Genomic DNA, 115,343 nt, shown 5'->3' with positions numbered 1-115,343 from the left:
TTAATTAAGTGTCCACAAATCTTCGAATTGATAAAAATTTTCTACTTTTGAGACCATGTAAAAGTATAAAATACATGTCGGTTTATTACGATACAAAGTAATAAAAACTATTCATTTTTTAAGTTAGAAAAATACGAAATGTTTCTCGAAAATACAGTAAATCATAAAGAGCAATTTGGTTGGATCGAAGTAATTTGTGGCTCGATGTTTTCGGGTAAAACAGAGGAATTAATCCGTCGACTCAAAAGAGCGCAATTTGCTAAGCAAAAAGTGGAGATTTTCAAGCCAGAAATTGATACCCGTTATCATGACGATATGGTGGTATCACATGACGCCAATGAAATTCGTTCTACGGCAGTTCCTGCTGCGGCCAATATCGCCATTTTGGCTCAAGGTTGTGATGTGGTAGGAATTGATGAGGCTCAATTTTTTGATGACGAAATTGTTCGGGTTTGTAACGATTTAGCCAATCAGGGAATTCGCGTTATTGTGGCAGGACTCGACATGGATTTCAAAGGAAATCCTTTTGGACCTATGCCGGCACTTATGGCTACTGCCGAATATGTGACAAAGGTTCACGCCGTGTGTACGCGCACCGGAAATTTAGCCAATTATAGTTTTAGAAAAACGGATAATGATAAATTGGTGATGCTGGGCGAAACAGAGGAATACGAACCATTGAGTCGTGCCGCTTTTTATCATGCGATGCGAAAAGATCAGGAGGGAAAGAAGTAATTCATAGAATGGAATATAAAAAAAGGAAAGATATTGTCTTTCCTTTTTTTATAAAAGCTAAAAAACCATTAAAAATTTTAGTTAATTAAGTTTTATCTTGATCTCTCTTAAATTTTTAATGGTTTTGAATTAATATTCAGTGTTCTTATATTTTTTTTCGCATTCTCGCCACAGGAATATCCAGTTGTTCTCTGTATTTGGCAATGGTTCTTCTGGCAATCGGATAGCCTTTTTCTTTTAGCAATTCGGCCAACTGATCATCAGGAAGTGGTTTTTTCTTGTCTTCGTCTTCAATGATGTTTTGAAGAATTTTCTTGATTTCCAAAGTAGAGACATCTTCACCTTGGTCATTTTTCATTGCTTCCGAAAAGAATTCTTTGATCAATTTCGTTCCATAAGGCGTCTCGACATATTTACTGTTGGCTACACGGGATACGGTAGAAATATCCAATCCCACCAAATCGGCGATGTCTTTCAGGATCATCGGTTTTAGCTTGGTTTCGTCACCATCCAAGAAGTATTCTTGCTGATAATGCATGATGGCATTCATGGTTACAAAAAGGGTTTCTTGGCGTTGACGTATGGCGTCGATAAACCATTTGGCCGAATCCAGTTTTTGCTTTATAAACTGTACAGCATCTTTTTGTGCTGAAGATTTGTCTTTAGAATCCTTATAGGTTTGCATCATTTCCTGATAGTCTTTTGAGACATGCAGCGAAGGCGCATTCCTTCCGTTCAAAGTCAATTCCAGTTCGCCATCTACAATTCGAATGGCAAAATCAGGAACTACATTTTCGGTAACTTTATTGTTTCCGCTAAAAGCGCCACCTGGTTTTGGATTTAGTTTTTCAATTTCATGAATCGCTTTTTTAAGCTGTTCATTCGAAATGTTATATTTTTGAATGAGTTTGTCGTAATGTTTTTTGGTAAAAGCATCAAATTGATTTTCGATAATATCGGTTGCCAATGCTACAGATTCTGTAGGTGTTTTGTGCTTCAATTGCAATAACAAACATTCCTGTAAATCCTGCGCACCTACACCAGACGGTTCCAGTTCGTGGATGACATGGAGCATTCTTTGTACCGTAGCTTCATCAGTATAGATTGCTTGGGTAAAAGCCATGTCGTCAACAATATCGGGAATGCTTCTGCGGATATAACCCATGTCGTCAATGCTTCCTACTAGAAATTCGGCAATGTCGCGCTCCTCGTCCGTTAGGATAAAAGTGTTCAATTGATTGATTAAATCCTGATGAAAACTGATAGGCGCCGCCAGTGGAGATTCACGATCTTCATCATCATCACTGTAGTTGTTGGCTTGCGTTTTGTAATCAGGGGTGTCATCACTGCTTAGATACTCGTCAATATTGATGTCATCGGCTTCAATTCTATCCGATTCAGCATCATCATAGTCATCATAATCTTCGTTCTCAAACTCCTCTTTTTCGTAATCATCTTCTTCTTTTCCTGCTTCTAGAGCCGGATTTTCATTCATCTCTTCAACTAAACGTTGTTCAAAGGCTTGCGTAGGCAATTGAATTAACTTCATCAGCTGAATTTGCTGTGGAGATAATTTCTGGGATAATTTTAAATTTAAGAATTGCTTTAGCATGTATTTTTGTTTGAAAGTTCAAAGTTTCAAGTTTCAAGTTGTGAGAACCTGAAACCTGAAACCTGAAACATTTTTTGAAACTTTTTTCTTCTTAGAATTCCGCGTTCATTGGTGTTCTTGGGAAAGGAATTACGTCACGGATGTTGGTCATTCCAGTTACAAAAAGCACCAATCTTTCGAATCCAAGTCCGAAACCGGAGTGAACAGCGCTACCAAATCTTCTGGTATCCAAATACCACCATAATTCTTCTTCGTCAATTCCCAAGGCTCTCATTTTTTCGACCAAAACATCAAAACGTTCCTCTCTTTGAGAACCTCCTACGATTTCTCCAATTCCAGGGAAAAGAATGTCCATGGCGCGAACTGTTTTTCCGTCTTCGTTCAAGCGCATGTAAAACGCTTTGATATTGGCTGGATAATCAAATAGGATTACTGGGCATTTGAAGTGTTTTTCAACCAAATAACGTTCGTGCTCTGATTGTAAATCAGCGCCCCATTCCTTGATGATATAGTTGAATTTTTTCTTTTTATTTGGAGTTGAATCTCTTAAAATGTCAATTGCTTCGGTGTACGAAACACGTTTGAAATTGTTTTCTAAGACGAAATTTAATTTTTCCAATAGAGCCATCTCGCTTCTTTCGGCTTGTGGTTTAGACTTTTCTTCTTCCAGTAATCTTCCTTCTAGAAATTTCAAATCATCCTGACATTTGTCCATCGTGTATTTAATCACGTATTGGATAAAATCTTCGGCCAAGTCCATGTTATCGTTCAAATCGTTGAACGCTACTTCGGGCTCAATCATCCAAAATTCAGCCAAGTGACGAGAAGTATTTGAATTTTCGGCTCTAAAAGTGGGTCCAAAAGTATAAATTTGGCCTAAAGCCATTGCGAAAGTTTCTCCTTCTAATTGTCCTGAAACCGTTAAGTTAGTTTCTTTTCCAAAGAAATCTTCTTTGTAATCGACTTTTCCGTCTTCGGTTCTTGGCGTATTGTCAAATGGCAAAGCGGTAACTTTAAACATTTCGCCAGCACCTTCGGCATCTGATCCGGTGATGATTGGCGTATTTACATACACAAAACCTTTTTCTTGAAAATAGCTGTGAACCGCAAATGACAATACCGAACGTACTCTCATAATGGCACCAAAAGCATTGGTTCTTACACGTAAATGTGCATTTTCACGCAAGAATTCCAAGGAGTGTTTCTTTGGTTGCATAGGGAATTTCTCCGCATCCGAGTCGCCTAGGATTTCCAGTTTTGAAACCTGTATTTCAAATTTCTGCCCGGCACCTTTGCTTTCTACCAAAGTTCCAGTTACCGAAACCGCGGCTCCAGTGGTAATTCTTTTTAAGGTTTCATCAGCAGTATTCTCAAAATCGACTACACATTGTATATTGTTAATGGTAGAACCATCATTCAAAGCGATAAATTGATTGTTTCTAAAAGTTCTTACCCATCCTTTTGCATTTACTTCATGAAGCGTTGAGCTGCTGTTCAGCAAGTCTTTAACTTTTGTATGTCTCATTTTATGTATATTGTTGATATTAAAATTGTCTCCTATTCGAACTGCAAATATAATCGATTTGTTGTTATTTTTCAGGAGCTATTTCCCGCTATTCACTATATCTTTTACTTTTTAAAGAAAAAAAGTAAAAGGATGCCGTTTCTATCGGGGCTAAACGAATGGAGTTATTTAGAACTTTTTCGTTTCTATTGTCATTCCGACGAAGGAGGAATCTATTCAAACAAGGAATTAAGAAATTCTAAATTAGGGTTAATCGTTTTGATTAGATTGATTTTTTTCTCCCTACGCCAGCCTTTAATTTCTTTTTCTCTAGCAATCGCCTCCTGAATCCAAGTGAATTTCTCAAAATATAATAAATAATGGACATGGTATTTTGATGCAAAAGTTTTATTACCCATTTCTATGTTTTCTGTATGTTGTTGCAATCTTATTTTTAGATGATTTGTTACACCTGTGTATAGAACTGTTTTGGCTTTGTTTGTGATAATATAAATAACCTTCTTGAAATTGCATAGACTATTTTTAGGTTAATTACTTTATGGAGATTCCTCCTTCGTCGGAATGACAAAATGCTTGTTTTTTTTTCTTTATTAAAGTATCTGAGAAACGACAAACTTGTCATTCCGACGAAGGAGGAATCTACTCAAACAAGGAATTAAGGAAATCTAAATTGGGGAAAAACGTTTTGATTGGGATTATTCGTTTTTACTATTGCTCGATTTTCTTGAGTTGAAAAGAAAAAATCCTTTTGTACCTGAGTTGGTTCAAAAGGATTCTGCTATTTTTATTGAAATTTAGCAAATTTCATTTATTATATGCAGTGGAAACATTTCATAAGAATGTTATTTGCTTTTTCTCTCTAATTCGTCAAGGGCTTCGTCTGAATGTTCCAATATATCAATTGTAGGTTCGATAAATTCCTGCTGATTAGCCAATGTTTTGTTTAATGTCAATACCAATGAAGGCAGCAAAACAAGATTAGATAACATACCAAAACATAAAGTAATGGCAACTAAGCCTCCAAGTGCTACTGTTCCTCCAAAGCTAGAAAGCATAAATACAGAGAAACCGAAAAATAATACGATAGAAGTATAGAACATACTGATACCCGAATCTTCAAATGTAGCAAAAACAGATTTTTTTATTTTCCAGTTGTTTCTTGCCAGTTCCAATCGGTATTGTGCTAGGAAACGCAGGGTGTCGTCTACTGACATTCCAAATGCGATACCGAAAACCAATAAGGTAGACGGTTTTAATGGAATTCCCAAAAAGCCCATCAGGCCTGCAGTCATCAATAAGGGTAGTAAATTAGGAATAATAGATACTAATACCATTTTGAAAGAACGGAACATGATAGCAACTAAACCGCCGGTTAATGCAAAAGCAAAAAGCAATGAGGATAATAAATTGTCAAGCAGGTATTTTGTTCCCTTTTGGAACACCGATGCCTTTCCGGTAATAATCACTTCGTATTTTGGGGAGGGGAAAATCTTATCGACTTTTTTGCGAATTTGAGACTCGATGCCTTCCATTTTTTCGCCGTTCTCATCTTTGATAAATGCAGTCATTCGCGCAATGCTCCCATCATCAGTGATGTAGCTTTTGAGCTGATTGTCTTTTGACTTGTTGAGCGAATTTTTAATGTAAGGAATTAAGAATGTTTCTTCCTGTGAAGAAGGCAATTCGTAAAAATCAGGATTCCTGTTGTAGTAGGCTTGTTTGAAACTTTTGGCCACATTAACAATCGACAGCGGTTTAGAAAGTTCCGGAATGTCAATAATTGTTTCTTCTAATTCTTCCATTCTTCTCAGATTGGTAAGTTTCATTGCCCCATTTTCCTTTTTAGTGTCAATCATTATTTCGAGGGGCATCACACCGTCGAATTCTTTTTCGAAGAAACGGATGTCGTCAAAGAATTCGGTTTTTTTAGGCATGTCTTCTATAAGGCTTCCTGAGATTTTAATTTCATAGATGCCTATAATTCCGAAAACCAATAAAATTACCGAAGTTACATATACGCTAAAACGTCTGTATTTTACAGTATTGATAATCCAATTGAAAAAAGAAGTCAGCGATTTGCGTTCTAAATGATTGAGATGTCTTGGTATTGGAGGAGGAAAATAGCTGAAAAATATTGGTATAATCAATAAACTTAGCATGTAAATAGCAAGAATATTGATTGTTGTTACTACTCCAAATTCTTTAAGCAGCACATTATTAGTTATGATAAATGTTGCAAAACCCACAGCAGTGGTTATGTTGGTCATAAGAGTAGCCGTTCCGGTTTTGGTAATGACGCGCTGGAGTGCTTTGGCTTTATTGGCGTGTTTGTAGTATTCCTGATGGTATTTATTGATGAAGAAAATGCAATTTGGAATACCAATTACAATTACCAATGTTGGTACTAAAGCAGTAAGTACTGTTATTTCATAACCCATTGCTCCCATAATCCCGAAAGACCACATTACTCCAATAATCACAATAAGCAAAGAAGTAAGAGTAGCTCTGGCAGAACGGAAGAAATAAAAGAAAATAAGTGAGGTTACTAATAATGCAGCTCCTATAAACAGGCCAATTTCATCAGTTATAGTCTTGGCATTAAGTGTTCGGATGTAGGGCATGCCCGAGACATGAGGTTTAATACCTGTTTCCTTGTAAAATTTATCTATTTCAGGAATAAATTTATGAAGAATATATTCTTTTCGAGCTTTAGTATTGACAATCTTTTTATCCAAATAAATGGCTGAACGAACTGCTTCTGTTTTTTTATTAAAAAGTAAGCCTTCATAAAAAGGAAGATTTTTAAAAAAATCTGATTTCAATTGGGTTAAGTAAGCGGCATCGTTTACTTTTTCAGCATTTACAAATGGTTTTAATTCAAAAGTTTGCAAGGAGTCATTTTTGACTAATTGCTGAAGATTGTCTACGGAAATTACCAGACTTACCTCTTTGTCACTTTTGATTTTTTCCATAAGTACACTCCAGGCTTTGAATACTTTTGGAGTAAATAGCTTCGGATCTTTGGTTGCTATTACGATTAGGTTTCCCTCTTCGCCGAAGTTTTTAAGAAAATAATCGTAGTCCACATTCACCTTGTCATCTGCCGGGATAAGATTGGCTTCAGTTTGAGTAAACTTTACGTTTTTCCACTGCAAAGCAAATAGAATTGTTATTAAAACAATTCCGCACAAAATAATTATTCTATTTCTCAGGATTGTTCGGGCTATTAACTCCCAAAATCCTAAACTAAGCCACTTGATCATAATTCCTTTTTATCGACCGCAAATGTAGTTAAAACAGCTATAAATCATGGGGTTTCTGTTAAACTTTTTGTCTTGTAAGGCTAATAATACAAGGGCTTTTTTTTATTTTACAATAAAATAATTTTGTGAGTTATAAATTATATATTTGATTTTCTCAACTTTGCTTTTTTAAGTTGACGATTTCTATTTAAAAACAAGTATGAAGAATTATAAAAACGCATTATTTTATTTTGGTGTTACGGGTGGTTTTACCGCATTAATCTATTGGATAATAAAGAAAGGAAAACATTTAGAAGCTCGCGAAACCATTGTGGTTCCTGAATCTGGAAAGGCCTCTTGGGATGACTTTATAACATCAATGCTGCATAATTTTCAGGATCCTTTGGCTATTCTTTTGGTGCAAATTATTACCATTATTTTGGTGGCTCGCTTTTGCGGTTGGATTTTTAAGAAAATAGGGCAACCTTCCGTAATTGGCGAAATTATCGCAGGAATTGTTCTTGGACCTTCGTTGTTAGGGATGTATTTTCCGGATTTTTCGGCGGCATTATTCCCGGTAGAATCCTTAGGGAATCTGAAGTTTTTAAGTCAGATAGGATTGATACTTTTTATGTTTGTCATAGGAATGGAACTCGATTTGAAAGTATTGAAAAACAAAGCCAATGACGCTGTTGTCATCAGTCATGCCAGTATTGTTATTCCATTTGCTTTAGGAATTGGACTTTCATATTTTGTGTATAATAGATTTGCTCCCGAAGGCGTAAAATTTCTTTCCTTTAGTTTGTTTATGGGAATTGCCATGAGCATTACCGCTTTTCCTGTTCTAGCACGAATTGTTCAGGAAAGAGGCATTCATAAAACCAGATTGGGTGCTATTGTTATCACCTGTGCCGCTGCTGATGATATCACGGCTTGGTGTTTATTGGCTGTTGTAATTGCAATTGTAAAAGCAGGAACTTTTGTAAGTTCATTATACATTATAGGTTTGGCAATGATTTACGTTGTAGTTATGCTTTTTATAGTAAAACCCTTCCTGAAACGAATTGGAGATTTATACGGTTCAAAAGATGCGATAGTCAAACCAGTAGTGGCTATTTTCTTTCTGATACTTATCCTTTCTTCGTATGCTACAGAAGTGATAGGAATTCACGCCTTATTTGGCGCTTTTATGACCGGTGCTATTATGCCGGATGTTCCTAAATTCAGAACCATATTTATAGAAAAAGTAGAGGACGTTTCGGTTATTCTTCTGTTGCCTTTGTTTTTTGTTTTTACAGGTTTAAAAACAGAAATCGGACTTATAAATGATCCTTATTTATGGAAAGTGACGGGTTTCATCATTTTGGTAGCTGTTGTAGGTAAATTTTTAGGAAGTGCGCTGGCAGCCAGATTTGTTGGACAAAACTGGCGCGACAGTCTCACCATAGGCGCTTTGATGAATACCAGAGGATTAATGGAATTGATTGTTTTGAACATAGGATTAGAACTCAAAGTGTTGACTCCGGAGGTTTTTACGATGATGGTGATTATGGCATTAGTAACTACATTCATGACAGGTCCGGCTTTGGATTTAATTAATTTTGTTTTTAAAACTAAGGAAAGTTCTGATGCTGAAGAAATCACCAATCAGAATAAATATCGAATATTAATCTCGTTTGGGAACAACGAAAAAGGGAAATCGCTTTTGCGATTGGCTCATAGTTTGATGAAAAAACAAAAAGAACAATCGACCATCACGGCCATGCATTTATCATTGAGCGATGAGATGAACCCTTATAATATAGAGGACAAAGAAAAAAGCAGTTTTATCCCTATTGTGAAAGAATCAAAGGTTTTAAATCAGGAAATTACGACCATATTTAAAGCAACAACGGATATCGAAACAGAAATTGCCGATGTTGCAAATCAAGGAGATTATGATTTGCTTTTGGTAGGTTTAGGGAAATCAATTTTTGAAGGAACCATCCTAGGAAAAGTAATTGGTTTTACCACAAGGATAATTAATCCGGATCGATTGATTGATAAATTTACGGGTAAAGAAGGGCTTTTCGAAAATTCACCATTTGATGAAAGAACAAGGCAAATTATTTCTAAAACAAAGATGCCTATAGGAATTTTGATTGACAAAGAACTGCAAAATGTAAATCAAGTTTTTATTCCAATTTTCAGTTCTGAGGATTCCTTCCTGATTGATTATGCTCAAAAATTAATTTATAACAATAACTCTAAAATAATGATTTTGGATGTGAATGGACATGTAAACACCAATTTTGTTATGGAAAGTGCCATAAATTCTTTACAACAAAGGTATCCTAATAATATTGGTTTAATAGAGGATAAAATTATCAAAAAAGAATTTTTGGCAGAACAGGATTTAATGCTAATTAGCCTTGAAAGTTGGAAAACATTAGTGGATTCTCGAAGTGATTGGTTGAGTGGTGTTCCTTCGGTTTTAATTTTGAAACAATAAATATGAGTTGGATTCTGTTAATATTAGGAGGTTTATTTGAAGTAGGTTTTGCTTCTTGTTTGGGAAAAGCCAAAGAGACAAGTGGTATGGTCTCGACTTATTGGATGCTAGGCTTTCTGGCTTGTCTTAGTATAAGTATGGTGTTGCTTTACAAAGCGACACAGGAATTGCCTATAGGTACGGCTTATGCGGTTTGGACTGGTATTGGCGCTGTGGGAACAGTGATAGTAGGAATTTTTATATTTAAGGAGCCAGCCACTTTTTGGAGGATTTTCTTTTTAACCACGCTAATTGCTTCAATCGTAGGCTTGAAATTTGTGTCGAGCCATTAAACGTTTATAGTCCTAAATTAAAAACAAAACTCAGTTTGATGGCAATATTGTCCTCAAACTGGGGTAGGCCGTTTGGACCATAGCGATAAAAGGCGGTCAATCCTAAGCCGTTCAAAATTTGATTGAGCTCAATTCCGGATTCAAAATAGCCTTTATTTAGGGTTTTGTAATCCAAGCCCAGATGTTGTTCCGGTTTTTGTAAATTTCCCCATGCCATTCTGGAGACTAAGACTAAGGATGGCTTTACTTTTGAGAAAAGCGCAACTCGCTTGAAGCCGTGTTTGAATTGGAAGTAAACAAATTCGCTGGAGAAAAACTCATTGAAATACATGGTTTCAAAGCTGTTTCTTCCTGCAAAAGTGATTCTTTGTATAATGGTTTCTTTCGTGATATTATTAGGCGAGGTGTTGTACAAATGGGTCAGTGGAACATCGCCTAAGGCATATCCGGCTTCGAGAAGTAAATTGGTTTTTTGACCGTTCAAGTATTTCTTTTCAAATTCAGTTTTAAAGTCAATTTTGCTGAATTCAAAATCATTGGCGGCTATTTTTGGCAAGGATTGGGTAAATTGAAAAGTGAATTTCGGGAAACGTTTGTCTACTTCAATTCTGCCGTTTGGCGTTTGCATGTAATCGCTAAAAGGATTCCATTGCAATGAAACCATCGCTGCTGTTATTACATAATTAGTATATAAAGTACCGTCATGATTAAAAGTATAATTGAATTTAGGCTCGATAGCAGAGCGAGAAAGTTCCCATTTGCTTTCGGTTTTAGGAATGATTTTGGTTTCTAAAAAGGTTTTCCAGCTCACATAATTGTAAAAAGTACTGATGTTTATGGGTCTTGGATCATAGAGTTTGAAGGGTCTTTTTTCAATAGAATATAAGGTGCTCGCAATCTCTCGAACATCGTCAGTATAGGAAGCGCCAATCCATGAATTAGAAAATTTACCTACTCGGGCAGCTATGCCTAAATTGTATTTGAATTCCCCGTCTTTTGTGCCATAAGCAGCATATCCATCAATTCTATATGTTTTGGAGAATCTTTCATTTGTGGTCCCGCCAATCCCGAGTCTGAAACCTTCGTAATTATTGTAGCGAAATATTCTGCGTAAATCTAAGTCAATAGCGCCCATTGGAATATAGCCGTTGACTACTTTTCTTCCAAAACGGATTCTGCTTTCAATTCGCTTTTTGATAACGATGCTATCCAAAGCCAAATAGGTTTTTTGGCTTCGAATGTCTAGGCTGTCTTTTCTGTAAGTGTTCCAAAAACTTTCGGGTTGGTCAATGGCATCGTCTTTAATTTCAATCGAAATGCTACTTTTTTTAATTTCGACAGGCACATTGTACTGGAAGTCGAAGTTATTAGTTTCAGAAAGAAGGTAAGCATAATCAGTAGCCGTTTTTTTTCGGGCTTTGAAATCTTTTTCGACGTCGCCATCAAATTGTATGGTGCCGCCAAGGATTTTGATGTCATCATCATTTTTTCCTTTAATGATTTTAAATGTCTTGCGTGTTGGGAACCAAATATTTTCTTCGGCAATGTACTGGAAGTCATGAATTCCGCTGATGTCAAGAACCCCTTTTATCCGCATGATGGCTTTAGAAATGGCATAACTGCTTTGATCGATGTATAGAACGCCTTCTAGGCCAGATGCTTTTCTTTTCTTTTTATTTTTGAAATACACCATATAAGAGTTTCTTCCATCTATGGAAATGGTATCCAATAATTTGTAGTTGTAGTCCTTAAAAGCGTCTTTTGCGAGAGGGCTGTTGTATTTGGTTTCAAAGAGTTCGTAACTGGAATCGTAAATGGAGAAGGATTGTAAATTGAAACCAAGGATTTCGTAAATGGGTTGTTTAAAGCCGGCCATTTTTGTCCCTAAAATAGTTTCTTTCAATTTATGATCGGCGTATTGATATTGAGATACTTTTTCGGTTTGAAATAAGTGCTGCTTGTTTATGATTTCCTTAAACTTATAAGCCGAAGAATCTATTTTAGAGAATACTTTTCCTATGGATTTTTCCACAAACACAGAATCTATTTTCCCAGAAATGGAGTCAGGATTAGCGGTAACGATGAGTTTGTTATACGATTTGAAATCAAAACTCTTTAGTCTCTTTTGAGGGTTGTTGTTGGTTTTGTTCTCAATTGTCTTCTTTATTATGGCAAGAGCGGGATTTTCCCGCGGAATTACAACTTCGTTTAAATCATTGCTTTTGGGTAAAAGTAAAACGGTATAATAATTTTTATTTTGTTCCATAACAACCTTGACGGTTGTAAAACCAAGATAGGAAATTCGGAGATTTGAGATGGCTATTTTTGAAAAAACGGTAAATTTTCCGTCCACATCTGTAACGGTATTGGATCCGTCATTCGAAATAATTGTAGCAAAAGGTAGCGGTTTATGGGTTACAGCTTCTTTGACAATTCCATTGATTTGAAATTGTGCCTGTAGTGAAAGCGTAAAGAATAAGAGCAACAGCCAAAAATGCTTCATAGATACCGTTTTAGTACAAAACGATTCGAATTTCGTTTTGTTGCCGCAAAAATAAGAATAAAAAAATCCGTCTGCTTATTTAAGCGAGACGGATTTTTGATATTATTAATCAAAACTTAAACCTTCATAATTTCGGCTTCTTTTACTGCAAGAAGTTCGTCAATTTTTTTGATAAAACTATTGGTTAAGTTTTGGACTTCTTCTTCGGCACTTTTACAGATATCTTCTGAAGTTCCGTCTTTTTCTAATTTTTTAATATCAGAGTTAGCATCTTTACGAGCATTTCTTATCCCTATTTTTGCGTCTTCTGCTTCTACTTTTGCTTGTTTGGCTAATTCGCGTCTTCTGTCTTCTGTCAAAGGCGGAACGCTGATGATGATCAAATCACCATTGTTCATTGGGTTAAAACCAATATTGGCAATCATAATCGCTTTTTCGATGGTTTGCAACATGTTTTTTTCGAAAGGTTGCAAAGTAATCGTTCTTGCATCAGGAACGCTGATTTTGGCTACTTGAGAAAGTGGCGTAGAGGAGCCGTAATAATCAACAAAAACGCTTCCTAACATGGCAGGAGATGCTTTTCCGGCACGAATATTTAAGAATTCTTTTTCTAAGTGAGCAATAGAACCTGACATAGATTCTTTGGTACTATCTAATATAAATTCAATTTCTTCAGTCATAGTCTTTTTATTTAGTGTTTAGTAATCACTGTTCAGTTATCAGTGCAAACTGCAAACTGACAACTGAACACTGTTAACTATATATTTACTTCAGTTCCTACGTTTTGTCCTTCACAAATTTTTAAAAGGTTACCTTCTTTGTTCATATCAAAAATTACAATTGGTAATTTGTTTTCCTGACTCAAGGTGAAAGCGGTCGTGTCCATTACATTTAATCCTTTTTTAAGGACGTCTTCAAACGAAATGGAATCAAATTTTAAAGCAGAAGCATTTTTCTCAGGGTCAGAATCATAAACACCATCAACGCGTGTTCCTTTCAATATTACATCGGCATTGATTTCAACACCACGTAGAACAGCTGCTGTATCTGTTGTAAAATAAGGATTTCCGGTACCGGCGCCAAAAATTACGATTCTTCCTTTTTCAAGATGACGCACCGCTCTTCTTTTGATATAAGGTTCAGCAATAGCTTCAATTTTCAATGCGGTTTGTAATCGGGTTAGCATTCCTTTGTCTTCTAAGGCGCCTTGTAGAGCCATTCCATTGATAACGGTGGCAAGCATTCCCATGTAATCACCTTGCACTCTGTCCATTCCATTACTTGCGCCCGCAACTCCTCTAAAAATATTTCCACCACCTATAACAATGGCGATTTCTACGCCTTTGTCGTGAATCTTTTTAATTTCTTCGGCATATTCGGCTAGTCTTACAGGATCAATTCCATATTGTTTTTCACCCATCAAGGCTTCACCGCTTAATTTTAGAAGAATTCTTTTATATTTCATGTGTATGTTGAGTTGTTTGGTGCAAATATAGGTATATTCTTTTTTTTTAAAAAGTGTCGTTCAAAATTTATAAATTTTGTTTCTCATAGGTATTTTTCGCCGCTTGATAACCAAGGTTGAAAATAGAATCCATCTTGAGTTTGTTGGTTTCAAATGTGCTAAAACGGCTTAGTTCTTTAGGCTCTATAATCCAGTCGCAAATGTTGAATTTTTGGCTGTTTGAATTCTCCGAAAGAATGTCGAATGCCCTATTAGTAACCGATCTTATCGAATTTAAGTCTTTGGCTTCGATCTTTTGAATCGGACTGACATAAATACCAATGATGGTCTCGCAGCGTCCCTGTAAAATATCCGTAGGAAAATGATTCAAAATTCCGCCATCGCTGTAGTGATTTCCTTTTATCTCAAACGGAGATATGATTCCTGGAAAAGCCGAGGAAGAAATTAAGGCATCAATAATTTTGGTTTCGGCTTCAAATATTTTCAATTTTCCCCTTATCATATCGGTTGCGGTGATTTGAGTCGGAATTTTTAAATCGCCTATGACGGCATCTTGAAAAATGGAATAAAAATACTCTATAAAGGAGGAGGAATCAATTAAGCCTGCTTTTTTGAAAGTGATGTGTTTCCAATGAAAAAGATAGACGGATTTGAAAAATTCAAGAATTTCTTCGGGTGATTTTCCCCAAGCATACATGGCACCCACAATAGATCCGGCGCTTGTTCCTGCAATTCGTGAGGGGCGAATGTTTTTTTCTTCTAAGAATTTAATGGCACCTGCATGTGCCAAACCTTTTGTTCCACCGCCTGAAAGCGCTAAACCAATCGATTTTGTTTTCAGATTCATCTTTGTTTTTCTTTGGTATAAAATTACAGTTTTTGTTTATGTCAAAGTGACTTTTGTCATGTTTAAAATTAGTATTTTGTTCTAACTTTACACAAATAATTAAAAAATATGAAAGCCTCTATTGCTAAAGCCTTGTTTAAGAGTTATTCCTATCCGGAATACCGAAAAATAGTTGCTGATTTGTTGCTTGAAGAAAAATCGACGGGTAACGAACAGTCTGAAGAACTTACAAATTATAGTCACTTGAACGAGACTCGAATGAATCGTTTGGAAAAAACCTTGAAGGTATCAGACGAAACCAGTCAGAAACTGAAATCCTTGAAAAATGATTACCTATGGTTAGTGATTTCAGAAGGCTGGTGTGGTGATGCTGCGCAATTGTTGCCGATTTTTAATAAAATGGCTGTCGCATCTGAGGGTAAAATTGAATTAAAAGTCGTTCTTAGAGACGAGAATCTTGAATTGATGGATTTGTTTTTGACAAATAAAGGCCGAGCCATTCCTAAATTAATTCTCATCAACAGAGCAACTGGCGGTGCTTTGGCTCATTGGGGACCAAGACCAAAAGGAGCTTCGGATTTAATACAGAATTATAAAAAAGAACATGGTATTGTTGATGAAAAGGCTAAAACTGATTTACAATTGTGGTACCTACATGATAAGGGGATTTCAACTCAAGAAGAAATTATCGATATGATGCTTGATCTTGATAATGTTGCCGATCAGGAAGAGTGATTGGTTTTTTATTTTAGTTAAAATGAGCAATAGCACTGTTAGTCAAAATAACAACAGTGCTATTGTTTTTTAGAGATTTAAGATTATTTGGGGGCTAAATTCTCTTCGAAAAGTGTAACTTCTATGGCATTTTTCACGTCATAATCACCAATTTTAGTTCGGCGTAAAGCAGTCAGGTGAGAACCGGATTGCATCGCCTTACCAAAATCATAAGCAAGAGAGCGAATGTAGGTTCCTTTGCTGCAAACTACTCTGAAATCTATTTCTGGAAGTGCTATCCTGGTAATTTCAAATTCATGGATAGTGGTTTTTCGGCTGGCTATTTCAACCTCGACTCCTGCGCGAGCATGCTCGTACAAACGAATTCCGTCTTTTTTAATAGCCGAAAAAACAGGTGGTTTTTGATCGATTTCGCCCAAAAATTGTTTCACCGTTTCGTGAATTAAGGCTTCGTTAATATGTTCTGTTGGGAAAGTTGCATCAATTTCCGTTTCTAAATCATAGGAAGGAGTCGTAGCTCCTATGAAGAAAGTTCCGGTATATTCTTTGGCTTGTCCTTGAAGTTCAGAGATTCTTTTGGTGAATTTCCCCGTACAAATTAGCAATAAACCAGAGGCTAGCGGATCTAAAGTGCCGGCATGCCCAATCTTGAATTTCTTTGGAAGTCCCAGTTTGTTGATCAGCGCATATTTTATTTTGTTCACTGCCTGAAAAGAACTCCATTTTAAAGGCTTGTCAATCAGTAAAATTTGTCCGTTTAAATAGTCTTCGGGAGTTAGCAAGGGAATTTATTTTAGGTATGTGAAATAGATAAGTAAAAAAGAACCAACAATGATTCGGTACCAGCCCCAAGGTTTGAAGCCATATTTTTTTATAATTTCAATAAAAAATTTAATGGCTAAAACTGCAACGATAAAAGCAATTACATTTCCAATTAGAAACATTTTAATATTCTCATCGGATTTCAAGATGAGTTCATAGCCTTTCATTTGAGAGGTTTCGTATGTCTTTAAAAAAACCGAATAACAGCTTACCGCCAGCATTGTAGGAACCGCTAGAAAAAAAGAGAATTCGGCTGCGGCATGGCGAGTTAATCCTTGTTGCATTCCGCCAATGATAGAAGCTGCTGATCTGCTTGTTCCGGGCATCATAGCCAAGCATTGCCAAAATCCAATGGTTACTGCTTTTTTTATGGTAATGTCTTCTTCTCGGTCAACAGTTGGACTTTGAAAATGACGGTCAATAAAAAGTAATACGATTCCGCCTAGAATCAATACAATGGCAATAGGAACCGGATTGCCCAGAACGGCTTCGATTTTATCGTCAAATAATTTTCCCAGAACCAAAGCCGGAATTACCGCGGCGGCCAATTTAATATAAAAATTGAATTTAGAAAAGTCGAAAAACTTCTTCCAATACAAAGCGACTACCGCCAAAATGGCTCCAAATTGAATGGAAACCTGAAAAAGTTTGACAAAATCATCTTCTTGGATGCCAAAATAAGAGCTAACAAATACCATGTGGCCAGTTGAGGAAACAGGAAGATATTCAGTCAATCCTTCGATAATTGCAATTAGAAACGCTTGTAATGTATTCATTTTTTGAGAAAGTTTTCGGTTTTCAGTCAGTTACTAACTGAACGCTGAATACTGTTTACTGTTTACTGTTTTTTTGGATTCTTTAGAATGGCATAAATAGTGATTCCAAAACCAATTAGAACAGTAGTGGGAGCCAAACGGATTCTTCTGAAATTGAAGATTTCATCGCTGTATACATTAGGATCGTCACTTCCTCCTCCAGACATTAGAATAAATCCTAAAGCAATTACGCCAATCCCAATGAATAGAATTTTGTAATTTATTTTTCCGAAAAGGAATTCGTGTTTGTGTTCGTTGTTTTTCATGTTGTTTTTTTAAAATTCTGAAATCTAAAATCGGTAATCTTCAATCTTAAATCTAATAAAGATCGTCCGTTCTTAAGTTTAAGAATCGTTGTGTGGCAAAATGAGTACTCAACCATGTGATTAAAATCCCAATTCCAAAAACGGCCAATAAAACTAAAAGAATCAATATTTTGTCGTCAAGGATTCCTAGATCCGGGAAACTGGTTTCTACATAAATCAATAAACCAATCAATGCCAAGATGGCTAAACCGGATCCTATCATTCCTAATTTGATGCTGCGCATTACAAAAGGTTTTCTAATGAATGTTTTTGTAGCACCTACCATTTGCATGGTTTTAATGATGAATCGGTTAGAATGAATTGATAAGCGCAAGGAGCTGTTGATTAATAAAACGGCTATGAAAGTAAGGAATCCGCTGATGATTAAAATCCACATACTCACTTTCTTGATATTGTCATTTACCAGATTTACTAATTGTTTGTCGTACACAATATCAGCAATCATCGGATTTGTTCGAAGTTGTTTCTCAATTTTTACGATACTGTCTTTCACGACATAATCGGCTTTTAAGTGAATGTCGTAGGAGTTTTGCAAAGGGTTTTCGCCTAGAAAAGTCATGAAATCTTCGCCAATGATATCCGTATGCTGTTTTGCGGCAGCTTCTTTGGAAACATACACATTCGACTTGGCATAAGGAGCAATTTTTAGTTGTCCTCCAAAAGCTTTTAGGATAGTGTCATTGGCCTCGTTCTTGAAGAAGACTGTCATGGCAATTTTTTCTTTAAAATCGTCAGCCAGTTTTTTCGAATTTATAATGAAAAGACCTAATACGCCCAGTAAAAATAAAACCAAGAATACACTTAGTACTACCGAAAAATAAGAGGAAATTAACCTGCGTTTTTGAAACTTATCAAATGAAGAACTCATAGTTTATTTTAATTATGGGGTAAAAATAATAAAGAATTTCTTTATTTAAAGTTAATAACGCTCAAAGTTTTGACTTTCGTACAATAAACGTAAATTTGCCGCTTGATAATTCATTGTCGGAAAACCGATACGGCTTTGTCACTTTGCAACTTTGAACCTAATGGAAGGCTGTAGTTTAGCACAAGCAGATTCCGTAAAAAACATATTTTAAAGAGAATGAAATACAATCCGAACGAAGTAGAAGCCAAATGGCAAAAGTATTGGGCAGAAAATCAAACTTTTGCTGCATCAAATAATTCTGACAAACCAAAGCATTATGTTTTGGATATGTTTCCTTATCCATCGGGAGCGGGACTGCATGTAGGGCATCCGCTGGGTTACATTGCTTCGGATGTGTATTCAAGATACAAAAGACACCAAGGTTTTAATGTATTGCACCCAATGGGTTATGACAGTTTTGGATTGCCAGCGGAGCAATACGCAATTCAAACCGGCCAACGTCCGGAAGATACCACTCGTGTAAATATCGATGGCGGCGTTGATAAAGAAGGAAATGCAATTGCAGGATACAGAAAGCAATTGGATAAAATCGGATTCTCCTTCGATTGGGCTCGTGAAGTGCGCACTTCAAATCCGGATTATTACAAACATACCCAATGGATTTTTATTCAATTATTCAATTCTTGGTACAACAAAAACAGCGATAAGGCCGAGGATATTTCGACTTTGACGGCTATTTTCGAAAAAGAAGGGAATGCAAATGTGAATGCAGTTTGCGATGATAATATTGAGCCTTTTTCAGCTGCTGAGTGGAATGCTTTTGCAAAAGAACAACAAGAGAAAATCCTTTTGCAATACCGTTTGACTTATTTAGCAGAAACCGAAGTAAATTGGTGTCCGGGATTAGGAACGGTTTTGGCCAATGACGAAATCATTAATGGCGTTTCGGAGCGTGGGGGTTATGCAGTTATTCGAAAAAAAATGACCCAATGGAGCATGCGTATTTCGGCTTATGCAGAACGCTTGTTGCAAGGTCTGAATGATATCGATTGGAGCGAAAGCATCAAGGAAAGTCAAAGAAACTGGATTGGAAAATCGGTTGGCGCAATGGTTAAGTTCAAACTGAGTAATTCACAACTCACAACTCACAACTCACAACTTTTTGTTGAAGTTTTCACAACGCGTCCTGATACTATTTTTGGTGTGACCTTCATGACTTTGGCGCCAGAACACGAATTGGTCGCTCACATCACAACTCCGGAACAAAAAGCGGCTGTTGAAGCTTATATCGAAAAAACGGCAAAACGTTCCGAAAGAGAGCGTATGGCTGATGTAAAAACAATCTCGGGCGTATTTACCGGAGCTTATGCGGAACATCCGTTTACTAAGGAGCCAATTCCGGTTTGGATTGGCGATTATGTTCTCGCAGGTTATGGAACAGGCGCTGTGATGGCGGTTCCTTGCGGAGACGAAAGAGATTATGCTTTTGCGAATTTCTTCAAAGGGCAAAACGGAATGCCCGAAATTAAAAATATTTTTGCCAATGCAGATATTTCTCAAGCGGCTTACGGATCAAAAGACAATGTGGTTATTGCCAATTCGGATTTCCTAAATGGCATGAATTATAAAGAAGCAACCAAGAAAGTCATTGAAGAACTGGAAAAATTAAACCAAGGTTACGGGAAAATTAATTATCGCCTGCGTGATGCGGTTTTCTCCCGCCAAAGATATTGGGGAGAACCCTTTCCGGTGTATTATGTAAATGGCTTGCCACAAATGATTGATGCGAAACATTTGCCTATCATCTTGCCGGAAGTTGAGAAATATTTACCAACAGAAGACGGTTTGCCGCCTTTAGGAAACGCCTTAGTTTGGGCTTGGGACAGTGTTCAGTGCGCAGTGGTTAGTACACAGTTAGTGGATAATAAAACGATTTTTCCATTAGAATTGAACACCATGCCAGGTTGGGCAGGAAGTTCATTTTACTGGATGCGCTATATGGATCCACACAATGAAAATGAATTTGCCAGCAAGGAAGCCTTGGCTTACTGGGAAAGCGTGGATTTATACATTGGCGGAAGTGAGCACGCAACCGGTCACTTATTGTATTCTCGTTTTTGGAACAAATTCCTAAAAGACAAAGGTTTTGCGCCAACAGAAGAACCCTTCAAAAAACTGATCAATCAGGGAATGATTTTGGGAACGAGTGCTTTTATGTATTATATATTTTACTCGGTAATTAATCAAGAGACGGGAGATGTTATTATTGATAAAAAGAAGGTCCTTATTTCAAAAGATTTGTATTGGAAAACGCTTCGAACTAACGATAAGGAGGAGATAAATAATATTGCGAGAAAATATATTTCTTCAGATGTTTTATCTGATATAGATAATGGGAAATTACATTTAATGTTGCCAATAAATTCTACACATGTTCATGTTTCTTTGGTTAATACTTCAGATGAATTAAATATTGAGAAATTTAAATCACATCCAATTTATTCTTCTGAATATAAAAACGCCGAATTTGAATTGGAAAATGGCAAATACATCGTTGGCCGCGAAGTCGAAAAAATGTCGAAATCCAAATACAATGTAGTAACTCCAGATGATATTTGTAATGAATACGGGGCGGATACATTACGTTTATACGAAATGTTCTTAGGTCCTTTAGAGCAAGCAAAACCTTGGAACACGGCGGGTATTTCGGGAGTATTTGGTTTCTTGAAAAAACTGTGTCGTTTGTATTTTGACGAAAATGGTATGATTGTAACCGATGAAGTGCCAACGAAAGACAACTTGAAATCATTGCACAAAACCATCAAGAAAGTATCGGAAGATATTGAGAATTTTTCTTTCAATACTTCGGTTTCTCAATTTATGATTTGTGTGAATGAATTATCTGCTCAAGGCTGTCATTCAAGAGCGATTTTAGAACCATTGGCTGTTGTAATGTCTCCTTATGCACCACACATCGCCGAGGAATTATGGTCATTATTAGGGCATGAAGGCTCAATTGCTGGGGTGGCTTTCCCGGTTTTTGAACCAGCACATTTGGTAGAAAGTAGTAAGGAATATCCGGTTTCGTTCAACGGAAAAATGCGTTTCACCATCGAATTGCCTTTGGATTTAACCAAAGAGCAAATCGAGGAAATCATCATGAAAGACGAAAGAACACAAAAACAATTAGATGGCAGAACACCGAATAAAGTGATTATTGTTCCTGGGAAAATTATCAATTTGGTAGGATAGTAAAGGCGCACTGCTGTGCGTCTTTACTATGAATATTTTTAAAATAAAATCCAAATTCTGACATCTGTTGGGATTTGGATTTTTTATTGGCATTAATTTAACTAATGTCAAATTGGCATTTTTTAAATTTGGTGTACAATTTGATGATTCCTTTGTAACTTTATAAAAACTAAGAAATATGGGAATGGGTTATTTAATTCTTGCAGGAGCAATTATGCTTTTTAGCTGGTTAGTTAGTTCAAGGCTAAAAAGTAAATTTGAGCAATATTCTAAATTACATTTGCAAAACGGAATGTCAGGTGCTGAAATTGCCGAGAAAATGCTGGCTGATAATGGAATTCGCGATGTTCGAGTGATTTCTACGCCAGGACGCTTAACGGATCATTACAATCCTATGGATAAAACGGTGAATCTGAGTGAGGCGGTGTACAATCAGCGCAATGCTGCGGCGGCTGCGGTTGCTGCTCACGAATGTGGTCATGCGGTTCAGCATGCAGTAGGTTATGAGTGGCTAACGATGCGTTCTAAGTTGGTTCCTTTTGTCAATGTGGCCTCTAGTTATATGCAATGGATTTTACTGGGAGGAATTTTATTGCTAAATACATTTCCGGGATTATTGTTGTTTGGGATCATATTGTTTGCTGCCACAACCTTGTTTTCGGTAATTACTTTGCCGGTAGAGTATGATGCAAGTCATCGTGCATTAGCATGGTTAGAGAACAAAAGAATGCTTACGCAACAAGAACAAGCAGGAGCTAAAGACGCCTTGAAATGGGCTGCCAGAACCTATGTGGTTGCTGCCTTAGGTTCTATTGCTACCTTATTGTATTATGTTTCCATATATATGGGAGGAAGCAGAAGAGAATAATAAGATAATTAGGCAATGAGTTAATTAGATAATTCTTGTTTTGTAAATAGAAGCCGTCTCATTTTGTAAATGAGTCGGCTTTTTTAATTTTCTAATTGTTATATTTTCTAATTATAACTGAATTTGTCTGTCAATTTGTTGGTCTAAGGAGATAAAGGTTTCTGTTCTGGAAACGCCTTCTATTGCTTGGATTTTAGTATTCAATAATTGCATTAAATGCTCATTGTCTCTACAGATAATTTTGATTAATATCGACCAATTCCCGGTAGTATAATGGCATTCTAGGACTTCAGGAATTTTCCTCAATTCTTTTACTGCTTCTAGGTTTCTGGCGGCTTTGTCAAGATAGACGCCTACAAAAGCCATGGTGTTGTATCCTAGTATTTTATGGTTTACGACAAATTTAGATCCCGAAATCACGCCTGATTGTTCTAGTTTTCGCAATCGCTGATGAATAGCGGCTCCCGAGATTCCTATTTTATTAGCAATTTGCAGGATTGGTTTTCGAGCATCCTCCATCAGGTCGCGTAAGATTTCTTTGTCGATGCCGTCAATTTCTACTGCCAGAGAGTTAATTTTCATGACTTTATTTTTGAAACTTAAAATAATAGTTTAGTTATAAATTTTAACCAAATTTAAATAAAAATCAACAGTTTTTTATGGAATTTATGATTTTAATGAATTCAGGTATAAAAAAACCATCAGCTTTGCTGATGGTTTTTTAATTTTATTTGAAACAGAATTAAGGATTATTTCCCTTTATTGGCTTCATTGATGTATTTTTCTAATGCCATTGTCATTGAAGGTGTTTCTCGAGTTGGAGCAAGGATATCAATTCTTAATCCGTGATCTAAAGCTTCTTTTTGAGTCGAACTTCCAAAAACAGCGATTCTGGTATTATTTTGTTTGAAATCTGGGAAATTTTTGAACAAAGATTTTATTCCGGTTGGGCTGAAAAACGCTAAAATATCATAATAAACGTCGGCCAAGTCAGAAAGATCACTCATTACTGTTTTGTAAAATATTGCCTGAGTCCAGTCCACTTTTAATCCGTTAAGAGTAATCGGAGCATCTGCATTCAATTGATCTGAAGCGGGTAAAAGGAATTTTTCGTCTTTGTATTTTTTGATCAACGGTGATAAATCGGCAAAATCTTTTGCGCCAACGTAAATTTTACGTTTTCTGTACACTACATATTTTTGCAGGTAAAAAGCAACTGCTTCTGATTGACAAAAATACTTTAATCCTTCGGGAATTTTGAATCGCATTTCATCAGCGACTCTAAAAAAATGATCTACCGCGTTTCTGCTTGTTAAAATAATTGCAGTATAATGATTAAGATCGATTTTTTGAAGTCTAATCTCTTTGGCATTAACTCCTTCTATGTGGATAAAAGGTCTGAAATCAATTTTAACTTTATGCTTTTGTTGGAGCTCAAAGTAAGGAGAATTTTCCACTTTAGGCTCGGGTTGTGACACCAAAATTGTTTTCACTTTCATATTTTAACTTTTCTAAGTGCTCCCTTTTGTGTACCAATAATACATAAAAAAATAAGGTGCTATTTCGAGAGTGCAAAGATATAAAATAAAATAAAACAACTTACTGAATATTAGTTTTTGATAGTTTTTTATTGAGATCAAATACGCTAATATATTGAAAATCAATATCATCAAAATAATAATTAACGGAATATTTTTTGATATGCTGTCGTAGTAGAATAGAATAACATTGATTGGGAGTATAAAAAGCCCTATATAAGTCCGATAAGTGACTTTTTGTAAGTTAAATTGTTCAACAAATTCCTCGATATTGAATGCGGTAGCAATTATTTTTTCAATCAGATATTTAGATAGGATAAAGAAAATTAAGAAGGTTATGATCTGTATGTAAAGTATCCAATCTGTTTTGGAAGCGTAACCAAAAAGACTCAACGAGAATTGAATAAAAAAGGCAAAAGAAATGACCTGAACTAAAAATAACGAAATGGTGAAACCGCTTTTGAGGTGGCTGCTGTCTCGGTATATTTTCGAATATTTATCGGAAAACAATAGATTTATAAAATCGCCAAATCGATTTTCATAAACAGATTTGGTTATGGCAATTATGGCAAACGACAGCACGAACAAAAGCGTGATCCAGTCTTTGTTTTCGGTTATTCTGGGATGAAGTACATGTTCAATCATAGCGGGGCAAAATTACTAATTTTTTGTATCAATCTTTTATTATAATTTTATTATGAATCAAATGCTATAAAAAGGTTACTTTTGCGGTGAAATTTTTTAGAAATATGAACGATTGTATTGTTATAATTCCTACCTATAACGAAATTGAAAATATCGAAAGCATTATCAGATCAGTGCTTTCGCAACACAAACTCTTTCATGTGCTTATCATTGACGATAATTCTCCGGATCATACCGCAGATAAGGTTCAGTTGTTACAATCGGAATTTAGCGGAAGGTTATTTTTGGAAAAACGAGAGAAAAAGTCCGGTTTAGGAACCGCTTATGTTCATGGTTTTAAATGGGCATTGGAGAAAAAATACGATTTTATTTTTGAAATGGATGCCGATTTTTCCCATAACCCTAATGATTTACAAAAACTGTATGATGCCTGCCATTTTGGTGATGCTGATTTGGCCATCGGATCGCGATATGTAACTGGTGTAAATGTGGTCAACTGGCCTTTAAGCCGAGTGTTGCTGTCTTATTTTGCGTCAGTTTATGTTCGTTTTATTACAGGAATGAAAATTCATGATGCCACGGCAGGTTTTGTTTGTTATAAAAGGCAGGTTTTGGAAGAAATCAATTTGAATAAAATACGATTTGTGGGTTATGCTTTTCAAATTGAAATGAAATACCGAACCTATTGTAAGAAATTTAGAATTGTGGAAGTTCCCATTATTTTTACCGATAGAACCAAAGGACAATCCAAAATGAGCAATTCAATTATTGTTGAAGCCGTTTTTGGGGTGATTTCTTTGAGATTGAAAAAGTTAGTTAATAGTTTATAATATAGAAAACAATGAATAGGGTTTTAATTAAGAATGCCAAAATAGTAAATGAAGGGGCGATTTTTGAAGGCGATGTATTAATTGAGAATGACTTAATTGTTGAGATTTCAGAAAGCATTAGTGCGAAATCATCGGATTGTAAAATCATTGATGCCGAAGGGAATTACCTGATTCCGGGAGCCATTGACGATCAGGTGCATTTTAGAGAGCCGGGTCTTACTTACAAAGGAGATATTGAGTCAGAGTCCAGAGCGGCTGTGGCTGGTGGGATTACCTCTTTTATAGAACAACCCAATACGGTTCCTAATGCGGTTACTCAGGAAATTCTGGAAGAAAAATACCAATTGGCTGCCGAAAAATCTTATGCGAATTATTCGTTTATGATGGGAGCTACCAATGATAATTTAGAGGAAGTTCTAAAAACAAATCCTAAAAATGTAGCGGGAATAAAAATATTTCTAGGTTCTTCAACCGGAAATATGTTGGTGGATAATGAAGCTACTTTAGAAAAAATATTTTCGAGTACGCCGATGTTAATCGCGGTACATTGTGAAGATGAGGCTACCATTAGGAATAATACGGAAAAATATAAGGCGGAATATGGAGAAGACGTTCCGGTAACGGTGCATCACCTTATCCGTAGCGAAGAGGCTTGTTATATTTCATCTTCAAAAGCGGTTGCGCTAGCCAAGAAAACAGGAGCGCGTTTGCATATTTTTCATCTGTCTACCGCCAAAGAAATGGATTTGTTTACCAACAAAATTCCATTGGAAGAAAAGAAAATTACAGCCGAAGTTTGTGTACATCATTTGTGGTTTACCAATGAAGATTATGCTACCAAAGGGAATTTAATTAAATGGAATCCTGCTGTAAAAACGGCCAATGATAGAAAAGTGCTTTGGGAAGCTTTGAATGATGGCAGAATCGATGTGGTTGCCACAGATCATGCGCCTCATACTTTGGAAGAGAAAAAGCAGCCTTATCTTAAAGCGCCTTCAGGCGGGCCGCTAGTACAGCATGCTGTTGTGGCTATGTTTGAAGCTTTTCATCAAGGGAAAATCAGCATCGAAAAAATTGTGGAGAAAATGTGTCACAATCCGGCTAAAATTTTCAAAATAGAAAAACGTGGTTTTGTCAAAGAAGGTTATTATGCCGATTTAGTTATCGTCAATCCGGGCTTGCCTTGGAGTGTGAAGAAAGAAAATATCTTGGCCAAATGCGGTTGGTCTCCATTTGAAGGTTTTACCTTTAAATCCAGAATTACCCATACTTTTGTAAACGGACAATTAGTTTACACGGCATTTAAGGTAAAAGAAATTAAGGCAGGAAAACGATTGTTGTTTGATCGATAAAAGCAAAATATGAAAAAAGCGATATCAATTTTTGTGCTTCTCATAGTATTGAGTAGCTGTAAAGAGAAAGTAGTAGAAAAACCGGAAAAACTTATCGAAAGAGGCGTTATGGTGGATATTATGTATGATTTATCGCTTTTGGAAGCTATAAGATATCAAAATCCAACTTCGGTAGAGAAGTATAAAACAAATCCTGCCGAATTTATCTTTAAAAAATATAAAATTGACAGCGCTCAATTTGCTCAAAATAATAGGTATTATGCTGCTGATTATGTCGAGTATAAAGCCATGTCTGATGAAATTCTAAAACGCATCGACCAAGAAAAAGCTGTTGCAGATTCTTTGGTGAAATTAGAAAACAAGAAAAAAACAAAGCTTAAAAAGGCCAAAATCGCTAAAGATTCTTTGGCTAAAAAAGATACTGTGAATCCTAAACGAACGCAGTTTAAGAAGCAAAATTTGGTAAAACAAGCTTTGCTAAAAAAAGAGGCTTTGCAGTAAGAGATTGTTAGGTTTTGAGTCTTGTAATTTCTTCGATGTATGAATCAATAGGAGTAAATTCAATATTCAGGAGGTCTTTAATTTTATTGTTTGAATAGTCATTTTTAGAATAGGAAGCTTTTGCTGTGGCTTTTGTAAATTGTCTTTTTTGCATAAAAAAAGTGGCTGAAATCCAATCCAGTCGCCAAACCATTTCCATCAAAAAAGGCCTCGCGTGAAGTGTCGGTTTTTTTACTTTCAAAGCGGTAGCAATGCTGTTTAGAACATCTCTAAAAATCAAGTTTTCGGCAATCAAGGTGAATCTTTCGTTGCAAATAGCGCTTATCATCAATTGATGGCTAATGCTCACTACATCACGCACAGCGATAAATCCGGTAGTTCCAAGCGTGTAAAAGGACAGGCCTTGGGCAACTTTCTTGAAAAGTAAGCCGCTTCCCTGTTCCTGAAAACCAGGACCAAGGATAACGCCCGGATTTACAATTAATATTTTTAATCCTTCTTGTTGTCCACGCCAAATTTCCATTTCGGCGCCATATTTAGAAATGGCATAATCACTGTGTGGTTTTTCCGGATTCCATTCGGTTTCTTCGGTGATAATCGTTTCATGCGCTGCTAGATCACCCAATGCCGCTATCGAACTGATGTAGCACAATTTTTTAATATCGTAGGTAAGGCAAAAATTAACGATGTTTGCGGTTCCTTCAATGTTAATTTTTCGAATTAATTCCTCGTCTTTTGGGTCAAATGAAATCAGGGCGGCGCAATGATACACTTGATCAATTCCCTCAAAAGCGTGTTCTAAGGCGGGGATATCCGTAATATCTGCCTGAATCCATCCGATAGCTTTAAATAAATCGATTTTTTGGTATAAATCAAATAGTTTTTTAGTCTTTTCGACACTTGCTGTATTGCGATAAATAGCGCGTACTTTCTCTCCATTTTCAATTAAATGAAGTAATAAATGCGCACCGACTAAACCTGTTCCTCCTGTAACTAAAATCATGCTACGAAAATACGAATATTTTTTTTCGAATAAGCTAATAAACAAATAACCGAATCCACAATAAATTTTATCTTTGCGCACACGAAGCCTTAATGGCTGAACTGACGAAAGTAAATTGATTAAAAGATGAAGAATTTTATTGAAGAAGTGACTTGGAGAGGAATGCTCCACGATGTTATGCCAGGCACAGAAGAACATTTGATGGAACAAATGCGTGTGGCGTATGTGGGAATTGACCCAACTGCCGATTCATTGCATATAGGACATTTAGTTGGAGTGATGTTATTGAAACATTTTCAGTTATCTGGACACAAACCATTGGCCTTAGTGGGCGGTGCTACAGGAATGATTGGTGATCCATCAGGAAAATCAAATGAAAGAAATTTATTGGACGAAGCGACTTTGCGTCACAACCAAGACGCTATCAAAGGACAATTAGCTCGTTTTTTAGATTTCACTTCCGATGCGCCAAATGCTGCCGAATTAGTGAACAATTACGACTGGATGAAGAATTTTTCTTTTCTGGATTTTATTCGTGATGTGGGTAAACACATTACCGTGAATTATATGATGGCCAAAGATTCGGTAAAGAAACGTTTGTCTTCTGAAGCTGCCGAAGGAATGTCATTCACAGAGTTTACCTACCAACTGGTTCAAGGATATGATTTTTTGCATTTGTACAGAGAGAAAAACTGTACGTTACAAATGGGCGGAAGCGATCAATGGGGAAATATTACCACAGGAACCGAATTAGTGCGCAGAATCGCTAGTGGGAAAGCCTATGCGTTGACTTGTCCGCTAATCACCAAAGCAGATGGAACCAAGTTTGGAAAATCCGAAGGCGGAAATATTTGGTTGGATGCTACAAGGACTTCTCCATATAAGTTTTACCAATATTGGTTGAATACATCGGATGTTGATGCCGAGAAATACATTAAGATTTTTACCTTTTTATCAAAAGAAGAAATTGAGATTTTAACAGAGAAACATAGAGAAACGCCGCATTTGCGTTTATTACAAAAACGTTTGGCCGAGGAAATTACGGTAATGGTGCATTCGGCAGAAGATTTAGAAAATGCGATTAAAGCATCGAATATTTTGTTCGGAAATTCTACTTCAGATGATTTGAAAGAATTGGATGAAGCCACTTTCTTAGATGTTTTTGATGGTGTCCCTCAAGCTGAAATTGCAAGAAATGAAATGGAAGCCGGAATTGATATTGTGGCTGTTTTGAATGAAAAAACAGGATTTTTCAAATCGAATGGGGAAGCCAGACGTGCTTTGACTGCCAATTCGATTTCGGTAAACAGAGAAAAAGTGAAAGAAGATTTTGTGCTTTCAGCTAATGATTTAATCAACAATCAGTTTGTGTTGTTACAAAGCGGAAAGAAAAATTATTTTGTGGTTAGAATAGTTTAACTGTTGAACCGTTTAATTGTTGAACCGATTTACTGAATTAACAAATAACGAATCAACTTTTAAATAACCATTAAATTACAACCTCTAATATCCGAATTATCAAAACGTCCCAATACCTCGAAAGAGTTGTTGGGATTTTTTTTGCCCAAATCCTGCGTGGCAATAAAGGAACAGGAATTGATATTGGCCAAATCAATTACGTTGATGCCGCCGGTTTTTCCGTCTTTTATGTAAGTCAAAGCATCTTCGGTATCGCGAACGAGGATTTGCATCCAGGAAGGGCATTCAAATATGCCTTCGCCAAGAGAATAGGCTTGCGAAAGCAATTCGGTCATACCATATTCTGAATGAATGGCCGAAACGCCAAAACCTTCACAAAGTTGCTGGTGCAGTTCTTCGCGAATCATTTCTTTGCGCTTGCCTTTCATTCCGCCAGTTTCCATGATGATGGTATGTTGCAGTTGAAAAGGGTGTTTTTCGATTAAATCCAATAAGGCATAAGTAACACCAATAAGAATTACATTTTGTCCGGCTTGGTCTAATTCGAGTAGTTTTTTGATCAGTTCGTCGTGGTTATGCAAATAAAAACCGCTCTCGGGCTGATTGGATAATTGAATCAAATCTTCGACCATGTAAATCAGTGACGAACCCTCGCGTTCCAAATAGGATGGAAGCAAGGCCAAAACAACATAATCTTCAATGTTTCCATAAAATTGAGAAAATGCTTTTCGATAACTTTCCTCATAGATAGAAGCATCAGTTACCAGATGTTTGCTGGTAATCATTCCGGTTGTTCCACTGCTGGTGAAGGTTTCTTCGATGGCGTCAGTATTGGAAACCACAGCATGGCTTTTGAAAAATTGTATAGGTAAAAATGGGATTTGAACCAATGATTTTACCTTTTGCACATCTACTTTTAGGTAATTGCAGAATTCCTGATAGACTAAATTGTTTTCATATTGGTAACGAAATACTTTTAAGGCTATTTTTTCAAATTGCTTCTGGTTCGAAATGGCAAATATATCGGCGGCTGTAATCAAGAATTTTTTTGTAAAGATATTAATATTTTAGGAAGTCTTTTGTAGCTGTTTTTTTTAAAGCTAAATGATTAAAAGTATCTTTTTGCCATTCCATAATACAGACGGATCGATAAGAACAATTGAAAAAACTCCAGCAACAATAAGAAACTTTAAGATGTTGTGAAGTAGTAAATATTCTCCTTTACGGTCGGATTTCCATAAGTATAAGAGGAAGAAAATAAGGACAATCAGGCAAGAATAAAAATAAATGTCCATATAGCCCACGTCATAGATTTCAATCAGAACATAGACTGGGATTATGGTCAAAAACGTTAAAGCGGTTATGATTTTTTTAGCAACCAATTCGCCCAGAATAATCGGGATGGTTTGGTAGCCATTCGCCAAATCTCCTTTTATGTTTTCTAAATCTTTAATCATTTCACGTATAAGCAGTAGCAGAAATAGGAAGTTGGCGTGTGCAAAAATTACCGCAAGATGATCCTTGTAGTTTTCGATTTCTTCAAATGTAAGTTTGAAATAATAATGCAGTAATATGGCGAAAAAAGGAATTACAGCCAGTAAAGCCGCCATTAGATTTCCTACAACAGGGATTTTTTTTATTTTATGAGAATAGAACCAGATTAAGAAAATATAAACCGAAAAGAATAAAAAAGCACGCCAAGAAACGACCAAAGCCATCAAAGCCGCAATGAAATTTAGCGTAAAATAAACGTTTAATTTCGTTTTCTGGCTGACCAATCGATCCAGCATGGATTTATTAGGGCGGTTGATCAAATCTTTTTTGCTGTCGTAAAAATTATTGATAATATAGCCGGAAGCAATTGTTATGGCCGAGGCAAAAACCAGCAGGAACAAGTGAAAATCTAATAATACGGCAAGTGCTCTTTTTTCGGGGGCAAGAATAAATATGGCCGAAAGATATTGAGCAAGAATAATAACTGGAATGTTGTACCCTCTAACGACAGAGAACAAACTGACAATTTTCATGATGAGAAGTTTGTGCTGTCTGCTTAACATTATAGGATTTTAAAGTTTAGCCCTTTCGTTTTGTTTAGGGTATAATTAGATTGTATTTTTTTGAATTAAATTAAAACTGATAAACCACTTCCAGTTTATAATCTTTCAAAGCAATTTTTGCTTTTTCTAAGTCTTGGGTAAAACCAAGAATATAACCACCACCGCCAGATCCGCATAATTTTAGGTAATAATCATTGGTGTCAATTCCTTTTTGCCAAATGGCATGAAATTGCTCCGGAATCATCGGTTTGAAGTTGTTCAAAACTACTCTTGAAAGTTTCTTGGTGTTCAAAAACAATGATTTCATATCTCCGCCCAAGAAATTCTCAACACAGGCATCAGTGTATTTTACAAATTGGTTTTTTAGCATCGCACGGAATCCTTTGTCTTTTAGGTTTTCCATGAAAATATTGACCATCGGGGCAGTTTCTCCCACAATTCCTGAATCTAATAGAAACACGGCGCCTTTGCCATCAAGACTTTGATTCGGAATTCCGGTAGCCTCGATATTGTCTTTGGAATTGATTAAAATAGGGATGCTTAAATAGCTGTTTAAAGGATCTAATCCGGAACTTTTTCCGTGAAAAAAACTTTCCATTTGAGAAAATATAGCTTTAAGTTGCAATAGTTTTTCGCGAGTCAAATTCTCAAGAACCGTAATTTTATCCTGGGCATATTTGTCATAAATAGCAGCAACTAAAGCGCCACTACTTCCCACACCGTAGCCTTGTGGAATGCTGGAATCAAAATACATTCCAGTCTCAATGTCATTTTTTAATGTCTCTAAATCAAAAGCGACTAATTCAGGCTGTTCACTTTGTAAAGTGCCTAAATAAGTGGCAAAACGGTTCAAGCTGGCATTGGATGCAAGGGCTTCGGCAGAAGGATTTTCATCTCTTTTTAATGCCCCGTTATAAAAATTATAAGGAATAGACAGTCCTTTAGAGTCGCGAATAATTCCGTATTCTCCAAAGAGTAATATTTTTGAGTAAAATAAGGGTCCTTTCATATGTATTTAAAAATTAACGACTTAATAGTGATAATTTATTTTGACTAATTTTAAAAATCGACGATATCGCCTCGATTTTCTTTTTGTATCACAAGATTGATTTCTTCTTGTTGTTCCGAAGATAATTCTTTGAAAGAATTTTTTTTCTCCGATTGTAAAATGCTTCTTACTGCTTCAATTATGGCTTTGTCATCCGTTTCTAACAGCATTTTTATCAATTCCAGTTTTTCTGATTGAATGTCCATGATTTCAGCTATTTAGAGCTAAAGGTATGAAAAAAAATGTATTATAACTGCATTGCGCCATTTCCTAACGAATCGCAAAGGTACTGCCCATTTTGACAAAAGCCAACTAATTCTTGTTGAATAAATTGTAATACAGTAGCGCTAACGTTTTCGGGATACAAAACATGTACATTGGCACCGGCATCCAGCGTGAAACAAATTGGAATTTTAGTGTCATTTCTGAATTTCCAAATGGCATTGATGATTTCCAAGGTATTGGGTTTCATCAATATAAAATACGGCATCGAGGTCATCATCATGGCATGTAAGGTCAAAGCTTCGCTTTCGACAATTTTAATGAATTCTTCCAGATTCCCGCTTTCAAAAATAGAAATCAGCTTATCCAGGTTTTCATGCGCTTGTGCAAATCGCCTTTCGGCAAAAGGATGGTTGTGCATCAAGTCATGTCCCAGAGTGCTGGAGACTTGTTTTTCGCCTTTATCGACTAATAAGATGGTGTCTTGATAATTCTTGAAGTTCTTATGAATAGTATAAGGAAATTCCACGCCATACAAATCGGAACTGTCTTTAATATTGGCCTGATTTCCCCAAACTACGACCTCGCCTTTCACACTGCGGCAGGCGCTGCCAGATCCTAATCGGGCCAGAAAAGAGGCTTTTTGATAAAAGTAGTCTTCGGTCATTTCAGGATTTAATGCTTTTTCCAAACTCATTAGGTTCATCGCCAAAGCCGCCATCCCAGAAGCCGAAGAGGCAATCCCCGAGCTGTGTGGAAAGGTATTTTCAGTATCAATCGTAAAATGATAGTCTTTCAAAAAAGGCAAATAGATTTCAATTCGTTCCAGGAATTTTTGGATTTTTGGTTTGAAATCTTCTTTTGGTTTTCCTTCAAAAAGCAAATCAAAAGAAAAAGTATCTTGTTTTTCTTTCTTGGCAAAAGCCATTTTAGTAGTCGTTTTGCAATTGTTCAGAGTAAAACTCACCGATGGATTGGCCGGAATCTGATCATCTTTTTTCCCCCAATATTTTACCAAAGCAATATTGCTGGGCGCACTCCAGTGGAAATTGCCTTGTTCCACATTTTGAGAATAAGAAGTAGGAATAAAATCGTTTGCTGAAAACATGAATTTTAAAATTTTGACAAAGATACTTTTTTTGGCGAATAGCTTTATTCCTTTAATTGAATTTAATCAGTAGAAATCTTAAAGTAAATTTAATCGTAGAAAAAGAATCCTGTATTAGTATTCCTATTTTAAAAAATAGTTTAATATTGCGTCTGTTTAGATGCAATCAATTACGTTTTCTAGAGTGATTGGGCTTAGAAGGGATTAAGTTGTTATTGTTTTAAAACATTTGATTTCTAATTTAAAAATTATCAAAATGAATAAAATTACTAAAATACTTATTGTTGTTGTTACTTGTCTAGCTATCGGTTATTTTTCTGGTATTGTGACCCGTTCCAGTATTGAAACCTGGTATCCTACCTTGATAAAACCGAGTTTTAATCCGCCCAATTGGGTTTTTGCTCCAGTGTGGAGTATGCTGTATATTATGATGGGAGTTGCGGCGGCACTAGTTTGGGACCGAATGGAATCCGATAAGGAAGCGGTCAAAAGAGCCTTGCTCATTTTTGCAATTCAATTGGCTTTAAATGCTTTGTGGTCCTATTTGTTTTTTGGATTACACAACCCGATGCTTGCCGGAATCGAGATTGTATTGTTGTGGTTATTAATTTATGAAACCTATATCCATTTTTCCAAAATCAATAAAATAGCGGGTTATTTAATCTTGCCTTATTTGGCTTGGGTAAGTTTTGCGACGGTGTTGAATGCCAGTATTTGGTGGTTGAACCGTTAGTGATTTGCTTTACAGTTTTTTAAACTCAAGATGTTTGCTCATTAAAAAATCCATTATAGACAGGACGGTGCTACTCTCTAAAAGAGTTTTGGATTTGGGGTCAGCATCACAAAATTGAAGAAAGAGTTCAATCTCATCCGGTTTTAACTTTAAAGTTTCAGTGTAAAATTTTTGATCACAGCTGCTTTTTGCCAGTGCTGTAAATGGAATAGGAGGAGTTTTTTTCTTGACTTTCTCTTTTTCTTTGGCAAATAGACCAAAAAGGAGACCTCCAATTCGCATAAAATTCATTCCATTTTCTATTGTTCCATTGTTGACCCCAATAATTTTTGGGGCTCTGGACGCTTTTTTAATTGCTAATTCAGATAGCTTTTCTTGTTCATACGGACTATCTAAATCCAATTGGATGGAAGGCATTGTTGTAATTAAAACTTCTTCCAGTTCTTCTGGCTTTAGAACCAATTGAATCAGGAGATTGTTTTTGTCAAGGGTATTTTGATCCATTACAATTTTTTTGATAATGTGGTTTTTCGAAATAAAAACCAGTTCATCCCCTTTTTTTACAAGTATAGAGAATTGCCCTGAGGCGCTTGTAATGGTTGTTTCTTTTGAATTAAAATTCGCAACTTCGACTTTGGCCAGAGCAAATTGTTCTTGTACAACTTTGCCACGGATTATTTTTTCAGATTGTGAAAAAGTTACTTGTACAAGTAAGAAAGCGAATAGCGCAGAGATATGATATTTAAGCATTTACATCAATTTGCTTACAAACATATTCAAATTGGACTTGTGTAGCTGAGAAATATCTTATAAATTAATGTTAATCAAAAATTAATTCTTTCTTAATTGTAATCCATATGGTTTTCAATTGTTTAGTGATTTTTTAAATGTTGTTGGCCAAAATAAACCCACTCGTCCAGGCATTCTGAAAATTAAATCCGCCGGTAATGGCATCGATATTGACGATTTCTCCGGCAAAATAAAGGTTTTCATGTAGTTTACTTTCCATGGTTTTGAAATTGATTTCTTTTAAATCGATTCCGCCAGCGGTTACAAATTCTTCCTTAAAAGTGCTTTTTCCGTTAACTTGAAAAGACGCATTCGTTAGCTGATCAGCCAAATTTTGCAATTGAACTTTAGATAAATCGGCCCATTTGGTTTCCGTTTCAATGCCAGAGGCAAGAACCAGACTTTCCCACAAGCGATTTGGGAAGTCGAAAGGGGATTTTTTAGAAACAGCCTTTTTGGCGTTTTCTTGTTTTAAATCTTTCAGGATTTTTTCGGCTTCGGAAGTTTCAATGTCATTGAGCCAATTGACGAAAATGGTGAACTGGTAATTTTTATCATGCAAGATGCGCGCTCCCCAAGCCGATAATTTCAAAATTGCAGGACCGCTCATGCCCCAATGCGTGATTAACAATGGTCCCGTTGAGGTCAGTTTTGTGTCTTTTACTTTTACGCTGACTTGCGCCGCAACGCCAGGCAATTCTTTGATTCTGGAATCTTTGATGTTGAAGGTGAATAAGGAAGGAACCGGACTGACAACCGCATGGCCGAAAGTTTGTAGCATTTCCCAGACTTTAGGGTTGCTTCCTGTGGCCAAAATTAGTTTCGTGGCAATATAATTTTCGTTTTGGGTTTCTATTTTCCAGAAATCATCTTTTTTGAAAATCGATTGTACACTCTGGCCTGTAAGAACCGTAATTCCCAGTTTTTGGGTGGCTTTGAGGAAGCAATCAATGATAGTTTGAGAGGAATTTGAAACGGGAAACATTCGTCCTTCATCTTCAATTTTGAGTTCCACGCCGTGTTTTTCGAACCATTCAATCGTGTCTCCGGAGCAAAACTGATGAAAAGGACCGCGTAATTCTTTTTCGCCTCGCGGATAAAATTTTACCAATTCGTTGGGTTCAAAACAAGCATGGGTCACATTGCAACGTCCGCCACCTGAAATACGTACTTTTTGGAGTACTTCGTTGCCGCGTTCTAAAATGGCTACTTTCAATTTTGGGTTTTTCTCCACAATATTGATGGCTGTGAAAAAACCTGCAGCGCCACCGCCCACTATAATTATATCAAAATTCTGGTTCATATTCTATCTGGAAAATCGGTGATGATTCCGTTTACGTTAAATGATTTTATTTTTTTAAGGTCTTCCTGTTCGTTGACGGTCCAAGGGAAAACTTGGAAGCCTTTTTCTTGCATTCGTTTTGTGTTCTCTTTCGTCAATAAATGAAAGTGCGGATGAATTGATTTTGCCTGAATGAATTTGGCGAAAGCCAAAGCCAAGTCCAAATTTGTTTCTGTCAATATCCCAATCGGGATTTCATCGTTTAGAAACCGAATTTGTTGCAAGGCGTTCCAATCAAAGCTGGAAACCAGAAAACAATCGTACTGCCAGTTTTTTTCCGAAACATACTTTTCGATTAGTTCCGTGACTTTAGCGGCAGTTTCGTAGGTTTTTAATTCGATATTGATCACGCAATTTTGGTTTACCAAATCGAATACTTCCTGTAAGGTGGGAATTTCGTGTTTGTTTTCGATCAGGACACTTTTCAATTCGTGCAAAGATAGTTTATTTACCAAACCTTTTCCGCTCGTCGTTCTGTCGATTGTTTCATCATGAATGACTATGAGTTCCCCGTCAGCGCTCAGATGAACATCTAATTCTATGCCATCCACTTGCATATCCAATGCTTTTTGGAAAGAAATTAAGCTGTTTTCAGGCGCATGTCCTTTGGCTCCGCGATGACCTATTTTGAGCATTGCTTTTATTTTTGGTAAAGGTATGCTAAAATAAAAAAGCAACAATTGAAATCAATTGCTGCTTTTGGTTTATGAGTTTTTTTGAATTTATTCTAGTTCTAGAACTAGAGCTGATTTTGGTTCTAAGGTAATTTCAGATGTCAAATCGAATTTTTTATCTGTTAGAATATCTTTTCCTGTTTTGAAATTCTTGATGTTTTCTTGGAAACGGTTTGTCTTAATAGTTTGCGGTTTTGCGTTGTTATTAAAAACTACCATTACTGTTTTGGCATCTGTATATCTGAAATAAACATAGGTATTGTTTTCTGGAATATAGTGCGTCATTTTTCCAAAGTGAACTGCTTCATTAGATTTTCTCCAATTGAATAATTTTGATGTAAAATCAAAATATTCTGCTTGTTTAGCTGTTCTGCCTTCTTTTGTAAAGGCATTGTTTGCATCGCCTTCCCATCCACCAGGGAAATCCAGACGTATTCCGCCATCACCTTGGCTTTTGTCTCCACCCATTCCAATTTCTGAACCATAATACAATTGCGGAATTCCACGAACGGTTGCCATTAATGTCATTACTAATTTGTATTTAGCAATGTCATATTTGTAAAGATCGTTGATTCTGCTTGTATCGTGATTTTCGGCAAAAACCAGAATGTTATTTGTATTTGGATACAGATAATCTAAGGCAAAATTGTTGTAAAATTTGATCATACCATTATCCCAGTTTGCTTCGTCATCATTAAAAGCCGACCCGATTTGGTTGTGTAAAGTGAAATCCATTACACTTGGTAAATTTGAATTGTAATTTTGGATTGCCCCAATTTTACTGTCTTTTTGCCAATACGCTAAATTAGCCTGATTGTGCATCCAGATTTCTCCAACAATATTAAAGTTTGGATATTCATCTGTAACTGATTTTGCCCAGTTTGCCATTGCTGCAGGATCTGAATAGTTGTACGTGTCTACTCTAAATCCGTCAAGATTTGCATATTCAATCCACCAAATTGCATTTTGAGTTAGGTATTTTGCAACTAATGGATTTTTTAAATTTAAATCTGGCATTGAAGGTACAAACCATCCATCGATACAAACTTCTTTGTCTAGTTTTGAAGCGTGAATATCGGTAATTACTTCACGTCTGTGATGTGTTTGTGTGTAGTTTTCAAATTGATTAGTCCATGTTTTTGTTGGTAAATCTTTCATCATCCAATGCGTGATTCCCCAGTGATTAGTTACATAATCCATAACCAATTTCATGTCTCTTTTATGCATTTCGTTAGATAAACGAACGTAATCTTCATTTGTTCCGTAACGCGCATCGATTTTGTAAACATCAGATTGCGCATAGGTATGATACGAATGTTCTTTGTCGTTGTCTTCGTTTAATGGCGTGTTCCAGATTGTTGTTGCCCCTAAAGATGAAATATAATCTAAGTTCTTGATGATTCCTTCGATATCACCACCATGACGTCCGCCAGGGATTGAACGATTTACTTTTTCTACTAATGAAGGATCGCTATCGTTTTTCGGATTCCCGTTTGCAAAACGATCGGGCATGATTAAGTACATCATATCCGAAGCATCGAAACTTTTGCGTTGAGCAGAATTTTCTCTTCTTTGTTTTAAAGAGTATTTTTTAGTGAAAGCAACTTTGTTTTTGTTTTTAAATGTAAAAAGTAACTCAGAAGCCGGAATGTTTTTGGTGTCAATTGTGACGAAAACATAGTTGGGATTTTCGGTTTTCTGAACGTTTTTTATGACAATATTATTTGAAACAGAAATGTCATTTTGCGCTATATTCTTGCCGTAAAACATAATCTGAAGTTCAAGATTGTGCATCCCGGCATACCAGAAAGGAGGTTCTGTTCGCTGGATTTGCGCATTTGCGGAAGCAGAGAACAATAAAACAAGCAACATTATTTTATGGAGTAAATGAATCCTTGTTTTGGAGAGTTGGTTTTTACTATTCATAATTTGAAGATATAAAATTCGATTAATAGAATTGATTCAAGCTTTTTGAGCCTTTGAAGAATCTAAAAATATTTCGGTTATTGAAAAAAGACAACTAATGATTTTAAATGGCATTAGTTGTCTTTAAAGAAATTAGTTGTTTTCGATAATGCTGATGGCATAACCTCCGCCTGGGGCAGATAACTGTGACAATTTAGATTTATTGGTCACGGTCATTTTGCGAATTTTGTATGCTTGCGGATTCGTTTTGAAATGGGCGTCCTTAGCATCTGCATAAATAGTTGCAGTGTATTTTTTGCCTTTTTCCAAGAAATCAAAGTTGATGTTTGAAGTACGGCTAATATTTCCGTTTACATTCCCCACAAACCAATTGTTAGTTCCTTTTGCTTTACGGGCAACGGTAATATAATCGCCTGGTTCTGCTTCAAGATAGTTACTTTCATCCCAATCTACAGCTACATCTTTAATGAATTGAAAAGCATCCGGAAACTGATTGTAATGCTCAATTAAATCAGCGGCCATTTGTAACGGGCTGTACATGGTTACGTACAATGCCAATTGGTTGGCAATGGTGCTGTTTACGTGCGATTTGTTGTCAGGATTCAATTTACTGATATCCATTTCGAAAATACCGGGCGTGTAATCCATTGGTCCGCCAATTAAACGGGTAAAAGGCAATATTGTTACGTGATTTGCTTTAGAACCGCCAAAAGCTTGGTACTCCGTTCCTCTTGCGGATTCGTTACCAATTAAATTTGGGTAAGTTCTGGAAATTCCTGTTGGGCGAACGGCTTCGTGTGCATTGACCATAATTTTATAATCGGCAGCTTTTTCAATAGCATACTGATAATGGTTTATCGCCCATTGGTTGTAATGGTTTTCACCACTTGGCAAAATACTACCTACATAACCACTTTTTACGGCATTGTAACCGTTGTCATTCATAAATTGGTAGGCTTTATCCATGTGGCGTTCGTAATTGCGAACAGATCCAGAAGTTTCATGATGCATAATCATTTTTACTCCTTTTGCTTTTGCGTAAGCATGAATTCCTTTTACGTCAAAATCAGGATAAGGAGTTACAAAATCAAAAACATAATCCTTTGAATGTCCAAACCAATCTTCCCAACCTTCGTTCCAACCTTCAACAAGAACTGCGTCGAAACCATGTTTAGCTGCAAAGTCAATGTATTCTTTTACGTGAGCGGTAGTGGCTCCGTGAGTTCCATTTGGTTTTGCTTTGGCGTAATCAGTTATACCTAATTGTACTGTAGGGAAATCATTGGTGTAAGCCCAAGAGCTTTTTCCGGTGATCATTTCCCACCAAACTCCAATATATTTTACAGGCTTGATCCAAGAGGTATCTTCAATTTTACAAGGATCATTTAAGTTTAATGTCATTTTTGAAGCCAGAATCTGGCGCGCATCATCACTCACAATAATCGTTCTCCAAGGCGAATGATTTGGTGCCTGCATGTATCCTTTGTCGCCGTTTGCATCCGGTGTTAACCAAGATTGAAAAATCATGTTTTTGTCATCCAAATTCAAATGCATGCACGAATAATTAATCAAGGCCGCTTCGTGTAAATTGATGTAAATCCCATCAGCCGATTTCATCATCAATGAAGTTTGAACTCCTGTTGGCGAAAAAGATTTCTGAGAAACATTTTCGGTATAGGCTTTTTCTGAAAGTCCTCTGATTTCAGATAATTTCGATTGGGTATAATCGTATTCTTGCGTATCGTAATCGCCCGGAATCCAAAAAGCGGTATGATCTCCCGCCATCGCAAATTGTGTTCTCTCTTCTTTGATTACAAAATAAGTCAGGTTTTTTTGTGTTGGGAATTCGTAACGAAAACCTAAACCATCATCAAACAAGCGGAAACGAATGATAATTTGACGGTCTGTTCCTTTTTGGTTTAAGGTTACCGCTAATTCATTGTAATGATTGCGAATTTGATTCACCTCACCCCAAACCGGTTTCCAGCTTTCGTCAAAAGTTGCCGTTTTTGTGTCAACAACAGCAAAATCATTCAACAATGATTTCGTATCGTCTTTTAGTTCTAATCCCAATTTACTGGATTTTATAACCTCTTTGTTTTTGTATTTCAGGTTGTAGCTTGGAGTTCCATCGTTGAGTAACGAAAATTCCATGACAAATTTTCCTTCGGGGGATTTCAGTTGCTGCGCTTTGCCGGTGTTGCAAAATGCAAGCAGAATGAATGCTGTTACAATTAAATTCTTCATGTTTCGGATTTTAAAAATATTAGGGGTTGTTATTTATGCTATTTCAAGTTTAGTGGCCATTACAGCCTGTCCGTTAACCACAAGGGCTAAATCAGTATCTCCATTTACCGAAAAAGTGGTTTTGTTTTGGCTAACGGCAACCGTCAAAATCTGGTTTCTAAAATTGATTTTAAAGGAGTAGGCTTTCCATTGTTTTGGGATTTTTGGAGAAAAATGAAGCTTGTCTTCTTTGACTCTCATTCCGCCAAAACCTTCCACGATACTCATCCAAGTTCCTGCCATCGAGGTAATATGACAGCCTTCTTTGACTTCTTTGTTGTAATCATCGAGATCCAATCGGGAAGTTCTTAGGTAAAAAGCATAAGCCATATCCATTTTGTCCAATGCCGCCGCCTGAATCGAGTGCACACAAGGCGAAAGCGAGCTTTCATGAACCGTAAAAGATTCGTAATATTCAAAATTGCGTTTCAATTCCTCTTTGGAGAAATGTTCTTCAAAGAAATAAAAGCTTTGCAACACATCGGCCTGTTTGATATAAGGTGAACGCAATACCCGATCCCAAGACCATTTTTGGTTGATTGGTCTTTGCGAAGGGTCTAAACCTGCTACGGGAACCAAATCTTTGTCCAGAAATCCGTCTTGCTGCAAATAAATCCCCAATTCTTCCGATTTTGGGAAATACATATTATCGGCTACTTTTTTCCATTGTTGAATCTCAGAATCAGATAATTGTACTTTTTCAACGATTCGTTTGTGATCCAAAGGAAATTCTAAGGCAACTTTCTGAATTTGTTCCTGCGTATAATTGATACACCATTTGGCTATATAATTGGTGTGGAAATTGTTGTTGACGTTATTTTCGTATTCGTTAGGTCCGGTAACTCCCAAGATGACAAATTGGTTTTTATCTTTAGACAAATTGGCTCTTTGATGCCAAAAACGCGCAATCCCAATTAAAACTTCCAATCCTTTTTCAGGAATATAAGAATTGTCACCCGTGAAACGATGGTAATTAAAAATCGCAAAAGCAATGGCGCCATTTCTGTGAATTTCCTCATGGGTAATTTCCCATTCGTTATGGCATTCTTCGCCATTCATGGTAACCATCGGGTACAAAGCCGCTCCGTCTTTGAAACCCAAATTATTTTGAGCATTTTCAATCGCTTTATCCAATTGATTGTAGCGATAGGTCAATAAATTTCGGGCAACTTCCTGATCTTTGGTCGCCATATAAAAAGGAATACAATAAGCTTCGGTGTCCCAATAAGTGGAACCTCCGTATTTTTCACCGGTGAAACCTTTTGGTCCAATATTCAATCGGCTGTCTTTTCCCGAATAGGTTTGGTTCAACTGGAAAATATTAAAACGGATTCCTTGTTGGGCTTTTACATCGCCATCTATGGTAATATCCGACATCTCCCAAATTTTTGCCCAAGCTTCAATTTGGTCATTCAATAATTGATCGTATCCTTTGGCTAATGCCGATTGGATTGCTTTTTCTGCTGCAGCTAAGGTGTTTTTATGATTTAAAGAAACCGCATATCCACCAATTTTTTGGATCGCCGATTTTTGGCCTTGAGCCACAATGACATCGTAACTGAATTTAATTTTGTCCGGAAGGCTGTCAATTGCCGAAGGGGAGATGCTCAAATTTTCTCCATTTTGCCAAATGCTGTTTTGCATGAAGGTCGTTACCTCAAAATGGGTTTTAAAGGTTTGAGCCGTAACAAAAGCTTCATTTCCTGATTTTTTGACTTTTAGCGGTTCCCAGAATTTTTCGTCCCAGTTAGCATCCTCATTCGTTACTCCGGCATCGATGTATGGCTTGTAAATTATTTTTGCATCCTTATTCAAAGGAGTGATTTCATAATTGATCATTCCCACTTCGTCCAAGTCTAAGGAAAGAAAACGACGTACATTAACCGAAATTTCGGTACCGTTTTTTAAAGTAGCATCAAAGGAGCGATGGTACCAACCTTCTTTCATATTCAATTCCCTACGAAAGTTTTTTATGGAAGTGCAACTGTTTAAATCTAAGTTTTCACCGTTGATTTCGATGTCAATTCCAATCCAATTTGGGGCATTCAAAACTTTGGCAAAATATTCGGGATAACCGTTTTTCCACCAGCCCACTTTGGTTTTATCCGGATAATAAATTCCGGCAATATAACTTCCCTGAAAGCTGTCTCCGGTATATTTTTCTTCAAAATTAGCACGTTGGCCCATGGCTCCGTTACCGATGCTGAACAGGCTTTCAGACGATTTTACTCTCTCTGCATCAAATCCTTCTTCAATGATAGACCAATTGTCTGGCTTTATATAATCTTGATTCATTGTTTCCTTTTGTTTAAAGTTTAAAAAGTGTAAGGTTTAGAAGTTTAGTACTGAGAAACTCATGACAGACTTCTGTGTTTCTTATCACTTTTTATTCTATCTTTTTATTTTTGAATTAAAGCCTCTATAAAGCTTCTGTTTATATGTGTAAAATCTTTAAATATGTATTTTGCTTCGTTCAAAATAGCTTCTTCTCCAATTCCGATGCTGATCATTTTTCCGATATTGGCCGCCTGAATACCAGCCACAGAATCTTCAAAAACAATGGCATCTTTGGGTTGTACTCCTAATAGTTGGGCAGCAATCAAGAAAACTTCCGGATCGGGTTTGGCATTTGAAACATCATTACCATCAACAATAGCGTCGAAATAATGGAGGATTCCTGTTTTCTCCAGAATAGGTCTGGCATTTTTACTTGCCGAACCCAAGGCGATAGCTTGGTTTTGTTCTTTCAAATGTTTTAAAATGTCTAAAACACCTGGTAATATTTCGCTTTGATCCATATCAACCAAATAGGATAAATAGTCTTCGTTTTTTTGAACGAGCCATTTGTTTTTGTCTTCTTGTGAGGCTTCAATTTTGCCTAATTCTAAAATGATATCCAAGGAACGCACTCGGCTGACTCCTTTTAATAATTCATTGTGTTCGAGTGTGAAATCGATATTTAGTTCCTCTGCAATTTTTTTCCAAGCCAAATAATGGTATTTGGCAGTATCTACGATCACACCGTCAAGATCGAATATAAATGCTTTTTTAATCATGATTATTGTTTTATTACATCATCAACATCTTTCACTTTTACCACTAATACGGCGGCAATAAGAAAACTAACTCCGCTGCTAACTAAGGCAAGTATGGCATTGTCATGATAGACATACTTAACTAAAGGGCCGCCAATTAAGGCATTGATGATTTGAGGGATAACGATAAAGAAATTGAAAATTCCCATGTAAACGCCCATTTTCATTGGGGAAATGGAACCTGCTAAAATAGCATAAGGCATAGATAGGATACTTGCCCAGGCAATTCCCACACCAATCATAGAGAGGATTAGCCAGTCTTCATTGGGTACAAAATACATCGAGATTAACCCTAATCCACCGACGATTAAGGAAATGGAATGGGTTAGTTTTCTTCCGATTTTTTTAGCAATGTAAGGCAAAGCAAAGGCGTAGAAAGCCGAAACAAAATTGTAAATCCCAAATAATACGCCAACCCAGTCACCGGCATCTTGATAAGCCACACTTTTGTTGTCAGTGATTGGCAAACCGTAAATATGATGCGCTATAGCGGGAGTGGTAAATACCCACATTCCGAAAAGACCAAACCAAGAAAAAAACTGAACCCAGCTCAGCTGTCGCATTGTGGTAGGCATTTTTCTAAAATCTTCAAAAATGTCTAATAGGCTGGATTTTTTTTGGGCAACAGTTGCTTCTAAAGCTTCTTGATGGGCATTTTCGTCCTCAAATTGTGCTAATTCTTCAGGTGAATATTCTTTGGTGGTCAAAATGGTAATTAGTATCGAACCAATAAGAATGATGGCTCCAATGATGAAGGACCAAATAAGATGGGAGGGAACACCTCCATCTTCGTTTCTATTGGAAACGCCAAACCAATTGGTAAGCACATAAGGCAGCCAAGAACCGATTACCGCTCCAAATCCGATTAGGGCAGTTTGAACGCTAAATCCAAGGGTTCTTTGATCTGTTCTTAAATTGTCCCCTACTAAAGCCCGGAAGGGTTCCATGGCAATGTTGAAGGAAGCATCCATAATCATCAGCATTCCGGCACCAACCCAAATGGCGGGTAATAGCGCAATGAAAATTTCGGCTTGTGGCATTAAAATTAAACCAATAGACGCCAATACAGCGCCAACTAGAAAGAAAGGTTTTCTTCGTCCAAATTTGCCCCAGGTTTTGTCACTGTAATAGCCTATTATGGGCTGAACAATCAATCCCATTAAAGGAGCGATTATCCAAAACCAGGATAGTTCATGCACATCGGCACCAAAAATTTGAAGAATTCTGCTGGCATTAGCATTTTGAAGGGCAAAACCCATTTGTATTCCCAAAAAACCGAAACTCATGTTCCAAATTTCCCAGAAACCTAACTTACGCTTTTCCATTATCGTCATTTAAAATGAATGCGATAAGCGCGATGCTTATCAAAACTTAACTTGTTTTTCGAAGTAAAAGTAAAAGCTTTGATGAGGTAAAAGTAAAAATTTATTTTGAACTTTTACTTTTTAGGGAATAATAAAAGGTAATATTTTTAACTACAAGGTTGTAGTAATGAATAAAGTAAGAAAAAAAGCTTAGAGGCGGGAAGTTAGGAGTGAAGAAGTGTCACAAAACTCACAACCGATAACTCACAACTCACTTAATTAGTTGATTCTCTTTCGATCAGATGGGTCTCAATTACTTCGGTTTTGTAATTTTCTTCTTCATCTTCCTCAGATTCTAATCTGTCAATGAGCATTTTTGCGGCTTTATTGCCCATTTTTATTCCGTTTTGGCTTACGGTAGTAATGGTAGGAGTCGAGTATTTTGAAATGATACCGTCAGTAAAAGCAATTACGGATAAATCTTCGGGAACTCTTATCCCCATTTTATTGGCTGTTTTAATACAGGTTACCGCAAAAAGCTCGTTTACCGCAAAAACGGCATCAATGGCTTTGTCTTGCAATAGTTTGCTGATGATGATTTCGCAAGTATCTACATCTTCAATTTTGATGATTAAATTTTCATCAAATGGGATTCCGTTGTCCAAAAGCGCTTTAACATAACCATCCGTTCTTAGTTTGCCCACACTTACATAATCGACCGTGGTTACCAGGGCAATTTTTTTCTTTCCATTGTCAATCAGGCTTTGAACTGCCTCGTAGGCGGCCGATTTGTCGTCAATAATGACTTTGTCGCAAAGGATTTCATTGGTTACCCTGTCAAACATGACAACGGGCATTCCTTGATTGATTACTTCGGTAATATGATGAAAATCGCCTTTGAACTGGGTTTCTTTAGATAACGACATGATAAAACCATCGATGCTTCCGTTGGCCAGCATTTCCATGTTAAGGACCTCTTTGTCAAAAGAATCGTCCGAAAGACAGATGATAACACTATAGCCGTATTCGTTGGCTACTTGTTCAATTCCGTTGATGACAGTCGAGAAAAAATGATGTACAATCTCGGGGATGATTATTCCTATAGCTTTTGACTTTCTGTTTTTTAAACTCAGGGCAATATTGTTGGGCTTGTAATTATAGAATTTGGCAAAAGCCTGTACTTTTAATCGGGTCTCCTCTCCAATTTCGGAACTGTCTCTAAGTGACTTCGAAACGGTTGAAATGGACACGTCCAATTCTCGGGCTATTTGTTTAAGGGTTATTTTCTTCTTCATGATAACAATTTGATAAATTTTGTTTCCGTAAATTAAGGTATTAATTATTTAGATTATCCTAATTATGTGCTCAAAAACCTGTAATATATATAAAGTTTTCAACACTACCACGTTTTCGTAAGCCATTTGAAAAATGCTTTTGTCGGGCGTTCTAAAATTTACATAAATTTAACATTCGAAGTAAGAGTAAAAATCAGTAAAAACCAAATTAACTTAAACGAAAAGTATGAAAACAATTTATAAGAAGTTGTTATTTTTATTGCTGCTGTTGCCTTTTGGTGTTCTGGCACAGAATACTATAAGCGGGATTGTTCTGGATAAAACATCAGGACAACCTATTCCGGGAGTGAATATAAATATACAAGGCAGTACAAATGGTGTTTCAACAGATTTTGACGGCAAGTACCAATTATCAAATATTAAAAAAGGAGATAAAATAGTATTCTCTTTTATTGGATATAAGAACGCGATAATTAATTATGATTCCCAAAAAATAGTAAATGTTTCTTTAGGAGAAGATGAGAATCAATTAAAAGAAGTGGTGGTTCAGGTAGGATACGGAAGCGTTAAGAAAAAAGATGCTACAGGTGCTGTAGATTTAATTACTACCAAGGAATTTAACAGAGGAGCAATTACAAGTGTAGACGGTCTTCTTAACGGGCGAGCTCCTGGTGTTGTGGTAACTTCATCTGGGACGCCGGGTAATGAAGCGGTTATAAGAATTCGTGGGGGTTCGTCTTTAGCAGCAAGTAATGATCCATTAATCGTAATTGATGGTTTGCCAATTGATGGCGGACTTTCGGCGGTTAATCCAAATGACATTGAAACATTCTCTATATTAAAAGATGCATCTGCAACTGCTATATATGGAAATAGAGGTTCAAATGGGGTGATTATCATAACGACTAAAAAAGGATCTAAAAAAGACATTCAGGTTTCATTGAATACCTTTACGACCTTGAATACTTTGGCTAAGAAGATTGATGTATATTCAGCCGATGATTACAGAGCCTTAGTTGGCGAAGTAGCACCCGGTAAAGTTGGACTTTTAGGCAATTCAAAAACGGATTGGCAAAAAGAAATTTTCCATACTTCTGTAACTTCAGATGTTAGTTTATCGGTGATGGGTAATTTGTTTAAAAAAATACCTTCAAGATTAACAATAGGAAATACGGATAATAACGGTATTTTGATGACTTCTAATTTCAAGAGATCAACGGCATCGGCAGCTTTAAATCCAACGTTTTTTGAGGATCATTTGAAAGTTAATCTTACAGCTAATTATTCTTATACAACCAAAAGAAATGCTGATGAAGGCGCAATAGGAAGTGCTATTTCTTATGATCCTACTCAGTCGGTATATGATTCCAATTCTATTTTTGGAGGGTATACAGAATGGACAGATCCTGTTTCAGGAAATCCAAGAGGAACTTCAAATCCGGTAAGTCAATTAAAAGAAAGACGAGATATTTCTAATGGTCATAGATTTTTTGGAAATATTAATATTGATTATAAATTCCATTTTTTACCTGAGTTAAGAGCAATTTTGAATGCTGGGATGGACAAACAAGACGGAGACGGTAGTGTAACTATAAATCCACTTTCTCGTTCCGGTTATAATGCGAGTGTTGTAGGAAATGAGCAAATAGGTTCATATTCAGAAACTTGGTATCACAATAAAAACAATAACATAAGCGCACAATTGAACTACAATAAATCATTTGGCAAATTAGATGTAGATTTCCTAGGAGGTTATGAATATCAGGAATTTGGCAAACGAGATTACAGATCAGGAAACAGAAATCTTTTTGGATTGAATCTGGGAGAAGAAAAAAATGAAGATGTTTATACTGATCCGGGAAATAAATTAGGAGCTTATTTTGGTCGTGCTAACTTAGGTTTCGACAGCAAGTATTTGCTAACAGTTAACTTTAGAAGAGACGGTTCTTCTAAAATTTCTCCAGAAAACAAATGGGCAAATTTCCTTGGTTATGCTTTTGCATGGAAAATTAAAGAAGAAAATTTCTTGAAAGATTCTAACGCTATTTCTGATCTGAAATTGCGATTGGGTTATGGCGAAGTGGGTCAACAAAATATTAATGCACCTATTGATTGGTTCAAAAGATATTCTACTTCTAACAATAATTCCTACCAATTCGGGAATTCATTCGTGGTTATTTCTAAGCCAGAAGGTTACAATGAGAATTTAAAATGGGAAAGAAGCACGAAATATAACATTGGTTTGGATTTTGGCTTTATGAATAATCGTTTAAAAGGATCGTTGGATGGTTATTTCTCAGAGACAAATGATTTATTTTCTCAGGTTGCCGAAGGATCTTTGCAGAATTTGAGAATCTATGGTTATAGAAATATCGGTTCTTTACAATCAAAAGGAGTAGACTTTTCATTAAACTATCAGGCAGTACAAAACGAAAAATTTAATCTGAATTTAAATTATAACGTTGCCTACAATAAATCGGAGATAACGGATTTGTTTTCTGATGGGCTTCAAATAGGCGGAGTAGGATTAGGCGGTTTTGTACAGACACATAAAGTAGGATTGGCTCCTTTTTCTTATTGGGTATACGAGCAAGTGTATGATGTCGCTGGTAAAGCTATTCAAGGGGTTTATGTGGATAGAAATAAAGATGGTGTTATTGACAGCAACGATAAATACAATTATAAAAAACCACAAGCAGATGTTACCATGGGCTTCATGGCAAATGCAACATTTTATAAAAATTGGGATTTTTCAATGGCTTGGAGAGCAAGTTTAGGTAATTATGTATATGATAGAATATCTGCGGATAGATCGGTATTGACTTCGATCAATAATACGGTTGATAATACCTTGAATAATGCGCCGGTTGATTATAGCAATACGTTTTTTACTTCGGCTGTAAAAGAATCCGATTATTATGTTAAAGATGGTTCTTTCCTTAAGTTAGACAATGTTACATTAGGGTATAAATTTAGCGAAGTTTTAGGTGGTAAAACATCTTTAAGATTCTATGCAGGTGTTCAAAATGTGCTTACAATAACGAATTATAAGAACATTGATCCAGAAGTTTTTAATGATGGTATCGATGGGTCAATTTACCCTAGAGCAAGAATGTATATGTTGGGTGTAAATGCTAATTTTTAATAAAATAAAGGATGAAAAAATATAGAAAATATTTTGATATAAAAAAGGTGTTAATTGCATTTGTCTTAGTAACATTAGCCTCTTGCAGCTTAGATATCACTCCAAAAGATGATGATGATTTTACCAGTGAGCAATTTTATGCTACACCGGGGGCATACAAACAATTTTTGGCAAAAATCTACGGTGGTTTAGCCGTTACAGGTCAGAAAGGGCCAGATGGGGAATCCGACTTAGGATCCGGAGCAGGAACTGTTAATGAGGGATTCTCCCAATATTTAAGAGGATACTGGCAATTGCAGGAATTAACTACCGATGAAGCAATTATAGCTTGGGGAGAAAGTGATAATCCAACTATTAAGGATTTGAATTTCAACACTTGGAACGCAGACAATGTTTTTCTTGAAGCATTTTTTGCCCGAGTTTTTTATCAGGTTAGTTTGAGTAATGAATTCTTAAGAGAAACTACAGATGCAAAATTAGATAGCAGAGGCGTTTCGGCAACTTTGCGTGAAGAGATTAAAAGATACAGGGCAGAAGCTCGCTTTTTAAGAGCATTGTCTTACTATCATGGTATAGATATTTTTGGAAAATTACCTTTTGGAACTGATGCAGATCCTTTAGGGACGCCGCCTCAAATGCAAACAAGAGAATTTGTTTTCAATTATATAATAACCGAATTAGATGCTATAGAAGCGGATATGGCTGCGCCAAAAGCAAATGAATATGGTCGTGCAGATAAAGCGGCCCTTTGGATGCTTAAAGCCAAATTGTTTTTGAATGCCTCTATTTATACAGGAGTTGACAAAAGCGCAGAAGCATTGACCGCTGTAAATGCTATCATTGGTTCAGGATATGGTATTGCACAAATACCTTATGCAAACCTGTTTAAGGCTGACAATAATACTAATGGAGCCCAAGATGAAGTTATTTTTCCTATTGCATTTGATGGGGTAAATACAAAAACATGGGGAGGAATGACCTATTTATTACATGGGTCTACTGATGCTGTATCTGCACCATTATTGGGTATAGATTTTGGATGGCAAGGTTTTAGAGTTCGTAAAGAATTTGCTGATATTGTTGGTACAAGTGATGCTCGTGTCATGTATGTTCCTGGTGATGCAAGTCCAGCTTCTATTTCTGACTATTCTAAATTTGAACAAGGAAAAAAATTAATAAAATTTTCCAATAAAACTTCGACCGGAGGAAATGGTAAAGATCAAACATTTCCCGATACTGATTTCCCATTGTTTAGAATGGCAGATGCTTATTTAATGTATGCTGAATTGGCTGTTGTTAATGGAAAAGGAAGTACGGCTACGGCTTTGACCTATGTTAATGATTTAAGACAAAGAGCCGGTGTAGGTCTTGTTGCCTTATCTGATTTGACACCTCAATTCATTTTAAATGAAAGAGCTAAAGAATTGTACTGGGAAGGACACAGAAGACAAGATTTAATTAGATTTAAAAAGTATTTAGACACTTACAGTTGGCAGTGGAAGGGCGGAAGTCAATCTGGTTCCGATTTATCTCCAAATAGGTTGATATTCCCAATTCCAAATAAAGAATTGAGAGCTAATGCTAATTTGTCGCAAAATCCTGGATATTAATAAAACAACTCCTTGGTTCGAATCGATTAACTAACGAGTTTAAATAAAATTTATATTATGAAAAAAATATTTTTAAGTTTGATTTTATTGACAGGAATAGCCAGTTCGTTGGTTTCTTGTACAAATGAGAATCAGGATCCGGTTGCTTCGGTAATTCAAAATATCGTTTTGAGCACACCGGCGGGAGCTGATTATGTGTTGACGGCTCCAAAAGCAGCTGATGATGTAGCAACAATAAAGTGGTCCTCCGCTGATTTTGGATATTCTGCTTCGGTGACTTATTCACTGCAAGTTGTTAAAGCTACAGCCGATTTTTCTGAACCTCAATCTTTTGTTCTTGGAAGTTTTAATGATAGTTCCAAATCAAATCACGAGAAAACTTTAACCCAAAGACAGTTGAATTCTATGTTGTTAGGTGCCGGAGGTGCAATTGGAGCTTCTGGAAGTTTTAAAATGAGAGTGGTAGGGATGCCATCTACTCAACTTGAATCTTCTGCAAATGGAGTTAAATCAATTTCTCAAGAAATAGCTTTTACCGGAAATCCTTTTGATACTTTTGATGAGTTCGATAGGATTTATGTTCCGGGTAATTATGGTGGCTCAAGCACTTTTGCTGATTGGGCACCAGATAACGCACCAAGATTATTTTCGGCAAATAACAACGGCAAATACGAAGGTTTTGTGTGGATGAATAATGCTTCTCCAGCATTCAAATTTACCCCTGGTCCAGCTTGGTCTGGTGATAAGGGTGATCTTACTGAAAATCCAAATACATTTACAACATTAGGCGGAAAAGACATTAAACCAGTAGATGGTGCAGGAACTTATTTCTTTACTGTAGATTGGTTAGCAAATACTTATACTATTGCTAAAGTGCGAGTGGCTATAATAGGAGCAGCTACACCTAATGGTTGGGATAATCCTACCGATTTAGTTTTTGATACTAATCCGGCTTCACCCTATTATAGAATGTACACCAAAGATTTAGTATTAAAAGCGGATGAATTTCTAGTTCGTCTAAAAGACGATTGGTCTATAAAAATGGGTACAATGTCTGGAAATGTAGAAACTCTTGTAGCTACATCCCAAAATAAAATAAAGCTTAATGGAGGGAATATGAAAGTTCCAGCGGCTGGAAATTACAAAGTAGTGTTGGATTTAAATAATTCAGCAAACTACAGTTTAAAATTAATACCAAATTAATTTTTAATCAAAATTGATTTTATTTATTGAAAAGGGCTGTCTTCGTATGGCCCTTTTTTTATTTAATTTAATTACTGTCAAGCCATGAAAAAAACTTTACTTTTAATTTTTACACTATTTACACTAATCGCTGTTGCCCAACAGCAAACAGTGAGTTATTCTGTAAGCCCCACAACATTTGAGGAAAACACTGCGATAACCATAACCATTAACGGTAGCAGCATTAATGAGGCTACTTGGGGAGTGGCTGGAAACGCGCTTTACCTTTGGGCTTGGGCTTTCGATGCAAGTGGTGTTACTCAAAAGGGAACACCAAATAATGGGGCTTGGACAGCATCTGATGAAGCGGCAAAATTCACCTATAATTCAGCAAACGATACCTATACCAAAACCTTTACGCCAAAAACCTATTACAACACAACAGGAATTGGGAAAATCGGTTTTTTGATCAAAGCCAAAGACGGAACCGGCGACAAAAAATCGCAGGATATTCTGGTTGCCGTTGGCTCGTTTCAAGTAACATTGTCTTCGCCTGTGCAAAATAGTACTGCGATTATCGCTTCGGGATCAGATTTTAATATTGCAGCGACTAATTCAAACGGAAACGCTAGCTATGTTTTAAAGTCAAATGGGATTATTTTGAATTCAAATTCAAGTACAGCATCCTATTCTTATACCCATTCGGCGATAGCTACAAACCAGAATTACGAATTAATTGTGACTCAAGGTTCAACGGTAATCTCTAAAAAGTTCTCGGTAATTGTAAATCCCAATACCATTTTAGAAGCGATGCCTGCGGGTTTAGTTGATGGAATAAATCATAATTTGGCCGATGCGACTAAAGCGACATTGGTTCTAGATGCGCCTTTAAAAGATTTTGTTTACGTCGCCGGGAGTTTCAATAATTGGAATCCTACTTCGGCTTTTGCAATGAAAAAGGATCCGGTTTCAGGAAAATTTTGGTTGGAATTAACCGGATTGGTTTCGGGAGAAAATAATAGCTATCAATACTGGGTGGTTGAAACAACGCCAATTGCAAACTCTCCTGCGCTGGTAAAAACAGCCGATCCGTATTCTACTTTGGTTTTGTCTCCTTATGATGATGCCGGAATTCCAAATGCAACTTATCCTAATATGCCGACTTATCCTTCGGGTCAAAGTTTTGAGGTAACGGTTTTAAAAACGGGGCAAACTCCTTACAATTGGCAAACTCCAAATTTCGTAAAACCGGAGAAAGAAAAATTAGTGGTTTATGAGGCTTTGATTCGGGATTTTGATAGCGGCCGTAATTTTCAGAGTTTAATAGATCGAATCGATTATTTTAAAAATCTTAAAATTAATGCGATTCAATTGATGCCCGTTATGGAGTTTGAAGGCAATGAAAGTTGGGGTTACAATACCTCATTTCATATGGCTTTGGATAAATTTTATGGGACTTCGGATAAGCTAAAAGAATTCATCGATTTATGCCATCAAAACGGAATTGCGGTGATTTTGGATGTGGCTTTAAATCATGCTTTTGGAAGAAATCCAATGGTGCGCATGTGGATGAACGATCCCGATGGTGACGGATTTGGTGCGCCAACTTCCGAAAATCCTTATTTTAATATGGTTGCCAAGCACAGTTATAATGTTGGCGAAGATTTTAATCATCAACAAGCCAGGACACAAAATTATGTCCAGAGAGTCATAAAACAATGGATTGAAGAATATAAAATTGATGGATTTCGCTGGGATTTAACCAAAGGCTTTACGCAAAACTGTGCAGCTTCAGATGAGAATTGTACCAATTCCTACCAGCAAGATCGAGTAGATGTTTTGAAATCGTATGCTGATTATTCTTGGAGCTTGGACCCAACACATTATACCATTTTTGAACATTTAGGTACAGATGCCGAAGAGCAGCAATGGGCCAATTATAGAATTACCGAAACACCAAGTAAGGGAATTATGATGTGGGGCAATATGAACGGGGCTTATAACGAACTTTCTATGGGATATACTTCTAATATTTCCAGAATGAATAACGCCAGCAGAGGTTTCGCTGCTAATCGTTTGATGGGTTATGCCGAAAGCCATGATGAAGAACGTTTGATGTACAAAAATTTGCAATTTGGCAATAGTACCAATGCAACACACAATGTTAAGAATCTGAGTACGGCCTTATCTAGAATGTCGGCAATCGGAGCTGTTTCTTTATTGGTTCCCGGACCAAAAATGATTTGGCAATTTGGGGAATTGGGTTGGGATTCTTCTATTTTTACGTGTAATAATGGTTCGGTTAATACGTCTAATGATGCCATTTCTGGCGACTGTAAATTGGATACTAAACCACAATTACAATGGACTAACAACTGGTTAGGAGATGCTAAAAGAAGCAAAATCTATAAGAATTGGTCTACAATGATTGCCTTAAAAACAACCGAGGCTGTTTTTTCCGGAACGGCAACGATGGCTAATGCCAGTTCGCTGTATCCGAATATTAAAATTACGAATGCTGCATTGGCAAATACGGAGCTTAAAGATGTTTTGATCTTGGCTAATTTTGATGTAACACAACAAAATGTGGCTACTGCTTTTCCTTATACCGGAACCTGGTACAATCTGATGGATAATTCTTCTGTTGAGGTAGTAGATGTTAATGCTCCTATTTCGCTACCGCCCGGAGGATTTAAAGTCTATGGCAATCAAAAATCAAAATTAGATATTCAACCCTCCGATTTTGAATTGCCTACAGATAATTTTTCGATTGAATCAAAAGGCGAAACTTGTCTTGGGAAAAATAATGGTGAAATAAATATCAATGCTGCTGAAAGTTACGATTATACGGCTATTGTTAATGGAAAAGCCTATGCTTTTGTTAATAATCGCTTGAATATTTCAAATTTGATTCCGGATACCTACGTTGTTTGTATTTCGGTAGCGGGAGAAACATTCGAACAATGTTATAGCATTACTATTCCCAAAGGGAAAACAATCAGCGGAAAATCTACCGTTTCTTCAAATAAAGTTTTGATTGAAATTGAAGAAGGAACCGCTCCTTATCAAATAGCTGTAAACGGAAAATCGCAATTTGAAACGACCTCTTCTTCTTTTCTTATAGAGGCGCAATCAGGGGATTTTGTTGAGGTAAAAACGGCCAAACTCTGCGAAGGAATATATTCAAGAAAGATAGAAGATGTACCGGAAATGATATCGTTGTATCCAAATCCAACCGCTGATGTCTTTGAAATTGCATTGCCGGGTTCGAAAGATACCTTAGAAATAGCGCTTTATAATGTGTTTTCTCAGTTGATTTCAAGGAAGGTTTATCCGGTTGTAAATGATAAGGTGCAGCTTAATTTGGCAGACCAATCAGAGGGAGTTTATTTTGCCAAGATTTTTCTGGATAATCCTAAAGTGCTAACCATAATAAAAAAATAATGATGAAAAATTTTTTATACCTGTCGTTTATTTGTTCTTTTATTTTTTCTTGTGGAGGAGGAAGCGATAATCCGGGAACTCCCCCAGAAAAGGAAAACACTGCACCAACAATCCCTTTATTGGTGTCGCCCACAAATAATAAATTATGCGTTGATAATTCGATTAATTTTGAATGGGAAAAAGCGATTGATGCCGAAAATAATCCGATAACTTATCAGATACAAGTGGCAAAGGACAATCAGTTTTTGCAAATAGTGAAAACAAGCGAAGGAACAGCCAATACGCAATCTATTTCTTTGGAAAAAGGAGTGGCTTATTATTGGCGCGTGAAAGCAACAGATAGTAAAAATTTATCCGGTGCTTATTCCCAAACTTACAGCTTTTACACCGAAGGAAACGGCTTGACGAATCATTTACCGTTCGCGCCAGAATTGCTCTCGCCAACTTTAAATCAGGTTTTAAATGCTGCTGCGGTAACTTTAAAGTGGAATGCAAGTGACGCAGATGTAAATGATGTTCTTGTTTATGATGTGTTCTTTGGTACAACTAATCCGCCTACGCAAAAACTAGGAGAGAATAAAACGGCAACCACTTTGGATGTTGATTTGGAAGCTTCTAAAAATTATTATTGGAGAGTTGTGGTCAAAGACAATAAAGGAGGAGAAACACGGGGTCAGATATGGGCGTTTAAAACTAATTGATACTTTGTTTTTTTTGAATGTATATTGTTGATAATCAATTGATTTTTAATTTATTTGAAGAATTTTTGGTATATTTGAGAAGGTGTATTTTACTCTTTGTTTATGGGTAAAAACATAGCTATAAGTTGCTTTACAACAATTTAAAAAGGAGAAGTATGAAAAATTTAAGTATTATTTGGGTAATGGCGATGGCTTGTTTGATAAGTACAGTGCCTATGTTTGGACAATCGGCATCTAAGAAGAATAAAATTGTTGCCGACAGCAAGACTGCAAAAGCCGAGTTTATTAAAGCAGATCCTCTTATGAAAGGACTTTTTGAAAAAGCCTATGGTTATGTTATTTTTCCTAATGTTGGAAAAGGAGGACTTGGTGTAGGTGGCGCGGCCGGAAATGGATCTGTTTATGAGCACAACAAGCTAACGGGAATGGCGAAACTCTCACAACTGAGTATAGGTTTTCAAGCTGGAGGACAAGCGTACCGTGAAGTGATATTTTTTGAATCTAAAAAGGATATGGAGCGGTTTAAAGAAAGCCGATTCGAGTTCTCTGCCCAAGTTTCCGCAGTAGCCGTAACCGAGGGGGCTTCGGCAAATGTAAAATATGCAGACGGGATTATGGTGTTTACTATGCAAAAAGGTGGGCTGATGTATGAAGCATCAGTGGGAGGACAGAAGTTCAAGTTTAATAAAATGTAGGATAATTTTACGATTGAATAAAAGATTGATTGGAGCTGTTCTAGGATCAGCTCCTTTTTTTTGTAAAAATTGTTGAAGAAGATAAGCTTGGTTGCTTTTGGGGTTAAAAGATGCTACATTACAGCTTAACGTCTGAACCTATTACTAAGAGCTTAGTCCGATCCTTCAATTTCGTCCGCCACAAGGCAACTACTTTTTAGGCTTGATTTTTACCGCTCAATAACTTTAAAAATTGATCTGAATTAAAGCCATCGATTATCCATTTTTGTAGGACAAATTGAGCTTGCTAAGCCACAATAAGCTAATCTTTTAAGAAGTTTTTAATTATAAGAAAAAACATATAAAATCAAGCTTTTAGACTGAAAAACAACATGAAATCACCTAACGGATAAAGCATAGTTAAAGCATGGATAGTGTATGGATAATGCATGGATAGTGTATGACTGAAATATCAAAACTGGAAAGCAGCAATAAAACGCTAAAAAATCACCATCCTAAACTCTAAAAAATACTTGTCGAATTCCTACAAAAAAACACTAGGATTAATTAGAAAAACAGAAGCATTTAGATCAAAATTCAGTAGAGTGAGCAATATTGAATTTTTCCTTTTTAGGCTAACTAATATTTATGCTTAATTTTTGCTGCTCCACAGGTTTTTGTATTGATCCTTTTTATGCAATGCAATTAAAAAGAGGTTAAAAACAAAAACCCGAATATTTCTATTCGGGTTTTGTGGTACCTCCAGGGATCGAACCAGGGACACATGGATTTTCAGTCCATTGCTCTACCATCTGAGCTAAGGTACCGTGCTTGTTGCGGGTGCAAATATAGGATGTTTTTTTGTTTGTGCAATACATTTTTTAAAAAAAATGTATTCGTACCTTCGCAAAAACAAAAATGGAATTATGGTTTTAACGGTTGATGTTGGGAATACAAGAATTAAAGGTGCTGTTTTTGAGGATGATATCCTTATTGAATATTTTGTTTTTGAGAAAAAGGAGCTTCAGGAAAAAATTAAAAATATTTTAAATAAATATAAGAAAACGACGCATTTGGTTGTGGCATCAGTTGGAAATATAGAAAAAGAGTCTTTTTTAGAGTTAGAAAAAGAGGTGAAAATACATTTTGTTTCGCACAAGGATTCTTTTCCGTTTGTCAACAGCTATGAAACGCCGCAAACTTTAGGGATTGATAGGATGGTTCTTGCTGCGGGAGCCACTTTGCAGTATCCTAATCAAAATCGATTGGTTATTGATGCCGGAACCTGTGTCACCTACGATTTTATTGATGAAAATGATCATTATCTTGGCGGAGCGATCTCGCCAGGGCTGCGTTTGAGGTATGAGGCATTGCATAATTTTACTTCAAAATTACCTTTGTTAACTTTGGATGAACCGAAGCATTTTATTGGGAAATCTACTTCTGAGTCAATTCATTCCGGTGTGGTGAACGGATTGGTTTATGAGATCGATGGTTTTATTAACGAATATAGAGGACAATGTTTAAAATTTATAATAATTTTAACGGGTGGGGATACAGAATTTTTGGCTAAACGATTAAAAAATACCATATTTGCCAATTCAAATTTTCTTTTAGAGAGTTTGAACCGAACATTTCAATATAAAATCAAAAATGATTAAAAAAATTATAGTAAGCACTTGTTTGCTTTTGTCGTTAGTGTCTTTTGCTCAAGAAGGGACTTCGTCTCCTTATTCTTTTTATGGAATTGGTGATGTGCGATTTAAAGGAGCGGCAGAGAATCGTTCAATGGCAGGTTTAGCAGTAGAACAAGACAGTATACATCTTAATTTAGAGAATCCGGCGAGTTTTGCTAATTTAAAACTCACCACTTTTTCTTTAGGAGGGACTTATAATACTAATAAATTGAAATCGGATTCCAAGTCTGAATCGGCTAAAAGAACCACTTTGGATTATCTTGCTGTAGGACTTCCTATGGGAAAATTTGGAATTGGGTTTGGATTGATTCCTTATTCTTCGGTGGGATATAAAGTAGAATCTTTGGAAGGTGGTAGTAAGCGTTTTTCTGGTTCGGGAGGTTTAAATAAGGCTTTTTTAGGCGTGGGTTATAAAATTGCGCCTAATTTCAGTATTGGTGCCGATGTGCAATATAATTTTGGAAAAATTGAAAATACTAGGTTAGAATTTGTTACTGGAGTTCCGTTAGGAACTCAAGAGTTGAATACTGCGACTTTGTCAGGGGTCAATTTTAATGTGGGAACAATGTATAAAACCAAGATAAGTAAAAAGCTTAATTTTTATAGTAGTTTAAATTATACCTTAGAAAGTACATTGACATCTAATAATACCAGAAATATTTTGACCGTGAGCTATGATATGAGGGTTGATGATGTTCTTGATCAGGAAAAATTTGCAAAGGATTTAAAGTTGCCTAGTAAATTGTCTTTTGGAGCTGGAATAGGAGAATCTCAAAAATGGTTAATAGGAGCTCAGATAGTAGCTGGAAGTAAAGGCGATTTAGTGAATACGTATAATGATATGAATATTGTCTCTTATGAGAAGTCGATGAAGTACAGTCTTGGTGGATATTATATTCCTAACTACAATTCTTTTTCGAGCTATGCCAAAAGAATCGTTTATAGAGGAGGTTTAAAATTTGATAAAACCGGATTAATGGTTAACTCAGAATCTATAAATGACATAGGCTTAACTTTAGGACTTGGGTTACCTATATCAGGTAGTTTCTCTAATGTTAATATTGGTTTTGAATTAGGTAAAAAAGGAACAACTTCTTCTAATTTAGTTCAAGAAAACTATGCTAATATTAGTGTAGGATTTTCTCTTAACGACAAATGGTTTGTAAAAAGAAAATTTGAATAATTTTTTAGAAACGACAATAGTTATATTTCATTTTGTCAGTATCGATATATGATTTTATTTAATAAATATAAAACAATCACAGCAGTCATGGTTTTAGCCATGACTCTGTTTTTTGGGTGCGAAAGTAATTTTAAGGAAGTTCAAAAAATAAATTTTTCAGAATTTACTCCTAATGGCGATGCAGATAACGTTAATTTGAAATATACAGATTCAGGGCTTATAAAAGCCGTTTTGCTAAGTCCGAAGATGTTAGATTATACCAGTGTCGATTTTCCCTTTACCGAATTCCCAAAAGGAATAGATGTTACCTTGTATGATGCCAAGGCTAAGAAAACGCGCATAACTTCTGTTTACGCAGTTTCTTACAAAGTGACCGGAATTATTGATTTAAGAGGAAAAGTTAAAATTGCTTCCGAAGACGGGCAAATGCTCGAAACAGAACAACTCTATTACGATCAAAAAAACGAATGGTTTTTTACTGAGAAAAAGTTTAAATTTACTGATATCAAAGGGGTTTCTAACGGTCAGGGAATAGATTTCAGTAAAGACTTTAAAATTATAAATTCACAAAGAATAACCGGCGAAGTGGAAAGCGCCGAATAAATAGCTAAATTTTAAATTATGGGTTACTTAAAATACACACCGTATCTTTATCTTGTTTTTGCAGCAGTTTTTGTTTACGATGCATTTGTAAAATGGGAAATGGCTGATGCTACGCCTAAACTGAGTCTTTTAATTGCTGGACTTGCTGTTTTTATGTTTTTCTTTAGAATGAAATTCGCAAAAAAAATAGAAGAGCGCAATAAAAAACAATAATTCATGGAAATTAGTATTATAATATTGTGTCTAATATTATCTGCTTTTTTTTCAGGAATGGAAATTGCATTTATTTCTTCCAATAAAATTTATCTTGAAATAGAAAAAAAACAAGATAATTTTCTCTCTAAAATACTGACTAAATTAACGGAAAAACCGTCAAAATTTATTGCGGCCATGCTCATTGGTAACAATATTGCTTTGGTGGTTTACGGTTTTTTTATGGGCGAATTATTGATGCGCTGGATCAATTCGCTGAATTATCAGTTTTCGGATGTGTTGAGCCTTTTTATTCAAATCCTGTTGTCGACATTAATTGTGTTGATTACGGCTGAGTTTTTGCCAAAGGTTTTTTTTCAAATTTATGCTAATGCTTTAATAAAGTTTTTCGCTGTTCCAGCTTATGTTTTTTACCTGTTGTTTTATTTTATCTCTACTTTTTTGATCTGGGTTTCGGATTTTATACTTAAGACATTTTTTAAAACAGAGGGAGATCAAATTCAGCTTTATTTTAGTAAGGTCGAGCTTGGGAATTATATTACGGAGCAAATGAGTACTGTTGAAGATGATGAAGAAGTGGATTCAGAAATTCAAATATTTCAAAATGCACTGGAATTTTCAGGAGTAAAAGCCAGGGATGTCATGAGTCCCAGAACCGAAATTGTTGCGATTGATTTGTTTGATTCTGTAGCGGAGCTGAAAGATTTATTTGTAGAGACAGGTTATTCTAAAATTGTGGTTTATCAAAATTCATTGGACGATATTGTGGGTTATGTGCATTCGTTTGATTTGTTTAAGAAGCCTCAAAGCATCAAGTCGATTGTTATTCCTGTAGAATTTGTTCCTGAAACCATTTATATAAAAGATGTAATGGATCTGCTGACCAAAAAACGAAAAAGCGTCGCAGTAGTGCTAGATGAATACGGAGGGACTTCGGGGATTATTACTATAGAAGATATCGTGGAGGAACTTTTTGGGGAGATTGAAGATGAACACGATTCAGATGAAGAACTGATTGAAAAAGAGCTGGATGAGGATAGTTATCTTTTTTCGGCACGATTTGATGTCGAGTATTTGAATCAGGCTTATAAGCTATCAATTCCTGAGAGCGATTCTTATGGTACTTTGGGTGGTTTTATTGTCGATTTCACTAAGGAAATTCCGTCAAAAGGAGAGGTGATTGTCATAGGGAACTATCATTTTGTGATAGAAGAAGCGACAAATAAAAAAATAGAATTGGTAAAAATGACCATAAAAGAGTAATTTATTTTATAAAAACATTTTTTTTGTAAAATAAAACGCTACTAGTATAAATATTAATCATATAATTGTATTTTCGCAAACTGAATATAAAATTAACAACAATAAAAATGGCAGTTTTATCAAAAATTAGACAACGTTCCGCTTTAATGATTGCAGTTATCGCATTGGCTTTATTTGCATTTATCATAGGTGATTTATTTAAAAGTGGTAGTTTCGACAGTACGTCAAAAGATGTAGGGAGTATCAATGGAAAAGATATTTCATTTGAAGATTTTAGAATTAAAGTAGGTAATGTTGAGAAAAGTGGTCAAGGGATTACTGCTACAGCAGCTGCAAACAGAGTTTGGGATCAAGAGGTTACTATTGCTTTGTTGACTTCTGAATTTGATAAAATTGGATTAAGAGTTGGAGAGAAACACTTAATGGAAGTTTTGAAAGCAGATCAAAATATTGGTAGAAATCCTATGTTTTTGAATGCTGCCGGAATATTTGATCTTGCAAAGTTCAAAGAATATTTTAAAGCAAATCCTGCACAAGCTCAATTTTTAAAAGATAGAGAAAAAGACGCTGAATTAAACGCAAAATATCAAATCTATAATACGTTGATTAAAGCGAGCGCTTTTACAACAGAAAGTGAAGGAAAGCTGAAATATGAAATGGAAGCTAATAAAGTAAACTTTGCTTATGTTGCCGGATTGTATTCTACGATTAAAGACAGTGATGTAAAAGTTACTGATGCTGAGATTTTGGATTATATGAAGAAAAACGAAAAGAAATTTAAAGCAGATGAAACTCGCGAAGTAGAATATGTTTTAATTGAAGATAAAGCTTCTGCAGCTGATGTGGCTGAGGTGAAGTCAAGAATAACAGCTTTGCTTTCAGGCAGTGTAGTGTATAACCAAGCAACGGGTAAAAACGATACTTTGGCTGGTTTTAAATCGGCTAAAAACACAGTTGAATTTGTAAATTCAAATTCTGATGTACCTTATGATTCTACATATGTTGCTAAGAAAGATTTGCCAGCTATAGATGCTGATAGATTATTCAATCTTGCTCCTGGAGAAGTTTATGGTCCTTATATGTTTGGAAAATACTACTGTATTTCTAAATCTATGGGCAAAAAAGCGGGCGTAAGCGCTAAAGCAAGTCATATTTTGATTAGCTATGAAGGAACACAAGTTCCTAATAAGAAAGAGAAAAGAACTAAAGAAGAAGCAAAAGCAAAAGCAGAATCTATTTTGGCTCAGGTAAATGCTAATCCAGATAGTTTCTTAATGCTAGCTTTCACGAACTCTGATGATTCTTCGGCTCAACAAGGTGGAGATTTAGGTTATTTTGAACAAAATCAAATGGTAAAACCATTCAATGATTTCGTATTCAATAATGGGATAGGAAAAGTAGGTTTAGTAGAAACTGACTTTGGTTTTCACATCATTAAAATTGCCGATAAACAAGATGGAATTCGTTTAGCGACTGTAGCTCAAAAAGTAGAAGCTTCTGAAGCTACTTCGGATAAAATATTTACAGAGGCAACTAAATTTGAAATGGATGCTGCAGATAAAGATTTCAATAAAGTAGCTAAAGAAATGAAGCTTACTATCGCAGCTCCAGTTACTGTTGCTGCAATGGACGAAAACTTTGGACCACTTGGAAATCAAAGAGCAATTGTAAGATGGGCTTTTGAAGGAGATTCTAAAGTAGGTACGGTAAAACGTTTTGAAGTGGCTAACATTGGTCACGTTATCGCAAGAGTGAAAAGTATTGACGATTCGGGATTAGTTTCTGTTACTCAGGCGAGACCTTATGTAGAGTCAATTCTTAAAAACAAGAAAAAAGCCGAATTAATCAAAGCCAAAATGACTGGAAGTTCTTTGGAAGCTATTGCAAAAGCAGCGGGTTCTTCAGTTCTTCAAGTTGCAGATGTAACTATGGATAATCCAATGTTAACAGGGGTAGGTTTAGAGCCTAAAGTGGTAGGTAATGCATTTGCACTAGCGGCAAATAAATTATCAGCACCAATCGAAGGGAATACAGGAGTATATGTTGTTAAAAACATCAGTACTACTAAAGCTCCAGCTTTGAAAGATCACACTCCTTATGTAGCTAAATTAAAAGCACAGGCTGCTGGTGATGTAAACAGAGTTTTACCAGCTCTTAAAAACAGTGCAGAAATTAAAGACAATAGAAAACAATTCAATTATTAATTTCACTTAAGGTAAATTACTAATTCACTCATAAAAAAACCGATACGCTTTGTGTATCGGTTTTTTTATGGATTTATTTTAAATATCAAAGCACAAAAAGTAATGGGCTTAGTCTAGCTTAAAATCATGTCTTTGTAAGTGATAATGGTGTCAAATCCTTTTGAGCTAAAATAATGGCTTGGATCTTCTTTAGCAACCACCATGATGAAATCGCCTCCCCAAGCTCCCAAGCTTTTTATGGCTCCTTCAAAATCAGGAAATAAAGTTTCTTTTACGGTGCTTGTTTCTAATACATGGCTCATCAAGGCTTCGTGTGCGTTTATAGTTTCTGAAAATAGGTTCAAATCATTTGTGTGTAAAAGGACTTGAGTTAGTGCATCAATCTTTTCGATGGTCTTTTCTGGTTTGAAACTTTTGTTGGTTCGGTATTTAGCTATGGATGATTTGCTGTTTTGTTTTTTATTGAGATAAACAAAATAGATGTTTTGGCTGAACTCAGGAGCAAAAGTTATTTTTTCGACCACAGCTTTTCCTTGTTCTAAATGATACAAAATAGGAAAATTGTTTTGAGCGCAAGCAATATCGTAACCGCTACCTCCAAAACTATTGTTGAGAAGTTCAAATGCATCTATTTGCAGCCATTGTGCAATATTATTGATTAGCGTGGACGAAGTTCCTAATCCCCATTTTCTAGGAAAAGTAAGTTGGGTTGTGATGGTGTAACCCTTGGACGTTTTTAAGAAATCAGGATTTAATAAAAAAGCTTGGTGTAGAATTTCTAATAAGGTTGTTTTTACGGATTCCATTTCTGGGATCTTAAAAGACGAAATTTCGGCAAAAGAAATGTTTTCTTCAAACCAGATTTTTCCATCTGAATCATAGCTTTTCCAAGTTATCTCTTGGTTTTTACCTTCGTCAATAAGTAAGTTTTGACCAAATTTAGTAGGAAGTGCAAAAGCTTTGGCGCCATCGAGAACCAGATATTCCCCTGTAATTAATAGTTTTCCGTTGCTGTAAAATTCTTGTTTCATTTTTGTTCTTTTTAACCCTTCCAGAGTTTTAAACTCTGGAAGGGTTTTCTGAAAGCGATAATTATTTTCTTAAATTTTCAATCAATTCGACAACGGCACTATGTGAAACGGCATTCAATTTAAAGTGCTTTTGAATCAAGATGCGTTCATCTTCATTGGCTTCAAATTGATTTAAGATATTATTCAAATGCATTTTCATGTGGCCGTCCTGAATTCCTGTGGTTGTCAAGGAGCGCAAAGCAGCGAAGTTTTGTGCTAAACCGGCAACTGCCACAGTCTGCATTAGTTCTTTGGCAGAAGGGTTTTCGAGCATTTCCAAAGATAGTTTTACCAGTGGATGCAAAGAGGTTAATCCGCCAACGGTTCCTAGTGCTAAAGGAATTTCGAGCCAGAATTTGAAAATGCCATTTTCTATTTTGGCATGCGATAAACTGGAATAATGACCGGATTTTGCGGCATAGGCATGGATTCCTGCTTCAACGGCGCGGAAGTCATTGCCTGTAGCAAGCACTACGGCGTCAATTCCGTTCATGATTCCTTTATTATGGGTTACAGCTCGATAAGGTTCTACTTCGGCAATTTGAACGGCCTGAACGAAGCGTTCGGCAAAGTCTTGTGGGTTTGTGATGTGTTTTTCTGTTAAATCCTCAATTGGACAGGAAACTTCGGCACGTACGATACAATTGGGAACATAATTTGAAAGAATGCTCATAATGACCTGAAGCTCTTTTTCTGTTTCGGTAAAAAGTTCGTAGGATTGGGCTTCTTGTTTTAATGTTTTGGCAAATTGTTCCAAACAAGAGTTGATAAAGTTAGCCCCCATGCTGTCTTTAGTTTCAAAAGTGGCATGAAGTTGAAAATAATTGTCTAGCAAGTTGGTTTTGTCTTTCAGGACAATATCCAGGATTCCGCCACCTCTTTTTTGCATGTTTTTTGTGATGCTTTTCGTTTCCGAAAAAAACTTTGCTTTTGTTTGAGCAAAGAATAATTCTAATTTGGAAACATCACCTTTAAACAAGAAGTGCACTTGACCTATTTTTTCAGTATTAATTACTGTGGCTTTGAATCCGCCTCGAGTAGACCAAAATTTAGCGGATTTAGCAGCAGCAGCAACTACAGAGCTTTCTTCAATTGCCATCGGAATGGTTTGGTATTTTCCATTAATTAGGAAATTAGGAGCCACACCAAGGGGAATGTAGAAGTTACTGATGGTGTTTTCGATGAACTCATCGTGTAACTTTTGTATTTTTTCGTCTGAATTCCAATAGTTTTTCAGTAAAGTTATGGCTTCAAGAGGCGTTGAAAAGTATTCTTTGGCAATCCAGTTTATTTTTTCTTCTTTGGATAGTTTTGAAAATCCGGCAACAGGCTTATTCATTTTCAATAGATTATAATGTAATTAGTGGCAAAGATACGTTTTTAGCGGTTTTATTAGTCATTTTCTAATCGTCATTAATACGAGCTTAAAAATATTGTTTTTAATATTTAACATATAAAATGTTATGTAATTGTAATTTTTTCACTAAAATTGGGGTCTTTTTTATATATAAATCAATAGTATGAATTCTAAGCAAGTTACGGTCTTATTTTTATTTTTATGTTTTTCCGTTTTTGGACAACAGAAGATATCCGTTGAGGAAATTTATAATGGTACTTTCCGTGCCCAAGGAATGGATGAATTGCAGTCCATGAAAAATTCTAACCAGTATACGGTCTTGAATTTCAATAGAGCAGCACGGTCGATGCAAATCGATTTGTATGATTTTGCAACTCTTAAGAAAACATCTACACTCATTGATACAAAAAACCATTCTGGTTTGCCAATGATTGACAGCTACACCTTCGATGCTGCAGAGAAAAATATTTTGTTAGCTTGTAATACGAAACAAATTTTCCGTCATTCCTTTACTGCCGATTACTATTTATATAATACGACAACTAAGGCATTGACAAAATTATTCGATTTTCAGGTGCAAGAACCTACTTTCTCACCTGATGGAAAAAAGATTGCTTATGCCAAAGAGAATAATCTTTATGTTTATGATATCGATTCAAAAGCGACGGTTCAAATTACTACTGACGGTAAGAAAAATGCGGTTATCAATGGAATAACGGACTGGGTTTACGAAGAAGAATTCGCTTTTGTGAGAGCATTTGATTGGAGTAAAGACAGTAAGAAACTGGCTTACATTCGCTTTGACGAAAGTCAGGTTCCAGAATTTTCAATGTCTATGTTTCACAAAGATTTGTACCCTACGATTGAAACATTCAAATATCCAAAAGCTGGAGAAAAAAATTCTCTAGTTTCATTGCATATATTTGACGCAGCCTCTAAAGACACCAAAAAAATCGATTTGGGCAACTATAATGATTTCTACATTGCCAGACTGCAATGGACAAATGATGCCAATGTTTTATCGGCTCAGGTTTTAAATCGTCATCAAAACAATTTAGACTTATTGTTTGTAGAAGGAAACACAGGCGTATCAAAAGTGGTTTTGAACGAAAAAGATAAAGCTTATGTGGATGTAACAGATAATTTAACTTTCTTAAAAGACAACAGTTTTATTTGGACAAGTGAAAAAGACGGTTTCAATCATATTTATGTATATGACAAAAATGGGAAGTTGAAAAACCAAGTAACCAAAGGAAACTGGGAAGTAACTAATTATTATGGTTTTGACGAAAAATCAAATACTATTTTTTATCAATCGGTAGAGAATGGTTCTATTAATCGTGATGTTTATAGAATAGGTCTAAATGGAAAAAACAAAGTGCGCTTGTCTACCGGAACTGGAACAAGTGGCGCTACCTTTAGTCCAAATTTCGAATATTTTATTGGAACTTTTTCTAATGCCACACAGCCTGTTAGCTATTCTTTGAATGAATCCAAATCAGGGAAACAACTACAAGTTATTGAAGATAACGCTGCACTGGCTTCCAAATTAAAAGCCTATGATTTGCCAGTAAAAGAGTTTTTTGTTTTAAAAACAGCCAAAGGAATCGAATTAAACGCTTGGATGATTAAACCAAAAGATTTTGATCCCAACAAAAAATATCCGGTTTTCATGCATCAGTATTCTGGTCCGGGTTCTCAGCAGGTAGCTAATCAAGGTATTGGTAGCAATGATTATTGGTTTATGATGCTGGCGCAACAAGGTTATATTGTAGCTTGCGTTGACGGAAGAGGAACCGGTTTTAAAGGAGCCGATTTTAAGAAAGTGACTCAATTACAATTAGGAAAGTATGAAGTGGAAGATCAAATCGATGCCGCTAAAATGATAGGAAATTATTCATTTGTAGATAAATCCAGAATAGGTATATTTGGCTGGTCTTATGGAGGATTTATGGCTTCTAATTGTCTTTTGAAAGGGAATGATACCTTTAAAATGGCAATTGCTGTTGCGCCAGTGACGAATTGGAGATTTTATGACAGTATTTATACCGAAAGATACATGCAAACTCCACAAGAGAACGCAAGCGGTTATGACGATAATTCGCCAATAAACCATGTGGAGAAATTGAAAGGGAAATTTCTTTTGATTCATGGAAGTGCCGATGATAATGTGCATGTGCAGAATTCGATGCAAATGATGGAAGCTTTGATTCAGGCTAACAAGCAATTTGATTCACAGATTTATCCGGATAAAAATCATGGAATTTATGGTGGTAAAACCAGAGTTCAATTGTACACTAAAATGACCAATTTCATCAAAGAAAATTTATAACATAAAACTAATAACCCAATATAATAAAAATGAGTGAAACAGCAGTAAAATCAAAACATCCAAAAGGACTTTGGGTATTATTTGGAACCGAAATGTGGGAGCGTTTCAATTTCTATGGAATGCGAGCAATTCTTACCTTATTTCTGGTAAACTCCTTATTAATGAAAGAGTCAGAAGCGTCCTTGATTTATGGAGGTTTCTTAGGACTTTGTTACTTAACTCCAATGTTAGGTGGTTTTATTGCCGATCGTTTCTTTGGAAACAGAAATTGCATTTTATTGGGTGGATTGATGATGGCTATAGGACAGTTTTTACTGTTTACCAGCGCTAGTGTTTTTGGTTCAAATATGAGTTTGGCCAATACTTTAATGTGGTCAGCATTAGGAATTATTATTTTTGGAAATGGATTTTTTAAACCAAACATCTCAAGCATGGTTGGGAGCTTGTATCCAAAACAAGAAAAAACAAAACTAGATACCGCTTTTACTATTTTCTATATGGGAATCAATTTGGGCGCCTTTTTAGGGCAAACAATTTGTCCTTATTTAGGTGACGAAGTGGTAAATGGTGTTCAGAATATCCATGCTTTCAAATGGGGATTTTTGGCGGCATCGATTGCGATGTTGATTGGAACAGCTGTTTTTTATGTATTGAAAAATAAGTATGTTGTTTCTCCAGAAGGAAAACCGTTAGGTGGCTTGCCTTCTAAGAATGATACTACTGATTATGAAGAAGGCGAAGCTCAAAAAGCAGTTTTCTCAACACGAGCTTTAATTGGAGCTGTTATTGCTTTTGTGCTTTTGTTTTTTGTTTTCCGTTATATTTTAGATGGAGATAACTTTATACAAACATTAATTTATCCAATTATTTACGCCAGCGGATTGACATTGGCGGGATTGATTATTTCGGATAGTTCGTTGACAAAAGTAGAGAGAGACCGAATTTTTGTTATTTATATTGTAGCATTTTTTATTATATTTTTCTGGGCGGCTTTTGAGCAAGCAGGATCTTCTTTAACATTTATTGCCGCAAATCAAACCGATAGAACTTTTATGTTTGGATGGCAAATGCCAGCCTCAATGGTTCAGGTTTTCAACGGAATTTTCGTTTTTGCTTTCGCTTTGCCTTTTAGTATTTTGTGGGATAAATTGAGAGAAAATGGTAAAGAACCAATATCTCCGGTGAAACAGGCAATTGGCTTGGCGTTGATTGCACTAAGTTATTTTATAATTGCATACAACGTAAAAGATTTAGGAAACAGTGGGCTTCTGGCTATAAAATGGTTGATTCTTTTGTATTTAATTCAAACTTTTGCTGAGTTGTGTTTGTCACCAATAGGATTGTCTTTGGTAGGTAAATTATCACCAAAACGTTTTTCTTCATTGCTTTTTGGTGTGTTTTTCTTGTCTAATGCTGCTGGATATGCTTTATCGGGTACCTTGGGCTCCATCATGCCTGCAACAGGAGAGAAGTTTGCAAAAGCTAAAGAATTGGGAATTGAGTTACAGCCTATTTTAGATAAAACGGTTGCTGCCACTCCAGAGCAATTGCAGCTTTTAGAGTCGAACCAGATTAGTGCAACCAATCCATTTTTTGCTGGTTTTGAAATTCATAATCTTTTTGAATTCTTCATGGTTTTTGTAATTTTAACGGGGATTGCGGCAGTAGTTTTATTTGCTTTAACTCCATTATTAAAGAAAATGATGCATGGCGTTCGCTAAAATTTAACAACTATATACAATTACCTATCCGATTTATTTGGGTAGGTAATTTTTTAATTTTAAACCTAGTTTTCTATGTGGAAAAATCACCCTAAAGCATTGCCTTATTTGTTCTTATCTGAAATGTGGGAACGTTTCGGTTATTATTTGATGATTGGAATCTTTACTTTATATCTAAAAGATGTAGAAGCCGGATTTGCCATGACCGAGAAAGAAGCTTCCGATTTGTATGGAACTTTCATAGCATTAGTTTTCTTAACTCCTTTCATTGGTGGTTTAGTTGCCGACAGGTATTTAGGATATAAGAATTCGATTGTTCTTGGTGGATTGATGATGGGTGCTGGTTATTTTATGATGGGAATTCATAGTTTGACCATGTTGTATGTTGCAATGACACTGGTTATTGTGGGTAACGGATTTTTCAAACCCAATATTTCGACACTTTTAGGAAACTTCTATAACGAAGAGAAATACAAAGACAAGAAAGACGAAGGATACAATATTTTCTATATGGGAATAAATGTGGGTGCTTTCATTTGTAATTTCTTTGGCGCGGCCTTACAGATACTTTTGGGCTGGCATTACGCTTTTATGGCAGCAGGATTAGGAATGTTTATTGGGGTTATCGTTTTCCTTTTGGGAACAAAACATTATGGCGATAAAACCGAGAAAAAGGGAATTCAAGAAGGCGATATGCCGTTTTCAAAAATTGTGTTGTATATTCTTGTTCCCTCGGTTGTGTTTGGAGTTATTGGTTGGTTAATCAAAGGCGTGCAGTCTGATATGAATGCAGATAGCGCCATTTTTGGTTCTGATAGTACCGATGCATTCATTTTTGCTTGTATTCCGGTGGTTTATTTTTACGGAAGTTTATATTTCAAAGCCAAAGTAGAAGAGAAGAGACAAATAGGTGCCTTGCTTTCTATTTTTGCTGTGGTTATTTTATTTTGGGCGGTTTTCAAATTGAATGGTTCGGCCTTAACTACTTGGGCAGATCGTTATACTGATAGAGAAATTACCGGAACTACGCAAACGGTTTTCAATAGTTTGAAATTGGCTAAGGAAGTCGAATTTAAAAAAGATTCAACTGAATTATATGATGCCAGTTTTAGATTGCAAAAGGAAAACGGCGAAGTAGTAAAGACCGTTGATTATCCGGTTTATTTTAGAAACGTAGCCGAAGACAAAAAACCGGACGAAGGTTCAAAAGTTTCGATTTGGGCGACTAATTTAAGTCAGTCTATCAATCCGGGCTGGGTGATTATTTTGACGCCTTTGGTGGTGGCATTTTTCACCTTTTTACGCAGCAGAAGGAAAGAACCTTCAACTCCAACCAAAATTGCATTCGGATTATTGATTTCAGCATTATCGGTATTGGTAATGGTTGCCGCGGTTCATATTGGTGGAAATGGTGCCGAAAAAGTGTCGGTTTGGTGGTTAGTAGCTAATTACGGAATTATCACAATTGGAGAGCTATTTCTGAGTCCGATGGGATTATCAATTGTATCTAAATTATCGCCAAAAAACATTACGGCTTTAATGATGGGCGGTTGGTTTTTATCGACCTCAATCGGAAATAAATTAAGTGGCGTCTTGGCCAGTATGTGGGATCAATACGATGACAAAGCAAACTTTTTCTGGGTGAACTTTGGCTTATTGATGTTTGCAACGGTATTGATGTTTGCTTTGGTAAAAAACTTAAATAAAGTGATGAAAGATCACGGAATCAATTAGTATGCAAACAATAGAAGAAATACAAAATTTTAAGGGCAAATACCCAAAACAATTGTGGTATTTGTTTTTCTCAGAAATGTGGGAACGATTCTGTTTTTACGGAATGAGGGGAATGTTAGTGATATTCATGGTGAGTCATTTAGCCATGGATGAAGAAGTTGCTAATTTACAATATGGAGCTACTCAAGCTTGGGTTTATGCTTTTACCTTTATTGGCGGATTATTTGCAGATAAAATTTTGGGTTTAAGAAAGTCTCTTTTTTGGGGTGGAATTTTAATGATTATTGGAAGTGTCATTTTAGCCATTGATCCCAGAAGTTTATTTTTCATCGGATTGGGATTTACAATTGTAGGGACAGGATTTTTTAAACCTAATATTTCTTCTATGGTTGGGCAACTTTATAAAGATAATGATCCAAGACGTGATGCTGGATTTTCATTCTTTTATATGGGTGTGAATTTAGGAGCATTCATTGGCGGATACCTATGTATTGCAGTCGCTGAAGGTTCTTTATGGAAATCAATAGTTCCGGAACATTTGCGTTGGAATGTAGGTTTTGGTTTTGCGGCTTTAGTAATGGTAATTAGTTTGTTGACTTTTACTCAAACTCAAAAAAGTTTAGCAACTATTGGACTTTCACCTTTACCTAACTTAGAAGCTTCACGAAGAAAATTATTGGAAAACTTAACTTATTTAGGTTCTGTTTTAATCATTCCAATTGTAATCATAATGGTTGCAAATACTGAATATACTGATTATTTCATGTATGCCATTGGTCCAATTTCTATTTTGTATTTGTTTTATGAAATGAGAAATTTTTCTATAGCTGAAAACAAAAAATTATTAGCCGCTTTAGTGTTTATCCTTTTTTCCATTGTCTTTTGGGCATTTTTTGAGCAAAGTGGTGGCTCTTTAAGTTTATTTGCTGCAAATAACTTGAATAATACAATTGCTGGAGTTACATTAAGTCCAAATGGAGTAAACAACTCTGCTAATTCTTTCTTTGTAATTACTTTTGCAGCCTTAGTTGGATTGGTTTGGTTATGGATGGCCAAAAAGAAAATTGAGCCTAATACAATCATAAAATTTGGTTTGGCCTTTTTGTTTTTAGCTGGAGGTTTCTGGATTTTCTATTACACTCAATTTTTTGCAGATGCTTCAGGAAGAACATCACTTGGTGTATTTGCTTTTGGTTGGTTTATAATCACTTTTGGAGAGTTGTGTTTGTCTCCAATTGGAATGAGCGCTATGACAAAATTATCACCACAAAAAACACAAGCTGTAATTATGGGAATGTGGTTTTTAGCGAGTGCTTACGGTCAATATTTTGCCGGAATTTTAGGAGCAAATATTGCAAAAGCTTCAAGAAATGCAACTAATTTAGAAAAACTAAACACCTATACCGATGGTTATTATCAATTAGCTATTTATGCCTTAATTGCAGGAGTAGTTTTAATTGTCATTTCGCCATTGGTTAAAAAATTAATGCAAGAAGTAAAATAAAACAATATAAATATGAGTCAGAATAGTACAGATCAGTTTTTTAATAATTCCGTTTTAGGACATCCAGCGGGTTTATTCGTTTTGTTTTTCACAGAGATGTGGGAACGATTTTCATTCTATGGAATGCGTTCTTTATTGATATTATTTTTGACAACATCATTTGCTGATGGCGGTTGGGAATGGACTCGTGAAAATGCATCCGCTTTATTTGGATCTTATGTTGGTTTGGTGTACTTGTCAACAATGATGGGAGGTTATTTTGCTGATAAAGTTATCGGTTTTAGATGGGCTGTTGTAGTTGGTGCTGTTTTAATGACCCTTGGACATGCTTCGATGGCTGTTGAAACGGAGTTTTCTATTTATTTGGGATTACTTTTATTAGTTTTTGGGAATGGTTTTTTCAAACCTAACATGACTTCTATAATTTCTGAGATGTACAAGGATCGTCCAGAGAAAAAAGATGGGGCCTATACTTTATTCTATATGGGCGTAAATGCCGGGGCTTTCTTTGGTATTTTACTTTGTGGGTATTTAGGAGAAAAAGTGGGTTGGAGTTATGGTTTTGGACTTGCCGGGATTTTTATGTTCTTTGGAATGTTACAGTTTTGGTTGTCACAAAATATTTTTGGAGATATTGGTTTAAAACCAAACAAAGAAAGTGTTGCTAAGGCAGCTGCTTTGGATACAGATAAAAGAAATCCTTTTACTTCTTGGCAATTGGTTCTTATCGCCATATCTTCTATTTTAGGTTTGCTTTGGATTTTGAATGATCCTGCTTCTAAAATTTCAGGAGGAAAAGTAAATGTTTTTGGCTTCTTGGGCGAGAATGGAAATGCGATTGCTATTGTTTCAGCTTTGGTTTTGTTCATCATCTTATTGGTTTACCGATTTACACAGTATTCAAAAATTACCAGAGAAAAGCTTATAGCGGTGACTTTCTTTGCCTTTTTGACGATTTTCTTTTGGGCCATTTTTGAACAATCTCCAAACAGTTTGACCATTTTTGCAAATGATTATACGAACCGAATTTTGGAAGGAAACTGGAGTGTTGTTTTCTTGGTTATGAATTCCTTGATTACCATCTTGCCATTAACAATCATTTCGTATGTTTTGTATTTAATGTTTAAACGAACATTTAAAGAGTACTCCTTGGCTAATATAATTCTAAGTGTGAGTTTTATCATTATTTGGGCTATTGCAATTTGGATGTTGGCCAAAGATTATTACACGGCTGGTTATTTAGATTTATCTGATGATACTTTGAGATTATTAAAAATTGATAAAGTAACTGCGGCATTGACGGAAGTTCCAGCTACCTGGTTCTCTACGCTAAATTCTTTATTTATTATAACTTTGGCTCCTTTGTTTTCTAAATGGTGGGAAAGTAAATACAACCCTTCTGCTAACTTGAAATACGGAATAGGAATGGGATTGTTAGCCTTAGGAATGGCTTGTATCGCTTTTGGAGCGAATGGAATTGAAGCTGGGGCAAAAACAGCTTCGGTGAGTATGATTTGGCTTATTTTAGTATACTTATTCCATACAATGGCTGAATTGTGTATCTCACCAGTAGGTTTGTCTTATGTAAGTAAATTAGTTCCGGCAAGGATGATTGCTTTCATGTTTGGTGTTTGGTATCTTGCAGTGGCAATTGGAATGAAAGGAGCAGGTATGTTTGGTGAAAATATTGATAAAATTGCCGATGAACATGGATTGAGCTACTTCTTTTGGATGTTAACGATCATTTCATTGGTGGTTGCTTTATTTTCGATTGCAATGACTCCAGTGATTAAAAAATTAATGCACGGTGTTCGATAAACTTTGGTTTAGTTTTTGAGAAGGACTTTATAAAATAATAACAAATGAAGAAGATTTTTATCACATTACTGCTTTTGATTGGTTCTTTTGCAGTAGAAGCCCAAGAATTAGTTTGGCATACGGATGTTAACAAAGCAATTGAAATTTCTAAAAAAAGTAAAAAACCTTTGTTATTGTTTTTTACAGGCAGCGATTGGTGTGGTTGGTGTATTCGATTGCAAAAAGAAGTTTTGAAAACGGCCGAGTTCGAGAAATGGGCTAAAGAAAATGTGGTTTTGGTAGAGTTAGATTATCCAAGAAGAACACCACAGACTCCAGAAATTAAGAAACAAAATGATGAATTGCAGAAAGCTTTTGGTATCCAAGGTTATCCAACGATTCATTTTGCCAAGGTGACTAATAAAGGAGGGAAAGTCAATTTTGACGGATTAGGAAGTACGGGTTATGTAGCAGGTGGACCTGTAGCTTGGTTAGCGATTGCAAATAAAATTATTAAACCTAAACTATAGTTTTTTTAACTGAATTTTGTATTTATTTTATTACTTTTAGTGCGTTATAACTAATGTAAAACCAAAATTATTAACGCAGATAATGACTGTCTGCGAGGTAATTGAATAAACCAAAATTTGATGTGTAAAAAATTATTGTTGTCGTTGTTGATTCTGTTTTCTTTAAACTTAGGAGCCCAAGTTCTAAATTGGAACGCAGATATTAGTAATGCGATTACGATTAGTAAAGAACAAAAAAAACCGATGTTGATTTTGTTTACAGATAATAATTCAGATAAAGCTTTAGAAACTCAAATATTGAAAACCTTGGATTTTGCCCTTTGGTCAAGAGATAATGTGGTTTTGGTAAAACTTGATTTGAATAATGATACTTCAAATGAAAATTTTGAGCGAAATCAGTCGCTTAAAAAAGCATTTGGAGTCCAAGATTTACCTCAGATTTGTTTTTCAAATGTAATAGTTAGAAAAAACAAAATAAGTTATAGATTATTAGGTAAAATAGGATACGAGTCAGGTTCTGTAAAGACTTGGATTGAAGATTCTAATAAAATATTAAATTCCAGAGTTGAAGAAGAGTAAGTTTTCAATTTAGTATATAAAATCCCTTTTCAGCAGTTGCATGAAAAGGGATTTTTTGTTTTTCACAACTTGCTTTCCAGTATTTTTGGATGGTCTTTTGATTGGAGGCATCTGCAATTACAATTTTAGGTTTTAGGATTGCTAACATTCGTTCCAGATTTATTTTAGGGGATTGAGTAAGCAAAAGCACGTCTGGATTGGCATTTTTTGGATAAACAGCAAAGCTGTCAATAACAAGAATTTTAGTTCCCTTGTAATACAATACATTTTTTAGTTTTTCTTTTGCATTCACCGAAGAGAAGTTGCCTACTAAGTAAGATTGAAGAATAGTGTTTTTACTAGAGGTTTTTTGTACGCTGTCATTAGCGTATAAAGTCACATTATTTCCATAACGTTCCGTAATTAGAGTGTTCTTTAGGATGTTAAAAACGAGCCATTCTTGCTGTTTTTTGATGTTCCATTGGGTTGTCATAAATGCAAGGTGAATGCCTATGATGGCTATTAATGCTATTGTAAGTTTTTTAAAATTAGGATTTTTAAAGTAGACTATAATTGCAATAACCGCTAAATAGGAACTTATTAACAAGTAAATATTTAACGGGATATCCTTGATTATAAACTGTTCGAATGAGGCGATGAAATTTACAATTTTGTTTAAGCAGTAAATGCTGTATTCAAATGGTTTTGTAAACAGCAAGGGCGCATAACCCAATGAGGCTAATATCATCACCAATAATCCTAAAATCATAATGAAGTTCAGTAAGGGAATGATAGCTAAATTAGTCAGAAAGAATAAGCCTGGAAATTGATGGAAATAATAAATACTCAATGGTAAAGTGCCTAGTTGTGCTGCAAAAGATACGGTGAGTATTCCCCAAAAGTACTTTAGTACTTTGGATTTTGGGTTCCAAATAGCACTTACTATCGGTTGAAACCAAATAATGAAAAACAAAGCAATATAGCTTAGCTGAAACCCAACATCAAAAAGAAACGAAGGCTGAAAAAGTAAAATAAGCAGTATGGAGACTAATAAAGTGTGATAGATATTGACACTTCTTCGCAACGAATAACCAATTGCCACAAAAGAAAACATAGTTACTGATCGCACAACAGAAGGCGCTAAGCCCGCAATTATGGCAAATGAGGATAAGGAAAGCAGTGTAATCAGTAGTTTTATAAGTGCTCCTTTTTTTGTGTTAGGAATGGGTTTGAGTAGAAAGCTGACGAAAAGAAATACGAATCCAATGTGAAGCCCTGAAACGGACAAGATATGAATAGCTCCCGCATATTGATAATCTTGGATAATTTCCGGTGAGATATCCTGTCTCTGACCCATAATTAAGGCAACGGCAACATTCAATTCGGTTTTGCTGAATCCACTTTTCTCTAAATTATGAATAATAGAAGTCCTTAATTTCGAGGTGTAATACCAAATGTCTTCTTTGGGTTTAAGACTTACTTCTAGCTTCTCACGGTCAGAGTATAATTGGGCATAGATTTGCTTGTTTTGTAGATAAGCGCCATAATCAAACTGGTTTGGATTGTTTGGGGATTTATTTTTATACAAGATTCCTTTAACGCGTAATGTTGACCCTACTTCCAATGATGGGAGATTTAGACTGTCTTTAGAGATATTCAGTATGATTCTGCCGGTATATTTTTCATCGTTGATTTGATTGATAAGAGCGATGTATCGGTCATTAAAGTTTGTGTTTTTTAACTTTTCTCTAATGGTGATTGAAAAGGTTTGTGGTTTATGAAACGCAACATAGTTATGCGTGTAATGGTTTTTTTGGTAAGCATCTGTGTGCGTAATTTGAGTTGCAGCTCCAATAAAAAACGATACAAAATAGGTCGCTATTCCAAAGTAAATAGTTTTCTCGAAGGTCTTTTTTTGTAAAAAGTAGCTTATAGCAAAAAATAAAAAAGCAATAGAAAGCAGTCCAAATACTAATATTGGATTTGGTTTTAGATAAAAGACGGCTAGTATTCCTAAAATAAAGCTCACTGTAATTCTCGCCAAAGGGAATTGTAGTACTTTCATTGTTCTAAAGTACAGCTTTTTAGCGAAAAAAAACAGTTTGTTTTCGAAAGCTTTTATTGAATAATACGATTCAATTGAACAAAAGCCTTTTGGTAATAAGGTTCTTTTGTAGAGGATACAATCACTCCTTTTGAGGTAGAAGAATGAACAAAAAGGATTTCGTCATCCATTACTTCGGTTACAATTCCCACATGATTAATCTTTGATTTGCTGCTCGTTCTAAAAAATATTAAATCCCCTTTTTGGGCTTTTCCGGTGTCTTTCCCTAACTCAATCCCAATTTTTGATTGCTCATACGATGTTCGAGGGAGTTTGATGTCGTATAAACCGAAGGTAGAATAAACCAATCCGGAGCAATCGAAACCTGATTTTGTAGTACCGGCCATTTTGTAGCGAACTCCAATGTTTTCAGAGGCTGAGTTTATAATCTGTTCGGCTAGAAAGCTTGTCTTGTCCATCTTTTTCTTTGAAGTCGAATTAGAAACGGCTTTAGAAGAATTACAGGAAGTAAAAATAACAAGCAGTAATAAAAAGTAAAATAGTTGTTTCAAAAGAGGTGTTTTTTTGGATTAATGCTGTTTAAGATCGGCAACAATTAATCGAGCTGTTTTTTCACTAGCGCCTATTCCGCCAAGTTTTTTTTCTAGCAAATCATACTTTTCCAAAAGCTGTTTGCGGTATTCGGGTTGCAGTATTTTTTCTAATTCCTTTTTGATGTTTTTCGTATCAAATTGATCCTGAATTAATTCAGTTACCACTTCTTCATCCATAATAAGATTAACAAGCGAAATGTATTTTAAGGTAATGATGCGTTTGGCGATTTGATATGAAGCCCAACTGCCTTTATAACAAACCACTTCCGGTACTTTGAAGAGCGCCGTTTCAAGTGTAGCTGTTCCAGATGTGACTAGGGCTGCCGTAGCATTTTTCAACAAATCATAGGTTTTGTTAGAAATAAACTTAATATTTTCGTTAGAAATAAAGGTCTTATAAAAATCATATTCCTGACTTGGAGCACCGGCAATCACAAACTGGTATTCCGGAAAATCATCGACAACACTAAGCATTACCGAAAGCATTTTAGTGATTTCTTGTTTTCTGCTTCCAGGAAGTAAGGCAATAATAGGTTTGTCGCTCAATTGGTTTTCCGCCCTAAAAGTCGTTGGATCAATGCTTTCTTGGTTTTGAATGGCGTCAATTAATGGATGCCCTACAAACTCTACTGGGAAATGGTGTTTGTCTTCGTAAAAGTTTTTTTCGAAAGGCAAAATAACATACATTTTGTCTACATCGCGTTTAATAGCAGTGATTCTGTTTTCCTTCCAAGCCCAAATTTGGGGTGAAATATAATAGTGTGTTTTGATACCTAATTCTTTGGCCCATTTTGCGATACGCATATTAAATCCCGGATAATCAATGAAAATGATCACATCGGGTTGGAATTCAAGAATGTCTTTTTTGCATATTTTAATATTGCCAAGAATCGTTTTTAGATTGAATAGCACTTCAACAAATCCCATAAAGGCCAATTCTCGATAATGTTTTACCAAGGTGCCACCTACTTTTTGCATGAGGTCACCACCCCAAAATCGAATGTCGGCATTGGAATCTTCTTTATATAAGGCTTTCATTAAATTAGAACCATGTAAATCGCCTGAGGCTTCACCAGCTATAATGTAGTATTTCATTTTTGAGACAGTCAATGGGTTAAAAAACTTTCGATACCAAAAATAGGTATTGAAAGGGCATCAATCAAGCTAATTGGATGTTATTTTTATACAAACAAAGTGAGAATCGTCATTATAATAACGGCCAATATAATGCCGCGAGCCATGAGTTCTTTGTTTAATTTCAGTAAAACGGCAAATGCAACTAAGTCTAGAATGGATCCGAGGGTGATTAATTTTCCTAGTGAACCTTGAGATTTCAGGATGTAAAATCCGTTTAGAAAATCATAAGGGGTGAAAAAAGTTATAAAAATAAAACAGCCAGCAATTGCAGCTAAAAAACCAATTAGTAATCCGATAAGTAAATCCATTTTATTCATTCCAGTTCCAGCTGTTAAGTTGTTGTGTGGCGTGATGCGCTGTTAAGTCAAATTGAACGGGAACCACAGAAATATAACCGTTTGCCAAAGCCCATTCATCAGTGTCTTCTCCTTTATCTTGGTTTACAAATTCGCCCGCCAGCCAGTAATAATCTCTTCCTTGGGGTGTTTGACGCTTGTAGAATTTTTCGACCCAAAGCGCTTTGGCCTGACGGCAAATTTTTATTCCTTTAATATTGTCCTTTTTTAGCTTGGGGAAATTTACATTTAAAACGATGTCTTTTGGAAGACTATTTTTAAGGACTTCCAAAGTTATTTTTCGAATAAATGGTTTCATGGTTTCAAAATCAGCATTCCAGTCGTAATCCAAAAGTGAAAAACCAATAGCGGGAATTCCTTCGATACCCGCTTCTACGGCAGCACTCATGGTTCCGGAATAAATAACATTGATTGAAGAATTAGAACCATGATTGACTCCTGAAACGCAGAGATCCGGTTTCTTTTTTAAGATTTCATTTACGGCCAATTTTACGCAATCTACAGGCGTACCAGAACAGCTGTATTCTAAAATGGAGTCATTCTCTTTTGAAATTTTATTTAAATATAAAGTGTTATTAGTAGTTATGGCGTGCCCCATACCACTTTGTGGTTGATCAGGAGCCACGACAACCACTTCTCCAATTTCGGACATAACCGAAATTAAAGTTCTAAGTCCGGGAGCCGAAACCCCATCGTCATTTGTGATTAAAATTAAAGGTTTGACTTTATTCATGTTATTTTGAGTTTTATGATTTGGAAAATTAAATCAAATTGTACAGATTTGTATCTTTCAAGCAAAGGAAACAAAATTTATTAACTTGTGGATTAATGCTAAAACAAAAAGACTATTTTATATCTTTAACAAAAATTTATGTGGATAGCTTAAGGCTTGGCATGTTTTTTACTGTAAATTAGTTTAAAAATTTGGATGAATACTATTATTAACTTTATGAAGAGAAATTATAAAATACTTCTTGCAATTGTTGTCGTTTCGGTAACACTATTTGCTTTTAAAATCAAATCAGGAACTGAGGCTGATCCAGGAAAAGACAAATTGCTTTTGGAATTATTGACTTTTGTCATCGAAAAAGGACATTATAGTCCTGCCGCGATTGATGATAACTTCTCAAAAGGGGTGTATAAGGATTATATACAGGCTTTAGATCCGTCTAAACGATTTTTCTTGCAATCTGATATAGATGAGTTTTCTAAATTTGAAACAGAATTAGATGATGCTTTAATCAATAAGGATTTGACCTTTTTTAGTTTGACTTATGATCGGTTGATGAAAAGGATGGATGAAAGCAAGAAAATTTATAAGGAAGTATTGAGTGTCCCGTTCAACTTCTCTATTGATGAGAGTTTTAATACGGATTATGATAAGGCATCTTATGCTAAAAATGAAAAAGAGCTTAAAGATCGTTGGAGAAAACAAATTAAATTGTCGGCTCTTTCGTCTTTAACTGATCGTTTGAAGATGCAAGAAGACAGGCTAAAAGGAGTTGAAAGTAAATCTACTGACGATGATGAAGCGCTGGTAAAAAGTGGAGATAAAATTGGAAATGATTTAATCAAGACTAAAAGTAAAGCAACGATTAATTCAGATAAAGATAAAACTTTCGCTGAGCTAGAAAAAGAAACCAGGGAAAATGCTTTAAAAGCATTAGATGAGTATTTTGGTTTTATGAAAGATCTAGACCGTGATGACTGGTTTTCAGTTTATATTAATTCTATTACAGCTCGTTTTGATCCTCATACGAATTATTTTGCAGCTGAGGAAAAAGAGCGATTCGATGTGGACATCAGTGGGAAGTTAGAAGGTATTGGAGCACGTCTTCAAAAGAAGAATGATTTTACCGAAATTTCTGAACTAATATCTGGTGGTCCAGCTTGGAGAGGGAAAGAGCTTGAAGCAGGTGATTTAGTTACTAAGGTAGCACAAGGAAGCGGGGATCCGGTAGATGTTGTAGGAATGCGTCTTGAAGATGTGGTAAAAAAGATTAAAGGACCTAAGGGATCTGAAGTTCGTCTTACCGTTAAGAAAGTAGATGGAACCATTAAAGTGATATCCATCATAAGAGATATTGTCGAAATTGAAGAAACCTACGTTAAGTCTAGTGTGGTTGTTAAAGACGGATTGAAATATGGGGTGATTTATTTGCCTAAATTCTATATTGATTTTGCAGATCGAGGTGGCAGAGATGCCGGAAAAGACATTGCCCTTGAAGTAGAGCGATTGAAAAAAGAAAAAATTAACGGAATCGTTCTTGATGTACGTGATGACGGAGGGGGTTCTTTATCAACAGTTGTTGATATAGCTGGTTTGTTTATAGAACAAGGTCCAATAGTTCAAATTAAATCTGCCGGATTAAAAAAAGAAGTCTTATACGATAGAGATAAAAAGATCGAATGGGATGGACCATTGGTAATTATGGTCAATAGTTTCTCTGCATCGGCTTCAGAAATTTTAGCAGCTGCAATTCAAGATTATAAAAGAGGAATTATAGTAGGTAGTAAACAGACCTATGGTAAAGGAACGGTGCAAAATGTGATTGACTTTAATCAATTTGTACGCAATAGTTCTGTAGGTGATTTGGGTGCATTGAAAACGACTACCCAAAAGTTTTATAGAATAAACGGTGGGTCCACTCAGCTGGAAGGGGTGAGCAGTGATATAGTTATGCCGGATAGATTTGCTTATTTAAAAATGGGCGAACGTGACGTAGAAAACGCTATGCCTTGGGATAAAATTGATGCCGCTGACTATACGGTTTGGAATAAAAATGAAAATTTTAATAAGGCTATCTTGAATAGTAAAAATAGAATTGCGAGTAATCCACAATTTCAGTTGATTGAGGATAATGCAAAATGGATAGACAGTAGAAAAGAAGACAATACTTATAGTTTAAATATTGATAAATTTAGGATGGCTCAAAATGAAATAGAGCAAAAAGCTAAAAAATACAAGCCTATCTCTCAATATAAGAATGATTTGAAATTTAATTCTCTGCCTTATGAAATTGCTGAATTTGCAAAAGACAGTGTTTTAAAAGAGAAAAGAGAAAGATGGCATCAAAGTTTGTCTAAAGATATTTATATTGAAGAAGCTTTGAATGTTTTGGATGATTTACAGCCTAAAACTGATTTGAAAAAAAGTATTCCTTCGAAGCTAAAAAAAGAAAAGTTTGTTAAGTCATAAATACTATTTTTAATAAACTACATAGCACAAAAAGCTCCAAAAATTTAAGTAATTTTGGAGCTTTTTTTTATTATTGGCATATAATTTCAATTAATTTTGAACCTAAATTTACATTTATAGATGAAATATATTAAAATTCTTTTGATCATTGTCATTGGGATAAGTTCTTTGATTCTTTATTCTTCTCAAGAACTTCAAGAAGATGAAGTGCTGCCTAAAGAAGCCAAAGTATTAGATACAGCAGACCGTTCAGAAGTTAATAGTGCTGGCTCGTTTAATTTTCTGCCTACTTCCACAACAGGGCAAATAGTGAATCATAATTATTATACTTTGTCCTATAATGAAAAATGGGAACAAGCGGAGTGGGTAGCTTACGAATTGAAAAAGGAATATATTAAAAAAAACAGCTTCAAAAGACCTTTTTTTATTGAAGATCCTAAAGTTAAAACTATTTCAGCAGATTGGCGTAATTTTAAAAATTCTGGGTTTGATAAAGGGCATCTTTGTCCAGCGGGTGATATGCAGTTTAGTATTCTAGCTTATAACGATACGTTTTATACCTCAAATATTTCACCACAAGATCGTGGTTTCAACGGTGGAATTTGGAATAGACTAGAAGAGAAAGTGCGTTATTGGGCAGAGCGATATGATGACGTTTTTGTAGTAACGGGTGGTGTTTTAAGTCCTTCTTTGAAGACTATAGGTAAAGAGAAGGTTGGAGTGCCAGACTTTTTTTATAAAATTATATTGGATGATTCTAAAGGAAATTTTAAAATGATAGCTTTTTTGATACCCAACAAGAAAAGTGATAAGCCTTTGTATGATTTTGTAGTTTCTGTGGATAGCATTGAGAAAATGACAGGCATAGATTTTTTTTCGATATTAGATGATAAGATCGAAAATGAATTAGAAAAAAACAGTAATTATAAGTCTTGGCTTTCTAAGTAGTCATGCAAAATAGCCTTTACATTACCACTCATTTACCTTATTGGCATCCATTTTTAGAAAGATAAATAATAAGATAGTGAATCCCCAAAGACCAGATCCTCCATAAGAAAAGAACGGTAAGGGAACTCCGATAGTAGGGAATATACCTACAACCATCGCAATATTTACAAAGAAATGGGTGAATAAGATACCAGCAACGCAATAGCCATAAACTCTGCTAAATTTTGTTTTTTGTCTTTCTGCCAAATAAATGACACGAAGAAATAAAGCCACAAATAAACCGATAACGACAACTGAGCCAGCGAAACCCCATTCTTCTCCAACGGTGGTAAAGATATAATCGGTATGCTGTTCCGGCACAAATCCACCTTTAGTTTGTGTTCCCTCAAGAAAGCCTTTTCCAATCCATCCCCCTGATCCGATAGCTATTTCCGATTGGTTTGTATTGTATCCAATTCCTTTTAAATCTACCGCTTTACCAAGTAAGATATTAAAACGATCGCGGTGGTGTTGTTTGAAAACATTGTCAAAAACATAATCTACTGATAGAACAAAACCCGAAATTAGAACAAAAAGTAGGCTGCTTGCTATAATATTTCTGTCAGCTAATCTGGACTTATAATAGATTAGGACTATAACCAATAAGGCCATTAAAATGACGTATTGAGGTTCTATTATCAAGGTTAGCATAAATAATATTATTGCAGTAAATCCTGTCCAAACATACCAAGCTGGAAGTCCTTCGCGGTATAAAATAATAATAAAGATGCTATAGATGAGGGCGCTACCCGGATCAGGTTGAGGCAGAATGAGTATTACCGGTAAAAAAACAATAGCAAGTGCCTGAATTTGTCGGTTGACGTCTTTTAAGTTAATTTGAGAATCACTGAGGTATTTAGCCAAGGCTAAGGAAGTTGCTGCTTTTGCAAATTCAGATGGTTGAAGGGTAAAGCTTCCAATAGCGTACCAACATCTTTGACCAGCGATGGTTTTTCCGAATAGAAATAAACCGACCAAGGACAATAACGAAATACCAAAAATTATACTGGCGTATTTTTCATAAAATTTTCCATCAATAGCAAGTACAATAAAAATTAATGGAATGGTCAGTAAAATAAAGATAAGCTGTTTTTGATAAGTGTCTTCTATAGAAGACAATGAGGAAGAGTATATATTCAACCAGCCCATAATTACTAATAGGCAATAGATGATGACACAAGTCCAGTCCAGATTTTTCTTTATACTTTGGTTTTTCATTTGAAATGAATGCTTATTAATTTTGTTTAGTAGTATCTTTTTTTATTACTGGAATTATTTTTTTACTTTTTAAAATTGAATCTTGTTTTTTCAATTGCAGCTTAACCACATCCGAAAGTCCGCCTAGCTTTGCATAACGATCTTGAAGACTTCGTTCTAGAATTCTTTTTTCTAAATCGGTTCTTGTAATGGTTTTTCGAAGATATTTTTCAATCATTAAACTGGCTATTGGTCCTGCAATGGTGGCTCCAAATCCACCGTTTTCTACTAAAACAGCAATGGCAATCTTCGGGTTGTCTTTTGGCGCAAAGGCAACAAAAATGGAGTGATCTTCCAGTTGTACTCTTTTACCTCCAATTTTAGCGAAATTTTCTGCTGTCCCTGTTTTACCACAGATGTCAATGCCTTCGACTTTCAAACTTCTTCCTGTTCCTAGATTGTATACGTCAAACAAACCACTTATCACGGGTTTGAAATATTTTTTGTCTATTGTAGTTTCGTGTTTTACCTTGAATTTAGGGTCGATATTCTCTCCTTTTATTTTTTTGATGATATGAGGAGTAAAATAGTGACCTTCGTTCGCCACTGTAGCCATCATGTTTGCCAGTTGAATTGGTGTCATTAAAACCTCACCTTGACCTATAGAATTAGAAACGATAGTGGTACTTCTCCATCCTCCGTTTGGATAGATTCTCTTGTAGGTTTTAGATGTTGGAACATTTCCTCTTTTCCCAGTTGGTAAGTCGTAGCCCATAAATTGGCCAAGACCAAAGCTTTTTACATGATCGCTCCATACATCAACGGCATAAGAAGGTTTTGTGTATTTGTTAATGGTTCGCATGTAAACTTGTGCAAAATAAGTGTTACAAGAGTGGTATATTCCATTGTGCAATTGATGCGGTCCTGAATCATGACACTTCATAAATCGTCCTCGGGCGTAACTGAAACCATGATTACACATAAATGAGGTTTGTTCATCTACGACGCCTTCTTGCAGACCAATAAGGCCTGTTAGTATTTTAAATGGTGAGCCAGGAGGATACTCAGCCAAAAGGCCTCTGTCGTATAGTGGTTTTGCAATGGAATCATGATAAAGCATCGTGTAATTTTTCGATCTTTGTCTGCCTACCAAGATGCCAGGATCATAAGATGGGGCGGTAACCAATGCTAAAATCTCCCCGGTTTTTGGTTCAATAGCGACGATTCCTCCTCTTTTATTGATCATTAATTGCTCTCCATATTTTTGAAGTTCTGCGTCAAGAGTAAGATTGATGTCTTCACCTTGAACAGCAATAGTATCGTATTTCCCATTTTTATAGGACCCAATTTCCCGGTTGTATTTGTCTTTCTGAAAATATTTTACTCCTTTTATACCGCGTAAAATTTCTTCATAGTATTGTTCAACGCCTTGTTGTCCAATTAAATCACCGCTTTTATAGTAGGGGTTTTTTGCAATTAATTGTTCGTTAACTTGGGTGATGAATCCAAAAATATTGGCTCCAAAATCGACTTCGTAGTCACGAAGTGAACGTTTTTGGAAATAGAAGCCTTCAAATTTTCTAATTTTTTCTTGAAAAGCCGCAAATTCACTCTTGTTTAATTGAGGTAAAAAAACCGAAGGTAAACGAGGGCTGTAAACCTTAGCCTTGGCAATTTTTTTAATGAAATCTTCTTTTGTGATATTCAGTAATTGACAGAATTCCAGCGTGTCTATGTTTTTTAATTCTCTAGGAATTACCATGATGTCATAGGACGCCTGATTTGCTACTAATAATTTCCCATTTCTATCGTAGATATAACCTCTTTCGGGATAATCATACTTGATTTTAATGGCATTGTTTTCTGATTTTAGTTTGAAAGTGTCGTTGACCACTTGCAAATAAAATATCCGGATTACTAGCAATGATGCTGCAACAATGATTAAAGAAGGCAGCAGAAGTTTTCTCATTTTTTGTTGGGCTTAATAAGGTATATTATGATAATACAACTAATAATGGTGAATACGGCACTTAATAAGGTTCGTATTAATAAGTCTAAAAAGAAGCTTATTTGAAAGGCCTCTAATAGGAATAATGTGAAATGATGAATAAGCACCGCTAACGAAATAAAAGAAAATCGTTCCGGGGTTAAAACATCGTTTAGTTTTATAGTTTGATATTCGTAACTCACTCCAAAGGCAAATTTAAAAAGAGAGGGACGGAAATAAGCTAAAGTTAAACAAGCAGTAGCATGAATCCCTCCTGAGTTTGAAAACACATCCATAATTATGCCAAGTAGAAAACTGGCAATCAGTAATCCTGATTTATTGCCGTTTACCGGATATAAAATGATGAACAAGATATAAGGCAATGGGATTATAAATCCCAAAAAAGTCATGTTATTGAAGATAAGAATCTGGACGGCCAACAACAAAATGAACCTCAAAATATTGGTTAATAAAGTGCTATTCATCTTTCTCTCTTTTTTCTAAATTAGTAAGCTCTTCTCTATCTTTACTTTTTATGATATAGACATGGCCAAGGTTTGTCATGTCATTAAATAATTTAACTGTTATTGTATAATAATGAGTTTGGTCATCTATTTCTACTTTATGGACCGTTCCAATATTGATATTTTCAGGAAAAATCACAGATTGACCGCCAGTTACTATGGTATCTCCTTTTCTAACCGAGGCTAGTCTAGGTACATCTATTAATTGAACAAAGCCGGTACTTTTTCCATTCCAAGTCAAAGAACCAAAATGATTTGATTTCTTAATTTTGGCATTGATTCTAGATTTTACATTCAGGATACTAACAACGGTGGAGTATTTTGGAGAAGTCTTGTCAATGATTCCAATGATTCCAAGACTATTAATAACTCCCATATCAGGTTTTATGCCTTGTAGGGAGCCAGAGTTTAAGGTGATGAAATTTTCATGAACGTTGTAGGAGTTATGAATGACTTTAGAAACAACAATGTCTTTTGGCTCAACTCCTTTAATTTTTTCAAATTTTTGTAAGGCCAGTGTGTCCTTTGTATTAAATACAATACTTTTTAGTCTTGCGTTTTCAAGGGCTAATGCATCGTTCTCAGTTTTTAAATTCAGATATTCGTTCACATTGTTTATTTTTTCATAAACACCACCGCTTAAAAAATTAGCAGAGCTTATTATTCTACTTTTGTGATAGGAATGAGATTGAATAGTAAGCAAAAGCGAAACGCATAATAACAGCAAAAACAGTAGTCTATTACTGTTTTTGAATATAAAATTAAATATTTGCTGCATTCTCTTATTTGATTATTTTGTTTCAGTATGAGCTTAAGTGTCTGATTTCTTTGAACTTTTAAGATTGTATTTTGGCTTGATACCCAAATGCCTATTTAAAAGAGGCTTATTTTATCAAGATGCTTTTGAATTTTGAAATATTTTTAAGAGCCATGCCTGTTCCTCTAACTACTGCTCTCAAAGGATCTTCTGCAATGTAAACAGGTAAATCCGTTTTTTGCGAGATTCTTTTGTCCAATCCTCTTAACATGGATCCTCCACCTGCAAGATAAATACCGGTGTTGTAAATGTCGGCTGCTAATTCAGGGGGTGTTTGAGATAGAGTTTCCATAACAGCATCTTCAATTCTTTGAATAGATTTGTCTAATGCTTTAGCAATCTCTCTATAAGAAACGTCAACTTGTTTAGGTTTACCCGTAAGTAAATCTCTTCCTTGAACTGACATGTCTTCTGGAGGAGTTTCTAAGTCTTCAATTGCTGCTCCAATCTGGATTTTTATTTTTTCGGCAGTACTTTCTCCAACGAAAAGGTTGTGTTGGGTACGCATATAATACACGATGTCATTTGTGAATACGTCACCGGCAATTTTTACTGATTTGTCGCATACAATTCCGCCTAATGCTATAACAGCAATTTCGGTTGTACCACCACCTATGTCAACAATCATGTTTCCTTTCGGTTGCATAATATCGATGCCGATACCTATGGCTGCTGCCATAGGTTCGTGTATTAGATATACTTCTTTACCATTTACTCTTTCACAAGATTCCTTAACGGCTCTCATCTCCACTTCAGTAATTCCAGATGGGATACAAACTACCATTCTCAAGGCTGGAGTGAACATTTTCTTTTTTAATGCCGGTATGCTTTTTATAAACATACTGATCATTTTTTCTGAAGCATCAAAATCAGCAATTACACCATCTTTCAAAGGTCTTATTGTCTTAATGTTTTCATGTGTTTTACCTTGCATTAGGTTGGCTTCCTTACCAACAGCAATGATTTTGCCTGAGATCCTGTCACGGGCAACAATCGATGGACTGTCAATAACTACTTTGTCATTATGTATGATTAAAGTATTAGCGGTACCAAGGTCTATCGCAATATCCTCGGTCATGAAATCAAAAAATCCCATAAATTATTTAGGGTTAAAAGTTATAATAAATAATAGCATGCAAAGTTAAACAAATTAATGTTTGAAATGACGTGTTCCAGTAAATACCATTGCAAGATTATTTTCGTTGCAATAATCGATACTTAATTCGTCTTTTATTGATCCTCCAGGTTGGATTACAGCAGTTATGCCAGCTTCTTTTGCAAGAGCAACACAATCAGGAAATGGGAAAAAAGCATCGCTCGCCATTGAGGTACCGTGCAAATCAAAACCAAATGTTTTTGCTTTTTCAATTGCTTGTAATAAAGCGTCAACTCTTGAAGTTTGCCCCGTTCCTGATGAAATAAGAGTTCCGTTTTTTGCAAAAACAATTGTATTTGATTTAGTGTTTTTACAAATTTTTGAAGCAAATATTAAATCTTTAATTTCCTGCTCAGTAGGAGTTGTTGTAGTAACGGTTTTTAAATCGTCTTTATTGTCAGTAATGTTGTTTCTTTCTTGAATTAAAAGTCCGTTAAGGCAAGTTCTAACTTGTTTGTTAGGTAATTCAACCTCGTTTTGAACTAATATAATTCGGTTTTTCTTCTCTTGTAAAATTGTAACGGCTTCAGTATCATATTCCGGAGCGATAACTACTTCGCAAAATAATTTGTTGATTTCTGTTGCTGTTGCAACGTCAATTTTTGTATTAGAAATCAATACGCCGCCAAAAGCAGATGTAGGATCGCAAGCCAATGCAGCGTTATATGCTTCGCTAATGGTGGTTCTTGTAGCTAGGCCACACGCATTGTTGTGTTTTAGGATAGCAAAAGTAGGTCCGTCAGTTTTGAATTCATGAATTAAATTTACTGCAGCATCTACGTCTAATAAGTTATTATAAGACAATTCTTTTCCATGTAATTTTTGGAACATCGCATCAAAATCTCCAAAGAAAAATCCTTTTTGATGTGGGTTTTCTCCGTATCTCAAGACTTGGCCATTAGCGATACTTTCTTTGTAAAAAGTTTCGTCAGTGTTGAAATAATTAAAAATGGCAGTGTCATAGTGCGAAGAAACATGAAAGGCTTTTGTAGCCAATAGTTTTCTGTCAGCAAGAGTAGTTGCTCCGTTTTGAGTTGTAATCAAATCCAAAAGCGTGCTATATTCATCAACAGAGGCAACAATTACGGTGTCTTTGAAATTTTTTGCGGCAGCGCGAATCAAAGAAATTCCACCAATATCTATTTTTTCAATGATATCCGCTTCGCTCGCTCCTGAAGCAACGGTTTTTTCAAAAGGATATAAATCAACAATTACCAAGTCAATTTGGGGGATGTTAAATTCCTCCATTTGCTGCACGTCACTTTCGTTGTCTTGACGATTTAAAATTCCACCAAAAACTTTTGGGTGTAAAGTTTTAACTCTTCCTCCTAAAATGGATGGGTAAGAAGTAACGTCTTCAACAGGAACTACGGGAATTCCCAAGTTTTTTATAAAATCTTCAGTTCCACCTGTAGAATAAAGTGTAACATTTTGACTGTTTAAGAGTCTTACAATTGGTTCAAGACCTTCTTTCGAAAAAACTGAAATTAATGCAGATTGAATTGTTTTTGTTGTGTTCATGTGTAGTTATAATTATAAAGTGCAAAAATAGTTTTTTAATGTGAAAATTAGACTATTTGAAAATGAGATAATTTCGAAATTATGACATTAATTTACTATTGATAAAAAAATGTAATGATGGAGCTACAATGAATATTTGTTTTTCTAGGTTTTTGAATAATATTTATAGAATTTTACTGTAACACAAAAATGATATTATGCTAGTTTATCTTCGATTATTGAAAGAAAGTTTCGCTTTTGCTATGAATGCTTTGCGCAACAATAAGTTACGAACTTTGCTTTCTTTGCTGGGGGTTACCATAGGAATTTTTTCTATTATAGCAGTTCTTGCAGCGGTAGATTCTTTGGATAGAAAAATCACTAAAGATTTGAGTAGTTTAGATAAAAATACTATTTATTTAATGCGTTTTTCTTTTGGTCCGTCAGAAATTCCGCAATGGAAAAGAGAGCAGTTTCCCGATGTGAAATACGATGAATATACTTCTTTAAAAGGATCTTTGAATAATACGGAACAAATTGCCTATCAGTTTTTTGTGAAACGCGAGAGTATTAAATACGAATCAAAAACAGTCAGCGATGTAAATGTGGTTCCGGTTTCCTATGAATTTATAGATATACAAGGACTTGAGTTTGAAAAAGGAAGATTTTACAATGAATCAGAGTCTAATTCCGGGACGGCGGTTATTGTATTAGGTTATGAAATCGCTAAGAATTTATTTGAAGAAAGTGAACCCATCGGGAAAAATATACGCTTATATGGACAACGTTTTACCGTTATTGGTGTTTTGAATAAGCAGGGCGCGGGTTTGTTTGGTGATGACAATGATACTTCGGTTTTTTTACCGGTTAATTTTTTGCGACGCATGTATGGGGATAATAACAGTTCTATGACGCCTGTGATATTGATTAAGCCACAAAAAGGAATCGATATGGATGCTTATAAAGCTGAAGTTGTACAAAAATTGAGAACTATTAGAGGAATGAAACCAGATGAGGGAAATAATTTTTTTATTAATGTTCTTTCAGGATTTACAGATCTAATTGATGGAATTATTGGTCAAATGAATGTGGTAGGATGGATAATTAGTGGATTTTCTCTGCTGGTTGGCGGTTTCGGAATTGCTAATATCATGTTTGTTTCGGTTAAGGAGCGTACTAATTTAATAGGGATTCAAAAATCTTTAGGCGCTAAAAACAGATTTATTTTATTTCAGTTTTTATTTGAAGCTGTCATTCTTTCTGTGATAGGCGGGATAATAGGATTGGTTTTAGTGTGGATTATTTCTGTAGTACTCACAAAAGTTTTGGACTTTGAATTCGTCCTTGGAATGGGGAATGTTATTCTAGGAACTGGTCTGGCTGCTTTGATTGGTTTGATATCTGGAATTGTTCCTGCGATAACGGCTTCCAAATTAGATCCTGTAGAGGCAATTAGAACGGGGATGTGATGTTGTAGAAAAAAAGTAATTTTTATCAATTTTTTCAAGTCGATTTATTGTCTTATTCGCATTTTTAGGCTGTGTTTTTTGTACTTTTAACCTTTATCTAAAATTTACAATATGACAGCAATTAAAGCTTATGCGGCCTACGATGCGGAAACTTCATTAAAACCGTATTCATTTGATAGGAAAGAACTTGGTGCTAAACAAGTTCAGATAGAGATACTTTATAGTGGTGTTTGTCATTCTGATATTCACACTGCTAAAGGAGATTGGGGACCTGCGATTTATCCATTGGTACCGGGACATGAAATTGTGGGTCGAATTACTGCTGTAGGAAGTGAGGTGACTAAATTCAAAATTGGAGAATTAGCGGGCGTGGGGTGTTTTGTAGATTCCTGTCGAACTTGTCCTAGTTGTAAGTCAGGTGAAGAACAGTTTTGTGAAGAAGGGATGACGGGTACCTATAATAGCTATGAAAGAGGAACAAATATACCTACTTATGGCGGATATTCAACCAGTATTAGCGTTGATGAAGATTATACTTTGCATATTTCGGATAAGTTAGAGCTTTCGGCTGTTGCTCCTTTGCTTTGCGCTGGTATTACAACTTATTCTCCATTGCGTTATTTGAATGTAGGAAAAGGCCATAAAGTAGGAGTTTTAGGTTTAGGTGGTTTAGGTCATATGGCAGTGAAGTTTGCTGTTTCTTTTGGTGCCGAAGTGACCATGTTGAGTCATTCTCCTTCTAAAGAAGCTGATGCAAAAAAACTAGGGGCTCACCATTTTGCCCTGACATCTGATGCCTCAACAATGGATTCTCTAGCGAATAACTTTGATTTTATTTTAAATACCGTATCTGCTAAGCACGATCACAATGCGTATTTGAATTTATTGAGAACTAACGGAACAATGATTGTAGTTGGTGCGCCACCAACGCCTGCCGAAATCCCTGTTTTTACTTTGATCATGAAAAGAAGAAGCATTATGGGAAGCCTGATAGGAGGAATTGCCGAAACTCAGGAAATGTTAGATTATTGTGCGGAACATAACATTACTTCTGATGTTGAATTGATTGATATGTCCTATATTAACGAAGCCTATGATCGTATGAATAAAAGTGACGTGAAATATCGTTTTGTAATTGATATGGCTAGTTTAAAATAGCTGTAAATTTACTTTTTAAACATAAAAAAATCCCGAGCAATCGGGATTTTTTATTTATCTAATTTCTTGATTTCGAATTAAATCGATATAAAGATTGATTTTGTCTTTCAATTCTTTTCTTGGTGTAATAAAGTCTAAGAAACCATGCTCCAAAAGAAACTCCGAAGTTTGGAAACCTTCTGGTAAATCCTTACCGGTAGTATCTTTTACAACTCGAGGCCCTGCAAATCCAATTAAGGCACCAGGTTCAGCAATGTTTATATCGCCAAGCATAGCGTAAGAAGCAGTAGTTCCTCCGGTAGTTGGATCTGTACATAATGAAATGTAAGGAATTTTAGCTTCGGCAAGTTGGGCAAGTTTTACAGATGTTTTGGCTAATTGCATCAATGAATAAGCTGCTTCCATCATACGGGCTCCACCTGATTTTGAGATCATTACAAAAGGAATGTTGTTCTTGATCGAATGATCAATTCCTCTTGCTATTTTTTCACCTACAACAGCTCCCATTGAACCACCAATAAAGGCAAAATCCATACAGCAAATTACTAAATCTTTGCCTTTTGATTTTCCAACTGCAGTACGTACAGCGTCCTTTAGTTTAGTTTTTTCCATCACATCTTTAAGACGATCTGCATATTTCTTTGTGTCAACAAAGTGTAAAGGGTCTTTGGAAGTTAAGTTTTTATCTAATTCAACAAATTTATTGTCGTCAAATAAAATTTCAAAATAGGTAGCACTACCAATTCTAACGTGAAAACCATCTTCCGGACTTACAAATAAATTGCGTTCCAGTTCTTCGGCATCAATAATTTTTCCGGTAGGTGACTTGTACCAAAGTCCTTTTGGGACATCCATTTTGTCTTCGGTAGCCGTTGTAATTCCTTTTTCTTTTCTTTTAAACCAAGCCATATTTATTAATTTAAGATTTACGATATACGATATACGATTTAAAATCGCATGTCATAATTCTTATATCGTAATTTTATAGTGTATTCACATTATTTAAGTCAGCAAATGCTTGCTCTAATCTCGTGTTGAAAGTTACTTCGCTTTCACGCAACCATCTTCTTGGATCGTAATATTTTTTATTAGGAACATCAGCACCTTCAGGGTTTCCAATTTGAGTTCTCAAATAGTCAATGTTTTTAATCATATAGTCACGAGAACCTTCTGTAAAAGCAAATTGTAAATCAGTATCAATGTTCATTTTAACTACACCATAGCTGATTCCTTCTCTGATTTCTTCTAATGTTGAACCTGATCCTCCGTGGAAAACAAAATCGACTGGATTGTGTCCTGTGTTGAATTTATTTTGAACGAAATCTTGAGAGTTTTTCAAAATTTTTGGAGTCAATTTTACATTACCTGGTTTGTAAACTCCGTGTACATTTCCAAAAGCAGCTGCAATTGTAAATTTAGGGCTTATTTTAGATAGTTCTTCGTAAGCATAAGCTACTTCTTCTGGCTGAGTATATAATTTTGAACTGTCAACATCAGAGTTGTCAACACCATCTTCTTCTCCACCTGTAATTCCAAGTTCGATTTCTAATGTCATTCCCATTTTGCTCATTCGCTCTAGGTAACCTTTACAGATTTCGATATTCTCTTCGATTGGTTCTTCAGATAAATCAATCATGTGAGAACTGAATAATGGTTTTCCAGTTGCTGCAAAATGCTCTTCTGAAGCGTCCAATAATCCGTCAATCCAAGGCAATAATTTTTTAGCGCAGTGATCAGTATGTAAAATTACTGTAGCTCCATAAGCTTCAGCAAGGGTATGAATGTGTTTTGCTCCCGCAATTCCACCTACAATTGCCGCTTTTTCATTTGCATTAGAAAGTCCTTTTCCTGCGTTGAATTGTGCGCCTCCATTAGAAAATTGAATAATAACAGGAGCATTTAATTTTGCTGCAGTCTCAAGAACACCATTTATGGAGTTTGAACCAGTAACATTTACCGCAGGAAGAGCAAAACCTTTTTCCTTTGCATAATTGAATATTTCTTGAACTTGATCTCCTGTAGCTACGCCTGATTTGATGTTATGTGCCATTGTAATTTTTTTTAGTTGGTTTCTCTAGTTTTTAGTTTAAGTCTGCAAAAATAAGAATTAATTAGCATTAGAAAGGGTAATTAATTCCAAAATTTAAAACAGAGTGTCCAAAATTGTATTCATGAAACCATTTTTTACCCTCATCATTGGCCGGATTATAGGTTTTAAATCCTAAATCGAAACGGACAACAAAAAAGCTTAAATCATAGCGAAGGCCAAATCCGGTGCCCAGTGCTAGGTCTTTTAGACTCTTAAATCCTGTGAAAGTAGATTTTTCATCTTCTACATTGTCAAATACATTCCAGATGTTTCCTGCATCTGCAAAGAAAGCTCCTTTTAAGTCGCCGAAAACTTTAAATCTAAATTCTCCGCTCACAGCAATTTTTAGGTTGGCTTCATTAAAGTCGTTGGTGGCGCCACTACTTCCGGGGCCTAAACTGTAAGGTTGCCAAGCTCTGTTGTCATTTGAGCCTCCAGAAAAATAACTTCTTGAAAAAGGAATATTGTCCGAGTTTCCAAAAGGTACCGCAATCCCGAAAAAGCTTCTTACTGCAAGTACTTTTTCCCTGGATAAATCCCAATGCTTGATATAATCGAATTCGGTTTTTAGATACTCAGAATATTCTAAATTGAGGATGTCATAATTTCCCTTTTCATTTACAGTTTTTTTTGTAGCCTTGGAAATCAGAGATAATGGAGTACCTGCAGATTCAATTTTGGTTTTAAAAAGATAAAAGGTATTGTCAAGTAAATCCGTTTTTGTGGTTTTAGAAAAAGTGAAACTGGTGGCTAGAATAAAATCATTTTCTATAAGTCTCATTCTTCTTTCTTCGATACTTTTTATGGTGGCATAATCTTTTTCGGGCAAGGTGATACCGCCTGTTAGTACGTCATTTGTGAATCCTTTAGTACCTTCTTCAATTATTAAATTCTTGTCGTCTATATTATCAAAATATTCCGTTTTTGTATTGTATATTTTTCCAATACTATTTAAGGCGTTATAAGAGGAGCCATAAACATTGAAATAGTTTTTAGGATTTAGGTTTCGGACAAATTGTATGTTGAATAAGTCAAAACGAGCGGTATTGTTTTTCTTTGGAGTCCAATTGTAAGAAAATAATCCGGTAAAATTTTCTTTGTCCAGACCAATATTTGTCTGTCTTGCAAATCCTACCGCCATGAGTGTGGAAGGAATCATACTTTTTGGGATTATTTTTTCGGTAGAGAAAGGCATGAGGATTCTCGGAAAATTTAACTTTAGATCGATACCATATTCTGACACATTCAATAATTGGTTTTTTGGATTTGCTAAATCTTTAGAGGAACCCACGTTTCCTCTGGCCGAAATTTCTAGAGTTTCAGCTCTATTAAATACATTTCTTATCGAAAGTGAAGGGCTAAACGAAATCCCGAAATCTTGGATATTGGAGTGGGTCAAATCTACCGAGGCGCCAAAGCTATATTTTTTTCTTGGGGTTAAATAGATTTTTGCAATTAGTGAATTAGCAGTAGAATCTCTTTTGTCTACTTCATATTGTATGCTGGGGTAGCTAAAAATTTTTAAATTATTTAAATAACGGGTCGTAAGTACTGTTTTGTTATCTGCAAAAAGGCTTCCTTTAGTAATGAAAATAGCATCTGTTATAGCACGAGGCTTGTATTTTAATTTTTCATGACTGTATAAATTGAAATTTTTATAAGAGACACTGTCTTTAATTATGGAACTATTGCTATTTGTTGCATAATCAGTGTAAATATTTACATCACTTATTTCATACAGTTTAAAAGGTTCTGTTCTTGTAGAGTCCTTTTCTATGTATGAATAATTGTTTATGATTAAATTTACATTAGCGCCATTTTTCTTGTTAATTGTGTCTATGTCATAGGTAACATAAGTGGGCTGAAAATAATAAGCTCCATTGTTTCTAAATAGTGTTGAAATACGGTTTTTCTCATCTTCAAAATCTACTGTCTGGTATTGTTTACCTGATTTAAGGAAAGTAAGTGATTTGTGCGACTCATATAAAGAGTCTAATGCAGGAGTCGAAATGGTTGTTTTTATCGAATCTAATAAATAACCTTCGCCTGTAGTTATGGTATATTTTATTTTCCCTCTTTTAGGAGCTATGCTGTCTAGTTTGTAAGCGGTTTTTACATTGAAAAAACCTTTGTTAAAATAATGGTATTTCAGGCGTAATAGTGATTTTTCTGTTTTAGAGGAGTCAATTATTACGGGTGGTTCTCCAGTTTTCTTCAGAAAATCATTAATTCCTTTGTGCCAAAAAGATTTTCCAAGACGATCTACTTGTTTTGCAGACAACCATTTCACTTTTCGCTCGTATTTTTTTGGATTATTGGTGAATTTAGCCTGATAGGTTGAGTCAGGATTAAGGTTGGCTAAGTTGTATAAGTTCAAACGAAAACGATTCCCTAATAAAGTACCGTTTGGTTTTTGGTACAACTGATTAAAGGTGTTTTCATCTTTTGTATTTTTTCCGTTTACTGTAATTTGATTTTTAATCAGGAGTTGTTTTCCCTCTGGAACTCTTTTTTCAGCGTTACAGGCAGATATAATTATCCCTATTAGAATAAATAATGATATTTTTGTTGAAATTTTTTTCAAGTGTTCTAAAATATTTAATTCAAAAGTACATATTTTTATGGTTAGTAAAAACCAAATAAAGCTTATAACTAGTTTACAACAAAAAAAGTATAGAGTTGCTAATCAATTGTTTTTTGCCGAAGGTGTAAAAGTAATTCAAGAATTATTGCAATCAAATTTTGAACTCGAGCATTTGTATACTCTTCAAAATGATTTTGAAGAGGTTGAGGCTTCAAAAAGAACCTTGATTAATGAGGCAGACTTAAAGAAAATTAGCGCCTTGGCTACGCCTAATACTTGTTTGGCGGTTTTTAAAATCCCTGTTGAGAAAAAAATCATCGAATCAGGATTGATCGTGGCTTTAGACTCGGTTCGTGATCCCGGAAATTTAGGAACCATATTAAGATTATGTGATTGGTTTGGGATAAAGCAATTGCTGTGCTCTAAAGAAACGGTTGATATATACAATCCAAAAGTAGTGCAAGCCACCATGGGATCTATCGCTAGGGTTAATGTCAATTATATTGATTTGAATGTGTTTATCTCTCAAAGTAAATTAGCTGTTTTTGGCACTTTTATGGACGGAGAGAATATTTATAAAACAGATTTACCAGAAGAAGGAATAGTTATCATGGGCAATGAGGCTAATGGAATTTCTAAGGAGCTAGAAAAGAGCATCAACAACAGACTTACAATCCCGCGTTTTGGAGATATTCAAAAAACTGAAAGTTTAAATGTGGCTACCGCTACGGCTATTATTCTTAGTGAGTTTAGAAGAGGATAATTCTATCATTAACTAATCAGAGTTGTTGGCTGATAGGCAGAAAAGGAATCCTAGTTTTAATGGAAGGTGAAATTAATAAAAACGGCTCTGTTTTTCATAGATTCAATATTGCTGGTCCAAGGACTGTTAGGGTCATTGTCACGTATCAGTTCATCCGAAAGTCCAAAAACGCCTCTTATGGAAGGGGAGAATATGAAGTATTCAGAGAAAATATCGATTCCAAATCCTATTTCATAGTTTTTAGTCCAGGGTTGTACTCTGAATTTTTGAGCAGAGTTGTCATCTTTTGATTTTGAATTACTGGATAAATTCAAAGTCGTCGACACCCCGCCCAATAAATAAGGTCTGACATTTCCGGTCCTGAGAGATGAAAATTTCAACAGTAAAGGAAAATGAATATAAGTACTGTTCACTTCTCTTAAGGCGTCTATTTCTCTCGTAAAACCAGGGAAATTCAGCTCTCTTTTAGTGTAATACAAGCCCGGTTCAAAACGTAAGTCTAGGTATTCTTGCAGTTTTAAATCGCTCACTAGGCCTACGTTAAATCCGGTTGTTCTTTTTACCAGTATGTCAGGGCCGTCTGTCGTGTAGTCTATTTTAAAATCAAAAGAGTTAAAGCCTAAGTAAAACCCAAAATAAAGTCTTTGCTTTTGGAAGTTTTCCAAATTGATTATTGGATCTTTTCCGAATATTCTATTTTGACCTTGAGCGTATCCTTCAAACGATAGAATGAGTAAAACTATGACGGCAATTTTTTTCATATTTTTTTTGATGCAGAATAAATAGTGGCCACGCCAAATGTTTGCGGCAATGCTACAACATCTATAAACCCAATTTTTCTTAAAATATTGTTTAAGGCTTCGCCATAAGGAAAAGCGGCTGCTGATTCAGATAGATAGCCATAAGCCACATTATCTTTTGAAAATAGTTTTCCTATAATAGGAAGGATATTTTTACTATAAAAATTATAGCCTTGTTTGTAAGGAGTTTTGTCTGGTACTGAAGTTTCTAAAATTACGAATGTTCCGTTTGGTTTTAGAACTCTCAAAATTTCAGCTAGTCCTTTCTCGAGATTTTCAAAATTTCGAACTCCAAAAGCAACCGTTATAGCATCAAAATAATTATCGTCAAAAGGAATGTTTTCAGAGTCTCCCAAAACCATTTCTATAGTATTGGATAGTTTTTTCTCGGCAATTTTTTTTACGCCTACTTCGAGCATTCCGGCCGATATGTCCAGACCAATAATCTTTTTAGCATTTGTATTGGCCATTAAAATAGCCAAATCACCCGTTCCTGTCGCAATATCAAGAATCGTCTCAGGATTTGATTTAGCTACAATTCCTAAAACCTTTTTACGCCACTTTACATCTATCCCAAATGAGATCACACGATTCAAGTTATCGTAATTTCCCGAGATGGTGTCAAACATTTTTGCGACTTGTTCTTTTTTGCCTAAAGAGGAATCTTTATATGGAGTTATGTTTTTTGACATTTTTTTTAAATTTTCACAAATATAATACAATCTATTTTGAACTGTATTCTAGTTTTTTAAATAGTGAGAAATAATAGGCTAAATATATAGTCTTTCTTTTTTTGATCAAAATTTAAATGAACGCTAGTTCGAATTCATTCTAAATATCACTAAAAGTGGGTATTGTAAGGGAGGATATTAATAGCGAATTTTACAAAATATAAATGACAACATTTTATTTTCAATGATTAACAGGGAATTAATGATTCAAATCAAGTGGCTGCTTTTTGCGCTAATTTTGTCACTTGTTCTTGTGAGCTGTTTTGATGGTGCCGTTTTAAAAAACGGTAGTGTACTTTTAGCGCAACATACGTTCTTAGGATTAAATTTGTTTTTGGAAATTTTTATTTTTTTTGTTTTTAGTACCTTCGTGGTATTTGGTATTAAAGGCTTTTTTGAGATGTATTCTCATAAAACATCAAATGTTATCACTTGTATTTCAGGAGTATTGTTAACGTTTGTGATTTTTATGTTATCTTATCAAATCTTGTTCCAAGCATAAATCTTTTTTCCTAGTCATTGATAAAAAAAACACCTCGTGATGAGGTGTTTTTTATTTTCTAATGTAAGTCTGGTAGGTGTAGTCAAAAAGATGTTTTTCGTCCTTTGGTTGAAACTCAGAATTGATTATTTTCCAATCATCTAGTTTTATTTCCGGAAAAAAAGCATCTGCGTCAAAACTGTGATGTACCAGAGTAAGTTCTATTTTATCAGAGTGAATCATTCCTAATTCGTATATTTCTCCACCTCCAATGATATAAGATGTTTCATTTTCGGGACATATTTTTATGGCTTCTTCCATACTGTTGACCACAATACAGCCTTCGGGCTTGTAGTTTTCCTGACGGCTTATTACAATATGGGTTCTGTTAGGCAATGGTTTTGGAAAGCTTTCAAAAGTTTTTCTCCCCATAATGATGTGATGCCCCGAAGTCAGATTTTTAAATCTCTTAAAGTCATTTGGCAGGTGCCAAACTAATTCGTTGTTTTTTCCAAGTGCATTGTTTTCAGCTACTGCCGCAATCATTATAATCATTCCGTTTCAAGTTTATTAGGTAAGTCCTCGGCTATTTTTGACTGTAATTCGTTTATTTTTTTCTGCTGTAAAGCAACAAGACGATCTATTTGGTCTCTTTCCCAGTTTTTATTCATAAAACGATCCGTAATGAAAACTTTTATAAAATGTAAAATAAAAAGAAAAACCCACAAAGTGATTACCCAGATATACCAACTTGTATTTACTGTTGTATTGAAAATTTTGGTTGATATGAAGAGAAATAAACTACCAAGTGTCAATAGAACGAAATGATAATAAAGTCTTTTCTTTTGTCTTATTCTTCTTCTGGCGGTTTCGTATAATTCGTGTTGATCTCTTTCCATTAGTGTAAATTTTATTTTATAAAGATAAAATTTAATTTATAAAAGTTACTATTTGAGATCTGGATTATTTTTAGCGATGTGTGTTTGATGTTTAGGGTATTTATGTTCTTTTTAGGATTAATTATTTTTTAGGATTTAAATCTTTTTTCAGTACGATTAAGATTGTTGCCTATTTTTAATTTATTTAAAATTTTAAAATAGGGATACGTTTCTTATACCGCAACACTTCCTTTTATGAGGGCATGAGGTTCGTATCCTTCAAGGGTGAAATCTTCGAAATTAAAGTCGAAAATGTTTTTAATATTTGGATTTAAAATCATTTTCGGTAATGATTTAGGCTCTCTTGATAGTTGTAGTTCAAGTTGTTCAATATGATTGTTGTAAATGTGGGCATCGCCAAAAGTATGGATAAACTCGCCTGCTTCAAGATCACAAACTTGAGCAATCATCATGGTTAACAGAGCATAGGAGGCAATGTTGAATGGAACTCCCAGAAATATATCGGCGCTACGTTGGTATAATTGACAGGATAATTTTCCGTCAGCAACATAAAACTGAAAAAAGGCGTGGCAGGGAGGTAAGGCAGCTTTATTATTGGCTACGTTCTCTCCAAATGATTTGCTGTTGTCAGGAAGCACTGACGGATTCCAAGCCGAAACAAGCATTCTGCGGCTGTTTGGGTTGGTTTTTAATTCCTGAATTAAGTCGGATATTTGATCAATCTCTTCGCTATTCCAGTTGCGCCATTGATGTCCGTATACGGGACCTAAGTCACCATTCTCATCGGCCCAAGCATCCCAAATTTTTACCCCATTTTCTTGAAGGTATTTTATGTTTGTATCACCTTTTAAAAACCAAAGCAATTCATAAACAATCGATTTGAAGTGTAGTTTTTTAGTAGTAACCATTGGGAAACCTTCGCTTAAATCAAAACGCATTTGATGCCCAAAAACACTTTTTGTTCCGGTTCCAGTTCGATCTCCTTTTTGGCAACCATTTTCCAAAACGTGCTGCACTAAATCTAAATATTGCTTCATTAAAATTTTTATTTGCTAATTCGAGAATGTTTTGATTGGTTATTTGGTCGTTAAATAATCGGATTAAGAAGTAAGTATTAAGATTCTCTTCTGGAAATTTCGTCTCTAATTTTGGCTGCTTTTTCGTAATCTTCGATTTGAATTGCCTGTTCGAGTAATTCATTTAGTTCTTGCAAACTATTTTTAATGTAAGCTCTAGCGGGCTGACTGTTCTCTTCTTCATTGCCAAAGGTTTCAGGGTTAGACAAGATATCGTCAATTTCCTGAGAGTCTTTATCAGTGTCTTGAGGATTTGCCTTTAAAAAGATACCAGCTTTATCTAAGATGTTTTTATAGGTAAAAATAGGAGCGTTGAAGCGCAAAGCTAATGCGATTGCATCCGATGTTCGGGCATCTATTATTTCTTCTATTTTATCCCTTTCGCAAATAATACTGGAATAAAAAACGCCATCAACAAGCTTGTGAATAATGACTTGCTTTATGGTGATGTCAAATCGTTCCGCAAAATTTTTGAATAAATCATGAGTCAGAGGACGCGGGGGTTTAATTTCTTTTTCTAGGGCTATCGCTATCGATTGTGCCTCAAAGGCGCCTATAACTATAGGTAATTTTCTTTCACCGTCAACTTCATTTAAAATCAAGGCATAAGCTCCGTTTTGGGTTTGACTGTATGAAATTCCTTTTATAGATAGTTTAACTAAGCTCATAGTTGTGATATGCTAAAGTACTCGGTACTTAATTGGGTTTAAAAAAATTGCTGCCTAAAAGCAAAGATACAAATATCTTATTTTTTAGGCAGCAATTTGAGCAGTTTTATTGAATTATGACTGTTGCGCTTTAAATGCTTTAAATTTCTCAATCAATTTTGGTACAATTTCAAAAGCATCTCCTATAATTCCATAATCGGCTACTTTAAAGAAAGGAGCTTCTGGGTCACTATTGATGACTACTTTTACTTTTGAAGAACTGATTCCTGCAATATGTTGTATTGCTCCTGAAATTCCGATTGCGATGTATAAGTTGGTTGCCACAGGTTTTCCTGTTTGTCCCACGTGCTCAGAGTGAGGTCTCCATCCAAGATCTGACACTGGTTTTGAACAGGCAGTTGCTGCGCCAAGTACTGATGCTAGTTCTTCAATCATTCCCCAGTTTTCAGGTCCTTTTAATCCGCGGCCGCCTGATACAACTATATCTGCATCTGCGATAGATACTTTTCCGGTTACTTTTTCAACTGATGCTACTTTTACACCAAAATCATTTTCTCCAATCGTTGGATTAAAATCTTCTTCTGTTAAAGTTGATGAGTTTTCAAAAATACCATAAGAATTTTTGGCAAGACCAAGGATTTTAATATCAGTGTTGATTTCGGTAATATTAAAAGCTTTGTTTGAAAAAGCGTTTCTTTTTACCTGAAATGGAGAAGTGCTTACTGGTAATCCAACTACATTTGAGGCATAACCGGCTTCTAAGGCTACCGCCACAAGAGAAGAAAGATAAATGCTGTCAGTAGACGAAGAAAGTAAAACTAATTTAGCGCTTTCTTTTTGAGCTGCTTGTTTGATGACATCAGCATAAGCTTTAGCGGTAAATCCTGATAATTTATCGTTGTTTACTTTGAGTACTTTATCCACACCGTATTTTGATAGTTCAGAAACGTTTTGAGCGTTAATCGTTACGGCTGTTACGGTTGTTCCTAGAGTTTCGGCTACTTTTTTTGCATAGGAAGCCAATTCAAAAGCTACTTTCTTGAATTTTCCTTCTGCGTATTCTGCATATATTAATATTGACATAAGATTTGTGATTTTAGATTAACGATTTATGATTTTAGATTTTCGTGATGTTGAAGTTTTTGATTTTATTTTGCAAATCAGCAATCAAAAATCTTCATTCAACAATCTTAAATCACTTTCGCTTCGTTGTGTAATAAGTCGATTAATTCGTCTAAATTATCCGGAGAGATTAATTTTACTGCCGATTTAGGAGCTGGTTTTTCAAATTTAACCGCTTTGGTGTTTATTGCTGCTTCGATTGGCTCAACTACAGTTAAAACCTTAGTTCTTGCAGTCATGATTCCTCTCATGTTCGGTATGCGTAAATCTTTCTCTTCAACCAGCCCTTTTTGACCTCCAATAATTAATGGGAGTGTTGTGGAAACGGTTTCTTTACCTCCGTCAATCTCACGCACTGCGGTTACGGCAGTTCCTTCAACAGTAATGTTTGTACAAGAATTCAGGAAGTTGTAACCTAGAATTCCGGCAATCATTCCAGGAATCATTCCGCCATTGTAATCTAATGATTCTTTTCCGGCTATCACTAAGTCGTAATTTCCGTTTTTTATTACTTCGGCAAGTTGTTTTGCTACGAAGAAACCATCAGCAGGATTTGCGTTGACACGAATGGCTTCGTTTGCTCCAATAGCTAATGCTTTTCTTAAAGTAGGTTCTGTTTCTGGACCTCCAACATTGACAACCGTTACCGTTGCTCCTTGTTGTTCTTGGAACCAAATAGCACGAGTCAAACCAAATTCGTCATTAGGATTTATTACATATTGTACGCCGTTGGTATCGAATTCAGAATCACCATTGGTAAAATTAATTTTTGAAGTAGTATCAGGAACATGACTGATGCAAACTAATATTTTCATAGGTATATTTTTTTGATTTTCTAAAAATGCTGTCACAAAAATATAATATTAATTCGAATAATTTACTATGCATGCATAATATTTTAATCAAACTATTACGATTTCGTTGTCTTTTAAGTAATAGCCAGCTTGCTGCGGGATCTTTACTGACAGCGAGATATAGTATAGACATATATAGAAGCCCCGATTATTTTAAACTAATTTATGCTTTAAGTGATTTAAAATATTTATTTTTGCTTTTCGAAAATTATACAGATACAATAATCAAATATGAGAACGATACAATTTAGAGAGGCCATTTGCGAAGCGATGAGTGAAGAAATGCGCCATGATGAGTCCATATACTTAATGGGTGAAGAAGTTGCTGAATATAATGGTGCTTACAAAGCGTCTAAAGGGATGCTTGCCGAATTTGGTGAAAAAAGAGTGATTGATACTCCAATTGCAGAGCTTGGATTTACTGGAATTGCAGTAGGATCAGCAATGAATGGTTGTAGACCGATTGTAGAATATATGACTTTCAACTTCTGTTTGGTTGGTATCGATCAGATTATAAATAATGCTGCAAAGATGCGACAAATGTCTGGTGGGCAATTTAATGTGCCTATTGTTTTCCGTGGGCCAACGGCTTCTGCAGGACAATTAGGAGCAACGCACTCTCAGGCTTTGGAGAACTGGTTTGCTAATACGCCTGGCCTTAAAGTAGTAGTTCCTTCTACTGTTTATGATGCAAAAGGTCTTTTGAAAGCAGCTATTCGTGATAATGATCCGGTTATTTTCATGGAATCAGAACAAATGTATGGTGATAAAGGAGAAGTTCCAGAAGGAGAATACATCATTCCACTTGGTGTTGCTGATATCAAACGTGAAGGAACAGATGTAACCATTGTTTCTTTTGGTAAGATTATAAAAGAAGCTCATATTGCAGCTGACGAATTAGCTAAAGAAGGAATTTCTTGTGAAATTATCGATTTAAGAACCGTTCGTCCTTTGGATCATGAAACAATCTTGACATCGGTTAGGAAAACAAACAGATTAGTGATTCTTGAAGAGGCTTGGCCTTTTGCAAGTGTTGCTTCAGAGATTACTTATGTTGTTCAAGAACGCGCTTTTGATTTTCTTGACGCCCCAATACAAAGAATTACTACCGCTGATACACCAGCACCATATTCTCCAGTATTATTGAAAGAATGGTTGCCAAACGCAGGAGATGTAATAAAAGCAGTAAAAAAAGTAATGTATAAATAATACATACATTTGCCAATACTATTAAGGCTTCATCTTACGTTAGTTTGATGAAGCTTTTTTTTTAAACGAAAATTATGAATAAGAGTCTATTATTGTGTTTGCTTTTTTTATGGACAATTGGTGGAAACCTTTTTGGACAAACAAAAGTGAGCGGTGTTATCGTGGATAAATTGAATCAGCCGATCCCTTTTGCCAATGTTGTATTTAAGGATTCTAACGAAGGTATAGTTTCTAATGAGGACGGTCATTTTTATCTTGAATCTAAAAATACCTATACTGCAGTAATAGTAACTTCGGTTGGTTTCTCCGACAGAGAAATCACTTTGGAAAAGGCTGTTAATTATAATTTGAGAATCCGTTTAAACGAAGCCGAGTCTTTAAACGAAGTCGTAATTTTTACAGGAAAAACTTCTAAAAAAAATAATCCGGCTCTTGATATTCTTCGAAAAATATGGGAGAGAAAGCGCAAAAATGGGCTTTACCAGTTCGATCAATACCAGATGGAGAAGTACGAAAAAGTAGAATTTGACATGAATAGCATTGATAGTGCTTTTATGAAGAAAAAGCTTTTCAAAGGAATGGAGTTTGTGTTCAAACATATTGATACTTCGAGTGTTACCGGAAAAACCTATTTACCTATTTTTATAAACGAGTCTTTATCGGATGTTTATGGGAATAATAAATTAAAGAAGGTAAAAGAGAAGCTAAAGGCCAATAAAAACTCAGGATTCAGTGATAATCAACAAATTTTATCTTTTGTAAAAGATTTGTACTCTGATTATGATATTTACAATAATCACCTGACCTTTTTTGATAAAAGTTTCACTAGTCCGTTGTCAAAGACCGGAATAGACGTTTATAATTACGTTCTTCGGGATAGTGCTTATATTGATAAAAAATGGTGCTATAATATTCTGTTTTATCCAAGACGTAAAAACGAGTTGACTTTTAAAGGCGATTTTTGGGTTAACGATACCACATTTGCGATTAAAAAAATTAATATGGCCGTTACAAAAAGTGCCAATATTAACTGGGTGAAAGACATTTATATCGAGCAGGAGTTTGAAGTGCAAAATGATTCTGTTTTTCTATTAACTCGGGATTATATGATGTCTGATTTTGCTTTGAATAAAAAAGAAGAATCTAAAGGAGTTTATGGAAAACGGACTTCTTTGTATCAAAATCATAAATTCAATATCGAAAAACCCGCTCAATTCTATAAGGAGGAAGTCAATTATATTGATAATGAAGTCTATAATAAATCGGAAGAATATTGGGACGAAAACCGTTTTGAAAATCTAAATAAAGATGAAAAAGGGATTTATAAAATGCTCGATACCTTGCAGACAGTCAAGAAATTCCAGAATTTATATAATTTAGTTTCTATTCTGGGAAGTGGTTATGTACAATTCGGTCATTTCGATTACGGCCCTATCTTTTCTACTTTCGGCTACAATGAAGTCGAGGCAATACGCATTAGGGTAGGAGGAAGAACTTATTTTGGTCCAAATGATCCTTGGAGATTGCAAGGATACACTGCTTATGGATTTGGGGATGATAAATTCAAATACGGACTTTCAGGTAAGTGGATGGTCGACAAGAAAAACAGAATTATAATTTCAGGAGGGAACAGGCGTGATATAGAACAAATAGGCGCAAGTCTCACTACTACAAATGATGTTTTGGGCAGAAGTTTTGCTTCTTCGTCACTGTTTTCTACAGGAAGTAATGGAAAACTGACCAATATTAATCTGAGTAATTTGGGAGTTGAAATAGAGCCAATCAAGAACTTGACTTTTCAAACCGGATTTTCGTATCGAACTTTAGAGTCGGCTTCGAATACATTTAGCTTGGATTATTACACTGATAATACGTATACAACGACCAAAAGCGATGTAAAACAATCAGAAATCAACTTTCAGATCGAATATACTCCCAACCGAAAAACCATTGGATATGGAGTAGAAAGGAATAATGTTGATAGTCCTTTTAGCCGATTTTATGTGAATTACAGTCATGGTTTCAAAGGTTTACTAGATAGTGATTTCAAATACGAAAAAATCCAATTGTATTACAAACAGCCTATTATCATAGGGCCTTTGGGCCGTACTAATGTGATTATGGAAGTGGGTAAAACCTTTGGCACCATTCCTTTGGGGTTAATGAATGTTATTCCGGGAAATCAGACTTATTTTACGATTGAGAACACTTTTAGCAATCTTAATTTTTACGAGTTTGTAACGGATCAATATGCCATGTTGCAGTGGGATCATAATTTTGGAGGGCGTTTGTTGTCAAGAATTCCATTTATGAGAAAGCTCAATTGGCGAGAAATTATTGGCGCAAAAGCCGTTTACGGAACCGCATCAGATGCCAATAGAGCCATTAATGCATCGAGATTAGTTTATAACGCACCCGAAGATGTATACTGGGAATACAGTGCGGGAATCGGAAATATTTTCAAAGTTCTGCGTATTGATTTTGCTTGGAGAGGAAATTATTTGAATACGCCAGACACCCAGCGTTTTTCTGTAAAAGGATCTTTTGGGTTTTATTTCTAGGAGCTATTTCCAGCTATTCGTTTCAATATTTTCCTTTTTTATTAAAAAAAGGAAAAGGATTTACACTGCAAACGAAGTTCACTGAACACCTATTAAAATAGATATTAAGTGAAGTAATCTGGGCTAAAAAAAGAACATGCAAGAAGCTATAGAATATCTTTTAGAAAAAGAGTCAGTTTTCAGCTTGATAATTGAAAAATATGGCCTGCCCGTAATTCCCAAAAGACCACAAGGTTTTGGGACTTTAGTTTTGCTGATTTTAGAGCAGCAAGTTTCTATTGATTCTGCCAAGGCTGCTTTTTTGAAATTAAAAGCAGCAGCAAAAAAGGTTGAACCGGAGATTCTTTTAAATATATCCGATGAAGAGTTTAGATCCGTTGGCGTAAGCCGACAAAAAACAGCTTATATTAAAGCATTAGCCTTGGCGGTTGTGAATAAGGAAATCAATTTAGAGAGTCTGGCCAATAAGCCTGCTCAACAGGTTCGAGAAGAACTTATCAGGATTAAAGGAATTGGCAACTGGACCATTGATATTTATTTAATGTTTTGCCTTGAGGAGCCGGATTTATTGCCACTGGGAGATATAGCCATAATTAATACCATAAAAGAGCTACTCAATATCCATGAAAAAGAAGCCATGGCAGCACGAGCCGTAAAATGGAGCCCGTATCGTTCGTATGCTACTTTTATTTTATGGCATTATTATTTAAAAAAAAGAGGAAGGACAATTTCATACTAATAAATAGTAAAGCTTTTGTTTTCTTGCGTTTTATGACGGATTATTCTTGTGGTGAATGGGTTTTTAAACTACTTTTGCACTCGCATAAATAGAATTTAAGACATACGATAAAATGACTGCAGACAAATTAAAAACTTTCGATGTATTAATCGAAATCCCAAGAGGGAGTAGAAATAAATACGAATACGATTTTGAAATTAAAAGAATGCGTTTCGATAGAATGTTGTTCTCTTCAATGATGTATCCGGCCGATTATGGTTTTATACCAGAAACTCTTGCATTAGATGGAGACCCTTTGGATGTATTGGTTTTAGTAAATGAGCCTACTTTTCCTGGATGTGTAATGGAAGTAAAGCCTATCGGGGTTTTCCATATGGCAGATGATAAAGGACCAGATGAGAAAGTTATCTGTGTGCCGGTTTCTGATCCAATCTGGAATAAATTGGAAAATCTATCCGATATGAATCCGCATTTATTGAAAGAAATCGAACATTTCTTCCAAGTATATAAGGATCTTGAAAACAAAACTGTCGATGTAGGTGGTTGGGGAGATAGAGACGAAGCCTATGCAATTTTGAAAGCATGTACGGAGCGTTTTGATCAAATAGAAAATAAACCAGAAGGCTTATTTAGCATTAAATAATCTTTTTCAAATATCTTAAAAAAAGCAATATTCTGTAAGAATATTGCTTTTTTTGTTTAAATTCGTTTTTCTATACTATTGATTATTAACCAAAAACCAAAACGAATTTATGAATACAATGATGATTTATTTGCCAATAGTCATGGCAATTGTAGGGCTTCTTTTTATGTGGGTTAAAAGAACTTGGGTTTTAAAACAAGATGCCGGAGACGGAAAGATGAAAGAGATTTCAGATCACATCTATGAAGGAGCGCTTGCTTTCTTGAAAGCCGAATATAGATTGTTAGCCGTTTTTGTACTTTTAGCGAGTATCGTTTTAGCAGGGATTACATTTATTGAGGGAGTTAAAACACATCTTTTAATAGTAGTAGCTTTTGTTTTTGGTGCTTTTTTCTCGGCTCTTGCCGGAAATATGGGTATGAAGATAGCAACAAAAACTAATGTTAGAACAACTCAAGCCGCCCGTACGAGTTTACCTCAGGCATTAAAAGTCTCTTTTGGTGGTGGAACGGTGATGGGATTGGGTGTTGCAGGTTTGGCTGTTCTGGGTTTAACCTCCTTTTTTATATTCTTTTTTCACTTTTTTATGAACGGAAGCTGGACTTCTACCGAAGACATGACCGTTGTACTGGAAACATTGGCAGGCTTTTCTCTTGGAGCAGAGTCTATCGCCTTATTTGCCCGTGTTGGTGGTGGGATTTATACAAAAGCCGCTGACGTAGGTGCTGATTTAGTGGGTAAAGTCGAAGCGGGTATTCCTGAGGATGATCCTCGTAATCCGGCGACGATTGCGGATAATGTTGGGGATAATGTTGGGGATGTGGCTGGAATGGGAGCGGATTTATTTGGTTCTTATGTAGCTACGGTATTGGCGGCCATGGTTCTTGGGAATTATGTTATTAAAGACATGGGCGGAAATATTCAAGATGCTTTTGGAGGGATAGGTCCTATTTTATTGCCAATGGCTATTGCCGGTTTTGGAATTTTATTTTCTGTTATAGGAACCATGCTTGTGAAAATTACCGATGAAAATGCAAAAGAAGCGCAAGTGCAAAAAGCATTGAATGTAGGGAACTGGGTTTCTATTATATTAACAGCTATTGCTTGTTTTTTCTTAGTGCAATATATGTTACCAGAAACCATGAAAATGGAATTTTTCGGAGAGGGAAGTCAAGACATTTCATCGATGAGGGTTTTTTATGCCACAATTGTTGGTTTAGTTGTGGGTGGCGTGATCTCATCGGTTACGGAATATTATACCGGATTAGGCACAAAACCGGTTATGGCAATTGTTCAAAAATCGAGTACAGGAGCAGGAACTAATGTAATTGCAGGTTTAGCGACCGGAATGATTTCAACTTTTCCAACGGTATTATTGTTCGCTGCAGCAATTTGGACTTCTTATGCCTTTGCAGGATTTTACGGTGTGGCATTAGCGGCTTCGGCAATGATGGCAACAACGGCAATGCAATTAGCAATTGATGCTTTTGGGCCAATATCAGATAATGCAGGAGGAATTGCCGAAATGAGTGAATTGCCAAAAGAAGTGCGTACAAGAACAGATATTTTGGATTCTGTGGGGAATACAACTGCAGCAACCGGAAAAGGATTTGCGATAGCTTCGGCAGCATTGACCTCGTTGGCTTTGTTTGCGGCTTATGTAACTTTTACAGGAATCGACGGAATTAATATTTTTAAAGCACCGGTTCTAGCCATGTTATTTGTAGGCGGAATGATTCCGGTGGTTTTTTCGGCCTTAGCCATGAATTCTGTAGGAAAAGCAGCGATGGATATGGTATATGAAGTGCGTCGTCAGTTTAAAGAAATTCCTGGAATTATGGAAGGAACCGGG

At 35.6% G+C, this 115,343-nt stretch carries 95 protein-coding genes and 1 tRNA gene (1 of these 96 only partly in view); 41 read left to right on the top strand and 55 right to left on the bottom strand.

Translation table 11 applies throughout. The features are described from left to right. Positions 1–138 precede the first annotated feature (138 nt). Entirely contained in the window at positions 139–735 is a 597-nt protein-coding gene (locus LNP19_RS03060; protein ID WP_230063347.1) for a thymidine kinase, read from the top strand. Positions 736–880: 145 nt separating this feature from the next. Here the strand turns inward: LNP19_RS03060 and rpoN are convergent, their stop codons facing one another. The 4 genes from rpoN to LNP19_RS03040 all read right to left on the bottom strand — a co-directional run bounded on the left by rpoN (position 881) and on the right by LNP19_RS03040 (position 7,135). After that, positions 881–2,347, bottom strand: a complete 1,467-nt coding sequence (rpoN, locus tag LNP19_RS03055; protein WP_230063346.1) for an RNA polymerase factor sigma-54 — start codon at positions 2,345–2,347, stop codon at positions 881–883. A 91-nt stretch (positions 2,348–2,438) separates the two neighbouring features. Continuing rightward, entirely contained in the window at positions 2,439–3,872 is a 1,434-nt protein-coding gene (asnS, locus tag LNP19_RS03050; RefSeq protein ID WP_230063345.1) for an asparagine--tRNA ligase, read from the bottom strand. Positions 3,873–4,084: 212 nt separating this feature from the next. Beyond that, the gene (locus tag LNP19_RS03045) at positions 4,085–4,366 is read right to left on the bottom strand and encodes a GIY-YIG nuclease family protein (RefSeq protein WP_230064206.1); all 282 of its coding nucleotides are present in this window, start codon (positions 4,364–4,366) and stop codon (positions 4,085–4,087) included. A 348-nt stretch (positions 4,367–4,714) separates the two neighbouring features. Next, positions 4,715–7,135 (bottom strand): efflux RND transporter permease subunit, encoded by a 2,421-nt coding sequence (locus LNP19_RS03040; protein ID WP_230063344.1) that lies wholly within the window; start codon positions 7,133–7,135, stop codon positions 4,715–4,717. Positions 7,136–7,334: 199 nt separating this feature from the next. Between LNP19_RS03040 and LNP19_RS03035 the strand changes: the two genes are divergently transcribed. Continuing rightward, a complete protein-coding gene (locus LNP19_RS03035; protein WP_230063343.1) occupies positions 7,335–9,605 on the top strand; it encodes a cation:proton antiporter in 2,271 nt (756 codons plus the stop codon). A 2-nt stretch (positions 9,606–9,607) separates the two neighbouring features. Next, on the top strand, positions 9,608–9,937 hold the full coding sequence (locus LNP19_RS03030) for a DMT family transporter (protein ID WP_230063342.1): 330 nt from the start codon (positions 9,608–9,610) through the stop codon (positions 9,935–9,937). 4 nt (positions 9,938–9,941) lie between these two features. On the opposite strand, the gene LNP19_RS03025 is transcribed toward LNP19_RS03030, so the two are convergent. The 4 genes from LNP19_RS03025 to LNP19_RS03010 all read right to left on the bottom strand — a co-directional run bounded on the left by LNP19_RS03025 (position 9,942) and on the right by LNP19_RS03010 (position 14,752). Beyond that, on the bottom strand, positions 9,942–12,440 hold the full coding sequence (locus LNP19_RS03025; protein ID WP_230063341.1) for a DUF5686 family protein: 2,499 nt from the start codon (positions 12,438–12,440) through the stop codon (positions 9,942–9,944). 116 nt (positions 12,441–12,556) lie between these two features. Then, positions 12,557–13,120, bottom strand: coding sequence for a ribosome recycling factor (gene frr / locus LNP19_RS03020; RefSeq protein WP_230063340.1), 564 nt, complete (start codon positions 13,118–13,120; stop codon positions 12,557–12,559). Positions 13,121–13,197: 77 nt separating this feature from the next. After that, entirely contained in the window at positions 13,198–13,905 is a 708-nt protein-coding gene (gene pyrH, locus LNP19_RS03015; protein ID WP_230063339.1) for a UMP kinase, read from the bottom strand. A gap of 67 nt (positions 13,906–13,972) precedes the next feature. Further along, positions 13,973–14,752, bottom strand: coding sequence for a patatin-like phospholipase family protein (locus LNP19_RS03010; RefSeq protein ID WP_230063338.1), 780 nt, complete (start codon positions 14,750–14,752; stop codon positions 13,973–13,975). 108 nt (positions 14,753–14,860) lie between these two features. On the opposite strand from LNP19_RS03010, the gene LNP19_RS03005 reads away from it, so the two are divergent. Next, positions 14,861–15,487, top strand: coding sequence for a thioredoxin family protein (locus tag LNP19_RS03005; protein WP_230063337.1), 627 nt, complete (start codon positions 14,861–14,863; stop codon positions 15,485–15,487). Positions 15,488–15,570: 83 nt separating this feature from the next. Here LNP19_RS03005 and truB read toward each other — a convergent pair whose 3' ends face one another. The 4 genes from truB to LNP19_RS02985 form a co-directional block, all read right to left on the bottom strand. Continuing rightward, positions 15,571–16,269, bottom strand: a complete 699-nt coding sequence (gene truB, locus LNP19_RS03000) for a tRNA pseudouridine(55) synthase TruB (protein WP_428979036.1) — start codon at positions 16,267–16,269, stop codon at positions 15,571–15,573. Between the two features lie 6 nt (positions 16,270–16,275). Further along, the gene (locus LNP19_RS02995) at positions 16,276–17,085 is read right to left on the bottom strand and encodes an undecaprenyl-diphosphate phosphatase (protein WP_230063336.1); all 810 of its coding nucleotides are present in this window, start codon (positions 17,083–17,085) and stop codon (positions 16,276–16,278) included. Positions 17,086–17,147: 62 nt separating this feature from the next. Next, entirely contained in the window at positions 17,148–17,390 is a 243-nt protein-coding gene (locus LNP19_RS02990) for a DUF3098 domain-containing protein (protein WP_230063335.1), read from the bottom strand. Positions 17,391–17,442: 52 nt separating this feature from the next. Beyond that, positions 17,443–18,318 (bottom strand): cell division protein FtsX, encoded by an 876-nt coding sequence (locus LNP19_RS02985; RefSeq protein WP_230063334.1) that lies wholly within the window; start codon positions 18,316–18,318, stop codon positions 17,443–17,445. Between the two features lie 216 nt (positions 18,319–18,534). Here LNP19_RS02985 and LNP19_RS02980 point away from each other — a divergent pair, with 216 nt between their 5' ends. Together LNP19_RS02980 and LNP19_RS02975 are read left to right on the top strand one after the other, a co-directional pair. Continuing rightward, positions 18,535–21,570 (top strand): leucine--tRNA ligase, encoded by a 3,036-nt coding sequence (locus LNP19_RS02980; RefSeq protein ID WP_230063333.1) that lies wholly within the window; start codon positions 18,535–18,537, stop codon positions 21,568–21,570. 178 nt (positions 21,571–21,748) lie between these two features. After that, positions 21,749–22,438: a zinc metallopeptidase gene (locus LNP19_RS02975; RefSeq protein WP_230063332.1), complete on the top strand. Its 690-nt coding sequence runs from the start codon at positions 21,749–21,751 to the stop codon at positions 22,436–22,438. A 111-nt stretch (positions 22,439–22,549) separates the two neighbouring features. Here LNP19_RS02975 and LNP19_RS02970 read toward each other — a convergent pair whose 3' ends face one another. The 3 genes from LNP19_RS02970 to LNP19_RS02960 all read right to left on the bottom strand — a co-directional run bounded on the left by LNP19_RS02970 (position 22,550) and on the right by LNP19_RS02960 (position 24,621). Next, positions 22,550–23,020, bottom strand: a complete 471-nt coding sequence (locus LNP19_RS02970; RefSeq protein WP_230063331.1) for an Lrp/AsnC family transcriptional regulator — start codon at positions 23,018–23,020, stop codon at positions 22,550–22,552. A gap of 167 nt (positions 23,021–23,187) precedes the next feature. Next, positions 23,188–23,937, bottom strand: a complete 750-nt coding sequence (locus tag LNP19_RS02965; RefSeq protein ID WP_230063330.1) for a uroporphyrinogen-III synthase — start codon at positions 23,935–23,937, stop codon at positions 23,188–23,190. 12 nt (positions 23,938–23,949) lie between these two features. Continuing rightward, the gene (locus LNP19_RS02960) at positions 23,950–24,621 is read right to left on the bottom strand and encodes a DUF4271 domain-containing protein (protein WP_230063329.1); all 672 of its coding nucleotides are present in this window, start codon (positions 24,619–24,621) and stop codon (positions 23,950–23,952) included. 104 nt (positions 24,622–24,725) lie between these two features. Here LNP19_RS02960 and LNP19_RS02955 point away from each other — a divergent pair, with 104 nt between their 5' ends. Genes LNP19_RS02955 through LNP19_RS02945 form a run of 3 tightly spaced genes read left to right on the top strand, consistent with a single transcriptional unit; the run spans position 24,726 to position 27,304 of the window. Further along, positions 24,726–25,451, top strand: a complete 726-nt coding sequence (locus LNP19_RS02955) for a polyprenol monophosphomannose synthase (protein ID WP_230063328.1) — start codon at positions 24,726–24,728, stop codon at positions 25,449–25,451. Positions 25,452–25,462: 11 nt separating this feature from the next. Next, positions 25,463–26,803 (top strand): dihydroorotase, encoded by a 1,341-nt coding sequence (locus LNP19_RS02950; RefSeq protein ID WP_230063327.1) that lies wholly within the window; start codon positions 25,463–25,465, stop codon positions 26,801–26,803. A 9-nt stretch (positions 26,804–26,812) separates the two neighbouring features. Beyond that, the gene (locus LNP19_RS02945) at positions 26,813–27,304 is read left to right on the top strand and encodes a DUF4296 domain-containing protein (RefSeq protein WP_230063326.1); all 492 of its coding nucleotides are present in this window, start codon (positions 26,813–26,815) and stop codon (positions 27,302–27,304) included. A gap of 7 nt (positions 27,305–27,311) precedes the next feature. On the opposite strand, the gene LNP19_RS02940 is transcribed toward LNP19_RS02945, so the two are convergent. Further along, complete coding sequence (locus tag LNP19_RS02940; RefSeq protein ID WP_230063325.1) at positions 27,312–28,307, bottom strand: NAD-dependent epimerase/dehydratase family protein; 996 nt, start codon at positions 28,305–28,307, stop codon at positions 27,312–27,314. 126 nt (positions 28,308–28,433) lie between these two features. On the opposite strand from LNP19_RS02940, the gene tyrS reads away from it, so the two are divergent. Beyond that, positions 28,434–29,726 carry a tyrosine--tRNA ligase gene (gene tyrS / locus LNP19_RS02935; protein ID WP_230063324.1) on the top strand — a complete coding sequence of 431 codons (1,293 nt, stop codon included), beginning with the start codon at positions 28,434–28,436 and terminating at the stop codon, positions 29,724–29,726. 59 nt (positions 29,727–29,785) lie between these two features. Here the strand turns inward: tyrS and LNP19_RS02930 are convergent, their stop codons facing one another. The 5 genes from LNP19_RS02930 to LNP19_RS02910 form a co-directional block, all read right to left on the bottom strand. Next, on the bottom strand, positions 29,786–30,766 hold the full coding sequence (locus LNP19_RS02930) for a LuxE/PaaK family acyltransferase (protein WP_230063323.1): 981 nt from the start codon (positions 30,764–30,766) through the stop codon (positions 29,786–29,788). A gap of 60 nt (positions 30,767–30,826) precedes the next feature. Then, positions 30,827–31,783, bottom strand: a complete 957-nt coding sequence (locus LNP19_RS02925) for a geranylgeranylglycerol-phosphate geranylgeranyltransferase (protein WP_230063322.1) — start codon at positions 31,781–31,783, stop codon at positions 30,827–30,829. A 70-nt stretch (positions 31,784–31,853) separates the two neighbouring features. Next, positions 31,854–32,792 carry a mevalonate kinase family protein gene (locus tag LNP19_RS02920; RefSeq protein ID WP_230063321.1) on the bottom strand — a complete coding sequence of 313 codons (939 nt, stop codon included), beginning with the start codon at positions 32,790–32,792 and terminating at the stop codon, positions 31,854–31,856. A 50-nt stretch (positions 32,793–32,842) separates the two neighbouring features. Further along, positions 32,843–33,037 (bottom strand): hypothetical protein, encoded by a 195-nt coding sequence (locus LNP19_RS02915; protein ID WP_230063320.1) that lies wholly within the window; start codon positions 33,035–33,037, stop codon positions 32,843–32,845. A gap of 41 nt (positions 33,038–33,078) precedes the next feature. Beyond that, positions 33,079–34,161 (bottom strand): diphosphomevalonate decarboxylase, encoded by a 1,083-nt coding sequence (locus tag LNP19_RS02910; RefSeq protein WP_230063319.1) that lies wholly within the window; start codon positions 34,159–34,161, stop codon positions 33,079–33,081. A 256-nt stretch (positions 34,162–34,417) separates the two neighbouring features. Here LNP19_RS02910 and LNP19_RS02905 point away from each other — a divergent pair, with 256 nt between their 5' ends. Next, complete coding sequence (locus LNP19_RS02905) at positions 34,418–34,894, top strand: TspO/MBR family protein (protein WP_230063318.1); 477 nt, start codon at positions 34,418–34,420, stop codon at positions 34,892–34,894. 9 nt (positions 34,895–34,903) lie between these two features. Here LNP19_RS02905 and LNP19_RS02900 read toward each other — a convergent pair whose 3' ends face one another. The 9 genes from LNP19_RS02900 to LNP19_RS02860 form a co-directional block, all read right to left on the bottom strand. Beyond that, complete coding sequence (locus LNP19_RS02900) at positions 34,904–35,644, bottom strand: hypothetical protein (RefSeq protein ID WP_230063317.1); 741 nt, start codon at positions 35,642–35,644, stop codon at positions 34,904–34,906. Between the two features lie 133 nt (positions 35,645–35,777). Next, the gene (locus LNP19_RS02895; RefSeq protein ID WP_230063316.1) at positions 35,778–36,986 is read right to left on the bottom strand and encodes a BaiN/RdsA family NAD(P)/FAD-dependent oxidoreductase; all 1,209 of its coding nucleotides are present in this window, start codon (positions 36,984–36,986) and stop codon (positions 35,778–35,780) included. Beyond that, a complete protein-coding gene (locus tag LNP19_RS02890) occupies positions 36,983–37,660 on the bottom strand; it encodes a glycerophosphodiester phosphodiesterase (protein ID WP_230063315.1) in 678 nt (225 codons plus the stop codon). Before LNP19_RS02890 ends, LNP19_RS02895 begins: the two co-directional genes overlap by 4 nt. Before the next feature lie 87 nt (positions 37,661–37,747). Continuing rightward, a complete protein-coding gene (locus LNP19_RS02885) occupies positions 37,748–39,625 on the bottom strand; it encodes a glycoside hydrolase family 13 protein (protein WP_230063314.1) in 1,878 nt (625 codons plus the stop codon). 132 nt (positions 39,626–39,757) lie between these two features. Further along, positions 39,758–41,872 (bottom strand): glycoside hydrolase family 97 protein, encoded by a 2,115-nt coding sequence (locus LNP19_RS02880; RefSeq protein WP_230063313.1) that lies wholly within the window; start codon positions 41,870–41,872, stop codon positions 39,758–39,760. Positions 41,873–41,905: 33 nt separating this feature from the next. Next, a complete protein-coding gene (locus LNP19_RS02875; protein ID WP_230063312.1) occupies positions 41,906–44,206 on the bottom strand; it encodes a glycoside hydrolase family 65 protein in 2,301 nt (766 codons plus the stop codon). Positions 44,207–44,310: 104 nt separating this feature from the next. Continuing rightward, positions 44,311–44,967 carry a beta-phosphoglucomutase gene (gene pgmB, locus LNP19_RS02870; RefSeq protein ID WP_230063311.1) on the bottom strand — a complete coding sequence of 219 codons (657 nt, stop codon included), beginning with the start codon at positions 44,965–44,967 and terminating at the stop codon, positions 44,311–44,313. A gap of 2 nt (positions 44,968–44,969) precedes the next feature. Beyond that, positions 44,970–46,331, bottom strand: a complete 1,362-nt coding sequence (locus tag LNP19_RS02865; RefSeq protein ID WP_230063310.1) for an MFS transporter — start codon at positions 46,329–46,331, stop codon at positions 44,970–44,972. Between the two features lie 254 nt (positions 46,332–46,585). Beyond that, entirely contained in the window at positions 46,586–47,605 is a 1,020-nt protein-coding gene (locus tag LNP19_RS02860) for a LacI family DNA-binding transcriptional regulator (protein ID WP_230063309.1), read from the bottom strand. Between the two features lie 226 nt (positions 47,606–47,831). Here LNP19_RS02860 and LNP19_RS02855 point away from each other — a divergent pair, with 226 nt between their 5' ends. From LNP19_RS02855 to LNP19_RS02830, 6 genes are all read left to right on the top strand, one after another. Further along, positions 47,832–50,750, top strand: coding sequence for a SusC/RagA family TonB-linked outer membrane protein (locus tag LNP19_RS02855; protein ID WP_230063308.1), 2,919 nt, complete (start codon positions 47,832–47,834; stop codon positions 50,748–50,750). Positions 50,751–50,761: 11 nt separating this feature from the next. Next, the gene (locus LNP19_RS02850) at positions 50,762–52,360 is read left to right on the top strand and encodes a RagB/SusD family nutrient uptake outer membrane protein (RefSeq protein ID WP_230063307.1); all 1,599 of its coding nucleotides are present in this window, start codon (positions 50,762–50,764) and stop codon (positions 52,358–52,360) included. 57 nt (positions 52,361–52,417) lie between these two features. Next, positions 52,418–53,563: a SusE domain-containing protein gene (locus LNP19_RS02845; protein ID WP_230063306.1), complete on the top strand. Its 1,146-nt coding sequence runs from the start codon at positions 52,418–52,420 to the stop codon at positions 53,561–53,563. A gap of 84 nt (positions 53,564–53,647) precedes the next feature. Then, on the top strand, positions 53,648–56,986 hold the full coding sequence (locus tag LNP19_RS02840; protein WP_230063305.1) for an alpha-amylase family glycosyl hydrolase: 3,339 nt from the start codon (positions 53,648–53,650) through the stop codon (positions 56,984–56,986). Positions 56,987–56,988: 2 nt separating this feature from the next. Further along, entirely contained in the window at positions 56,989–57,687 is a 699-nt protein-coding gene (locus tag LNP19_RS02835) for a fibronectin type III domain-containing protein (RefSeq protein WP_230063304.1), read from the top strand. Positions 57,688–57,842: 155 nt separating this feature from the next. Further along, positions 57,843–58,382 (top strand): lipid-binding SYLF domain-containing protein, encoded by a 540-nt coding sequence (locus LNP19_RS02830; RefSeq protein ID WP_230063303.1) that lies wholly within the window; start codon positions 57,843–57,845, stop codon positions 58,380–58,382. Between the two features lie 733 nt (positions 58,383–59,115). Here LNP19_RS02830 and LNP19_RS02825 read toward each other — a convergent pair. Further along, positions 59,116–59,188: transfer RNA gene (locus LNP19_RS02825), tRNA-Phe, on the bottom strand. A gap of 99 nt (positions 59,189–59,287) precedes the next feature. Between LNP19_RS02825 and LNP19_RS02820 the strand changes: the two genes are divergently transcribed. The 6 genes from LNP19_RS02820 (at position 59,288) to LNP19_RS02795 (ending at position 65,524) form a co-directional block, all read left to right on the top strand. Next, on the top strand, positions 59,288–60,022 hold the full coding sequence (locus LNP19_RS02820) for a type III pantothenate kinase (protein ID WP_230064204.1): 735 nt from the start codon (positions 59,288–59,290) through the stop codon (positions 60,020–60,022). Further along, positions 60,015–61,241, top strand: a complete 1,227-nt coding sequence (gene bamG, locus LNP19_RS02815) for a BamG family beta-barrel-assembly machinery protein (RefSeq protein WP_230063302.1) — start codon at positions 60,015–60,017, stop codon at positions 61,239–61,241. Before LNP19_RS02820 ends, bamG begins: the two co-directional genes overlap by 8 nt. 48 nt (positions 61,242–61,289) lie before the next feature. After that, the gene (gene lptC / locus LNP19_RS02810) at positions 61,290–61,844 is read left to right on the top strand and encodes an LPS export ABC transporter periplasmic protein LptC (protein ID WP_230063301.1); all 555 of its coding nucleotides are present in this window, start codon (positions 61,290–61,292) and stop codon (positions 61,842–61,844) included. 18 nt (positions 61,845–61,862) lie between these two features. Then, on the top strand, positions 61,863–62,057 hold the full coding sequence (locus LNP19_RS02805) for a hypothetical protein (RefSeq protein ID WP_230063300.1): 195 nt from the start codon (positions 61,863–61,865) through the stop codon (positions 62,055–62,057). 3 nt (positions 62,058–62,060) lie between these two features. Beyond that, the gene (locus LNP19_RS02800; protein WP_230063299.1) at positions 62,061–63,320 is read left to right on the top strand and encodes a hemolysin family protein; all 1,260 of its coding nucleotides are present in this window, start codon (positions 62,061–62,063) and stop codon (positions 63,318–63,320) included. A 107-nt stretch (positions 63,321–63,427) separates the two neighbouring features. Further along, positions 63,428–65,524, top strand: coding sequence for a peptidylprolyl isomerase (locus LNP19_RS02795; protein ID WP_230063298.1), 2,097 nt, complete (start codon positions 63,428–63,430; stop codon positions 65,522–65,524). 113 nt (positions 65,525–65,637) lie between these two features. Here LNP19_RS02795 and LNP19_RS02790 read toward each other — a convergent pair whose 3' ends face one another. Then, complete coding sequence (locus tag LNP19_RS02790) at positions 65,638–66,555, bottom strand: GYDIA family GHMP kinase (protein WP_230063297.1); 918 nt, start codon at positions 66,553–66,555, stop codon at positions 65,638–65,640. A gap of 61 nt (positions 66,556–66,616) precedes the next feature. Then, positions 66,617–67,933 carry a hydroxymethylglutaryl-CoA reductase, degradative gene (locus LNP19_RS02785; RefSeq protein WP_230063296.1) on the bottom strand — a complete coding sequence of 439 codons (1,317 nt, stop codon included), beginning with the start codon at positions 67,931–67,933 and terminating at the stop codon, positions 66,617–66,619. A 181-nt stretch (positions 67,934–68,114) separates the two neighbouring features. On the opposite strand from LNP19_RS02785, the gene LNP19_RS02780 reads away from it, so the two are divergent. The 7 genes from LNP19_RS02780 to LNP19_RS02750 all read left to right on the top strand — a co-directional run bounded on the left by LNP19_RS02780 (position 68,115) and on the right by LNP19_RS02750 (position 78,148). Further along, on the top strand, positions 68,115–70,283 hold the full coding sequence (locus LNP19_RS02780) for a S9 family peptidase (protein WP_230063295.1): 2,169 nt from the start codon (positions 68,115–68,117) through the stop codon (positions 70,281–70,283). 29 nt (positions 70,284–70,312) lie between these two features. Further along, positions 70,313–72,004 carry a peptide MFS transporter gene (locus tag LNP19_RS02775; RefSeq protein WP_230063294.1) on the top strand — a complete coding sequence of 564 codons (1,692 nt, stop codon included), beginning with the start codon at positions 70,313–70,315 and terminating at the stop codon, positions 72,002–72,004. Positions 72,005–72,079: 75 nt separating this feature from the next. Next, complete coding sequence (locus tag LNP19_RS02770; RefSeq protein ID WP_230063293.1) at positions 72,080–73,738, top strand: peptide MFS transporter; 1,659 nt, start codon at positions 72,080–72,082, stop codon at positions 73,736–73,738. A 1-nt stretch (position 73,739) separates the two neighbouring features. After that, entirely contained in the window at positions 73,740–75,242 is a 1,503-nt protein-coding gene (locus LNP19_RS02765; protein WP_230063292.1) for a peptide MFS transporter, read from the top strand. Positions 75,243–75,254: 12 nt separating this feature from the next. Then, the gene (locus tag LNP19_RS02760) at positions 75,255–77,060 is read left to right on the top strand and encodes a peptide MFS transporter (RefSeq protein WP_230063291.1); all 1,806 of its coding nucleotides are present in this window, start codon (positions 75,255–75,257) and stop codon (positions 77,058–77,060) included. Between the two features lie 44 nt (positions 77,061–77,104). Further along, the gene (locus LNP19_RS02755; RefSeq protein ID WP_230063289.1) at positions 77,105–77,569 is read left to right on the top strand and encodes a thioredoxin family protein; all 465 of its coding nucleotides are present in this window, start codon (positions 77,105–77,107) and stop codon (positions 77,567–77,569) included. A gap of 120 nt (positions 77,570–77,689) precedes the next feature. Next, positions 77,690–78,148, top strand: a complete 459-nt coding sequence (locus LNP19_RS02750) for a thioredoxin family protein (RefSeq protein ID WP_230063288.1) — start codon at positions 77,690–77,692, stop codon at positions 78,146–78,148. 4 nt (positions 78,149–78,152) lie between these two features. Here LNP19_RS02750 and LNP19_RS02745 read toward each other — a convergent pair whose 3' ends face one another. The 5 genes from LNP19_RS02745 to surE form a co-directional block, all read right to left on the bottom strand. Then, positions 78,153–80,192, bottom strand: coding sequence for a ComEC/Rec2 family competence protein (locus tag LNP19_RS02745; RefSeq protein ID WP_230063287.1), 2,040 nt, complete (start codon positions 80,190–80,192; stop codon positions 78,153–78,155). Between the two features lie 53 nt (positions 80,193–80,245). Beyond that, on the bottom strand, positions 80,246–80,743 hold the full coding sequence (locus tag LNP19_RS02740) for a C40 family peptidase (RefSeq protein ID WP_230063285.1): 498 nt from the start codon (positions 80,741–80,743) through the stop codon (positions 80,246–80,248). Between the two features lie 18 nt (positions 80,744–80,761). Continuing rightward, positions 80,762–81,880 (bottom strand): lipid-A-disaccharide synthase, encoded by a 1,119-nt coding sequence (gene lpxB / locus LNP19_RS02735; RefSeq protein ID WP_230063283.1) that lies wholly within the window; start codon positions 81,878–81,880, stop codon positions 80,762–80,764. Between the two features lie 86 nt (positions 81,881–81,966). Next, entirely contained in the window at positions 81,967–82,230 is a 264-nt protein-coding gene (locus LNP19_RS02730) for a hypothetical protein (protein WP_346432221.1), read from the bottom strand. Position 82,231: 1 nt separating this feature from the next. Then, a complete protein-coding gene (gene surE, locus LNP19_RS02725; protein ID WP_230063281.1) occupies positions 82,232–83,011 on the bottom strand; it encodes a 5'/3'-nucleotidase SurE in 780 nt (259 codons plus the stop codon). A gap of 195 nt (positions 83,012–83,206) precedes the next feature. Here surE and LNP19_RS02720 point away from each other — a divergent pair, with 195 nt between their 5' ends. Both LNP19_RS02720 and LNP19_RS02715 read left to right on the top strand, forming a co-directional pair. Continuing rightward, positions 83,207–85,477 (top strand): carboxy terminal-processing peptidase, encoded by a 2,271-nt coding sequence (locus LNP19_RS02720; RefSeq protein WP_230063280.1) that lies wholly within the window; start codon positions 83,207–83,209, stop codon positions 85,475–85,477. 120 nt (positions 85,478–85,597) lie between these two features. Further along, positions 85,598–86,425 carry a DNA/RNA non-specific endonuclease gene (locus LNP19_RS02715; protein WP_230063279.1) on the top strand — a complete coding sequence of 276 codons (828 nt, stop codon included), beginning with the start codon at positions 85,598–85,600 and terminating at the stop codon, positions 86,423–86,425. 21 nt (positions 86,426–86,446) lie between these two features. On the opposite strand, the gene rodA is transcribed toward LNP19_RS02715, so the two are convergent. The 6 genes from rodA to purH form a co-directional block, all read right to left on the bottom strand. Further along, positions 86,447–87,682, bottom strand: a complete 1,236-nt coding sequence (gene rodA, locus LNP19_RS02710; protein WP_230063278.1) for a rod shape-determining protein RodA — start codon at positions 87,680–87,682, stop codon at positions 86,447–86,449. Positions 87,683–87,698: 16 nt separating this feature from the next. Beyond that, positions 87,699–89,630 carry a penicillin-binding protein 2 gene (gene mrdA / locus LNP19_RS02705; RefSeq protein ID WP_230063277.1) on the bottom strand — a complete coding sequence of 644 codons (1,932 nt, stop codon included), beginning with the start codon at positions 89,628–89,630 and terminating at the stop codon, positions 87,699–87,701. Then, positions 89,627–90,133, bottom strand: a complete 507-nt coding sequence (locus LNP19_RS02700; RefSeq protein ID WP_230063276.1) for a rod shape-determining protein MreD — start codon at positions 90,131–90,133, stop codon at positions 89,627–89,629. Before LNP19_RS02700 ends, mrdA begins: the two co-directional genes overlap by 4 nt. Continuing rightward, complete coding sequence (gene mreC / locus LNP19_RS02695) at positions 90,126–90,950, bottom strand: rod shape-determining protein MreC (RefSeq protein ID WP_230063275.1); 825 nt, start codon at positions 90,948–90,950, stop codon at positions 90,126–90,128. The genes LNP19_RS02700 and mreC overlap by 8 nt, the downstream gene beginning before the upstream one ends. 106 nt (positions 90,951–91,056) lie before the next feature. Further along, positions 91,057–92,085, bottom strand: a complete 1,029-nt coding sequence (locus tag LNP19_RS02690; RefSeq protein WP_072943612.1) for a rod shape-determining protein — start codon at positions 92,083–92,085, stop codon at positions 91,057–91,059. 54 nt (positions 92,086–92,139) lie between these two features. Continuing rightward, entirely contained in the window at positions 92,140–93,666 is a 1,527-nt protein-coding gene (gene purH, locus LNP19_RS02685; RefSeq protein ID WP_230063274.1) for a bifunctional phosphoribosylaminoimidazolecarboxamide formyltransferase/IMP cyclohydrolase, read from the bottom strand. 197 nt (positions 93,667–93,863) lie between these two features. On the opposite strand from purH, the gene LNP19_RS02680 reads away from it, so the two are divergent. After that, positions 93,864–95,114: an ABC transporter permease gene (locus LNP19_RS02680; RefSeq protein ID WP_230063273.1), complete on the top strand. Its 1,251-nt coding sequence runs from the start codon at positions 93,864–93,866 to the stop codon at positions 95,112–95,114. A gap of 111 nt (positions 95,115–95,225) precedes the next feature. Further along, the gene (locus LNP19_RS02675; protein ID WP_230063271.1) at positions 95,226–96,272 is read left to right on the top strand and encodes an NAD(P)-dependent alcohol dehydrogenase; all 1,047 of its coding nucleotides are present in this window, start codon (positions 95,226–95,228) and stop codon (positions 96,270–96,272) included. A 54-nt stretch (positions 96,273–96,326) separates the two neighbouring features. Here LNP19_RS02675 and accD read toward each other — a convergent pair whose 3' ends face one another. From accD to tamL, 3 genes are all read right to left on the bottom strand, one after another. Beyond that, positions 96,327–97,181 (bottom strand): acetyl-CoA carboxylase, carboxyltransferase subunit beta, encoded by an 855-nt coding sequence (accD, locus tag LNP19_RS02670; protein WP_230063269.1) that lies wholly within the window; start codon positions 97,179–97,181, stop codon positions 96,327–96,329. A 73-nt stretch (positions 97,182–97,254) separates the two neighbouring features. Beyond that, the gene (fbaA, locus tag LNP19_RS02665) at positions 97,255–98,322 is read right to left on the bottom strand and encodes a class II fructose-bisphosphate aldolase (RefSeq protein ID WP_230063267.1); all 1,068 of its coding nucleotides are present in this window, start codon (positions 98,320–98,322) and stop codon (positions 97,255–97,257) included. A gap of 67 nt (positions 98,323–98,389) precedes the next feature. Further along, the gene (gene tamL, locus LNP19_RS02660) at positions 98,390–100,945 is read right to left on the bottom strand and encodes a translocation and assembly module lipoprotein TamL (protein ID WP_230063264.1); all 2,556 of its coding nucleotides are present in this window, start codon (positions 100,943–100,945) and stop codon (positions 98,390–98,392) included. Between the two features lie 37 nt (positions 100,946–100,982). Between tamL and LNP19_RS02655 the strand changes: the two genes are divergently transcribed. Next, positions 100,983–101,708: a TrmH family RNA methyltransferase gene (locus LNP19_RS02655; RefSeq protein ID WP_230063263.1), complete on the top strand. Its 726-nt coding sequence runs from the start codon at positions 100,983–100,985 to the stop codon at positions 101,706–101,708. Positions 101,709–101,764: 56 nt separating this feature from the next. Here LNP19_RS02655 and porT read toward each other — a convergent pair whose 3' ends face one another. Beyond that, positions 101,765–102,469 (bottom strand): type IX secretion/gliding motility protein PorT/SprT, encoded by a 705-nt coding sequence (porT, locus tag LNP19_RS02650; RefSeq protein ID WP_230063262.1) that lies wholly within the window; start codon positions 102,467–102,469, stop codon positions 101,765–101,767. Continuing rightward, complete coding sequence (gene ubiE / locus LNP19_RS02645) at positions 102,466–103,200, bottom strand: bifunctional demethylmenaquinone methyltransferase/2-methoxy-6-polyprenyl-1,4-benzoquinol methylase UbiE (protein WP_230063260.1); 735 nt, start codon at positions 103,198–103,200, stop codon at positions 102,466–102,468. Before ubiE ends, porT begins: the two co-directional genes overlap by 4 nt. A gap of 241 nt (positions 103,201–103,441) precedes the next feature. On the opposite strand from ubiE, the gene LNP19_RS02640 reads away from it, so the two are divergent. Next, positions 103,442–103,741: a hypothetical protein gene (locus tag LNP19_RS02640; RefSeq protein WP_230063258.1), complete on the top strand. Its 300-nt coding sequence runs from the start codon at positions 103,442–103,444 to the stop codon at positions 103,739–103,741. A gap of 51 nt (positions 103,742–103,792) precedes the next feature. Here the strand turns inward: LNP19_RS02640 and LNP19_RS02635 are convergent, their stop codons facing one another. From LNP19_RS02635 to LNP19_RS02610, 6 genes are all read right to left on the bottom strand, one after another. Beyond that, positions 103,793–104,275 carry a dihydrofolate reductase gene (locus LNP19_RS02635; protein ID WP_230063256.1) on the bottom strand — a complete coding sequence of 161 codons (483 nt, stop codon included), beginning with the start codon at positions 104,273–104,275 and terminating at the stop codon, positions 103,793–103,795. Then, complete coding sequence (locus LNP19_RS02630) at positions 104,272–104,619, bottom strand: 2TM domain-containing protein (RefSeq protein ID WP_230063254.1); 348 nt, start codon at positions 104,617–104,619, stop codon at positions 104,272–104,274. Before LNP19_RS02630 ends, LNP19_RS02635 begins: the two co-directional genes overlap by 4 nt. Positions 104,620–104,831: 212 nt before the next feature. Further along, complete coding sequence (locus LNP19_RS02625; RefSeq protein ID WP_230063252.1) at positions 104,832–105,656, bottom strand: thymidylate synthase; 825 nt, start codon at positions 105,654–105,656, stop codon at positions 104,832–104,834. Between the two features lie 77 nt (positions 105,657–105,733). After that, positions 105,734–106,363 (bottom strand): bifunctional nuclease domain-containing protein, encoded by a 630-nt coding sequence (locus tag LNP19_RS02620; RefSeq protein ID WP_230063250.1) that lies wholly within the window; start codon positions 106,361–106,363, stop codon positions 105,734–105,736. A 114-nt stretch (positions 106,364–106,477) separates the two neighbouring features. Continuing rightward, positions 106,478–107,446 (bottom strand): electron transfer flavoprotein subunit alpha/FixB family protein, encoded by a 969-nt coding sequence (locus LNP19_RS02615; protein ID WP_230063248.1) that lies wholly within the window; start codon positions 107,444–107,446, stop codon positions 106,478–106,480. Between the two features lie 107 nt (positions 107,447–107,553). Further along, complete coding sequence (locus LNP19_RS02610) at positions 107,554–108,300, bottom strand: electron transfer flavoprotein subunit beta/FixA family protein (protein ID WP_230063247.1); 747 nt, start codon at positions 108,298–108,300, stop codon at positions 107,554–107,556. A gap of 270 nt (positions 108,301–108,570) precedes the next feature. Here LNP19_RS02610 and LNP19_RS02605 point away from each other — a divergent pair, with 270 nt between their 5' ends. From LNP19_RS02605 to LNP19_RS02585, 5 genes are all read left to right on the top strand, one after another. Further along, positions 108,571–109,548, top strand: a complete 978-nt coding sequence (locus LNP19_RS02605) for a pyruvate dehydrogenase complex E1 component subunit beta (RefSeq protein WP_230063245.1) — start codon at positions 108,571–108,573, stop codon at positions 109,546–109,548. A 74-nt stretch (positions 109,549–109,622) separates the two neighbouring features. Then, positions 109,623–112,109, top strand: coding sequence for a DUF5686 and carboxypeptidase-like regulatory domain-containing protein (locus tag LNP19_RS02600; RefSeq protein WP_230063243.1), 2,487 nt, complete (start codon positions 109,623–109,625; stop codon positions 112,107–112,109). A gap of 136 nt (positions 112,110–112,245) precedes the next feature. Then, positions 112,246–112,848: a DNA-3-methyladenine glycosylase family protein gene (locus LNP19_RS02595; protein ID WP_230063242.1), complete on the top strand. Its 603-nt coding sequence runs from the start codon at positions 112,246–112,248 to the stop codon at positions 112,846–112,848. A gap of 112 nt (positions 112,849–112,960) precedes the next feature. Further along, entirely contained in the window at positions 112,961–113,491 is a 531-nt protein-coding gene (locus LNP19_RS02590) for an inorganic diphosphatase (RefSeq protein ID WP_230063241.1), read from the top strand. Between the two features lie 109 nt (positions 113,492–113,600). Beyond that, on the top strand, positions 113,601–115,343 hold the 5' portion of the coding sequence (locus LNP19_RS02585) for a sodium-translocating pyrophosphatase (protein ID WP_230063240.1). 723 nt of this gene lie beyond the right edge of the window; the window shows 1,743 of its 2,466 coding nt (coding positions 1–1,743); it begins with the start codon at positions 113,601–113,603; its stop codon lies beyond the right edge, outside the window.

The organism is Flavobacterium acetivorans (assembly GCF_020911885.1).
In the GTDB taxonomy this organism is placed as follows: Bacteria; Bacteroidota; Bacteroidia; order Flavobacteriales; family Flavobacteriaceae; genus Flavobacterium; species Flavobacterium acetivorans.
This window is presented reverse-complemented; position numbering and strand designations above follow the sequence as displayed.

Coding starts and splice junctions, on each gene's coding strand:
- LNP19_RS02700 (WP_230063276.1), bottom strand. CDS start 90,133: ATGAATAGCACTTTATTAACCAATATTTTGAGGTTCATTTTGTTGTTG.
- LNP19_RS02595 (WP_230063242.1), top strand. CDS start 112,246: ATGCAAGAAGCTATAGAATATCTTTTAGAAAAAGAGTCAGTTTTCAGC.
- LNP19_RS03040 (WP_230063344.1), bottom strand. CDS start 7,135: ATGATCAAGTGGCTTAGTTTAGGATTTTGGGAGTTAATAGCCCGAACA.
- LNP19_RS02800 (WP_230063299.1), top strand. CDS start 62,061: ATGGAAATTAGTATTATAATATTGTGTCTAATATTATCTGCTTTTTTT.
- LNP19_RS02620 (WP_230063250.1), bottom strand. CDS start 106,363: ATGAGCTTAGTTAAACTATCTATAAAAGGAATTTCATACAGTCAAACC.
- LNP19_RS02855 (WP_230063308.1), top strand. CDS start 47,832: ATGAAAACAATTTATAAGAAGTTGTTATTTTTATTGCTGCTGTTGCCT.
- lpxB (WP_230063283.1), bottom strand. CDS start 81,880: ATGAAATACTACATTATAGCTGGTGAAGCCTCAGGCGATTTACATGGT.
- LNP19_RS02850 (WP_230063307.1), top strand. CDS start 50,762: ATGAAAAAATATAGAAAATATTTTGATATAAAAAAGGTGTTAATTGCA.
- porT (WP_230063262.1), bottom strand. CDS start 102,469: ATGAAAAAAATTGCCGTCATAGTTTTACTCATTCTATCGTTTGAAGGA.
- LNP19_RS02960 (WP_230063329.1), bottom strand. CDS start 24,621: ATGATTGAACATGTACTTCATCCCAGAATAACCGAAAACAAAGACTGG.
- LNP19_RS02940 (WP_230063325.1), bottom strand. CDS start 28,307: ATGATTTTAGTTACAGGAGGAACAGGTTTAGTCGGTGCGCATTTATTA.
- LNP19_RS02970 (WP_230063331.1), bottom strand. CDS start 23,020: ATGAAAATTAACTCTCTGGCAGTAGAAATTGACGGCATCGACAAAGAA.
- LNP19_RS02600 (WP_230063243.1), top strand. CDS start 109,623: ATGAATAAGAGTCTATTATTGTGTTTGCTTTTTTTATGGACAATTGGT.
- LNP19_RS02990 (WP_230063335.1), bottom strand. CDS start 17,390: ATGAAAAACAACGAACACAAACACGAATTCCTTTTCGGAAAAATAAAT.
- LNP19_RS02995 (WP_230063336.1), bottom strand. CDS start 17,085: ATGAATACATTACAAGCGTTTCTAATTGCAATTATCGAAGGATTGACT.
- LNP19_RS02775 (WP_230063294.1), top strand. CDS start 70,313: ATGAGTGAAACAGCAGTAAAATCAAAACATCCAAAAGGACTTTGGGTA.
- LNP19_RS02860 (WP_230063309.1), bottom strand. CDS start 47,605: ATGAAGAAGAAAATAACCCTTAAACAAATAGCCCGAGAATTGGACGTG.
- LNP19_RS02610 (WP_230063247.1), bottom strand. CDS start 108,300: ATGAAAATATTAGTTTGCATCAGTCATGTTCCTGATACTACTTCAAAA.
- rodA (WP_230063278.1), bottom strand. CDS start 87,682: ATGAAAAACCAAAGTATAAAGAAAAATCTGGACTGGACTTGTGTCATC.
- LNP19_RS02760 (WP_230063291.1), top strand. CDS start 75,255: ATGAGTCAGAATAGTACAGATCAGTTTTTTAATAATTCCGTTTTAGGA.
- LNP19_RS02925 (WP_230063322.1), bottom strand. CDS start 31,783: ATGTTAAGCAGACAGCACAAACTTCTCATCATGAAAATTGTCAGTTTG.
- accD (WP_230063269.1), bottom strand. CDS start 97,181: ATGGCTTGGTTTAAAAGAAAAGAAAAAGGAATTACAACGGCTACCGAA.
- LNP19_RS02630 (WP_230063254.1), bottom strand. CDS start 104,619: ATGGAAAGAGATCAACACGAATTATACGAAACCGCCAGAAGAAGAATA.
- LNP19_RS02840 (WP_230063305.1), top strand. CDS start 53,648: ATGAAAAAAACTTTACTTTTAATTTTTACACTATTTACACTAATCGCT.
- LNP19_RS02590 (WP_230063241.1), top strand. CDS start 112,961: ATGACTGCAGACAAATTAAAAACTTTCGATGTATTAATCGAAATCCCA.
- LNP19_RS02720 (WP_230063280.1), top strand. CDS start 83,207: ATGAATACTATTATTAACTTTATGAAGAGAAATTATAAAATACTTCTT.
- LNP19_RS02950 (WP_230063327.1), top strand. CDS start 25,463: ATGAATAGGGTTTTAATTAAGAATGCCAAAATAGTAAATGAAGGGGCG.
- LNP19_RS03010 (WP_230063338.1), bottom strand. CDS start 14,752: ATGAATCTGAAAACAAAATCGATTGGTTTAGCGCTTTCAGGCGGTGGA.
- LNP19_RS02865 (WP_230063310.1), bottom strand. CDS start 46,331: ATGGAAAAGCGTAAGTTAGGTTTCTGGGAAATTTGGAACATGAGTTTC.
- pgmB (WP_230063311.1), bottom strand. CDS start 44,967: ATGATTAAAAAAGCATTTATATTCGATCTTGACGGTGTGATCGTAGAT.
- LNP19_RS02640 (WP_230063258.1), top strand. CDS start 103,442: ATGATTCAAATCAAGTGGCTGCTTTTTGCGCTAATTTTGTCACTTGTT.
- ubiE (WP_230063260.1), bottom strand. CDS start 103,200: ATGTCAAAAAACATAACTCCATATAAAGATTCCTCTTTAGGCAAAAAA.
- LNP19_RS02895 (WP_230063316.1), bottom strand. CDS start 36,986: ATGAACCAGAATTTTGATATAATTATAGTGGGCGGTGGCGCTGCAGGT.
- asnS (WP_230063345.1), bottom strand. CDS start 3,872: ATGAGACATACAAAAGTTAAAGACTTGCTGAACAGCAGCTCAACGCTT.
- LNP19_RS02920 (WP_230063321.1), bottom strand. CDS start 32,792: ATGAAAGGACCCTTATTTTACTCAAAAATATTACTCTTTGGAGAATAC.
- LNP19_RS02820 (WP_230064204.1), top strand. CDS start 59,288: ATGGTTTTAACGGTTGATGTTGGGAATACAAGAATTAAAGGTGCTGTT.
- LNP19_RS02745 (WP_230063287.1), bottom strand. CDS start 80,192: ATGAAAGTACTACAATTCCCTTTGGCGAGAATTACAGTGAGCTTTATT.
- LNP19_RS02785 (WP_230063296.1), bottom strand. CDS start 67,933: ATGAATAAGCCTGTTGCCGGATTTTCAAAACTATCCAAAGAAGAAAAA.
- LNP19_RS02830 (WP_230063303.1), top strand. CDS start 57,843: ATGAAAAATTTAAGTATTATTTGGGTAATGGCGATGGCTTGTTTGATA.
- LNP19_RS02635 (WP_230063256.1), bottom strand. CDS start 104,275: ATGATTATAATGATTGCGGCAGTAGCTGAAAACAATGCACTTGGAAAA.
- LNP19_RS02795 (WP_230063298.1), top strand. CDS start 63,428: ATGGCAGTTTTATCAAAAATTAGACAACGTTCCGCTTTAATGATTGCA.
- LNP19_RS02765 (WP_230063292.1), top strand. CDS start 73,740: ATGCAAACAATAGAAGAAATACAAAATTTTAAGGGCAAATACCCAAAA.
- LNP19_RS03035 (WP_230063343.1), top strand. CDS start 7,335: ATGAAGAATTATAAAAACGCATTATTTTATTTTGGTGTTACGGGTGGT.
- LNP19_RS02780 (WP_230063295.1), top strand. CDS start 68,115: ATGAATTCTAAGCAAGTTACGGTCTTATTTTTATTTTTATGTTTTTCC.
- LNP19_RS02910 (WP_230063319.1), bottom strand. CDS start 34,161: ATGTTTTCAGCAAACGATTTTATTCCTACTTCTTATTCTCAAAATGTG.
- LNP19_RS02955 (WP_230063328.1), top strand. CDS start 24,726: ATGAACGATTGTATTGTTATAATTCCTACCTATAACGAAATTGAAAAT.
- LNP19_RS02885 (WP_230063314.1), bottom strand. CDS start 39,625: ATGAATAGTAAAAACCAACTCTCCAAAACAAGGATTCATTTACTCCAT.
- LNP19_RS02835 (WP_230063304.1), top strand. CDS start 56,989: ATGAAAAATTTTTTATACCTGTCGTTTATTTGTTCTTTTATTTTTTCT.
- lptC (WP_230063301.1), top strand. CDS start 61,290: ATGATTTTATTTAATAAATATAAAACAATCACAGCAGTCATGGTTTTA.
- LNP19_RS02805 (WP_230063300.1), top strand. CDS start 61,863: ATGGGTTACTTAAAATACACACCGTATCTTTATCTTGTTTTTGCAGCA.
- LNP19_RS02605 (WP_230063245.1), top strand. CDS start 108,571: ATGAGAACGATACAATTTAGAGAGGCCATTTGCGAAGCGATGAGTGAA.
- LNP19_RS02615 (WP_230063248.1), bottom strand. CDS start 107,446: ATGTCAATATTAATATATGCAGAATACGCAGAAGGAAAATTCAAGAAA.
- LNP19_RS02715 (WP_230063279.1), top strand. CDS start 85,598: ATGAAATATATTAAAATTCTTTTGATCATTGTCATTGGGATAAGTTCT.
- LNP19_RS02845 (WP_230063306.1), top strand. CDS start 52,418: ATGAAAAAAATATTTTTAAGTTTGATTTTATTGACAGGAATAGCCAGT.
- LNP19_RS02945 (WP_230063326.1), top strand. CDS start 26,813: ATGAAAAAAGCGATATCAATTTTTGTGCTTCTCATAGTATTGAGTAGC.
- LNP19_RS02790 (WP_230063297.1), bottom strand. CDS start 66,555: ATGAAACAAGAATTTTACAGCAACGGAAAACTATTAATTACAGGGGAA.
- LNP19_RS02880 (WP_230063313.1), bottom strand. CDS start 41,872: ATGAAGAATTTAATTGTAACAGCATTCATTCTGCTTGCATTTTGCAAC.
- LNP19_RS02755 (WP_230063289.1), top strand. CDS start 77,105: ATGAAGAAGATTTTTATCACATTACTGCTTTTGATTGGTTCTTTTGCA.
- LNP19_RS02875 (WP_230063312.1), bottom strand. CDS start 44,206: ATGAATCAAGATTATATAAAGCCAGACAATTGGTCTATCATTGAAGAA.
- LNP19_RS02905 (WP_230063318.1), top strand. CDS start 34,418: ATGAATAAAATTACTAAAATACTTATTGTTGTTGTTACTTGTCTAGCT.
- purH (WP_230063274.1), bottom strand. CDS start 93,666: ATGAACACAACAAAAACAATTCAATCTGCATTAATTTCAGTTTTTTCG.
- LNP19_RS02690 (WP_072943612.1), bottom strand. CDS start 92,085: ATGGGATTTTTTGATTTCATGACCGAGGATATTGCGATAGACCTTGGT.
- mreC (WP_230063275.1), bottom strand. CDS start 90,950: ATGCAGCAAATATTTAATTTTATATTCAAAAACAGTAATAGACTACTG.
- LNP19_RS02985 (WP_230063334.1), bottom strand. CDS start 18,318: ATGAGTTCTTCATTTGATAAGTTTCAAAAACGCAGGTTAATTTCCTCT.
- LNP19_RS02965 (WP_230063330.1), bottom strand. CDS start 23,937: ATGAAAGTGAAAACAATTTTGGTGTCACAACCCGAGCCTAAAGTGGAA.
- mrdA (WP_230063277.1), bottom strand. CDS start 89,630: ATGAGAAAACTTCTGCTGCCTTCTTTAATCATTGTTGCAGCATCATTG.
- tyrS (WP_230063324.1), top strand. CDS start 28,434: ATGAAGAATTTTATTGAAGAAGTGACTTGGAGAGGAATGCTCCACGAT.
- LNP19_RS02730 (WP_346432221.1), bottom strand. CDS start 82,230: ATGGATTTACTTATCGGATTACTAATTGGTTTTTTAGCTGCAATTGCT.
- rpoN (WP_230063346.1), bottom strand. CDS start 2,347: ATGCTAAAGCAATTCTTAAATTTAAAATTATCCCAGAAATTATCTCCA.
- LNP19_RS02980 (WP_230063333.1), top strand. CDS start 18,535: ATGAAATACAATCCGAACGAAGTAGAAGCCAAATGGCAAAAGTATTGG.
- LNP19_RS02675 (WP_230063271.1), top strand. CDS start 95,226: ATGACAGCAATTAAAGCTTATGCGGCCTACGATGCGGAAACTTCATTA.
- bamG (WP_230063302.1), top strand. CDS start 60,015: ATGATTAAAAAAATTATAGTAAGCACTTGTTTGCTTTTGTCGTTAGTG.
- LNP19_RS02770 (WP_230063293.1), top strand. CDS start 72,080: ATGTGGAAAAATCACCCTAAAGCATTGCCTTATTTGTTCTTATCTGAA.
- LNP19_RS03030 (WP_230063342.1), top strand. CDS start 9,608: ATGAGTTGGATTCTGTTAATATTAGGAGGTTTATTTGAAGTAGGTTTT.
- LNP19_RS02750 (WP_230063288.1), top strand. CDS start 77,690: ATGTGTAAAAAATTATTGTTGTCGTTGTTGATTCTGTTTTCTTTAAAC.
- LNP19_RS02975 (WP_230063332.1), top strand. CDS start 21,749: ATGGGAATGGGTTATTTAATTCTTGCAGGAGCAATTATGCTTTTTAGC.
- LNP19_RS02655 (WP_230063263.1), top strand. CDS start 100,983: ATGGTTAGTAAAAACCAAATAAAGCTTATAACTAGTTTACAACAAAAA.
- LNP19_RS03025 (WP_230063341.1), bottom strand. CDS start 12,440: ATGAAGCATTTTTGGCTGTTGCTCTTATTCTTTACGCTTTCACTACAG.
- LNP19_RS03060 (WP_230063347.1), top strand. CDS start 139: ATGTTTCTCGAAAATACAGTAAATCATAAAGAGCAATTTGGTTGGATC.
- pyrH (WP_230063339.1), bottom strand. CDS start 13,905: ATGAAATATAAAAGAATTCTTCTAAAATTAAGCGGTGAAGCCTTGATG.
- LNP19_RS02890 (WP_230063315.1), bottom strand. CDS start 37,660: ATGCTCAAAATAGGTCATCGCGGAGCCAAAGGACATGCGCCTGAAAAC.
- LNP19_RS02625 (WP_230063252.1), bottom strand. CDS start 105,656: ATGAAGCAATATTTAGATTTAGTGCAGCACGTTTTGGAAAATGGTTGC.
- LNP19_RS03005 (WP_230063337.1), top strand. CDS start 14,861: ATGAAAGCCTCTATTGCTAAAGCCTTGTTTAAGAGTTATTCCTATCCG.
- fbaA (WP_230063267.1), bottom strand. CDS start 98,322: ATGGCACATAACATCAAATCAGGCGTAGCTACAGGAGATCAAGTTCAA.
- LNP19_RS02680 (WP_230063273.1), top strand. CDS start 93,864: ATGCTAGTTTATCTTCGATTATTGAAAGAAAGTTTCGCTTTTGCTATG.
- surE (WP_230063281.1), bottom strand. CDS start 83,011: ATGAATAAAGTCAAACCTTTAATTTTAATCACAAATGACGATGGGGTT.
- LNP19_RS02900 (WP_230063317.1), bottom strand. CDS start 35,644: ATGCTTAAATATCATATCTCTGCGCTATTCGCTTTCTTACTTGTACAA.
- frr (WP_230063340.1), bottom strand. CDS start 13,120: ATGACTGAAGAAATTGAATTTATATTAGATAGTACCAAAGAATCTATG.
- LNP19_RS02915 (WP_230063320.1), bottom strand. CDS start 33,037: ATGGACATTCAATCAGAAAAACTGGAATTGATAAAAATGCTGTTAGAA.